This is a genomic window from Paraplanobispora siamensis (genome assembly GCF_016863175.1).
GTDB lineage: Bacteria > Actinomycetota > Actinomycetes > Streptosporangiales > Streptosporangiaceae > Planobispora > Planobispora siamensis.
Window position 1 is genome coordinate 56,400 of record NZ_BOOJ01000032.1, and the last position, 115,343, is coordinate 171,742.

98 protein-coding genes and 1 riboswitch (2 of these 99 cut by a window edge) are annotated in these 115,343 nt (G+C 72.8%); of the genes, 52 read left to right on the top strand and 46 right to left on the bottom strand.

All coding sequences use genetic code 11. The features are described from left to right. Positions 1-2,403, bottom strand: partial view of a hypothetical protein gene (locus tag Psi01_RS19240; RefSeq protein ID WP_204065422.1) — the 5' portion only. 300 nt of this gene lie to the left of the window's left edge; 2,403 of the gene's 2,703 nt are visible here — the first part of the coding sequence; its start codon is at positions 2,401-2,403; the stop codon falls past the left edge of the window. Between the two features lie 191 nt (positions 2,404-2,594). Between Psi01_RS19240 and Psi01_RS19245 the strand changes: the two genes are divergently transcribed. Further along, entirely contained in the window at positions 2,595-4,277 is a 1,683-nt protein-coding gene (locus tag Psi01_RS19245; RefSeq protein WP_204065423.1) for a hypothetical protein, read from the top strand. A 161-nt stretch (positions 4,278-4,438) separates the two neighbouring features. Here Psi01_RS19245 and Psi01_RS19250 read toward each other — a convergent pair whose 3' ends face one another. Further along, positions 4,439-5,017: a dihydrofolate reductase family protein gene (locus tag Psi01_RS19250; protein WP_204065424.1), complete on the bottom strand. Its 579-nt coding sequence runs from the start codon at positions 5,015-5,017 to the stop codon at positions 4,439-4,441. A 150-nt stretch (positions 5,018-5,167) separates the two neighbouring features. Continuing rightward, positions 5,168-5,485: a hypothetical protein gene (locus Psi01_RS19255; protein WP_204065425.1), complete on the bottom strand. Its 318-nt coding sequence runs from the start codon at positions 5,483-5,485 to the stop codon at positions 5,168-5,170. 189 nt (positions 5,486-5,674) lie between these two features. Here Psi01_RS19255 and Psi01_RS44130 point away from each other — a divergent pair, with 189 nt between their 5' ends. After that, a complete protein-coding gene (locus tag Psi01_RS44130; protein ID WP_204065426.1) occupies positions 5,675-8,404 on the top strand; it encodes an ATP-binding protein in 2,730 nt (909 codons plus the stop codon). A gap of 66 nt (positions 8,405-8,470) precedes the next feature. Here the strand turns inward: Psi01_RS44130 and Psi01_RS19265 are convergent, their stop codons facing one another. Continuing rightward, the gene (locus Psi01_RS19265) at positions 8,471-9,049 is read right to left on the bottom strand and encodes a CGNR zinc finger domain-containing protein (RefSeq protein ID WP_204065427.1); all 579 of its coding nucleotides are present in this window, start codon (positions 9,047-9,049) and stop codon (positions 8,471-8,473) included. A gap of 84 nt (positions 9,050-9,133) precedes the next feature. Between Psi01_RS19265 and Psi01_RS19270 the strand changes: the two genes are divergently transcribed. Beyond that, the gene (locus Psi01_RS19270; protein ID WP_239127839.1) at positions 9,134-10,033 is read left to right on the top strand and encodes an alpha/beta fold hydrolase; all 900 of its coding nucleotides are present in this window, start codon (positions 9,134-9,136) and stop codon (positions 10,031-10,033) included. A gap of 53 nt (positions 10,034-10,086) precedes the next feature. On the opposite strand, the gene Psi01_RS19275 is transcribed toward Psi01_RS19270, so the two are convergent. The 6 genes from Psi01_RS19275 to Psi01_RS19300 are packed head-to-tail and all read right to left on the bottom strand — an operon-like array spanning position 10,087 to position 16,758. After that, the gene (locus Psi01_RS19275) at positions 10,087-11,076 is read right to left on the bottom strand and encodes an N-acetylglucosamine kinase (RefSeq protein WP_204065429.1); all 990 of its coding nucleotides are present in this window, start codon (positions 11,074-11,076) and stop codon (positions 10,087-10,089) included. Further along, positions 11,073-12,332 (bottom strand): 6-phospho-beta-glucosidase, encoded by a 1,260-nt coding sequence (locus Psi01_RS19280; protein ID WP_204065430.1) that lies wholly within the window; start codon positions 12,330-12,332, stop codon positions 11,073-11,075. Before Psi01_RS19280 ends, Psi01_RS19275 begins: the two co-directional genes overlap by 4 nt. Then, the gene (locus Psi01_RS19285) at positions 12,329-13,225 is read right to left on the bottom strand and encodes a carbohydrate ABC transporter permease (protein WP_204065431.1); all 897 of its coding nucleotides are present in this window, start codon (positions 13,223-13,225) and stop codon (positions 12,329-12,331) included. The genes Psi01_RS19280 and Psi01_RS19285 overlap by 4 nt, the downstream gene beginning before the upstream one ends. After that, complete coding sequence (locus tag Psi01_RS19290; protein ID WP_204065432.1) at positions 13,222-14,163, bottom strand: carbohydrate ABC transporter permease; 942 nt, start codon at positions 14,161-14,163, stop codon at positions 13,222-13,224. The genes Psi01_RS19285 and Psi01_RS19290 overlap by 4 nt, the downstream gene beginning before the upstream one ends. 7 nt (positions 14,164-14,170) lie before the next feature. Further along, the gene (locus Psi01_RS19295) at positions 14,171-15,520 is read right to left on the bottom strand and encodes an ABC transporter substrate-binding protein (protein ID WP_204065433.1); all 1,350 of its coding nucleotides are present in this window, start codon (positions 15,518-15,520) and stop codon (positions 14,171-14,173) included. Positions 15,521-15,567: 47 nt separating this feature from the next. Continuing rightward, positions 15,568-16,758: an ROK family transcriptional regulator gene (locus Psi01_RS19300; protein WP_204065434.1), complete on the bottom strand. Its 1,191-nt coding sequence runs from the start codon at positions 16,756-16,758 to the stop codon at positions 15,568-15,570. Positions 16,759-17,029: 271 nt separating this feature from the next. Between Psi01_RS19300 and Psi01_RS19305 the strand changes: the two genes are divergently transcribed. After that, on the top strand, positions 17,030-19,327 hold the full coding sequence (locus Psi01_RS19305; RefSeq protein WP_204065623.1) for an ATP-binding domain-containing protein: 2,298 nt from the start codon (positions 17,030-17,032) through the stop codon (positions 19,325-19,327). Between the two features lie 471 nt (positions 19,328-19,798). Here the strand turns inward: Psi01_RS19305 and Psi01_RS19310 are convergent, their stop codons facing one another. After that, complete coding sequence (locus tag Psi01_RS19310; RefSeq protein ID WP_204065435.1) at positions 19,799-20,062, bottom strand: hypothetical protein; 264 nt, start codon at positions 20,060-20,062, stop codon at positions 19,799-19,801. A 289-nt stretch (positions 20,063-20,351) separates the two neighbouring features. Here Psi01_RS19310 and lnt point away from each other — a divergent pair, with 289 nt between their 5' ends. The 3 genes from lnt to Psi01_RS19325 all read left to right on the top strand — a co-directional run bounded on the left by lnt (position 20,352) and on the right by Psi01_RS19325 (position 23,436). Further along, positions 20,352-22,016, top strand: a complete 1,665-nt coding sequence (gene lnt / locus Psi01_RS19315) for an apolipoprotein N-acyltransferase (protein ID WP_239127841.1) — start codon at positions 20,352-20,354, stop codon at positions 22,014-22,016. After that, a complete protein-coding gene (locus Psi01_RS19320) occupies positions 22,016-22,759 on the top strand; it encodes a polyprenol monophosphomannose synthase (protein ID WP_204065624.1) in 744 nt (247 codons plus the stop codon). The genes lnt and Psi01_RS19320 overlap by 1 nt, the downstream gene beginning before the upstream one ends. Positions 22,760-22,875: 116 nt before the next feature. Next, positions 22,876-23,436, top strand: a complete 561-nt coding sequence (locus Psi01_RS19325) for an FxsA family protein (protein WP_204065437.1) — start codon at positions 22,876-22,878, stop codon at positions 23,434-23,436. Between the two features lie 24 nt (positions 23,437-23,460). Here the strand turns inward: Psi01_RS19325 and Psi01_RS19330 are convergent, their stop codons facing one another. The 5 genes from Psi01_RS19330 to Psi01_RS19350 form a co-directional block, all read right to left on the bottom strand. Beyond that, positions 23,461-23,940: an SRPBCC family protein gene (locus Psi01_RS19330; RefSeq protein WP_239127842.1), complete on the bottom strand. Its 480-nt coding sequence runs from the start codon at positions 23,938-23,940 to the stop codon at positions 23,461-23,463. A 370-nt stretch (positions 23,941-24,310) separates the two neighbouring features. Next, positions 24,311-24,967, bottom strand: coding sequence for a TetR/AcrR family transcriptional regulator (locus tag Psi01_RS19335; protein WP_204065438.1), 657 nt, complete (start codon positions 24,965-24,967; stop codon positions 24,311-24,313). Between the two features lie 147 nt (positions 24,968-25,114). Next, positions 25,115-25,459, bottom strand: coding sequence for an RNA polymerase-binding protein RbpA (locus Psi01_RS19340; protein ID WP_203875875.1), 345 nt, complete (start codon positions 25,457-25,459; stop codon positions 25,115-25,117). A gap of 203 nt (positions 25,460-25,662) precedes the next feature. Then, positions 25,663-27,024, bottom strand: coding sequence for an MFS transporter (locus Psi01_RS19345; protein WP_204065439.1), 1,362 nt, complete (start codon positions 27,022-27,024; stop codon positions 25,663-25,665). Positions 27,025-27,166: 142 nt separating this feature from the next. Further along, positions 27,167-27,964 (bottom strand): glycerophosphodiester phosphodiesterase family protein, encoded by a 798-nt coding sequence (locus Psi01_RS19350; protein WP_239127843.1) that lies wholly within the window; start codon positions 27,962-27,964, stop codon positions 27,167-27,169. Between the two features lie 249 nt (positions 27,965-28,213). On the opposite strand from Psi01_RS19350, the gene Psi01_RS19355 reads away from it, so the two are divergent. Beyond that, entirely contained in the window at positions 28,214-28,891 is a 678-nt protein-coding gene (locus Psi01_RS19355) for a hotdog fold domain-containing protein (RefSeq protein WP_239127844.1), read from the top strand. A 15-nt stretch (positions 28,892-28,906) separates the two neighbouring features. On the opposite strand, the gene Psi01_RS19360 is transcribed toward Psi01_RS19355, so the two are convergent. After that, on the bottom strand, positions 28,907-29,185 hold the full coding sequence (locus tag Psi01_RS19360; protein WP_204065442.1) for a WhiB family transcriptional regulator: 279 nt from the start codon (positions 29,183-29,185) through the stop codon (positions 28,907-28,909). A gap of 126 nt (positions 29,186-29,311) precedes the next feature. Beyond that, positions 29,312-30,313 (bottom strand): DNA topoisomerase IB, encoded by a 1,002-nt coding sequence (locus tag Psi01_RS19365; protein WP_204065443.1) that lies wholly within the window; start codon positions 30,311-30,313, stop codon positions 29,312-29,314. A 254-nt stretch (positions 30,314-30,567) separates the two neighbouring features. Between Psi01_RS19365 and Psi01_RS19370 the strand changes: the two genes are divergently transcribed. From Psi01_RS19370 to Psi01_RS19400, 7 genes are all read left to right on the top strand, one after another. Continuing rightward, complete coding sequence (locus Psi01_RS19370; RefSeq protein WP_204065444.1) at positions 30,568-30,966, top strand: PPOX class F420-dependent oxidoreductase; 399 nt, start codon at positions 30,568-30,570, stop codon at positions 30,964-30,966. A gap of 168 nt (positions 30,967-31,134) precedes the next feature. Further along, positions 31,135-31,533, top strand: coding sequence for a pyridoxamine 5'-phosphate oxidase family protein (locus Psi01_RS19375; RefSeq protein ID WP_204065445.1), 399 nt, complete (start codon positions 31,135-31,137; stop codon positions 31,531-31,533). After that, positions 31,526-32,746 carry a precorrin-6y C5,15-methyltransferase (decarboxylating) subunit CbiE gene (cbiE, locus tag Psi01_RS19380; RefSeq protein WP_204065446.1) on the top strand — a complete coding sequence of 407 codons (1,221 nt, stop codon included), beginning with the start codon at positions 31,526-31,528 and terminating at the stop codon, positions 32,744-32,746. The genes Psi01_RS19375 and cbiE overlap by 8 nt, the downstream gene beginning before the upstream one ends. Next, positions 32,743-33,513, top strand: coding sequence for a precorrin-4 C(11)-methyltransferase (gene cobM, locus Psi01_RS19385; protein ID WP_204065447.1), 771 nt, complete (start codon positions 32,743-32,745; stop codon positions 33,511-33,513). The genes cbiE and cobM overlap by 4 nt, the downstream gene beginning before the upstream one ends. Positions 33,514-33,650: 137 nt before the next feature. Next, positions 33,651-35,417 (top strand): DUF4082 domain-containing protein, encoded by a 1,767-nt coding sequence (locus Psi01_RS19390; protein WP_204065448.1) that lies wholly within the window; start codon positions 33,651-33,653, stop codon positions 35,415-35,417. A gap of 115 nt (positions 35,418-35,532) precedes the next feature. Next, on the top strand, positions 35,533-36,138 hold the full coding sequence (locus Psi01_RS19395; protein WP_204065449.1) for an HAD family hydrolase: 606 nt from the start codon (positions 35,533-35,535) through the stop codon (positions 36,136-36,138). A gap of 153 nt (positions 36,139-36,291) precedes the next feature. Beyond that, positions 36,292-36,594 (top strand): DUF6401 family natural product biosynthesis protein, encoded by a 303-nt coding sequence (locus Psi01_RS19400; RefSeq protein ID WP_204065450.1) that lies wholly within the window; start codon positions 36,292-36,294, stop codon positions 36,592-36,594. 126 nt (positions 36,595-36,720) lie between these two features. Here the strand turns inward: Psi01_RS19400 and Psi01_RS19405 are convergent, their stop codons facing one another. Continuing rightward, positions 36,721-37,614, bottom strand: coding sequence for a mechanosensitive ion channel family protein (locus tag Psi01_RS19405; protein ID WP_204065451.1), 894 nt, complete (start codon positions 37,612-37,614; stop codon positions 36,721-36,723). 272 nt (positions 37,615-37,886) lie between these two features. On the opposite strand from Psi01_RS19405, the gene Psi01_RS19410 reads away from it, so the two are divergent. Beyond that, entirely contained in the window at positions 37,887-38,207 is a 321-nt protein-coding gene (locus Psi01_RS19410; protein ID WP_204065452.1) for a hypothetical protein, read from the top strand. Positions 38,208-38,304: 97 nt separating this feature from the next. Here Psi01_RS19410 and Psi01_RS19415 read toward each other — a convergent pair whose 3' ends face one another. Next, positions 38,305-38,868 carry a hypothetical protein gene (locus tag Psi01_RS19415; protein WP_239127845.1) on the bottom strand — a complete coding sequence of 188 codons (564 nt, stop codon included), beginning with the start codon at positions 38,866-38,868 and terminating at the stop codon, positions 38,305-38,307. Positions 38,869-38,961: 93 nt separating this feature from the next. Here Psi01_RS19415 and Psi01_RS19420 point away from each other — a divergent pair, with 93 nt between their 5' ends. The 4 genes from Psi01_RS19420 (at position 38,962) to Psi01_RS19435 (ending at position 42,071) form a co-directional block, all read left to right on the top strand. Next, a complete protein-coding gene (locus Psi01_RS19420) occupies positions 38,962-39,648 on the top strand; it encodes a response regulator transcription factor (RefSeq protein ID WP_204065453.1) in 687 nt (228 codons plus the stop codon). Between the two features lie 11 nt (positions 39,649-39,659). Further along, positions 39,660-40,940 (top strand): HAMP domain-containing sensor histidine kinase, encoded by a 1,281-nt coding sequence (locus tag Psi01_RS19425; protein ID WP_204065454.1) that lies wholly within the window; start codon positions 39,660-39,662, stop codon positions 40,938-40,940. A 109-nt stretch (positions 40,941-41,049) separates the two neighbouring features. Continuing rightward, positions 41,050-41,508 (top strand): PepSY domain-containing protein, encoded by a 459-nt coding sequence (locus Psi01_RS19430; protein WP_204065455.1) that lies wholly within the window; start codon positions 41,050-41,052, stop codon positions 41,506-41,508. A 230-nt stretch (positions 41,509-41,738) separates the two neighbouring features. Then, positions 41,739-42,071 (top strand): hypothetical protein, encoded by a 333-nt coding sequence (locus Psi01_RS19435; RefSeq protein WP_204065456.1) that lies wholly within the window; start codon positions 41,739-41,741, stop codon positions 42,069-42,071. A 30-nt stretch (positions 42,072-42,101) separates the two neighbouring features. On the opposite strand, the gene Psi01_RS19440 is transcribed toward Psi01_RS19435, so the two are convergent. Next, on the bottom strand, positions 42,102-43,124 hold the full coding sequence (locus Psi01_RS19440; RefSeq protein WP_204065457.1) for a pyridoxal-phosphate dependent enzyme: 1,023 nt from the start codon (positions 43,122-43,124) through the stop codon (positions 42,102-42,104). After that, positions 43,121-43,663 carry a CGNR zinc finger domain-containing protein gene (locus tag Psi01_RS19445; RefSeq protein ID WP_204065458.1) on the bottom strand — a complete coding sequence of 181 codons (543 nt, stop codon included), beginning with the start codon at positions 43,661-43,663 and terminating at the stop codon, positions 43,121-43,123. Before Psi01_RS19445 ends, Psi01_RS19440 begins: the two co-directional genes overlap by 4 nt. A gap of 26 nt (positions 43,664-43,689) precedes the next feature. On the opposite strand from Psi01_RS19445, the gene Psi01_RS19450 reads away from it, so the two are divergent. Further along, positions 43,690-44,169, top strand: a complete 480-nt coding sequence (locus Psi01_RS19450) for a GNAT family N-acetyltransferase (protein WP_204065459.1) — start codon at positions 43,690-43,692, stop codon at positions 44,167-44,169. An 11-nt stretch (positions 44,170-44,180) separates the two neighbouring features. Further along, positions 44,181-45,461 (top strand): MFS transporter, encoded by a 1,281-nt coding sequence (locus tag Psi01_RS19455; RefSeq protein ID WP_204065460.1) that lies wholly within the window; start codon positions 44,181-44,183, stop codon positions 45,459-45,461. Here Psi01_RS19455 and Psi01_RS19460 read toward each other — a convergent pair. The 3 genes from Psi01_RS19460 to Psi01_RS19470 all read right to left on the bottom strand — a co-directional run bounded on the left by Psi01_RS19460 (position 45,441) and on the right by Psi01_RS19470 (position 47,386). Beyond that, positions 45,441-46,247: a nucleoside hydrolase gene (locus Psi01_RS19460; RefSeq protein ID WP_204065461.1), complete on the bottom strand. Its 807-nt coding sequence runs from the start codon at positions 46,245-46,247 to the stop codon at positions 45,441-45,443. The two genes, Psi01_RS19455 and Psi01_RS19460, sit on opposite strands and share 21 nt — an antisense overlap. Beyond that, complete coding sequence (locus Psi01_RS19465) at positions 46,244-46,384, bottom strand: hypothetical protein (RefSeq protein WP_204065462.1); 141 nt, start codon at positions 46,382-46,384, stop codon at positions 46,244-46,246. The genes Psi01_RS19460 and Psi01_RS19465 overlap by 4 nt, the downstream gene beginning before the upstream one ends. A gap of 216 nt (positions 46,385-46,600) precedes the next feature. Next, positions 46,601-47,386, bottom strand: a complete 786-nt coding sequence (locus Psi01_RS19470) for a hypothetical protein (protein WP_204065463.1) — start codon at positions 47,384-47,386, stop codon at positions 46,601-46,603. A gap of 186 nt (positions 47,387-47,572) precedes the next feature. On the opposite strand from Psi01_RS19470, the gene Psi01_RS19475 reads away from it, so the two are divergent. Further along, positions 47,573-48,991 (top strand): pentapeptide repeat-containing protein, encoded by a 1,419-nt coding sequence (locus tag Psi01_RS19475; protein WP_204065464.1) that lies wholly within the window; start codon positions 47,573-47,575, stop codon positions 48,989-48,991. 57 nt (positions 48,992-49,048) lie between these two features. On the opposite strand, the gene Psi01_RS44410 is transcribed toward Psi01_RS19475, so the two are convergent. Further along, positions 49,049-49,996: a nitroreductase/quinone reductase family protein gene (locus Psi01_RS44410; protein ID WP_204065465.1), complete on the bottom strand. Its 948-nt coding sequence runs from the start codon at positions 49,994-49,996 to the stop codon at positions 49,049-49,051. A gap of 150 nt (positions 49,997-50,146) precedes the next feature. On the opposite strand from Psi01_RS44410, the gene Psi01_RS19485 reads away from it, so the two are divergent. Beyond that, positions 50,147-51,604 (top strand): MFS transporter, encoded by a 1,458-nt coding sequence (locus Psi01_RS19485; RefSeq protein WP_204065466.1) that lies wholly within the window; start codon positions 50,147-50,149, stop codon positions 51,602-51,604. Positions 51,605-51,684: 80 nt separating this feature from the next. Continuing rightward, entirely contained in the window at positions 51,685-52,200 is a 516-nt protein-coding gene (locus tag Psi01_RS19490; protein ID WP_204065467.1) for a hemerythrin domain-containing protein, read from the top strand. Between the two features lie 52 nt (positions 52,201-52,252). Here the strand turns inward: Psi01_RS19490 and Psi01_RS19495 are convergent, their stop codons facing one another. Then, entirely contained in the window at positions 52,253-53,323 is a 1,071-nt protein-coding gene (locus tag Psi01_RS19495; RefSeq protein ID WP_204065468.1) for a cobalt-precorrin-5B (C(1))-methyltransferase, read from the bottom strand. A gap of 137 nt (positions 53,324-53,460) precedes the next feature. Between Psi01_RS19495 and Psi01_RS19500 the strand changes: the two genes are divergently transcribed. Next, positions 53,461-54,207: a cobalt-precorrin-6A reductase gene (locus Psi01_RS19500; protein ID WP_204065628.1), complete on the top strand. Its 747-nt coding sequence runs from the start codon at positions 53,461-53,463 to the stop codon at positions 54,205-54,207. On the opposite strand, the gene Psi01_RS19505 is transcribed toward Psi01_RS19500, so the two are convergent. From Psi01_RS19505 to Psi01_RS19515, 3 genes are read right to left on the bottom strand one after another with little or no spacing between them, the layout of a single operon-like run. After that, complete coding sequence (locus Psi01_RS19505; protein WP_239127847.1) at positions 54,195-55,892, bottom strand: precorrin-2 C(20)-methyltransferase; 1,698 nt, start codon at positions 55,890-55,892, stop codon at positions 54,195-54,197. The two genes, Psi01_RS19500 and Psi01_RS19505, sit on opposite strands and share 13 nt — an antisense overlap. A 5-nt stretch (positions 55,893-55,897) precedes the next feature. After that, the gene (locus Psi01_RS19510) at positions 55,898-56,524 is read right to left on the bottom strand and encodes a precorrin-8X methylmutase (protein WP_204065469.1); all 627 of its coding nucleotides are present in this window, start codon (positions 56,522-56,524) and stop codon (positions 55,898-55,900) included. Beyond that, a complete protein-coding gene (locus tag Psi01_RS19515) occupies positions 56,521-58,161 on the bottom strand; it encodes a ferredoxin-like domain-containing protein (RefSeq protein WP_239127848.1) in 1,641 nt (546 codons plus the stop codon). Before Psi01_RS19515 ends, Psi01_RS19510 begins: the two co-directional genes overlap by 4 nt. A 17-nt stretch (positions 58,162-58,178) precedes the next feature. Beyond that, positions 58,179-58,375: riboswitch (cobalamin riboswitch) on the top strand. Between the two features lie 235 nt (positions 58,376-58,610). On the opposite strand from Psi01_RS19515, the gene Psi01_RS19525 reads away from it, so the two are divergent. Beyond that, positions 58,611-62,519, top strand: a complete 3,909-nt coding sequence (locus Psi01_RS19525) for a cobaltochelatase subunit CobN (protein ID WP_204065470.1) — start codon at positions 58,611-58,613, stop codon at positions 62,517-62,519. A 34-nt stretch (positions 62,520-62,553) separates the two neighbouring features. On the opposite strand, the gene Psi01_RS19530 is transcribed toward Psi01_RS19525, so the two are convergent. Together Psi01_RS19530 and Psi01_RS19535 are read right to left on the bottom strand one after the other, a co-directional pair. Beyond that, entirely contained in the window at positions 62,554-63,030 is a 477-nt protein-coding gene (locus Psi01_RS19530; RefSeq protein WP_204065471.1) for a hypothetical protein, read from the bottom strand. Positions 63,031-63,256: 226 nt separating this feature from the next. Next, entirely contained in the window at positions 63,257-64,597 is a 1,341-nt protein-coding gene (locus Psi01_RS19535) for a cation:dicarboxylate symporter family transporter (protein WP_204065472.1), read from the bottom strand. Between the two features lie 84 nt (positions 64,598-64,681). On the opposite strand from Psi01_RS19535, the gene Psi01_RS19540 reads away from it, so the two are divergent. Beyond that, the gene (locus Psi01_RS19540) at positions 64,682-66,271 is read left to right on the top strand and encodes a sensor histidine kinase (RefSeq protein WP_239127849.1); all 1,590 of its coding nucleotides are present in this window, start codon (positions 64,682-64,684) and stop codon (positions 66,269-66,271) included. Positions 66,272-66,304: 33 nt separating this feature from the next. Next, positions 66,305-66,967: a response regulator gene (locus Psi01_RS19545; RefSeq protein WP_204065474.1), complete on the top strand. Its 663-nt coding sequence runs from the start codon at positions 66,305-66,307 to the stop codon at positions 66,965-66,967. Between the two features lie 78 nt (positions 66,968-67,045). Here the strand turns inward: Psi01_RS19545 and Psi01_RS19550 are convergent, their stop codons facing one another. Both Psi01_RS19550 and Psi01_RS19555 read right to left on the bottom strand, forming a co-directional pair. Next, positions 67,046-67,990: a siderophore-interacting protein gene (locus Psi01_RS19550; RefSeq protein WP_204065475.1), complete on the bottom strand. Its 945-nt coding sequence runs from the start codon at positions 67,988-67,990 to the stop codon at positions 67,046-67,048. A gap of 58 nt (positions 67,991-68,048) precedes the next feature. After that, positions 68,049-68,804 (bottom strand): CHAP domain-containing protein, encoded by a 756-nt coding sequence (locus Psi01_RS19555; protein ID WP_204065476.1) that lies wholly within the window; start codon positions 68,802-68,804, stop codon positions 68,049-68,051. Between the two features lie 219 nt (positions 68,805-69,023). Here Psi01_RS19555 and Psi01_RS19560 point away from each other — a divergent pair, with 219 nt between their 5' ends. Beyond that, positions 69,024-70,196 (top strand): NADH:flavin oxidoreductase, encoded by a 1,173-nt coding sequence (locus Psi01_RS19560; RefSeq protein ID WP_204065477.1) that lies wholly within the window; start codon positions 69,024-69,026, stop codon positions 70,194-70,196. A gap of 37 nt (positions 70,197-70,233) precedes the next feature. Further along, entirely contained in the window at positions 70,234-70,677 is a 444-nt protein-coding gene (locus Psi01_RS19565) for a hypothetical protein (RefSeq protein WP_204065478.1), read from the top strand. Positions 70,678-71,112: 435 nt separating this feature from the next. On the opposite strand, the gene Psi01_RS19570 is transcribed toward Psi01_RS19565, so the two are convergent. The 7 genes from Psi01_RS19570 to Psi01_RS19600 form a co-directional block, all read right to left on the bottom strand. Next, a complete protein-coding gene (locus tag Psi01_RS19570) occupies positions 71,113-71,904 on the bottom strand; it encodes a helix-turn-helix domain-containing protein (RefSeq protein WP_204065479.1) in 792 nt (263 codons plus the stop codon). A gap of 44 nt (positions 71,905-71,948) precedes the next feature. Next, entirely contained in the window at positions 71,949-72,710 is a 762-nt protein-coding gene (locus Psi01_RS19575) for an ABC transporter permease (protein WP_204065480.1), read from the bottom strand. Further along, a complete protein-coding gene (locus Psi01_RS19580) occupies positions 72,707-73,651 on the bottom strand; it encodes an ABC transporter ATP-binding protein (protein ID WP_204065481.1) in 945 nt (314 codons plus the stop codon). Before Psi01_RS19580 ends, Psi01_RS19575 begins: the two co-directional genes overlap by 4 nt. A 113-nt stretch (positions 73,652-73,764) precedes the next feature. Then, entirely contained in the window at positions 73,765-75,345 is a 1,581-nt protein-coding gene (locus Psi01_RS19585; protein WP_204065482.1) for an MDR family MFS transporter, read from the bottom strand. A gap of 101 nt (positions 75,346-75,446) precedes the next feature. Next, positions 75,447-76,055 (bottom strand): acyl-CoA-like ligand-binding transcription factor, encoded by a 609-nt coding sequence (locus tag Psi01_RS19590; protein ID WP_204065483.1) that lies wholly within the window; start codon positions 76,053-76,055, stop codon positions 75,447-75,449. A 50-nt stretch (positions 76,056-76,105) separates the two neighbouring features. Then, positions 76,106-76,954, bottom strand: coding sequence for an alpha/beta fold hydrolase (locus Psi01_RS19595; RefSeq protein WP_204065630.1), 849 nt, complete (start codon positions 76,952-76,954; stop codon positions 76,106-76,108). A 159-nt stretch (positions 76,955-77,113) separates the two neighbouring features. Beyond that, a complete protein-coding gene (locus Psi01_RS19600) occupies positions 77,114-78,619 on the bottom strand; it encodes an FAD-dependent oxidoreductase (protein ID WP_239127850.1) in 1,506 nt (501 codons plus the stop codon). A 433-nt stretch (positions 78,620-79,052) separates the two neighbouring features. Here Psi01_RS19600 and Psi01_RS19605 point away from each other — a divergent pair, with 433 nt between their 5' ends. The 5 genes from Psi01_RS19605 to Psi01_RS19625 all read left to right on the top strand — a co-directional run bounded on the left by Psi01_RS19605 (position 79,053) and on the right by Psi01_RS19625 (position 85,478). Next, complete coding sequence (locus Psi01_RS19605) at positions 79,053-80,312, top strand: extracellular solute-binding protein (RefSeq protein WP_239127851.1); 1,260 nt, start codon at positions 79,053-79,055, stop codon at positions 80,310-80,312. Positions 80,313-80,408: 96 nt separating this feature from the next. Beyond that, positions 80,409-81,314, top strand: a complete 906-nt coding sequence (locus tag Psi01_RS19610) for a carbohydrate ABC transporter permease (protein ID WP_239127852.1) — start codon at positions 80,409-80,411, stop codon at positions 81,312-81,314. A gap of 85 nt (positions 81,315-81,399) precedes the next feature. Next, on the top strand, positions 81,400-82,281 hold the full coding sequence (locus Psi01_RS19615) for a carbohydrate ABC transporter permease (protein ID WP_204065485.1): 882 nt from the start codon (positions 81,400-81,402) through the stop codon (positions 82,279-82,281). A 53-nt stretch (positions 82,282-82,334) separates the two neighbouring features. Continuing rightward, a complete protein-coding gene (locus tag Psi01_RS19620; protein WP_204065486.1) occupies positions 82,335-83,360 on the top strand; it encodes a hypothetical protein in 1,026 nt (341 codons plus the stop codon). A gap of 201 nt (positions 83,361-83,561) precedes the next feature. Continuing rightward, a complete protein-coding gene (locus tag Psi01_RS19625) occupies positions 83,562-85,478 on the top strand; it encodes an N-6 DNA methylase (protein ID WP_204065487.1) in 1,917 nt (638 codons plus the stop codon). A 26-nt stretch (positions 85,479-85,504) separates the two neighbouring features. Here the strand turns inward: Psi01_RS19625 and Psi01_RS19630 are convergent, their stop codons facing one another. The 5 genes from Psi01_RS19630 to Psi01_RS19650 all read right to left on the bottom strand — a co-directional run bounded on the left by Psi01_RS19630 (position 85,505) and on the right by Psi01_RS19650 (position 90,314). Next, a complete protein-coding gene (locus Psi01_RS19630; RefSeq protein WP_204065488.1) occupies positions 85,505-85,945 on the bottom strand; it encodes a nitroreductase family deazaflavin-dependent oxidoreductase in 441 nt (146 codons plus the stop codon). A gap of 80 nt (positions 85,946-86,025) precedes the next feature. Further along, complete coding sequence (locus Psi01_RS19635; RefSeq protein WP_204065489.1) at positions 86,026-86,709, bottom strand: class I SAM-dependent methyltransferase; 684 nt, start codon at positions 86,707-86,709, stop codon at positions 86,026-86,028. Positions 86,710-86,783: 74 nt separating this feature from the next. Continuing rightward, on the bottom strand, positions 86,784-88,358 hold the full coding sequence (locus Psi01_RS44140; RefSeq protein ID WP_204065490.1) for a 2-oxo acid dehydrogenase subunit E2: 1,575 nt from the start codon (positions 88,356-88,358) through the stop codon (positions 86,784-86,786). Further along, positions 88,355-89,341 carry an alpha-ketoacid dehydrogenase subunit beta gene (locus Psi01_RS19645; RefSeq protein WP_204065491.1) on the bottom strand — a complete coding sequence of 329 codons (987 nt, stop codon included), beginning with the start codon at positions 89,339-89,341 and terminating at the stop codon, positions 88,355-88,357. The genes Psi01_RS44140 and Psi01_RS19645 overlap by 4 nt, the downstream gene beginning before the upstream one ends. Before the next feature lie 46 nt (positions 89,342-89,387). Then, on the bottom strand, positions 89,388-90,314 hold the full coding sequence (locus tag Psi01_RS19650) for a thiamine pyrophosphate-dependent dehydrogenase E1 component subunit alpha (protein ID WP_204065492.1): 927 nt from the start codon (positions 90,312-90,314) through the stop codon (positions 89,388-89,390). Positions 90,315-90,885: 571 nt separating this feature from the next. Between Psi01_RS19650 and Psi01_RS19655 the strand changes: the two genes are divergently transcribed. The 16 genes from Psi01_RS19655 to murQ form a co-directional block, all read left to right on the top strand. After that, positions 90,886-96,510, top strand: coding sequence for a non-ribosomal peptide synthetase/MFS transporter (locus tag Psi01_RS19655; protein ID WP_204065493.1), 5,625 nt, complete (start codon positions 90,886-90,888; stop codon positions 96,508-96,510). Continuing rightward, positions 96,507-96,686 carry an MbtH family protein gene (locus tag Psi01_RS19660; protein WP_204065494.1) on the top strand — a complete coding sequence of 60 codons (180 nt, stop codon included), beginning with the start codon at positions 96,507-96,509 and terminating at the stop codon, positions 96,684-96,686. The genes Psi01_RS19655 and Psi01_RS19660 overlap by 4 nt, the downstream gene beginning before the upstream one ends. Next, entirely contained in the window at positions 96,683-96,928 is a 246-nt protein-coding gene (locus Psi01_RS19665; RefSeq protein ID WP_204065495.1) for a phosphopantetheine-binding protein, read from the top strand. Before Psi01_RS19660 ends, Psi01_RS19665 begins: the two co-directional genes overlap by 4 nt. Then, positions 96,925-98,418, top strand: coding sequence for a class I adenylate-forming enzyme family protein (locus Psi01_RS19670; RefSeq protein ID WP_239127853.1), 1,494 nt, complete (start codon positions 96,925-96,927; stop codon positions 98,416-98,418). The genes Psi01_RS19665 and Psi01_RS19670 overlap by 4 nt, the downstream gene beginning before the upstream one ends. Before the next feature lie 7 nt (positions 98,419-98,425). Next, complete coding sequence (locus tag Psi01_RS19675; RefSeq protein ID WP_204065496.1) at positions 98,426-100,054, top strand: condensation domain-containing protein; 1,629 nt, start codon at positions 98,426-98,428, stop codon at positions 100,052-100,054. Next, positions 100,051-101,475 carry a condensation domain-containing protein gene (locus Psi01_RS19680; protein WP_204065497.1) on the top strand — a complete coding sequence of 475 codons (1,425 nt, stop codon included), beginning with the start codon at positions 100,051-100,053 and terminating at the stop codon, positions 101,473-101,475. Before Psi01_RS19675 ends, Psi01_RS19680 begins: the two co-directional genes overlap by 4 nt. After that, complete coding sequence (locus tag Psi01_RS19685; protein WP_204065498.1) at positions 101,472-102,887, top strand: condensation domain-containing protein; 1,416 nt, start codon at positions 101,472-101,474, stop codon at positions 102,885-102,887. Before Psi01_RS19680 ends, Psi01_RS19685 begins: the two co-directional genes overlap by 4 nt. 1 nt (position 102,888) lies before the next feature. Beyond that, the gene (locus tag Psi01_RS19690; RefSeq protein ID WP_204065499.1) at positions 102,889-104,829 is read left to right on the top strand and encodes a non-ribosomal peptide synthetase; all 1,941 of its coding nucleotides are present in this window, start codon (positions 102,889-102,891) and stop codon (positions 104,827-104,829) included. Further along, entirely contained in the window at positions 104,826-108,044 is a 3,219-nt protein-coding gene (locus Psi01_RS19695) for a non-ribosomal peptide synthetase (protein ID WP_204065500.1), read from the top strand. The genes Psi01_RS19690 and Psi01_RS19695 overlap by 4 nt, the downstream gene beginning before the upstream one ends. Before the next feature lie 193 nt (positions 108,045-108,237). After that, complete coding sequence (locus tag Psi01_RS19700) at positions 108,238-110,052, top strand: ABC transporter substrate-binding protein (protein ID WP_204065501.1); 1,815 nt, start codon at positions 108,238-108,240, stop codon at positions 110,050-110,052. 3 nt (positions 110,053-110,055) lie between these two features. After that, positions 110,056-111,096, top strand: coding sequence for an ABC transporter permease (locus tag Psi01_RS19705; RefSeq protein ID WP_204065502.1), 1,041 nt, complete (start codon positions 110,056-110,058; stop codon positions 111,094-111,096). Further along, on the top strand, positions 111,093-111,995 hold the full coding sequence (locus tag Psi01_RS19710) for an ABC transporter permease (protein ID WP_204065503.1): 903 nt from the start codon (positions 111,093-111,095) through the stop codon (positions 111,993-111,995). Before Psi01_RS19705 ends, Psi01_RS19710 begins: the two co-directional genes overlap by 4 nt. 2 nt (positions 111,996-111,997) lie before the next feature. Further along, complete coding sequence (locus Psi01_RS19715) at positions 111,998-113,125, top strand: ABC transporter ATP-binding protein (protein WP_204065504.1); 1,128 nt, start codon at positions 111,998-112,000, stop codon at positions 113,123-113,125. After that, a complete protein-coding gene (locus Psi01_RS19720) occupies positions 113,122-114,132 on the top strand; it encodes an ABC transporter ATP-binding protein (RefSeq protein WP_204065505.1) in 1,011 nt (336 codons plus the stop codon). Before Psi01_RS19715 ends, Psi01_RS19720 begins: the two co-directional genes overlap by 4 nt. Further along, positions 114,129-115,037, top strand: coding sequence for a GNAT family N-acetyltransferase (locus Psi01_RS19725; protein ID WP_204065506.1), 909 nt, complete (start codon positions 114,129-114,131; stop codon positions 115,035-115,037). Before Psi01_RS19720 ends, Psi01_RS19725 begins: the two co-directional genes overlap by 4 nt. Positions 115,038-115,114: 77 nt before the next feature. Continuing rightward, a protein-coding gene (gene murQ, locus Psi01_RS19730; RefSeq protein WP_204065507.1) for an N-acetylmuramic acid 6-phosphate etherase crosses the window boundary here: on the top strand, positions 115,115-115,343 show its 5' portion. It continues 689 nt past the right edge of the window; only the first 229 of its 918 coding nucleotides appear in the window; the start codon lies at positions 115,115-115,117; its stop codon lies beyond the right edge, outside the window.

Here is a 115,343-nt window from a genome sequence, read left to right on the forward strand (position 1 = left end):
CTCGACCTCGACGAGCCACTTCAGGGCGGCGACCTCGTGCCCCGGCCGCACCGGCAGTACCGCCTTGGCCCAGGCCGCGTTGAGGAACTCGTTGCGTCGCTCGTCGCCGTCGATCTGGATCAGCCAGCCCAGGGAGCTGCCCAGCGGCGCGGGCTGCGTCTCCTCGGTGATGAGGTAGTCGATCCGCCACTCGGGGGTGGCCTGGCCCTGTGGGTCGAGGGCGTTGTTCCGGTCGGTGTGGGAGTACCAGCTCACCACGGTCTCGCCCGCCAGGGGCGCGGTCTGGTCGGCCGCCCACGGCGGCGGGGGAACCGGGTACCGGCCGAGACTGGACGGGGTGGGGTGGGTCACCCCGGTGCTCGGCCGCCAGAAGTCGGGGGCGACGAAGTACAGCATCTCGTCCACGTCGAACAGCTGCCGGATCAGCTCCGAACCGAGGTGCGGGTCCGCGCCCAGGGAGAGCCTGCGGATCAGGGTGCCGAAGACCGTCTGACGTTCCTCGCTGCGCAGATCCTCGGGCGGCCGGGAGCGCATCGTGCTGACCTTCTTGAGACGCTCGCGCACCGCGTGGCCGTACGCCTCGTGCTGGAGCTGGGCGACCTGTCTGGCGTAGGCGGCCCGGGCCTCGGCGTTGGCCGCGTCGATCGCCTGGACGGCCGCGGCGGTCGGCGTGTAGACGATCGAGGCGTCGAAGGGCAGGGACTTCCTGCCCTGGAAGTTGGCGTGGGTCAGCCGGAGGCCCAGGCTGTTCCTGGCGGGGTCCGGGTTGGCGGGCATGCCCAGGTCGGTGTGCGAGGTGGTGAACTGGACCTGGGCGCCGCGGAAGTCGATGGAGGCGATCCGGTTGACCTCGTAGCCCGGGGGCGGGGGCGGGAGCGGGAAGTCGAACCGGAACTGGATGATGTTGTTGATGCCGACGTCGGGCTTGTGGATCCCGTGGTCGCGGTTCTCGTCGGAGAGCTTGTAGGTGTTCTCCGCCTCGTCGTCCGCCCCCTGGTGCAGGACGAAGGGGAGTGACAGGGGATAGGTCACCTTCTGGTCCTGCGGGCGGGGCTGGATCTCCGGTTTCTGGACCCCGGTCAGGTCGGGCGCGGCGACCACGTCGACCATGTCGCCCAGCCCCAGGCCGCGGCCGGGCGCGTCGAGGTAGACCTGCCAGCTCAGCCGTGCGCCGATGTGCTGGAGCTGTACGCCGACCTTGCGCATCTTGCGCCGCAGCTCGTAGTTGACGAGTTCGGCGGTGGTGTTCTGCACGACGTAGCGGCGGCTGGAGGTGTCGGTGACGTCGGTGACCGTCTTGAACGTCGTCTTGAAGTTGCGCTTGATCTCGCTGGTGACCTTGGAGCTCTGCGTGCGGGCGTGCTTGTGCGTCTCCTCGGCGGACCGCTTGACCGTGCTCTGGGTGCTGAAGCTGGCACTGGCGTCGGCGTGGTAGATCGGGGCGTTCACCCCGCCGGTCGCGCTGACCCCGAGCTTGGTGTCGTTGGCGTTCTCCTCCTTGACCGCGTCGGCGATGTCCTCCTGCCGGGTCAGGCTCTCCTCGACCTTGCGGGAGGTCTCCTCCGCCTGCTCGGCGACCCGCTCGACCAGCGTGCGGCGGGTGCTGGTCTCCACGACCTCCACGGTGCCGCCGGGACTGATCCACAGGTGCCCGGCCGGAGCGCCCAGGAAGGTGTCGAACTCGAAGAAGTACTGCCGGAAGAGGTTGACCAGTCCCACCGGGGACAGCACGCCCTGGGCGGCGGCCTCCAGCCGTCCGGCCAGGGCCGCGAGTTCCCGGCCCTCCAGCGTGCGGGCCGCCGCTCCGGAGAAGGCCTCCCGGCTCAGCCCCGGGACCTCGTAGCCGGTGGTGCCGGTGGCCGCCCGCAGGGTGTTCTGCGCGCCGAACCAGCCGGCCAGCGGCTGGTAGACGCCGAAGGTCTCACTGGCGTACGGCAGCGTGCCCGCGAAGTCGGTCAGCGGGCGGCCGTTGAACACCGGCCGGCCCTGCACCGGCGCGGTCAGGACCTGCACCGGGGCGTGGGCGCCGCCCGGGGTGGTGGTGAAGGGCAGAGACACCACCGGCTGGTTCGACTGGATCCTGACGAGCAGCATCTCGCAGGTGGACTCGGCGGCCGGAGCGACGAACGAGATGGTCTGGGCCCCGGCCTGCCCGGTGGTCCGCCCGACGTACTGGCGGGTCGAACCCGGATCGCGCCGCAGGAAGGTGCCGGTCAGCTGGGGGAGATCCGGGTGGAGACCCGGATCCTGCACGTCCACGGTGGCGGGCAGGCTCAGCGCGATCTGCTGGTTCGCCGGGATCTCGCCGGACGGGCTCGGATCGATCCTGTACGACCAGATCCGGAAGCCCGTGTCCGGCCCGGGCAGGGCCGTCTTCCCGGTGAACGTGACGACGATCGCCATGAGATCCCCTTAGATAGGCCGCCCCGGGCCGCATGTGTCCTCGGCGGACCGCGCCTCTTCCTGAACTGCCAATGTGCCACGCGATCCCGTGGATTAACAGTGCGTGTCCTCATCAGGACTCTCCGTACCGTTCGGCCTCTGTGGCGTCTAAGCTCGGAAGGTCCCGCACCGTCCCCCGCCCGGGAGCCCGGATGGCCGTCACCTGCAAAGTCTCCGTGGTCGACGTCAACGGCCGGCCCCTGGCCGGGGCGCGGGTGCGTCTGGGGCCCGCCGGCGGGCTCACCGACCCCGCCGGGCGCTGGAGCGCCGACCTCGACCTCGACCCGGCCCGGCTGGTGACGCTGGAGGTCGACCACGGCCAGCACGTGGCGGAGAGGTGCGCGTTCACCGGCCTGCCGGGCCGCGCCTCCTGGGACAACGCCCTGGTCACCCCGACGGTGAGCGGCCAGGAGGTGCTGCTGGCCGTACGGCTGGGCCGGATGGACACCGCGCCCACCGTCAATCTGCCTGCCGAGCAGGTCGCCGCTCTGATGAGGACCCCGGCGCGCGACCCCGGCGGCGTGCTGCTGACCGGCGTTCCCCGGTTCCCGGGGGTGTTCGGCTACGCCCGGCACTGGAACGACATAAGAGCGGTCCAGGTGCCGCGGGCGCAACTGCTCCCGCCGAAGCCGGTGGCCCCGGGGACGAGAGGATGGAAACGGCTGCAGAGCGATACGGCGCACGCCGACCTGGCGGCCTTCGGGCGGTTCTACTGGCTGGAGTACGCGCCCCGGCCCAGCCGGCCGCGCTACGCCGTGGCGGTCTGGTCGCCGAACCTCTCCGACGAGACGCCGCCGCCGACCCTGGACTACGTCGTCTTCTACAGCCCCACCACCGAAAACGAGGAGTACCGGGGCGTGGCCTACCCGTACGGGCTGGTCAGCCAGGCGGCGCCGTTCCAGAAGTACATGGAGCTGGCGAAGAAGTATCTGCTCGACGAGTTCTTCTTCGCCTACGAGATGGTCGCACAGCACAACCGCGCGGTGCTGGTCATGCCCATCGCCGACTACGGCGACCTGGGGCCCTTCAGCAGCGGGGAGGGGCTGCTGCGGGCGCTGCGGGAGATCGGGCTGTTCCTGCACCGTCAGTGCCGGACCAGCCGGCTGGGGCTGCGCCCGCCCAGGTCCGCCCACCCGATGGAGCTGGCCGGGCCGAACCTGCGCAGCAACACCGCGGCCGTCGTGTCGGAGGGGTTCGGCGCAGCCCCGGCGGTGGGCAGGGTGGCCGTGGCCGGGTTCAGCACCGGGATCACCGCGGTCAAGACGCTCATGTGCGAGAGGGGCTGGGACATCTCGACCGTGGAGCTGTGGTCGACGGCCAGGGGTCTGTGCACGCCGGTCGCCAAACGGCGGAACGTCACGCTGGACTCCACCCTGTGGGGCGTGCCGGCCGGCGGCGGCGTGATCCCCAGCGGAGCGTGGCGCGAGTCGTGGCAGGAGCTCTGGGATCTCGACGGGTTCCATCCGTCCGCCGGCGGCTGGTCCCCCTACCTGGACCTGCTCCAGCGCTGGCTGGGCGAGAACGGCTCCCGGGTGCTGCGCAGCTATCACACCTCCAGCCGGGTGCCGCCCAACCCGCTGACCGACCCGCACAGTGTGTGGAAACACCTGACCGGGCCGAAGCTGGATGTGCGGATCACCCTCCCCCCGGTCGCCGGCATCGGAGCCGCCCAGCAGTTGCAGAACGACCGCTGGACCAGCGTCACCGCGCAGGACGCCTACCTGGGCGGCGGTTCCGATGAGGAGCCGGTGTTCATCGACCCGCACCACACCACTCCGCGCGTCGGCTTCCCGCACGCGCTCAGCCTCTCCAAGGTCGGGCGGGCCGTCAGATGACCGCCCTTCTCGACCGGGCGTCGCGGCCGGCCGGGGTGCGGGTCTCCTTGACCGTGGTCTTCCCCCGTGGTTCGCATTCCGGATAGGGAGGGGCGGCCCGGTTCGCTTTTCGTGCTGATGATCACCGCCGTCAGGTGCGGCGCGATCTCCCTCGACCTGGATCAGCGCTTGACGTCATAGACCAGCTTCAGGATCCCGTTCGAGTAGCTCTCCGACTCCCGCAGCGTCAGCATGTGCTTGTCTCGGTCGGCCCGGCCGAACAGGCTCTTCCCGGCGCCGAGCAGCACGGGGAAGACGAGCAGGTTGTACCGGTCGATCAGGCCCGCGTCCGACAGCCGCCGGGCCAGCTCCGCGCTCCCGTGGATGAAGATCGCGCCGCCCTCGCCCTCCTTGAGCGCGGCGACGTCCTCGGTCGAGCGCAGGATCGTGATCGATCCCCATCCGTCGACGATGGCGTCGTCGGGCAGCGTGGCCGACACCACGTACTTGGGCAGCTCCTTGTAGTCGGCGTGGTCCTGCGAGCCGGGCCAGGTCGTCGCGAACGCCTCGTAGCTGCGCCGGCCGAACATCAGCGCCGTCGTGTCGGCGAGTTCCTCACCCTTGAGCGACCAGGCCTCGGGGACGAACTCGAGGTCCTTGAACACCCACCCGCCGCTGCGGTGCTCCTCTCCCGGCCCGCCGCCGGGCGAGTCCACGACACCGTCCAGCGACATGAAACCGGTGTAGACCAAGTCACGCATTGTGCTGTCTCCTCATGTTCGGGCGAATTGCTGGGTACACGCTAGACCGTGGTCGCGGTGGCCGTCTTGGACAGAAACGACAGCGGCGCCGAAACGCGTACCGGAACACCGCCGCGACTGGAGCCGCACCCGGCTTCAGGACCCGCTCCTCTAGGAGTGAGGCCCGTGGTTGCGGGGGGTGCGCTGGTCGGCTTCGGCGGCGAGCTGGCTCTCCACCATGGCGCACCAGCGGTGCCATTCCTCGAGCTCGCGGTGTTCGGCGACGTCGCCGGCGTTGGCCTGGGCCAGCAGGCGGTGCGCGTCGGCCGCGGAGGTGTGGGCGTTGGCCAGCGCGTGATGGCCGTGATTGGCTCGGGCTTCGGCCATGGCCAGACCGACGGCCAGCTCTCCCAGTGCCCGGTGCCGCTTCTCCTCCGAAGGGTCGAGGTTGCCCGGGCCAACCTCTGGATCTTCTGCCCTGCCATCCATACTTGCCCGCATGCCCGCTATCTCTGGGATATAGCACGTATCACGAAATATCAGCCCAGGCGATAGGGAAGTCCTGCGCCCTGTTTCGGCCAAATGTCCATCAGCGCAGGTGGTGGGCTCGGCATAGGCATCCCCGCCGACGGCGTGGCGCGACCGGCCGGAGCGGGCGATCTGTCGATAGTGAATGGCGTGTGGAACGTGGTCAGGCGTCGCCTCCGGCAGGTCCCCTGGGCGCAGGCCGCCCCGGCGGTGCTCGCCGCGGCGCTGGTGGCCGTCGTGGGCCTGGTGCTGTCGGGCCTGTCGGGCGCCGTGCTGCAGCGTGCCCAGCAGCGCACCGCCGATCAGGGGATGGACCGGCGCGCGGCGCTGGTGAACGGGGCGGTGACGGCGGAGGCCGGGCGGTACGTGGACGCGCTGCGCATGATGGCCGCCGCCATGGGGGCCTCCGAGCCGCTGACCAGGGCCAGGTTCGTCCGGCTCACCCGGCCGCTGCAGCAGATGCGGCTGGCCGGCGCGTCCTCGATCGTGTTCCTGGTGGCGGCCGGCGACGAGGATGTCCCGCGGGTGCAGGAGGAGTGGCGCGAGCGGGGGGCGGCGGGACTGAACCTGGCCGCCGAGGGCACCGGGCGCGAGCACATCTTCTCGATCTTCAACGAGCCGCTGAACGGAAACCGGCGGCAGGAGGCCGGCATCGACGCCACCCAGGCGGCCGAACCCTCCCAGGCGCTGACCGAGGCGCGCCGCAGCGGCCAGGTGACGGTCTCCGACACCTACTACCTGCTGGGAGACCGGGATCTGCCGGCGGAGCACCGCCAGCTGTCGTTCGTGCTGACCGTCCCGATCCACACGGAGACCCCGGCGGACGGAGGGCGGCGCAGGTTCGTCGGCTGGGTGCTGATGGCGTTGCACGGGCAGGACTTCATCGGCGAGACCCTCCAGCGCATCACCCAGGGCACGTTCGACGTACGGCTGCGCGCGCGTCACAGCGGCGGCGCCGTGATGACCGTCGCCACGCTGACCGCGACCGGCGCCCGCCGATCTCCCCCCGACATGAGCCGCACCGGCGAGGTGCGCGTCGCCCAGCGGACCTGGCAGCTCGAGGTCGCCGCCGCCGGGGCGTCGCTGCCCGGGGCGTCCGGGGCGCTGCCGGCCACCGTGGCCACCACCGGGACCGTGGTGAGCCTGCTGCTGGCCGCGCTCGTGTTCGTCCTGGCCGGCAGTCGCGCGCGGGCACGGGCGCAGGTGGTGGCCGCCACCGCCGAGCTGCGCGCCGCCGAGGCCGGGGCGCGCCGTCAGAGCGGGCTGCTGGCCGCGGTGCTGGACAGCGTGGGGGACGGGGTCGGGGTGATCGACGAGAAGGGACGGTTCCTGCTGCACAATCCGGCCGCCAGGCAGATCCTCGGCATCGACCATGATCTTGACGACATCGAGGAGTGGCAACGCCGCTACGGCGTCTTCACCCCCGACGGCTCGGCCCCGATCCCGACCGGGGAGCTGCCCGTGATGCGCGCGCTGACCGGCCAGAAGGTCGAACGGGTGTCGATGATGATCCGCCACCCCGGCCGCCCGGAAGGGGCGATCATCTCGGTGTCGGCCCAGCCGCTGGACCCGGCGGCCGGGCAGACGGGCGCGGTGGCGGTCTTCCACGACATCACGGACAGGACCCGGGCCGACGAGCGGCTGGCCGCCGCGTCCGCGGCGCTCCAGGAGGAGCTGGTCCGGCGCACCGCGAGCGAGGCCGAGCTGCGCGTCGCGCGTGACGAACTGGCCGTGCAGAAGGCCTATCTGACCCAGGTGCTGGACGCCATCGACGTCAACGTGATCACCTGTGACCTCGACGGCGTCATCGTGCACGCCAACCGGGTCGCCCGCAGCGCCCTGCCGCCCGCCGACCGGCCGCTGACCATCGCCGAGACCACTCCGGTGGTGCACATGACCTACTCCGACGGCTCGGCGATGACGATCGAGCAGACTCCCCTGATGCGGGCGCTGCGCGGTGAGGTCGTCGACCTGGAGATGACGGTGACACCGCCCGGCTGCGGCCGGCAGATCGTCATGATGCACGCGCGGCCGCTGCGGCACACCGACGGGAACCTCATCGGCGCGGTGGCCTCCTCCTACAACATCACCGCGCTGCGCGAGCGCGAGGCCGAGCTGCAGGCCTTCGCCGGTGTCGTGGCCCACGACCTCAAACGCCCGCTGAGCGCGGTGCGCGGGTTCGCCGAGCTGGTGTACGACGACCTGGCCGAGGAGGCGGAGCCCGCCGGTCCCGGCGCCACCGGTCCCGACGCCACCGGTCCCGGCGGGCCGCGCGGGGCGACCGGCCGGGGCGGGGGTCGGGCCGCGCTGCGCATGCGGCACCTGGACCGCGTGCTGTCGGCGACCGCGCGGATGAGCCGCCTGATCGACGACCTGCTCCTGTACGCCGCCGCCCGCGACGCCGCCGTGAACCCGCAGACGGTCGACCTGGACGCGATGGCGCGCGAGGTCGTGGCCGAGCACGTGGCCGCCGCCGGAGCCGACCGGGCCGGTCCCGCCCCGCAGGTGTACGTCGGCACGCTTCCCCACGTGCTCGCCGACCCTCCGCTGGTCCGCCAGCTCGTCGACAACCTGATCGGCAACGCGATCAAGTACACCCCGCCGGGGCAGGCCCCGCGCGTCGACGTCACCCCCCACCCCGCGCCGGAGGGCTGGGCCTGCGTCGAGGTCGCCGACCGGGGCATCGGCATCCCTCCCGGCCAGCACCAGGCGATCTTCGCGGGGTTCCACCGGGTCGCCACCGCCTACAGCGGGACGGGCCTGGGACTGGCCATCTGCCGGCGGGTCGTCGAACGCCACGGCGGCACCATCGTCGCCGAGGACAACCCCGGCGGCGGCGCCAGGTTCCGCTTCACCCTGCCCGCCGCCCCGCAGCCCTGACCGTAGCGGGCCCTGCGGCACGAGGCCGGGCCGTACGGAGGCGGAGCCGTACCGTCCCGAGCGGGATCACCCCGGCCGGTGCCGCCGGTAGTAACGGGCGACGCGCGCCCGGTTGCCGCAGCGTGCGGCCGAGCACCAGCGCCGGCGCGGATGCGCGGGCAGGAACAGCATGACGCAGTCGTCGGCCTCGCACTCACGGACCCGGATGATCGCCGGATCGGTCAGCAGACCGGCCACGGCCTCGGCGAGCATGGTCGTCAGTCGGGCGCCCGGGGCGCCGGGGCGGCGGGTCACGGCCGTGACTGACGCGCCGTCCCAGGACAGCTCCCTGACGGCGGGCGCCGCGGCCTGCGCCCGGTTGAGCCCGCGCAGGGCGGCCTCGGGCGGGCGCTCGCCCCGCCGGGCGCGCTCGATCGCGGCGGCGGCGTGCTCGCGTACGGCGTGCACGGCCGACAGGTCGGACGGGGCGAGGGCGGAGGTCTCGTCCTCGGTCAGGCCGGGGAGCCGGTCGCGCTGGAGGGCCAGCCACGAGCGCAGCGCTTCGGGATCGGCCAGCAGGTCGACCGGCCCCTGCGGGGTGCGCGGCCGGGTGTTGACCAGGTCCAGGGCGAGGGGCTCGCCGGTCAGCGGCACGAGATCGCTCATGACCTAATGCTACATGGGTGGGTTGACCCATTAGATAGAGATCGGTTACTACTAATGCATATTCGCTTAGAGGAGGCATGTGAAATGACGTTCCCGGCCATCGCCCGCACGCTGCACCGCCACATCGACGTCGACGGGGTGCAGGTCTTCTACCGCGAGTCGGTTCCCTCCCGGGCGGACGCCCCCGTCATGCTGCTGCTGCACGGCTTCCCCTCGGCCTCGCACCAGTTCCGCAGGCTCATCGACACGCTCGGCGACCGCTACCGGTTGATCGCCCCCGACTATCCCGGCTTCGGCCACACGGTGACCCCGGACGGGTTCGCCTACCGTTTCGACGCCCTGGCCGACATCGTCGAGGGCTTCGTCGAACGGCTCGGCCTGACCCGGTTCGTGATGTACGTCTTCGACTTCGGCGCGCCCGTCGGCTTCCGGCTGGCGACCAGGCGGCCCGAGTGGATCGCCGGCCTGGTCGTGCAGAACGGCAACGCCTACGAGGAGGGACTGTCACCCGCAGCCCGGGACTTCATCGCGCTGCGCCCGCAGGACGAGGGGGCCGGGGAGACCGTGCGGGACCTGCTGACGCTGCCCGCCACGCGCGGCCAGTACGAGGGCGGCACCGCCGACCCGCGGCTGGTCGCCCCCGACGGCTGGACGCTGGACCAGCACTTCCTGGACCTGCCGGGGCGCAAGGAGGCGCAGGTCGCGCTGGCCTTCGACTATCACGCCAACGTGGGAGAGTATCCGCGGTGGCAGCGGTGGCTGCGCAAGCGCACCCCGCCCACGCTCATCGCCTGGGGCGTCAACGACCCCTTCTTCACCGAGCCCGGCGCCCGCGCCTACCTCCGCGACGTCCCCAGCGCCGACCTGCACCTGTTCGACACCGGGCACTTCGCCCTGGAGGACAGGCTTCCCGAGATCGCCCCGCTGATCGCCGCATTCCTCGACCGCGTCTGGGCCGGGGCCCCCGTCACGGCCCGGAGCTGAGGCCGGGGCCGTATCGCCGGGGCCGTACCGCCGGATCCGCCTCGCCCCGGTCTTCAGCCCGCCGCGGCGCCCCGGGTCGCGGCGCGGAAGTGCGCCCGCAGCCGCTCCCCGGCCTTCCCGGCCGCGCCGAGCCGGTCCAGGCCGAGCAGGGCGGAGCCCACGATGGGCGGGACGTCGACGACGACCAGCTTGGCCTGCGGAGCCTGCCCGGCGAAGCGTTCCTCGAGCATGGCGCTCAGGAGCGGGTCGCGGGCGGTCAGCACGCCGCCGCCCAGGACCACCTCCACGGGGGAGCCGAGCAGGCCGAGCCTGCGCAGCGCGACCACCCCCAGGATCGTGACCTCCTCGGCCAGGCGCGCCACGACGGAGCGCGCCACCGCGTCGCCCGCCTCGGCGGCCGACATCAGCACCGGCACCAGATCCTGCAGCCGGGCGTAGGGGAGGTCGCCGAAGTGCACGGCCAGGGACACCTCCTCCACGGTGCGGGTGCCGAAGTGCCCGCGCACCGCGCGCTCCAGCGCGGTGGCCGGGCCGCGGCCGTCCTCGGCGCGCACGGCGTGCCAGAGCACCTCCTCGCCCAGACCCAGGCCGCCGCCCCAGTCGCCGGTGAGCCTGCCGAGGGCGGGGAATCGGGCGACCTGCCCGGTGGGGGAGACCCCGACCGCGTTGATGCCGGCCCCGCAGACCACGGCCACGCCCGACGGGCCCGAGGCGCCGGCCCGCAGCAGGGCGAAGGTGTCGTTGCCGACCACCGCCTCCCGGGCGTAGCCCCGGGTGAGGATCTCCTCGCGCAGGGCCCGCTCCTCGGCCGGCAGGTCCGCGCCCGCCACGTAGGCGGCCACGTGGTCGGCGTACGGCGCCGCCGCGCCCGGGCCGAGCATCCGCCGCGCGATCTCGCCTATCACGTCGATCGCGGCGCCCACCCCCGCGCGCTGCGGCTCGAAGGCCGTGCCCCGGCCGGTGGCCAGGACTGAGCCGTCCTCGCCGATCAGCGCGACGTCGGTCTTGCTGTTGCCGCCGTCCACGGCCAGGACGGTCCTCACGCCCGCGCCCAGGGCAGGTGCCGCCGGTTGGCCTCGATCAGGCGCCGGGCCAGCTCCTCGGCCGGGGCGGCCTGGCCGACCAGCGGGTGGGCGAGAAGCGCGTCGGCGACCCGCTCGCGGCCGCCGTGCAGCGCGGCCTCCAGCGCCAGCGTCTCGTAGGCCGTGACGTGGGCGATGAGACCGGCGTAGAGGGGCTCGACGGCCGGTACGGCCAGCGGCACGGCGCCGGAGGCGGTGATCGTGGCGGGCACCTCGATGACCGCCTCGTCGGCCAGGAACGGCAGCGTGCCGTCGTTGCGCAGGTTGACCACCTGCGCGTCGCCCCGGTCGCCGAGCAGCGAGGCGATCAGCGCCACGGCGGCCTCGGAGTAGAACGCGCCGCCGCGTTTCTCCAGCAGCCCGGGCTTGGTGTCCACCGACGGGTCGGCGTACATCTCCAGCAGCCTGCCCTCCATCGCCGCGACCTCGGCCGCCCGCGAGGGCTTGGCCCGCTGTTCCTCCACCACGAGGTCGTGGGCGTAGAAGTAGCGCAGGTAGTAGGAGGGCACCACGCCGAGCCGGCGGATCAGGCCGGCCGGCAGGCCGACGTCCTCGGCGATCTCCTCGCCGTGCTCCTCCAGCAGCGCGGGCAGCACGTCCCGCCCGTCGAGCAGGACCGTCCGCTCCCACGTCAGGTGGTTCAGGCCGACGTGGCCCAGGGAGATCCGCGCGGGGTCGACGCCCAGCTTCGCGGCGAAGCGGCGCTGGAAGCCGATCGCCACGTTGCACAGGCCGATGGCCCGGTGACCGGCCTCCAGCAGCGCCCGGGTGACGATGCCCACCGGGTTGGTGAAGTCGACGATCCAGGCGCCGGGCGCGTGCTCGCGGATCCGCGCGGCGATGTCCAGCACGACCGGCACCGTGCGCAGGGCCTTGGCCAGGCCGCCCGCCCCGGTGGTCTCCTGGCCGACGCACCCGCACTCCAGCGGGAGGGTCTCGTCGACCTCGCGCGCCGCCTGGCCGCCCACGCGCAGCTGCAGGAGCACGGCCACCGCCCCGGCGGCGCCCTCCTCGACCGAGGCGGTCGCGGTGACCTTCGCCGGGTGCCCGGCGCGCGCCAGCATCCGGCGGGCCATCCCGGCGACCGGGCCGAGCCGGCGGGTGTCCGGGTCGACCAGCGCGATCTCGGTGAGGGGCAGTTCGTCCCTCAGCCGTGCGAACCCGTCGATCAGCTCCGGCGTGTACGTCGAGCCGCCCCCGACAACGGCGAGTTTCACCCTTTCACTCCTGTCAAGGTGACGCCCTCGATGAAGACTCTCTGGGCGAGGAAGAAGACAACGATCACAGGTGCCATGACGAGCAGCGTGGCCGCCATGGTGAGGTTCCACTGCACGCTGTGCAGGGCCTTGAAGGACGCCAGCCCGATCGACAGCGTCCAGTTGTCCAGGTTCGTGGAGGCGTACAGCAGCGGGCCGTAGTAGTCGTTCCAGCAGTAGAAGAACTGGAACAGCGCCACCGCGGCGATCGCGGGCCGGGCCATCGGCAGCACGACCCGCACGAGCGTGGTGAAGTCCGAGCAGCCGTCGACCCGGGCCGCGTCGGTGTAGTCCCTGGGGATCGTCAGCAGGAACTGGCGCAGCAGGAAGATGGAGAAGGCGTCGCCCAGCAGCATGGGCAGGATCAGCGGCCACAGCGTGCCGGTCAGCTCGGCCCGGGCCCAGATCAGATAGACCGGGACCGCGACCACCTGCGGGGGCAGCATCATCATCGCGATGACCGCCAGGAAGGCGGCCCTGCGCCCGGGGAAGCGGAAGCGGGCCAGCGCGTAGGCCACCGGGATCGACGACAGCAGCATGAACGCGGTGCCCAGGCCCGCGTACAGCATCGTGTTGCCGATCCACAGCAGCAGCGGGGACCGCTCGAAGATCTCGGTGAAGTTGCCCCAGTTCCACGACTGAGGCCACAGCTGACTGGTCAGCGCCTGCTGGTCGGTCATCAGGGCGGTGAGCGCGATGAAGACCAGCGGCCCGATGAACATGATCGCCAGCGCGACGGCGAGGGCGTGCGTGGCGATCCAGTACAGGATCCTGCGCCCCCGGACGCGTCGGGCGGTCCGGCCGCGCGGGCGGGAGGCCGGGGCCTGGGGGCGGGTGGCCAGGGCGGTGCTCACGAGACCTCCCGGTCGAAGGCGCGGAAGCGGCGCAGCAGGATCAGGGTGAAGACCATCGAGGCGGCGAACAGCAGCAGGGCGAGCACGCACGCGTACCCCATGGAGAAGTCGCGGAAGCCCGCGTGGAACAGCCACTGCGGCAGGGTCAGCGTGGACGTCTCCGGATAGCCGGGCGTGAAGCTGCTGCCGGGGGAGTCGGTGGCGCCGGAGGCGACCCTGGCGGCGATCATCGCCTGGGTGAAGTACTGCAGGGCGTAGATGACGCCGGTGACCGCCGAGAACACCAGCACCGGAGAGATCGTCGGCAGCGTGATGCTCCGGAACTGCCGCCAGGCCCCCGCCCCGTCCAGCGCGGCCGCCTCGTACAGGTGCCGGGGCACGTCCAGCAGCGCGGCCAGGAAGATCACCATGGTGTTCCCGGCCCCCCACATGCCCAGCAGGGTCAGGCTCGGCTTGGACCAGTCCTTGTCGCCGAACCAGTCGGGGCCGGTGACGCCGACCAGCTCCAGGAGCTGGTTGACCGGGCCGGTGGCCGGGTTGAGCAGGAAGACGAACGAGACCGTGCCCGCCACCGTCGGGATCAGCGAGGGCAGGTAGAAGATCGTCCGGAACAGGCCCGCGCCCGCCTTCAGCCGGGTCACGAGCTGGGCCAGCCCCAGGGCGAACAGCACCTGGGCGGGCACCATGAAGACGACCAGCCACAGGGTGTTGCCGATGGAGACGAGCGCCCGCTCGTCGCTCAGGAAGTAGCGGTAGTTGTCCAGGCCGATGAACTCCAGCGTGAACAGGTCGTAGCGGTGGAAGGAGAAGTAGACGGTCGCGGCCAGCGGGTAGAGGAAGAAGACCGCGAAGCCCGCCAGCCAGGGCGACAGCCACACGAGGGCCCGGAGGCCCTCGCGGCGCCGCCACGCGCGCGGCGCCGCAAGGACGGTGCTCACCGGCCGGTCACCCCCCGGAGAGCTTCAGCTTGTCGTTGATCTGCTTGTCGACCCCGGCCAGCCCCTCGTCGAGGTCCTTGACCGAGCCCTTCTCCCAGGCCTGGACGAAGGAGCTGAAGGCCTCCTGGTTGAAGACGCTGTTGACGTTCGCCGGGAGCGTGCTCGTCTTCGGGTGGGAGAAGATGTCGAGGAAGGTCTGGAACTGCGGGTCCTTCTTCAGCTCCGGCGACTCCATCGCGGCCTTGGTCGTCGGCACGTTGCGCAGCGCGTTGGAGAGCGTGACCAGGCCCTTGGTGTCGGTGGTCAGATACTTCACCAGCTCCCAGGCGTGCTGGGGGTGCTTGGCGCCCTTGGGCACGCCGATCACGGTGCCCGCGGTGAAGCCGCTGCCGTACAGCTCGGGCCGGTCGTCGGCGACGGGCAGCGGGGCGGTGCCGTAGTCGAGGTCCTTGGCGTCATTGGCGATCATGGCGTTGCGCCACTCGCCGTCCAGGACCATGGCGACCTTGCCCTTGTGGAAGGGATGCTCGGCGCTCCACTCGTCGCCCAGGCTCTTGCGGAACTTGTCGAGCTTGTCGTAGCCGTACCAGTCGATGAGCTCCTTCTGCCACTGCAGCAGCCGCTTCCACGCCGGGTCGGAGCCGATGGCCGAGGTGCCGTCGGGGTTGTACCACTTCGCCCCGACCATCGGCCCGAGGTGGGCGGGGGAGTTCTCGTAGTACTGCACGCTGGGGATGAACCCGGCGACCTTGATGGTGCCGTCGGCGTCGCGCACGGTGAGCTTCTTGGCCAGCTCGGCCAGCTCGGTCAGCGTCTTGGGCGGCTCGTTGCCCTTCATCAGCGCCTTGTTGTAGTAGAGGCCGTAGGCGTCGGCGAGCATCGGCATCGTGCACCGCTTGCCCTCGAACTCGGTGTAGGCGCGGGCGGCCTCGGGCAGCACGCTCAGATCGATGCCGTCCTGCTCGATGACCGGGGTCAGGTCCTGGAACACCCCGCTCCTGCACCACTGGGCGACGTTGTCGGTGGTGAAGGAGGAGGCCACGTCGGGCGCCGTGCCGCCGCGGACGGCCTGGGTGATCTGGTCGTCCTGGACGCCCTTGGTAAGTTTGACGGTGATCTGCGGGAACTTCGTGCGGAATCCGGCGATGGCGTCCTCGAACGCCTTGACCTCGCTGTCGGCGCTGAAGCCGTGCCACAGTTCGAGGGTCGCGGCCGGCAGGGCCGCGGCGGCCGAGCCGGAGGCCCGGGGCTGGGAGCCGAGCGCGGGCGCGCTCTCCTTGCCGGCGGTGCAGGCGGTCAGGGCCGTGCCGGTCATCACGATGACGGGCACGGCGAAGGTGATGAACCGTCGGTTCACGACAGTCGCCTCCTTGCGTGGGGGGATACAGGAGGGCTCGGACGGGATCAGGAAGGAACCGTGGAGCTGAAGACCTCGTCGCGAGTGGTGGTGAGGGCCAGGTCGAGGGCGCCGGTCAGGACCGGGTTGCCCTCGACGGTGGACAGCAGCAGGGGCGGCCGGGGGACGGTGAGCGCGTGCAGCTCGTGCTCGACGAGCTCGCGGAGCGTCTCACCGCCGGCCATGAAGGTGCTCCCGGTCAGGACGACGACCTCGGGGTCGACGACGGCGGTGATGGCGGCCAGGCCGACCGCCAGGCGGGCGGCGATGTCACGGAGTCCGGCGCGGGCGTCGTCGGCCCGCCGGCCCTCGCCTTCGGAGGCCCGTACGGCGTTGCGCACGGCCGCGGTGAAGCCGGCGCCGCGCACGCCGTACGACCTGAGGATCTTCAGGACGGCCGGGCCGCCGGTGAGGGCCTGGAAACCGTGGTCGGCGTTGCGCCCGACCTCGCGGGCGGTGGGGGCGCCGAGCGCGGGCATGTAGCCGACCTCGCCCGCGCCGCCGGTGGCCCCGCGGTGCAGCCGCCCGCCGAGCACCAGCGCCGAGCCGAGGCCCTCGTCGGCCCAGAGCAGCACGAAGTCGCGGCGTCCCCGGGCCACGCCGCGGTTCTGCTCGCACAGGGCGACCAGGTTCACGTCGTTCTCGACGGCGACCTCGACGCCGAGACCCTCGCGCAGCGTGGGCACCAGGTCGGGGATGTGCCAGCCGGGGATGTGGCCGCCGTAGCCGAGCCTGCCGGTGACCGGGTCCAGTGCGCCCTGGATGCCGATCACCACGCGCCGCACGTCGTCGGGCGCGCCGGCGCCCTGGAGCGCGGCGCGCAGCCTGCCCACGATGTCCTTGCCGGAGCGGCCCGGGGTGGGCAGGCGGTGCTCGCCGATCACGGTCCCGGTGATGTCGGCGACCCTGGCCTCGATGCGCGAGGGGGTCACGTCCACCGCGGCGACGTGGGCGGCGTCCGGGTTGAGGCGGTAGACCTCGGCCGTGCGGCCCGGCATGCCCTCGCGGATGCCGTCCAGGACCACCAGCCCCGCGGCCTGCAGGCGGGCCAGCAGCTGGGAGGCGGTGGGCTTGGACAGGCCGGTCAGGGCGCCGATCTCCGGGCGGGTCAGCGGGCCGCGTTCGAGGAGGGCCTGGAGCGCGGCGCGGTCGTTGATCGCGCGCAGCAGGCTCGGGGTGCCCGGTGTCGGCTGTGCCACAGCCCCTCCAGATCCGTCGGCTCGGTAGTTAGGAAAGTTTCCTAACTCGGAATGAATGTAGGGAGCCGCGGAGGAGGCGTCAAGCGTGAGATGGCAGCCGCGATCAATATGTGACGGTGGTCAGCGCGCGGCGGCGGAGACGGGGGAGCGGTGCGGTGCGTGAGGTAAGTGGAATGCGGTGACCTCGACGGACCTGCTAGGGTGATGGTTTGTCACAACAACCAGCACAACAAGCTTAATCAAGCTCTATGGCCCGGAGTATCCCATTACTATCAACGATAATGGAGCGACGGCAACCCGTCAAATCGAGCTCGCCAAGGAGCAGGAGTACGTCTCCTCCCTGTATGAGCGGCTCGATCTGCTGCGCGAGCGCACCCAGCGGCAGCTCGACGGAGTGCTGGCCCAGGGTGGGGGCGGCACCCACCAGAACCGCTCGGAGCGCGACACCTTCGCCGGGATGTACGCCGAACGGCTGGCGCGGCTGTGGGCGGTGGAGAACAGCCTGTGCTTCGGGCGGCTCGACAACGCCGACCACACCTCCCTCTACATCGGCCGCATCGGCCTGGCCGACGACGACCAGCGGCGCCTGCTGATCGACTGGCGGGCCCCGGTGGCCCAGCCCTTCTACCGCGCCACCCCCGCCGCGCCGATGGGCGTCACCCGCCGCCGCCACCTGCAGACCAAGGGCCGCACGGTGATCGGCGTCGACGACGACCTGCTCGACCTCGACAACCTCACCGACGAGGACGTGGCCACGCTCAACGGCGAGGCGGCCCTGCTGGCCTCCATCGGCGCCCGGCGTACCGGCAGGATGCGCGACATCGTGGCGACCATCCAGGCCGAGCAGGACCGCATCATCCGCTCCGACCTGAACGGCGTGCTGGTCGTGCAGGGCGGTCCGGGCACCGGCAAGACCGTGGTGGCCCTGCACCGGGCGGCCTACCTGCTGTACACCCACCGCGAGAAGCTCGCCCGCCGGGGCGTGCTCATCCTCGGCCCCAACCTGACCTTCCTGCGCTACATCGAGCAGGTCCTGCCCTCCCTCGGCGAGACCGACGTGCTGCTGTCGACGGTGGGGGAGCTGTACCCGGGGATCACCCCCGGGGTCGTGGAGCGTCCCGAGGTCGCCGCGCTCAAGGGCGACGAGCGGATGGCCCAGGTCGTGGCGCGGGCCGTACGGGAGCGGCAGCGGGTGCCCCGCAAGCCGATCGACATCAAGCTGGACCGCTACACCCTCAGGCTGGACGGCCGCACGCTGGAGGCCGCGCGCAACCGGGCCTCCCGCTCGCGCAGGACCCACAACGAGGCCCGCGCGGTCTTCGTCCGCCACCTGCTCAACGCGCTCGCCCGGCAGGCCGCCAAGCAGCTCGGCAAGGGCATGATCGACGACGACGAGCTGGCCGACCTGCGCGAGGACCTGCGCACCGAGCAGCCGGTGAAGGCGGCGCTGAACCGGCTGTGGCCCTACACCACGCCGCAGCAGCTGCTCATCGGGCTGTTCACCTCCCGCGAGCGGCTCGACTACGCCGCCGCGGACCTGGGCCCGGCCGAGCGCGGGCTGCTGCTGCGCGAGCCCCCGCGCAAGGGCGAGAACTGGTGGGCCGAGTCCGACGTGGCGCTGCTGGACGAGGCCGCCGAGCTGCTCGGCGGCATCGACCCCGCCGTGCTGCGGGCCGGGGCGTGGATGGCCGAGGAGGAGCAGGCCGCGGCCCGCGCGGCCGAGCAGGAGGAGGGCCGGGCCCAGCTCGCCTACGCCAAGGAGGTGCTGGAGCTGACCGGCCTGTCAGACATCATGGACGCCGAGAAGTTCGCCGCCCGGCACCTGGACGACGAGTTCTACCTCACCACCGCCGAGCGCGCCGCGGGCGACCGCACCTGGGCCTTCGGCCACGTCATCGTGGACGAGGCGCAGGAGCTGTCGCCGATGGACTGGCGGATGGTCATGCGGCGGATCCCGACCCGGTCGATGACGATCGTCGGCGACCTGGCGCAGACGGCCTCCCCGGCCGGGGCGCGGTCCTGGGGGCAGGTGCTCGACCCCTACGTGGCCGGGCGCTGGCGCGCGGAGAGCCTCAGCGTCAACTACCGCACCCCCGCCGAGCTGATGGCCGTGGCCGCCGACGTGCTCCCGCTGATCGGGCCGGGGCTCACCGCGCCCTCCTCGGTCAGGGAGACCGGAGAGCTCCCCTGGGCCGCCTCCCCGGTCGAGGCCCTCGTCCCGGCGGTGAAGGCGGAGCTCGTCGAGGGCGGGCGGCTGGCCGTGATCGTCCCCGCGTCCCTCATGGAGGAGCTGGGCCGGCAGGTCGCCGCCTCCGTCGAGGGCGCGGTCGCCGGACCCGGCACGGCCGCGCTGGACGCCCCCGTGGCCGTCCTGACGGTCACCGACGCCAAGGGACTGGAGTTCGACACGGTCATCGTGGTGGAGCCGGCCCTGATCCTGGGGGAGTCGGCGCGCGGGGCGAGCGACCTCTACGTGGCGCTGACCCGCGCCACCCGCCGGCTCGGGGTGATCCACACCACTCCGCTGCCCGGAGCGCTCGACCGGCTTGAGCGCCGCCAGATCACGTGAGAGCATTGGTAGCTCTCGTCGATCATGTCCCAGCTGCGGAATCTGGCGTTTTCGCAGCTGGTGACGGGGTTGACATCTGGACCGAGGTCGGTAGTTTGCTGCCCGGTCCAGCACGGGACTGGCCGGTTGGCCGTCTCCGGCATCGCCGGTTCCTGCGTCCGCGGCGGAGCGAGACTCCGCCCGAACAGCCAGGTGCAGCAGTCGGCGGTCCGCCGGGGCGGGGCACCCCAACCGGGCGGGGGATTGGACCCAGGAAGGGTCTGGACGCCCAGTAGACAACGGCAATCCGCGCTCGCCGCCGACGGGACGGAACCGGTCCGAAGGGCGGTCCAGGCCCTCTTCCCGCTCCCGTGCCGCCGCAAGCGCCGGGGTGGTCTCCAGGGCAGGAGACCACCCCGTTGCCGCATCGGGCGGGTCTTCCAGGACGCCGCGGGGTCCCGCGGGTTTTCAAGGACCGTTCCGCAGGCCCCTTCAGGACCTCCCGTGCAGAGCCGGTGCGGGAACGCCGTTGCGCGCCGGGCTGCCGTTCTCGTGCCGCTCCGTCTCCTGCCGCTCGGTCTTCCGCTGCTCCGTCTTCTGCGGGGCGGACGCCGCCTCGGCCTCCTCGGGCGTGTGCCGGCACTGGCAGTAACCGTGCTCGACGATGAGCCTCGCCCGTGCGGAGGTGAACTGCCGGCGGTCCGTGGCGGGCAGCACGCCCTTGCAGGCCTCGCACTGCGTCGTCGGCTCACTCATCGCCTTGCCCCTTTCGCTGTTCCCACCCGGCAAGGAATGCCTTCCCTCGCGAGTCAGCGCCTCATACCCGCTACGGGCACCAGAATGCTCGCCGTTGCTCATTTTTGGACGGGCCATGCCGGTTCTTTACCCTCCGGAGGGGCGGAGGCGGTGCGCGGCCGGGGAGGGACGCAGGTGGCAGGAGGGTTTGGGGCCCGCCGGCAAGGGCGGTAGCGTTCGGGCTAGCCGCCCGGACATCGCAGGCAACCCTCCGGACCGGCCCGCCCGACCATCGCAAGGAGCCCCGCCCGTGGTGCAGGAGAAGACGGTCCCCCCGGCCGGGGAACGACCCGCGGCCTCCCGGCCGGTGACCTCCGGCGCCTCCCCGGGGCGGGACGTCCTGGCCCGGGCCGCCGCGGCGGCGGCCGGCGGGCTGCTGCTGTACCTCGCCTTCCCGCCGATCGGCCTGTGGTTCCTCGCCCCGTTCGGCGCCATGCTGATCCTGCTGGCGGTGTACGGCTGCCGCCCGCGCCGCGCCGCCTGGCTGGGCGCCGTCGCCGGGCTGGCCTTCCTGCTGCCCGGCCTGCGCTGGGTCAGCCCGATCGGCACGGACGCCTGGTTCGGCCTCGTCGCCGTCGAGACCCTCTTCTACGCCGTCTGGGCCGTCGCGGCGGCCGCGGTGACCCGGCTGCCGCTGTGGCCGCTGTGGACCGCCGCGCTCTGGGTGGCGATGGAGTGGGCCCGCGGGGCCTTCCCCTTCGGCGGGTTCCCCTGGGTGCGGATCGCCTTCAGCCAGGGCGGGTCGGCCTTCACCCCGTACGCCGCGCTCGGCGGGGCGCCGCTGGTGAGCTTCGCGGTGGTGCTCTGCGGCGGCCTGCTGGCCCTGGCCGCCACGCGTGGGCTCCCCGCTCTGTCCGCCTTGCGTACGGCTCCGGCGGCGCCCGCTCCGTCGCGGGCGCTGGTGCGCTCCCTCGCCCTGCCGCTGGCCGGGGCGCTGGCCGTGCCCGCCGGGGCGCTGGCCGTCCCGCGGCCCGGCGACGAGGGCAAGAGCGTGACCATCGGCGTCATCCAGGGCAACGTGCCCGGCCGGGGCATGCACCCGCTGGGCGACGAGCCGGCCGTGGTCCTGCGCAACCACACGACCAAGCTGCACGAGATGGCGCGGGCCGTACGGGAGGGCCGGATGCCCAAGCCGGACATCGTCGTGCTCCCGGAGAACTCCACCGACATCGACCCCTACCGGAACGACTTCGCCCGTCAGGAGATCGACGCGGCGGTCAAGGACATCGGGGTGCCCGTCCTGGTCGGCGCCGTTGTCGCGATCGGCGACAGCAACCGCGCCACCCGCAGCCTCGTCTGGGATCCGGTCACCGGCCCCGGCGCCTACTACGACAAGCAGAAGCTGGTGCCGTTCGGGGAGTTCACCCCGATGAAGGACCTCGTGCTGGCGCTGTTCGAGCGGGCCGGCCTGGTGGGCAGGCAGTCGGTGTCCGGCACCCGCGACGGCGACCTGCGGATGGGGCCGGTGACGATCGGGGCGATCAACTGCTACGAGGTCGCCTTCGACGAGGTCGTCCGCGGCACCGCCAGGACCGGGGCCAGCCCGCTGGTGGTGCAGACCAACAACGCCACCTACGCGCTGACCAACCTGCCTCCCCAGCAGCTGGCCATGTCCCAGCTGCGCGCCGTGGAGCACAACCGGGCCGTGGTCACCGCGGCGATCACCGGCATCTCCGCCTCGGTGACCCCCGAGGGAGTGGTCACCTGGGAGACCGCCGAGCTGGTCCAGGACATGGCGGTGCTTCAGGTGCCGGTGCGCACCGAGACCACTGTGGCCACGAGGGTTGGCGCTCTGCCCGAGTGGGCCTTGATACTGATGGGTACAGTCGCGTTGGGCGCGCTTCTGGTGCTCCGGAAGCGCCGTCCGGCGCACTCCGCGACGCAGGAGGGTGATCAGCAGGTGGGAGACGCATGATGGAGCGGATGTTCGGCCGGGTGCTCGTCATCGTCCCGACCTACAACGAGCGGCAGAACCTGCCGATGATCACCGAGCGGCTGCGCGCGGCGGTCCCCGAGGCGCACCTGCTGATCGCCGACGACAACAGCCCCGACGGCACCGGGCAGATCGCCGACGAGCTGGCGGCCGGGGACGACCACGTGCACGTCCTGCACCGGCCGGGCAAGCAGGGGCTGGGCGCCGCCTACATCGCGGGCTTCCGCTGGGGCCTGGCCGAGGGCTTCGACGTCCTGGTGGAGATGGACGCCGACGGCTCCCACCAGCCCGAGGAGCTGCCCAAGCTGCTCGACGCGCTGGCCGACGGCGCCGACCTGGCGATCGGCTCCCGCTGGGTGCCCGGCGGCAAGGTGGTCAACTGGCCCGGCTCGCGGGAGTTCCTGTCGCGCGGGGCCAACATCTACACCCGGGTCATGCTCGGCCTGCCGGTGCGCGACGCGACCGCCGGCTTCCGCGCCTACCGGGCCGCCACGCTGGAGAAGGTGGGCCTGGCCGACGTCGAGTCGCAGGGCTACTGCTTCCAGGTCGACCTCACCCTCCGTACGGCCAGGCACGGGCTGCGGGTCGCCGAGGTGCCGATCACGTTCGTCGAGCGGACGGCCGGCACCAGCAAGATGAGCAGAAAGATCATCTCTGAGGCGCTCCTGCGGGTCACCGTCTGGGGCGTCTCGGGCCTGCCCCAGCGGCTGCGCCGGCCACGCTGAGGGCGAACACCCGCCCGCCGCCCGCAGAACCCGGAACGCGGCGGCGCCCGCGGGCGTTGTCACAGTGGTACGGCTCCCGGCGAGCCGTACGGCTTCACGCCCCGAGTGAGGAAACGATGCGCCTTCTGCTGTTCCTGGCCTTCCTGGTGGTTCCGGTCCTGGAGATCTGGATGCTGATCCAGGTCGGCCAGGTCATCGGCGGCCCGCTGACGGTCGCGTTGCTGCTCGCCGACAGCCTCCTGGGCGCCTGGATCGTCCGCAGGGAGGGCCGCCGGGCCTGGAAGAGCCTGCAGGAGGCTCTGGGGCGGGGCCGGATGCCCGAGCGGGAGCTCGCCGACGGCGCCATGATCGTGGCGGGCGGCGCGCTGCTGCTCACCCCCGGCTTCCTCACCGACATCGCCGGCTTCCTGCTCGTGCTGCCGTTCACCCGGCCGCTGATGCGCAGGCTCGGCTCCTGGTTCTTCGCCCGCCGCATCCGCACCCTGGCCACCAGGGCGGCCGAGCCCGGCCTCCACATGGGCTTCGGCCCGGCGGGCTCCGTCTTCGACCCCTTCGCGGGCGCCGGCCAGGCCGGGGGATCGCGCCCCTCCGGCCCGGTCATCCACGGTGAGGTCATCCACGACGACCGCACCGGCCCGGTCACCCGCGACACCGGCCGCGACCTCCCGAACGCCTGAGACCCGGCCGCGCGCCCGCGGCCGTCAGTCCCGGCCGGAGCCGTCGGCCGGGGCGCCGGAGCCCGCGTCCGCGCTGAGGGCCGCCAGACGGCGCAGGGAGAAGCGGAAGAACGCCTCGTTCAGCGGTCGCAGCAACTTCCAGCCGAGCCGGCCGGCCGCGCCGAGCGGCAGGGCGAGATCCTCCTCCCAGACGATGGTGCTGCCGCCCTCACGGGGCAGCACCCGGAAGACCCCGGTGCCGCGCACCAGGCGTCCGGTGTGCCGGACCGCGACCGTCGTCGGCGGGTCCCACTCGGTGATCTCCATGGTGTCCAGGAAGCCGATCGGGCCCACCCCGGTGAAGGCGGCGATCCCGCTCCCGGCGCCGCGGCCGTCGCCGGCCGTGACGCGCGCGTGGGTCAGGACCATCCACTCGTCGTGGCGGGGCCAGTCGGTCAGCACCGCGAAGACCCGGTCCGGGCTCGCCTGTGCGTTCATCGAGACGCTGATGCGGACATGGTTCACCCCTCCATGATCGCCCGGCCGCCCGCGGGATCGGCGCCGGGGTCGGCCATGACTCGCGGCTGAGCCGGGAGGGAGCCGGGTGATCTGACGTGTTTCTGGCAGATGTCGTTAAAGGTGATGTTCTAGTTATTCGGCGCGTCCGACGGTAGGCTGCCACGGCCGATATCGCAGCGACGGGCCACCGGTAGGGAGCGTTCGATGACGGATGGCGAGAACGGGACTCCGGGTGTCTCCGAAACCGCGGAGTCCATGCTCCTGCCGCGCCGCGGCGACGCCCTCCGCTGCGCCCACCAGAGCGCCCGGCGCCGGTGCGTCCTGCCTCCCGATCACGCGCTGGAGCACGTCTACCCGCACCAGGCGGTGAACGCGGTCAGGATCGCAGCAGCGCGTCACGCATCCGCGCCGCAAGCCACTGCCTGAAGGAGTCCTCGGGCCAGCCGCACTGGATCACCAGCGCGTTGTAGTGGGCCGGGTCGTTGAGGACCCACAGCACGTCGGTCGCCCGCCGCAGGTCCAGCTCCGGGCGGAGCGGCCCGAGATGGGCCAGCCGCTCGACCACCATCGCGGCGCCCTTGCGGCGGTTGTCCTGCAGGGTGTTCCAGACGTCGGTCACCTCGCCCGCCGTGTCGGCGGCCCGGCGGACCGTCTCGAAGATCGGGGCCGCGCGGCCGCCGATCAGGGTGCACACCCGGGCGTAGGCGTCCAGGAGCTCGCCCTGGGTGGTGGCCTCCCACACGGGCCGGAACCACGGCCTGTCGGCGACGGGGACGGGGGCGTCGTCACCGGCCAGGGCCTCGTCGAGCACCTGGCGCAGCAGCGCCGGCTTGGAGCCGAAGACGGCGAAGACGGTGGGGCGCGCGACGCCCGCGGCGGCGGCGACGTCCGCCAGCGAGGTCGCGGCGTAGCCGCGCAGGACGAACAGCTCACCCGCCGCGGCGACGATCGCCCGGCGGGTCCGTCGCGCGCTCTCCTCGCGCAGCGGGGAACGGTACTGCCGCCGCGACCGCCCGTCCTTGACGCCCCCCATGTTCGTGGATACTACTGAATTATTCGATAGACCTCCGTCTACCGAATGCTGGGAGGCCAGGAGGGGGACTTCCCGGCAAAACCGGAACCCCCGGCACCCGTCATGGGCGCCGGGGGTTCCGGTCGTTCCCGCTCTGTTCCCGAACGGTCAGGCGCTCTTGCGGCGCTGGGCGCGAAGTATCGCCAGGCGCTCGTTGAGCACCTCCTCGAGGTCCTCGATCGTACGGCGCTCCAGCAGCATGTCCCAGTGGGTCCGCGGGGGCTTGGCCTTCTTGGCCTCGGGCAGCTCGCCGTCGACCCGCAGCGCGGTCACGCCGCACATGCGGCACTCCCAGGTCGCCGGGATCTCCGCTTCAGCCGCAAGAGGGACGTCGAATCGATGGCCCTTCGGGCAAATGTAGGACACCTCCTGGCGCGGGGCCAGATCGGTGTTGCGGTCGTTCTCGTAGCTGGTCGCCCCGAGTCGGGTACCGCGCAGCGCACGCTCGCCCATGTCTCAATGCCTCCTGAGGGCCCCGTCGTGAGGGGTTCGTCTCCCACGGCGTACAACGCTTGATACCGTGTGTGGATTCCCACCCACGACGTGATCCAATCGCGTGTTTTCAACGTGGTCGTCTGGAGACCCTTTTCTGGAGGTTTCGCCGAGGTTCCCCGGAGGTTCCTCAGAGGTTGTCCGAAGGTTCCCCGGAAGGTTCCTCAGATGCGTTCGGGCACCGGATTGCCCGCCGCGCGGATGGCCTTGGGAAGGTTGATCGCGGCCAGGCCGGCGAGGCCGACCACGAAGAAGATGACCAGGGTGAGGATGCCCAGCCGGTAGCTGTCGGTCAGCTGCAGGGCCAGGCCGAGGGTGAACGAGCCGAGGAACGTCGAGCCCTTGTCGCTGATCTCGTACAGGCTGTAGTACTCCGCCTCCTTGCCCCGGGGGATCACGTGGGAGAACAGCGAGCGCGACAGCGCCTGGGTGCCGCCCATCACGATCGCGATGGCGAAGCCGAGCGCGAAGAACGCCGCCGCCGAGCCCTTGGGCAGGAAGTACGCGATGGTCACCACGATGGTCCAGGCCACCAGCGCGGCCATCACGACCCGCTTGGCCCCGAAGGAGCCCGCCAGCCTGCCCAGCAGCAGCGCGCCGCCGAAGGCCACGAACTGCACCATCAGGATCGCCGCGATGCGCACCGTCTGGTCCAGGCCGAGTTCCTTGTCGGCGTAGGTGGCCGAGAAGGAGATGACCGTCTGCACGCCGTCGTTGTAGATCAGGTAGACGACCAGGAAGGCCAGCGTCAGCGGGTAGGCGCGCAGGCCCTTGATCGTACGGCCCAGCTGCCGGAAGCTGCCGATCACGGCCCGCCCCGCGCTCTCCGTCCCCGGGGCGAGGGCCCGCCGGTTGCGCAGCCGCAGCATCGGGATCACCGTGAACCCGCCCCACCACAGGCCGGAGGAGGCCAGCGCGATGCGGACCGCGTCGCCCTCGGTGACGCCGAAGGACTCGTGGTAGAGGAACAGCACCAGGTGGATCACGAGCAGCAGGCCGCCGCCGAGGTAGCCGAAGCCCCAGCCCCGCGCCGAGACCCCGTCGCGCTCGTCGGGCGTGGCGATCTCCGGCAGGAACGAGTTGTAGACCACGAACGCGGCGGCGAAGCTGACGCTGGCGATGATGAACAGCCAGCCGCCCAGCAGATAGCGGTCGCCGGACAGGAACCAGAAGCAGACCGTGGCCCCCGCGCCCAGGTAGGCGAAGACCCCCATGATCTCCTTCTTGCGGCCGGTGTGGTCGGCCAGCGCCCCCACCATGGGCATCAGGATGATCTGCAGGATGGCGGCGACGCCCACCACGAACGAGTAGTAGGCGCTGGGCCGCACGTCGAACCAGAGAACCGGGATGTACTCCGCCCCGGCGGCCTTCGCGGCGGTCTCGGCGATCGTGGTCAGGTACGGGCCGAGGAACACGGTCAGGACGGTGGTGGGGAAGGCCGAGTTGGCCCAGTCGTACCAGTACCAGCCGCGTTGCTCGCGGCGGCGGGCCTGGGGGGTCTCTTCGACGGCCGGTGGGGCGGTCATGGGCGGTCCTCGGTTCGTTCGGGGGTGGGGGGAGGCCCGGTACGGCGGTGCGCCGCGCCGGAAAGGTCGCTGGATCGGATGTCGTCGAGGCCCGGATGCCACAGGAGCGCCCACGGGGCCCGCGCCGGGCGGCCGCGGGCGGTCAGGCGGCGAGCTCCCGCGGGTACCACTGGCCCCGCGACCGGAGCACCTCGCGCAGGCCGGAGATGTTGTCGGTCATCACCCCGTCCACGCCCATGTCGAGCAGGCGCTCCATCGCCCGGGTGTCGTTGACGGTCCACACGTGGATCTGCATGCCGAGGGCGTGCGCCGTACGGATCAGGGCCGGGGTGGTGACCCGAAGCCCCCGCACGCCCACCGGCACCTGCGCGCACGGCACCCCCGCGCGGGCCAGCCGGGTGAGCAGGCGGCCGTAGGCCGAGGTCACCGCGGCGGCGCGCAGCGTGGCCACGCCCCGCGGGCCGAGGGCCGAGCACACGTCCCGCCCGATCGCGGCGCGGGCGCGGGCGAGCCGCTCGTCGGAGAAGGAGGTCAGGCAGACGCGGTCGTAGGCGTTGGTCCGCCTGATCACCTCGGCCAGCGGGGCGATGGCCTCCGACTCCTTGACGTCGATGTTGAAGCGCGCCTGCGGCCAGGAGCCCAGCAGGTCCTCCATGAGCGGGATCTCGTCGACGCCGCCGATCCGGGCCTCGCGCACCGCCCGGTACGGCAGGGCGGCGATCCGCCCGGTCCGGTCGGTCACCCGGTCCAGGGTGTGGTCGTGGAAGGCCAGCAGCACGCCGTCGGCGGTGGCGTGGGCGTCGGTCTCCAGATAGGTGTAGCCGAGCTCCACCGCGCGGGCGAAGGCCGCGTGGGTGTTCTCCCGGCCCTCCGACGCTCCGCCCCGGTGGGCGAAGGCGAGAGGTCCGGGATGGTCGAGGAAGGGGTAACGGCGCTGCACGGCAGGAGTATGCCCGGTATGGGAGCGGCTCGTCATCGCACGTGGGTGAACGTTTGGGTCACGGGCCTCCAAAACGTCGCTTCCACCCGGTGCCGCCGTCGATCCGGGACCGCGGAGCGAAGGACATGTGACACCGAGGTGACAGCGGGCTGAAAGCACCGGACGCCACCCTGGACTCCGCCGGCTGAGGAATATCCGGACGTGCGATTGGAACGGAGCGAAATGAATACCCACGTGCAGGAGTTCAGTGTGCAGGACCGATACTGCGGTCCGAAGGGAATGGTCAACGGCGGGTGGATCTCGGGCCTGCTGGCCAGTTATCTGCCGTCCGCGGGCGCGGTCGAGGTGACGCTGCGGGCGCCGACCCCGGTGGACGCCGGCCTGCGGATCGAGCGCGCCGGCTCCCGGGTGGAGCTCTTCCACGGGACCGAGCTGCTCGTGGAGGCCGTCCCGGCGGAGGAGGACCCGCTGCCGCCGCCTTTCGTCCCCCTCGACCAGGCCAGGAGGGCCGAGCGGCACTTCGTCGGCGCCGGATCCCACCCGTTCCCGGACTGCTTCGTCTGCGGAGAGCGCGAGCCCGGCAACGGGATGCGCATCCACCCCGGGACGGTCGGCGCGCCGGGCACCGTCGCCGCCTCGTGGTTCGCCCACCCGGTCCTGGCCGAGTGGGCGGCGTCCATGCCGCTGACCCATGTGTGGGGGGCGCTGGACTGTCCTTCGGGCTGGGCGCACCTTGAACCGGGCGGGGTGGCGCTGCTGGGCAGGATCACGGCCCGGGTGCACCGGCAGGTCGTTCCGGGCAGGACCTATGTGGTCGTCGCCCGCAGGCAGGGGCGGGAGCGGCGCAAGCTCTTCGCGAGCTCGGCGGTGTACGAGGTGGACGGAAGGCTGGTCGCGGCCGCGGGGGCCACGTGGATCGAGATGTGACCGGGGCGCGGTGACCTACATGGCGGCCTTCTGGCGGGACGTCGCCAGGGCGGCCGCGGTGCGCTCGTCGGGGCTGGTGCCGCCCCAGACCCCGTGCATCTGACGGGTGCTGATGGCGTAGTCCAGGCACTGCGCCCGCACCGGGCAGCGGCGGCAGACGGCCTTGGCGTGCTCATGCTGCATCTGCCCGGGGCCCTGGGGCGAGATGGGGAAGAACAACTCCGGATCCTCGCTGAGGCAGGCGGCCTGACGGGACCAGTGGGTGATGAAGGAGATGTCAGTGTGAGAAGACATAGTGAATCCAATGAGAGTCTGGGAGAAACCCGACTACCGTCGGCCCAACTGCTCATTCGGATGCCCTTGCCTGTCGGGTTCATACGATTTCGGGAGAGAAAAATACGTAAAATTAGGACCGGGAAATCATGATCGTCGCAGCAGCGAGATAACCGCCCGTTCCACTCCGCCCCGCGTGGCGAGCTGCCCGAAACCTGCCTCGGCGCCCAGTTCGGTGAGCGCCCGGGCGATCGTCCGTCCCCTGTGGTAGGCCTCGATGACGCGGGGGTCCACGTAGGAGGCCCGGGCCACCGCGGGCGTGTTGCCCAGATAGCCGGCCACCTCCTTCATCACCCTGGCCACCGCCTTCTCCCTGCCGTGCTTGGAGCGCATCCGGGCGGAGACGGCTAGGCCGACCGCGGCCAGCACGGTCCCGTGCCAGGTCCGGAAGTCCTTGGCCGACACTTCGCACTCGAACGTCTCGCGCAGGTAGGCGTTGATGTCGTCGCTGCGCACGTCGGTCCAGCCGGAGCCGTTCTCGTAGCGCAGCAGCTCCCCCTCCTCCCCGGCCCGGTGCAGGGAGGTGATCACCTTGCACACGTCCGTGTCGATGATCTCCACCTCGCGGTGCTTGCCGCCCTTGGCCGGATAGGAGCAGGTGACCCGGCCGCCGGCGCAGGCGACGTGCTCCATCCTGAGCGTGGCGAGCCCGAACGACTCGTAGGACTCGCCGCCCACCCGGAAGAAACCGACGTCGAGCATCCTGGCCGCCGCGGCGAGCACCCGATCGCGCGTCAGCTCCGGCTGCTCCAGGTGCTCGGCGACGCGCTCGCGGAACTTCGGCAGCCGCTCGGCCATCTCCAGCACCCGGTCGAACTTGACCCGGTCCTGCTCCTGGCGCCAGACGTCGTGATAGCGGTACTGCCGGCGCCCGGCCGAGTCGGTGCCGACCGCCTGGATGTGCCCGTCGCGCGTCCGGCAGATCCACACGTCGGTCCAGGCGGGCGGGAGGGCCAGCGCCTTGATCCGGTCGAGGGTACGGCGGTCGCGGACCTGCCGGCCGTCGGCGTAGTGGTAGCTGAAACCCCGTCCCCGGCGGCGGCGCAGGATGCCGGGCTCGGCGGGATCACTTTGGCGCAGTTCGGTCATGGGCCCCCTCTACCCAGACTCCCTCAACCGAGACGGGCGGACGGGTCCCCGTAAATGAAGAACTGGAAAAGGGGAATGTGCGTGTCCGGAACGCGTGGCGGAGTGGAGCGGACCACCGGCCCCCGGTGTTCGATCGTCTCGCGCCTGCTCGTTCCGCGGGGCGTCGCTCCATGGCGCACCGTTCCGCGGGGCGCCGTTCCGCACCGCACTGTCGCACTGTTTCGCAGGCACATCGCCGAGATCGGGGAGATTTCGTGGACAAGCTGACCGAAGAGGCCAAGGAGCTGTTCCGGCAGCCGTGGCACGCCTGGGTGGCCACCGTACGGCCCGACGGCTCCTTGCACAGCACCGTCGTCTGGGTGGACGTCGAGGGCGACGACGTCGTGTTCAACACCGCCGTCGGCCGGGCCAAGGAGCGCCACCTGCGCGCCAACCCCCAGGTGTCGGTGAGCGTGCTGGACCCCAAGGACCCCTTCCACCTGGTGAGCGTCTCCGGCACCGCCGAGCTGGAACCGGAGGGGGCCGACGAGGTCATCGACCGCCTGGCGAACAAGTATCTGGGCGTGGAGACCTACCCCTACCGCCAGGAGGGGGAGCAGCGCATCACGGTCCGGGTGACCCCCCAGCGGGTGATCTACAACCCCGGCGGCTGATCCGCCGCCCCGCCGCCGGGAGTCCCCCCTTCCGGCGGCGCCCGCCGGGTCCGGACGCCCCTGCTCGCGGGCGCCGTACCCGGCGGAGACGTGTCGCGCCCGGCGGAGATCGGGAGCCGGGATGACGGCTAGCATGTCGCCCTGAACCGTGACAAACGGAAGGGCTGGGTGTTGAAGGATCTCGGAGACGGGTTCCGCGCCTTCTGGCGTGAGCGTCATCTGTGCACGCTGACCACCATGCGGACCGACGGCTCCCCGCACGTCGTCCCGGTGGGGGTGACGCTGGACGTGGACACCGCCACGGCCCGCGTGATCTCCTCGGGAGGCTCCCGCAAGGTCCGCAACGTCCTGGCCGCCGCGGACGCCGGGCGGGATGCCCGGGTCGCCGTCTGCCAGGTGGACGGGCGGCGCTGGTCCACCCTGGAGGGGTACGCGGTCGTCCGCCGCGACCCGGGGTCGGTCGCCGACGCCGAGCGCCGATACGCCGAGCGCTACCGGACGCCCCGCGAGAACCCCGCCCGCGTCGTCATCGAGATCCAGGTCACCCGGGTGATGGGCAATGTCTGACGCCCTCACCGTCGTCGGCATCGGCGCCGACGGCTGGGCCGGGCTGTCGCAGGCCGCCCGCCGCGAACTGCACGCCGCCGAGGTCCTCATGGGCAGCGCCCGCCAGCTCGCCCTGGTCCCCGAGCCCACCGCCGAGCGGGTGGTGTGGCCCTCGCCGCTGCTGCCCGCGCTGCCCGCGCTGCTGGCCGCCCACCGGGGCCGCCGCGTGTGCGTGCTGGCCAGCGGCGACCCCATGTTCCACGGCATCGGCACGACGCTGGTCCGCCTGCTGGGCCCCGGAGGGGTCCGGGTGCTGCCGCATCCGTCGTCGGTCTCGCTGGCCTGCGCCCGCCTGGGCTGGGCCGTCGACCGGGTCGAGGTGGTCAGCCTCGTGACGGGTCCCGTCGAGGCGCTGCGCGCGGTGGCCGGACCGGGCCGCCGCGCGCTGGTCCTGGCCGCCGACGGCCGATCCGCCGGCCAGGTCGCGCAGCTGCTGACCGCCGACGGGTACGGCGCCAGCCCGATGACCGTCCTGGAGCGGCTCGGCGGCCCCGAGGAGCGCGTGGTCTCCGGTACGGCGGAGCGCTGGGCGCTGCCGGTGACCCAGGATCTGAACATCGTCGCCGTGGAGTTCCGGGCCGGTCCCGCAACGGTCCCGCTGCCCTGCGTCCCCGGCCTGCCCGACACGGCGTTCGAGCACGACGGCCAGCTCACCAAGGCCGAGGTGCGCGCGGTGACGCTGTCCAGGCTCGCCCCCGTCCCCGGCGAGCTGCTGTGGGACGTCGGCGCCGGGGCGGGCAGCATCGCGATCGAGTGGATGCGCGGCCACCGGGCCAACCGCGCGGTCGCGGTGGAACGCGACCCCGAGCGCGCGGCCAGGGCCGCGCGGAACGCGGCCGGGCTCGGCGTCCCCGGCCTGAACGTGGTGAACGGACCCGCCCCCGACGCGCTCGCCGGGCTGGAACGGCCCGACGCCGTCTTCATCGGCGGCGGGGTGACCGTGCCCGGAGTGGTGGAGGCCTGCTGGCGGGCGCTGCGGCCCGGGGGCCGCCTGGTGGCCAACGCGGTGACCGTCGAGTCCGAGGCCGTGCTGGCCTCCTGGCACGGCGAGCTGGGTGGCGACCTGGTACGGCTGGCGGTCAGCAGGGCCGCCCCGGTGGGCGGCTTCACCGGGTGGAAGCCGCTGATGCCCGTGACGATCTGGACGGCGATCCGGCCGCAGGAGGAACGATGACGGTCCGCTTCATCGGGGCGGGGCCCGGCGCCGCCGACCTGATCACCGTGCGGGGCCAGCGGGCGATCGCGGCCTCGCCGGTGTGCCTGTACGCCGGGTCGCTGGTGCCGGAGGAGCTCCTGCGGGACTGTCCGCCCGGCGCCCGGCTGGTGGACACCGCGAACATGACGCTGGAGGAGATCGTGGCGGAGATGCTCGCCGCCCACGAGGCCGGTCACGACGTGGCCCGGCTGCACTCCGGCGACCCGTCGGTGTTCAGCGCGATGGCCGAGCAGATGCGCCGGCTCGACGCCGCGGCGGTGCCGTACGAGGTGATCCCCGGGGTCCCGGCCTTCGCGGCGGCGGCGGCCTCGCTGAAGCGCGAGCTGACCGTCCCCGGGGTGGGCCAGACGATCACGCTGACCCGGACCTCGGCCCGGGCCACTCCCATGCCCGAGGGGGAGGACCTGGGCACGCTCGGCCGGAGCCGGGCGACGATGGTGCTGCACCTGGCCGTGCAGCGCGTCGAGGCGGTGGTGGAGGAACTGGTCCCCAACTACGGGGCCGACTGCCCGGTGGCGGTGGTGGCCAGGGCCAGCCGCGAGGACGAGGTCGTCCTGCGCGGCACCCTCGCCGACATCGCCGGGCAGGTCCGGGCCGCCGGGATCCTGCGGACCGCCGTCATCGTCGTCGGCCGCGTTCTGACCGCCTCGGAATTCCCGGACAGCCATCTGTACTCGGACGCCCGGTGCCGTCCGGTGCTGAGCCGGTCATCGGGTGATGAATAAGACTAATCATAATTTTTTTGCATTTTTCTAAGAAATCGATGCAGAGCCGTGACCTCTCCCGTAACAATGACCTCCGGCACGCGGACCCACCGAAGACGTCGTCGAGCCGGACATGATCCGGCGCGGAGGTCGGGATCATGGCTAGTGCACATTCCTCGGGCCGGGGCTTACGAGGCGCGCGCAGAGCACGCCGCCGCAGGGCGCGATTAGGCGCCCGCGCCGCCCTCGTCTGCGCTCTGCTCGCCGCGGTCCCCGTCGTCGTGGTCGCGACCCGCGGCGGCGAGGCCCCGCCGGTGTCCGAGCGGACCGTCCTCGCCGCGGTGGAGGAGGAGCGGGAGACCTCCCTGTGGCCGGAGAGGGGCGAGATCGAGAACGCGGCGTCCTACTCCGGGGCCCCGGTCGAGCTGGGTACGCGGTTCACCGCCCGGCGCGACGGCTGGGTCGCGGGGGTGCGGTTCTACAAGATCGGCGCCGTCGGCGGCGACTACACCGGAAGCCTCTGGGACTCCCGGGGCCGCAGGCTCGCCCGGGTCACCTTCGGCCCGACCGGGGCCGTCGGCTGGCAGGAGGCCCGCTTCGCCACGCCCGTGGCGGTGAAGGCGAACCGGGTGTACACGGTCTCCTACCGCAGCCGCAGCGGAGCCTTCGTCGGCACCAGGTGGAGCAGGCCCGTCGTCTCGGGGCCGCTGAGCACGACCGCGCGCCGGTCGGGCGTCTACACCTACGGCGGCGGCTTCCCCGACCGGTGGAACCGCAGGAACTACAACTACTGGGTGGACGTCATCTTCCGCTGGCGCAGCCCCGGCACGCCTCCCCCCACCGCCACGGCGACGCCCGCGCCGTCCGCGCCGTCCGTGACGCCCACCGCGGCGTCGCCCACGGTGATCTCGCCGACGGTGGCGTCTCCCACGGTGGTCTCGCCCACGGTGGTCTCGCCCACGCCCGTGGAGCCGACGTCCAGCGCGACGGTGACCGTCGAGCCCGTACCGAGCGTCACGCTCAGCGCCGACCCTTCCGCGACGCCGACCGGGACGGCCACGCCGACCCTCACCCCGACCTCCACCCCGACGGTCACCGGGACGGCGACGGCGACCCCCACTCCGACCGCGACGGCGAGCGCCGAGCCTCCGCCGCGCGGCGCCTGCCCGGACCATCCGACCCCGGCGTGCACGGGGGTGCCGCCCGGCACGAGGCTGAAGCAACTGCCGCTGAGCTTCCACGGTGACACCTACCGGGTCACCCAGGACGACACCGTCCTGGACGGCGTGCACATCCCCGGCGACCTGCTGATCACCGCCGACGACGTCGTCATCAAGAACAGCCGGATCGACGGCGGCGTGCAGGACGAGTACGCCCGTAAGACCTACTCCTTCACCATCACCGACTCCACCGTCGGCCCGGAGAAGGGCTGCCTGACCGCGCCCGGCATCCAGACCGCCAACTTCACCGCCAAACGCGTGCACGTCCGCGGCCACGGCGACGGCTTCAGCGTCTCCGGCGACAACGTGCGCATCGAGGACTCGTACGTGCTGCTGTGCTCCAACCCCGGCGACCACGGCGACGGCATCCAGACCATCGGCGCGGGCAGGGGGCTGGTGGTCCACCACAACACCTTCGACCAGCGGCAGGCCAAGGACGTCACCTCGCCGATCTTCCTGGTCGACACCGGCACGGTCGACGTCGAGGTGACCGAGAACCTGGTGATGGGCGGCACCTACAGCATGCGCCTGCTGCACGCCAACGGAAAACAGATCATGAAGGGCAACAGCGTGGTCGACAAGTCCTGGGAGTACGGCCCGCTGGTGGTCGACTGCGCCCGGGTCGACTTCTCAGGCAACGAACTCGTCAGGATCGACCAGAACTACCGCATCACCTCGATCGTGTCCCCGCTGAACTGCACCTGACGGGAACCGGCACCGCTGACGGCGGCGGTCACCCCGTTCCGGGAGCGGGAGGCGCCCTGAAGATCGCACATGGCACCATCCCCGACATGACCGGTTGGGTGGGTGAGGAGGACCGATGCCCTTCGACGCGGTGCTGTGCGACTTCTACGACGTGATCGGTTTCACCGACCTGGCCGAGCACGAACAGCGCGAAAGCGCCTGCGGCCTGGCTCCGGGCACCACGGAGAAGATCGCCTTCGCCCCCGGCCTGGCGCGGCCCGCGGCGCTCGGGCAGATCACGGTCGAGCAGTGGACGCAGGCCATCGCGGACGGCCTGTCGTCACTGACCGGCCCGGTGGAGGCCGGGGCCCTGGCACGCGGGTTCGTCGGGGCGGGCTGCCGGATCGACCAGGAGGCCGCCGGCCTGCTGATGCAGGTACGCAGACACGTTCCCGTCGTGCTGGTGTCCAACTCGACCGCTCAGATGGACGCCGTGCTGGAGGCGGCCGGTCTGAGCCGCGCCTTCGACGCGGTGATCATCAGTGCCCGCGTGGGGGCGGCCAAGCCCGACCGGCCCATCTACGAGGCGGCCGCGCGGGAGGCGGGAGCCGTCGCCGACCGCTGCCTGTTCGTCGACGACCGGGCCGCGAACGTGGAGGCGGCGGTCGCACTGGGCATGACCGGTGTGGTGTACGGCGGGCCCGCCGATCTGGCGGCAGTCCTGGCCCCGCTGCTGGAGTAGACCGCCGTCACGGACGGCACAGTGCGTGCCCGAGGCCGGACGCGTCACCGGGTTCGCGGTCCGGTTTTTCGCTCCTGTAGGCGTTTGCCGGATGCGGTGCCGAGGGCGCGGTTATCGTGGCGGCATCCGTTGACACCGCCTTGGGGGAGCACCATGTCCGAGCAGCTGTGGCCTGCGCGTGTGCGTGCCGAATTCGCGCAGTGGGTGCTGGATCTGCGTGCCGAGCATCCGGGGGTCGGCGCGTCGCTGGACCAGCACATCGCCGCGGTGCGGCACTCGCTGGCCGAAGTGGGGCAGCAGCTGAACGTCGCGGGGCTGCTGGGGTATCTGATCGGTTTCTGGGACGGCGCGCACGACAAGGGCTGGCGGGCGCCGCAGCCGGGTCAGCCGCTGGACTTCGCGACGCTGCGGCTCAGTGCGCTGTGCCTGATGCTGGAGGCGGAGCCCGCCGCCTGATCCGGTCCGTTCCGGGAGGGACGTCCTCGTAAACCGAGGGTGGGGCGTCTCCGTTGACGTCCCACCCTCGGTCGCTCGGTCATGCCTCACCTGAGGCTCCCGCCCGGCCGGGCGGGAGCCTCAGCCTCAGCTCTGCGGCGGAGTCTGGCCCGGGTAGGACTGCGGGCCGGGCATGGGGCCGACCGCACCCTCGACCGGCGCCTGCGGAGCCGGAGCCGGAGCCGGAGCCGGGGCCGGAGCCGGAGCCGACGTGGCGCTGCCGGCGCTGGCCGGACGGGCGGCCTCGGGCACCTCGACGGTGGCCATCGCGTCGGTGCGGCCGCGGTCGTAGGCGGCGGCCTGCTGACGGATGACGCCGGTCTCGGCCTCGGCCCGGTTCAGCCAGTTCTCCCAGCGCTGACGCATGGGGCCGATCAGCCCGCCGCCGACGCCGACGATGAGGATGCCGGCCACGGTGGCCAGGAAGGCGATCAGCACCGGCGTGGTGACGGTGGTGGCCACCTCGATCTGGTTGAGCGCGGCGATGACGCCCAGGCCGATGATGAACACCGAGGCGATGGTGGCCAGGGTGCGGCCATAGGACAGGCCGCCCAGCGCGCCGGAGATGATGTCCTTGACGGCGCGGGCGATCGCGGTGGCGATGACGATGATGATGATGGCCACCGCGGCCTTGGGCAGCCAGGCCACCACGCCCGCCAGCAGGTCGCTGACCGGGTTGGGGCCGAAGACGGAGAAGCCGATCTGCAGGGTGATCAGCAGCACCGCGTAGTAGATGAGCTTGGCGATCAGGTCGGAGGCGTCATAGCGGCTGCGCTGCAGCGCGCGGCCGATGCCACCGCGTTCGACCCACCGGTCGAAGCCGATGCGTTCCAGGATGGCGTCGACGCCCTTGTGCAGGAGCTTGGCGATCAGCCAGCCCACCAGCAGGATCACCAGGAAGGCGAGGAACTTGGGGACGAAGGTGGCGATCGACGCCCAGGCGTCGGCGATGCCTCGTCCGAAATCGACGGGAGCGGCCATATGGGGGCCTCCTGATACTTCGGGGGGATGCCCGCCGGAAGGCGGGCCGTTCGGCGACCTCGGCTACCCGGTGATCGCCGTCCTATACCAGAACCGCGTTCGATCTGTTACGCAGAGCATCTGGCGCCCGGGTTGTGAACCCGGGGGCGGTACGGCGGCGCGTGCCGCGCGACGAGGACTGCCTGGGCGGCCGGAGCGGTGCGGGGGTTCTGTCACAGCGGTCTGCGACGCTGACCCACGACGGAAACGATCGCTGTGACGGGGAGTGGGACGTGGGCTTCGTGGGCGAGGTCTGGCGGCTGCTGCGCGGAGAGGAGACGGTCGGGGAGATCACCATCGTGGACACCGACTTCCCCTGGCTGATCGGGGAGTTCACCCCCGGCCCGGCGTTCGCCGCGACCAGGCACCTGTTCGATCGTGATCTCGAGTCGATGGACCGGGAGGATTGGGACGGCTGGGAGGAGGCGTACCGGGAGATCCGCCGGACGCTGACGCTGGTGTCCCCTTCGGGACCGGTGGCGGAGTTCCTCCTGCACATCGAGGAGGGCGAGGCGTGGTTCCGCTGGAGCGCCGAGCCGTTCGAGGAGACGTAGACGTCCGGGGGCGTGGCCGTTCGAGGAGGCGCAGGCGTTCGAGCGGCGCGGGCGTCTGAGGAGGCGTGGCCGTCCGAGGGACGTGGGGAGCGGGCTGTCAGTCGTCCTCTTTCTCGCTCAGCGGGCGGACCTCGGCGACGGGCGTGCCGGACACGCAGGTCACGTGGACGGCGGCGCTGCGGTCCTCCGACTCGAAGACCACCGAGACGGTGGCGGCGGGGCCGCGCTCGACATCCTCGACGCCGTACCCCTGGGCGGGGGTCCACGACAGCAGGAGCGCCCGGCCCGCGTCGCAGGCGGCGGCAACCGATCCCTCGGCGTAGGCGAAGTTGCCGGTGGCCGCGTACGGTCCCGACGGGCTGGGGAAGGCGACGGCCGGGGGCGGGGAAGGGCTGGTCAGGGCCTGCTCGACCTCCCGCAGGGTCATGGAGCGTACGGCCTCGCCGGTGATGTCGGTGCCGATCAGGGACACCGCCCAGATCCCGGTGAGGGTGGTGAGGGCGGCGGTCGCGAGCCAGCCGCCCGCGGCGAGCAGGGCGCGCCGGCCGTCCGCGGAGAAGAGACCGCGTCGGCCGGACGCGGAGAACAGGCCGCCTCGGCCGGGCGCGGAAGGCGGGTCCCGCCGGTCCTCCGGCGCCCCGTCCCGCGTGATCATCCGCATCGGCGGGCTCCCTTCGGTCCTGCGCAGTCCGTGGGAGGCTCTTTTCCACTCCGCCGCGTCATTATCCGGCCCGGGAGAGGGTAGTGCGCCGACGTGGCCCACCTGCTCCTTGTCGAGGACGACCCCCAGGTGAGATCCGCGCTGACCCGCGCCCTCGCCGACCACGGTCATGCCGTGACCTCGGCCGCGGCCGGCATGCCGGGGCTCACCCGGGCTCTGGAGGACCGGCCCGACCTGGTCGTGCTCGACCTGGGTCTGCCCGACGTCGACGGATGCGAGGTCCTGCGCATGCTGCGGGCCGTCGCCGACGTCCCGGTCATCGTGGCGACCGCGCGCGACGCCGAGCCGGAGATCGTCCGGGCGCTCGACGCCGGCGCCGACGACTACGTCGTCAAACCGTTCAGCGCCGCGCACCTGGACGCGCGGATCCGGGCGGTGCTGCGCCGGGGCCGCGACGCCGGAGCCGAGGCGGCGCCGGTACGGGTCGGCGGGCTGCTCATCGACCCGGCGGGCAGGGAGGCGTTCCTCGACGGGACCCGCCTCGAACTGACGCCCAAGGAGTTCGACCTGCTGCACTATCTCGCCGCCCGTCCCGGTCAGGTCGTCTCCAAGCGGGAGCTGCTGGCCGAGGTGTGGCGCATGGCCTACGGCGGCGGGGACAAGACCGTCGACGTCCACCTGTCGTGGGTACGCCGCAAGCTCGGGGAGAGCGCCCACCGGCCCCGCTATCTGCAGACCGTCCACGGCGTCGGCGTGAAGCTCGTCGACCCCGAGGCCTGAGCGGCCGCGGGATGAGACGACGCCTGGCCCTGCTCGCGGTGGCGACCGCCTCGCTGGTGCTGGTCGCCTTCCTCGTGCCGCTGGCCGTGCTGGTGCGGACGCTGGCCGCCGAGCGGGCCACGGCCACCGCCACCACATGGGCGCAGTCGGTGGCCACCGCGGCGGCCCTCGGCGACCGGGACACCCTCGACGCCACCGTACGGCAGGCCAACGGCGCCGGCGGCGGCATCCCCGTGACGGTCTTCCTGCCCGGCAACCGGTTCCTCGGCGCCCCGGCGGCCCGCGGGCCCGGTGTCGAGCTCGCCGCCCGCGGGCGCAGCATCACCGTCGACACCCCGGCGGGCCGGGAGATCCTGGTGGCCGTGCAGGGCGGGGCGCGCGGCACCATGGTCGTGCGCGCCTTCGTCAGCGAGGAGCGGCTGCGGCAGGGCGTCGGGCGGGCCTGGCTGGTGCTCGGCCTGGTCGGGCTGGCGCTGCTCGGTGTGGGCATCGCCGTCGCCGACCGGCTCGCCCGCTCGCTGATCCGGCCGGTCGGCGAGGTCGCGGGCGTCTCCCGGCGGCTGGCCCGCGGCGACCTGGACGCGCGCGTGGAACCGGCGGGCCCGGCCGAGATCCGCGAGGTCGGCAGCGCGCTCAACCACCTGGCCGCCCGCATCCGCGAGCTGCTCACCCGCGAGCGGGAGGCGGTCGCCGACCTGTCCCACCGGTTGCGCACGCCCGTCACGGCGCTGCGGCTGGAGGTCGACACCATGCGCGACAAGGACGAGGCGGCCCGGGTGGGGCAGGCCGTCGACAGCGTCCAGCGCATGGTCGACCAGGTCATCCGCGAGGCGCGCAGGTTCGACCGGGACGGGGCGCCGAGCTGCGACGCCGCCCAGGTGGTCGCCGAACGCGTGGCCTTCTGGTCCGCGCTGGCCGACGACCAGGACCGGCCGCTGCGGGCTGGGATCGCCGACGGGCCGATCACCGTGGGGGTGAGCGGCCCGGAGCTGGCGGCCTGCGTCGACCTGCTGCTGGAGAACGTCTTCGCCCACACCCCCGACGGCACGCCGTTCTCCGTCGAGCTGACGGCAGGGGCCGGGGACGGGGCCCGGCTGGTGATCGCCGACCGGGGGCCCGGCTTCGCCCATCCGGCGCCGGTCGACCGCGGGGCGAGCGGGGGATCCTCCACCGGCCTCGGGCTCGACATCGCGCGCCGTACCGCCGAGGACTCGGGCGGGCGGCTGCTGGCCCGCTCGCTCCCCTCCGGGGGCGCAGAGGTGACCCTCGAACTCGGCTCCGGCCCGGCTTAACGATTCTTTAGGAATCTTGCAGGACCTCGCTAGCAGCGCGGCAGGCAACCTCGGAGAGCCACCGCGAATCCTCAGGAGTCGCGACATCACCGACAATGGAGCAGCCCTGATGCGTAAGCCAGTGATCGTTTTTACCGGACTCGCCCTCGCCGCGATCGTGGCCGGAGGCGGGGTCGCCCTCGCCGAGATCGACTCCGACTCCGAGTCCCCCTCGCCCGCGGCCACGGCCACCCCGGCCCCGGAGACCGACGACGACGCGGGCGCCTCTGGGGAGGCCGAGGACGACGCGGACCTCAAGAACAAGCCCGCCGTACTGGCCGAGCAGGCCCAGCGGACCGCGCTCGAGCGGGTGAGCGGCGGCTGGGTCGTCTCCGCCGAGCTGGGCGCCGAGAACGGCACCGCCTCCTGGGAGGTCGAGGTCGCCGACGGCGCCGGGGCCGCGAAGGAGATCGTGGTCGACGCCACCACGGGCAAGATCGTCTCCGAGGCGGCGGCCGACGCCGACGACGCCCAGGAGAACGGGACTCAGGAGAACGACGCCCAGGAGAACGGGCAGGACGACGACTGACGGCGACTGATGACGACTGATGACGACCGGCGGAGACGGGCGGCGAGCGGACAGGGCGGCCCGTCCGTCTCCGCGCCGGCCGGTGGAGGTCCCGGCGCCCCGCGCGGACCGCGGGCGCCGGACGGGTATTAGTGCGTGGTCACGGCGGCACGCCGGACGTGTACTGGCACAGGCGCCGCCCGGAAGGGGACCCCGGGGGCGCCTCATGTCCATGCGATGAGGAACCTTCCGTGAAATCCGCCCTGGTGTACCTCGCCAAGTTCGCTCTGCCGGCCGCCGTCGCCGGCGCCATCGTGGCCGGGCTGACCCCGGTCTCGGCCACGCCCGCCACACCGCCCGCCGTACCGTCGCCCACCCAGGTCCGGCCCGATCCCACCGCCACGGCCCTGATCGAGTCGGCTGTCGAGTCGGCGTCCACCCCACCGGCCAGGCCGGAGCCCACCGCGACGGCTCTGGTCGAGCCCGCCCCCCTCGTACCGTCGCCCACGCAGGCCCGCCCCGATCCCACCGCCACGGTCGCGGTCCGGCCCACGCAGCTCGACGCGGACGACCCCGGGCGGTGACGGCCGGCGCTTCCACACCCCGGCGCAGCCTCAGCCGTCGAGCAGATGGACCAGGTGCGCCGCGTGCGGGCGCCAGTCCAGTCCCGCCGCCTCGGCCCAGGCGTCGTCGTGGCAGGTCCGCAGGTGGCGCTCGCCCGCGTCGCCGATCACGGTGATCACATCGCCGCGCTCACCCCGGGCCCGCATGCGGGTGACGAGCTCCAGCGCGCCCCACAGGTTCGTTCCGGTGGCGGGGCCGACCGCCAGCCCGGTCACCTCGCGCACCCGGCGGGCGGCCGCCACGCTCGCGGCGTCGGGAACGGGGATGACGAGGTCGACGACGGAGGCGGTGAAGGCCGGTTCCATGCGCGGCCGGCCGATCCCCTCGATCCGTGACGGCATCCCGGTGGCGTAGTCGGCGGCGTCGGTGACCCAGCCGGGGAAGTAGGCGGAGTTCTCCGTGTCGGTCACGGCCAGCTTCCCCGGGAGCCGCCGTTCGCGCAGGTGGCGGCCTATCGCGGCGGAGGTGGCGCCCGTGCCCGCGCCGACCGCGATCCACGCCGGGCACCGGTCCGCCTGGCCGAGGAGCTCCTCGACCAGGCTGTCCCCGTGCCAGTCGACGTCGGCGGCCGCGGCGTAGTAGTCCATGTAGTGGGCGCCCGTCTCCCCGGCCAGCTTCGCGGCCTCGCCGTACACGGCCAGCGGGGGATGGATGTGCACGCAGGAGCCGCCCAGCCGCTCGACCTCCGCCCCGGAGGACCTGCGCGGCATGACGGCGGTGTACGGCAGGCCGAGCAGCCCGGCGCAGTAGGCCTGGGCGGCGGCCATCATGCCTCCGGCGGCGTCCACCACCGGGGTTCCCCGCGTGATGCGGCCGTCCGTGACGGCGGTCCTGAACAGGGCGCGGGCCAGGCGGTGCTTCAGGCCGCCCGCCGGATGAACGGACTCGTCCTTCAGCCAGAGCCGTACTCCCCAGCCGTCGGGCAACGGGAACGGCCGCAGCGGGGTGGGGCCGGTCCGCGCCCTGTCCTCCTCCAGCCGCGCGACCGCCTCCGCCGCCCACGCATCGATCATGAACGGGAATCCATCCCGCCCGCCGCGCGGCCCGCGCGGTGCCGCCGTACCGCGTCACGGTTGGCGCACCGCTGGGAGCAGTAGCGCTGCCGCCCGGTACGGGAGGTGTCGGCGAAGATCGTGGTGCACTCGGTCACGGCGCACCGCCGCAGCCGGTGCATGCCCCGTCCCACCAGGTGCAGCGCGGTGCCCACCGCGATGAGCGCGAACAGCACGGAGCCGAGCGGCTGCCGGTCGTCGCGGTAGTGCAGGTGCCAGCCGCTGCCCGCGTGGTCGGTCAGGCGCGGGTAGGCGGCCGACTCCGTCAGCATGCGGTTGACCAGTTCGGCGCGCTCATGATCGCCGGTCGCGTCGACGACCTTCTCCCACGCCTCCAGTACGGCGTGCGTGCGCTCCAGGTCCTGCGGCGTGACCGGGCGATCGAGCACGAGCCCGGCGGCCTGACAGCGGTCCGCGAGCTCCCCGGCGGTCGCCGGGCGCCGGTTGGCCAGGTCCGCGGCCAGGTTCACGGCATCCTCGCCGTAAGGGTTGAGATGCATAAGACCATTACACCAGTCTGATCCGCATGACGCATCACACCGGTGTACGGCAGGCCTCGCAGGACGACGTCGCCGAACTCGTCCGCCTGCGGGCGCTGCTGTTCGAGGACCTCGGCGGAGACTTCTTCAACCCCCCGTCGGCGGGCGGCGGCTGGCGGGATGCCCTCGCCGCGGTTCTGAAGGAGAAACTGGCGGAGGACGACGCGCGGATCCTGGTCGTGGACGGTGGCGACGGCCTGGCCGCCTGCGGCATCGGCACCGTTGAGCAGTGGTTTCCCGGCCCGCACTCGCGCAACGGCCGGGTCGGGCACGTGATCGGCGTGGTAACCGATCCGGCGTACCGGCGGCGCGGCCACAGCCGCGCGATCATGCGGGGCCTGCTCGACTGGTTCCGGGAACGCGAGGCCGTCCGGGTGGACCTGTACGCCTCCCGCGAGGGCGAGCCGCTCTACCGGGAACTCGGCTTCTCCGACCACCCCGACCCCGCGCTGTACCGGCGCCTGTGACGGGCGCCCGGATGAGCGGCGGCGAGCCGGCGCACCGCGCGGGGCGGTACCGGTGGGTCGTCCTCGCTGCCGCCACCTTCACCCAGGCCGCCTCCGGGTTCTTCGTGCAGGGCATCGGGGCGATGGGCGTCCACCTGCAACGTGATCTGAACCTGAGCACGGCCCAGCTTGGCCTGTTGCTCTCGGCCGCCCAGCTGGTCCCTCTGGCCGGGCTGCTGGTGGCCGGGGAACTGCTGGACCGCTACGGCGAGCGCTGGGTCGTCGGAGCGGGCGCCTGCGTCGTCGCCGTGAGCCTGGGCGTGGGGAGCGCGGCGCAGGGGTACGCGTCCCTGCTCCTGGTCCTGCTGATCGCAGGGGCGGGATACAGCACCGTCCAGCCCGGCGGCAGCAAGTCGGTGGCGTCGTGGTTCGACGCGTCCCAGCGGGGGCTGGCGATGGGGATCCGCCAGGCGGGCCTGCCGCTGGGCGGCCTGCTCGCCGCGGCCGTGCTCCCCGTCCTGGCCGCCACCTTCGGCTGGCGCGTGACGCTCATGGCCGGCGCGCTCGTCGCGCTGCTGGGAGCCCTCGCCTTCATGGGCCTCTATCGGCACCCGCCCGCCCGACGCCTCCGGCCGCCCGTCCGAACCCTCCGCCGGGACGGCGCCCCCCATGGCTCGGCGCCGCACGCCCCGCTCGCGTCGCGCTTCGGCGCCCGGTTGCGGCCGCTGCGTGACCCGTCCACGGTGAAGATCGTCCTGTCCGGGACGAGCCTGGTCTCGGTGCACGGCGGCATAGGCGTCCTGACGGTGCTGTACCTCCACGAGGTGACGGCTGTCGAGGCGGGCACGGCGGCCCTCGTCCTGGTCGCGGCCCAGGGGGCGGGAGCCGCCGGCCGCATCTGCCTGGCGGCCCGGAGCGACCGCAGCCGGTCGGGGCGCTACGCCTCCGTCCTGACCTGCATGGTCGCCGTGACCGCGGGGATGCTGGCGCTGATCACTCCCATGGGGCGTTCGCCGGTGGCGGCCTGCCTGGTGTTCGTCTGGCTCGGGTTCTTCGGGATCGGCTGGTACGGCCCCTGGGTCGCCTACGTGGCCGAGTCGGCGCCGCCGGGCCGGACGGGGTTCGTCCTCGGCTCGGCCATGGCCGTCAACCAGATCGCCGTCATCGCGGCGCCGCCCGCACTCGGCCTGCTCAAGGACCTGACCGGCAGCTTCACACCGGCCTGGGCCCTGCTCTCCGCGATGACCGTCATCGCCCTGGCGGTCACGGCCCGCGGAGAACGCCGGCGTCGGTCAGCGCCCGGTCGCCGATGAGTCCGGCGGGAGGACGGGGGCCGGCACGGGGCCGGCCGAGGGCTCGCCGACGAAGGTCCGGAAGAGCCGTTCGTGATCGATCCCGACCGTGATGAACGTCCGGCTGCCGGGGGCGGGGAGGGCGCCCCACGCGCCGCTCTCGTCCCGGACCATCTCGACCTGCGCCCAGGAGGCGGCGGCGCCGTCGATGGCGAGGCAGGCCGCGGTGGGGTCGTGCAGCAGTTTCCCGCCCGGCTTCTTGCGCAGATAGCGCTCCATGCCCTCGAACAGCAGGGACAGACCGGCGGAGCGGTCGCGCAGGGGCCGTAGCCGTTCGTGGAACCGCCGGTCGTAGACGACGCCATGGGTGACGTTCTTGGACACCAGCTCCCGCCGCCCGATGCGCTCACCCGAGGAGAGCGCGAGCCGGGCCGCCCGCGGGTCGCCGTTGAAGTTGAACGTCGGGCACGTGAGGCGGCCGTCGAACTTGGGCAGCCGGTGCTCGGGCGCCACGACGTTGTCCCCGGCGAACCCGCCCTGGGCCACCCAGCGGCTCAGCCGTGCCTGCGGGTACTCGTCGAGCAGTCGCCCGAGGTTGCGCAGCGGCCCGCCGGTCAGGAGGACGGCGCCCGGATGCTCGCGCAGGCTCCGGGCGATCAGCTCGGCGGGCGCGGCGTCGGCGTCCTCCGGAGGGGGAGTGCCGAGCCAGCGGTGGTGGAAGGCCGACACGTGCTCCTTGCCGGTTCCGGGATCGGCGGCGCCGACCGGGACGTCGTCGCGGCCCAGCCGCCGGAGCACGTGTCTCACCAGCCCACCTGGGCCGGGGAACCGGGGGTGACCGTGACGGCGCGCAGCCGTACCGCCGGGTGCGTCGCGACCAGGCAGAGGGTCAGCACGTCGTCGGGGTCCTGGGTCTCCAGGTCGAAAAGCAGATCCGGTGTCACGCGGCGCCCCCTCGTCTCCGGCCGTACGGTGCCCCCCTTTCCTGGGGGCACCCACGGTTCCAGAGACTCCCGCGCGTGGCGTCACCACGCAGGACGGGCGATCGCCGGTCTCCTCTCACCATGCGGGGTCGTGCCGGTCAGCCTCCTGACGGAGCCGCCGTCACCCGCGTGAGGGACACCGTACGGCGCCGCCCGGTCCGGCGTCGGACGGAGGGCTCAGTGGTGCCTGGGCACCGTCACGGGCGCGCTGAACGGGAGCACGAAGAGGGGTCCGGTCACCACGGCGCGCTCGCTGCCCGGGCCGAAGGGCAGGTCGGCGATCTGCCGGCAGGTGCCGCGGTCCTCGATCCCGTAGACGGCGTTCTGGCCGTCGCGTCCGGAGTTGAAGCGGCCGATGAGCGAGATGCGGTCCCGCACCCGTCCCTTCTCGTCGACGAAGAAGCCGTGGATCGGCGCCGTGGCGGAGAAGCCGTCGGCGGTCATGACCTCCTGCACCAGATCGGAGATCAGGAAGCGCAGCGTCCTGCCCTCGGCGTCGGTCACGGTCCCTTCGAGCACGCCGACGAACGGGGTGAAGATGCCCGGCGAGCCGGTGGCGAAGCCCTCGGTGTACGGCAGCGGCCGCTTGGCGAACTGCGAGATCCGCCAGGTGCGCTCGAAGGTGCCGGTCTTGATGGTGTACGTGCCGTTCTTGCACTCGAAGGGGCGCAGCGTGCGCCCGGTGAGGTCGATGGTCTGCCGCTCGATCGGGTTGCCGCTGGCCGGGTCGCCGAACCTCTCCTCGTCGATGCGCACGTCGATGTCGCGCGGTGACAGTTTCAGCACGAAGCCGGGGCCGATCGCCGTGACCCGGAACCGGCTCTCCTTGATCTTCAACCCGGGGGCGCCGGGCTGCTTGGGGGCGTCGGGCCGCGCGTGAGCGGCGGTCACGGGCAGGAGGCCGACTGTCAGTGCGGCGAGAACGGTGACGGCGCTTCGGATGACGGGGATACCGGGACTCATGGGCCCTCCCTCGCAGTCGCGATGATCAAGGCATCGTATAGCGGGCGCCGAACGCGTGTCGATCATGCGGACCGGCCGGGACCCTGTCCGGGCGGGCATCGGCGCTGGTCGCTGCTATATTCACGCGACACGGCGCACCCCTGCCGGGTGGTCGGCGACGTGCGGTCCCGCAACGGACGGAGGACGATGACCCCTGAGCGGCGCCCGGTCACGCGGGAGGAACTCGAGAAAGCCGCCCGGGGGCGGAGCAGGGTCGAAGACGTCGCCACGTCGGACCCCGACCTCACCGGCGCCTGGCTGCCCCGCCTCGAGGCGGACTTCCTCGACGCCTCCGGGGCGGACCTGTCCGGGGCCAACCTCTCCGGCGCCCACCTCACGGACTGCGACTTCGTCGGGGCCCGGTGCGGCCGGGCGGGGTTCAGCGGAGCCACGCTCTTCCAGTGCCGGTTCGAGAACGCCACCGGCGACGGCGTCTCCTTCTTCGGCGCGCAGTCCACGATGAGCCGGTGGCGGCGGGCCGACCTTCCCCGCGCGTCCTTCCAGCAGGCGCTGCTGTCCCACGCCGACTTCCGGGAGGCCCGCCTGGAGGAGGCGGCGTTCGACCTGGCGAGGGGTGAGGAGGCGACCTTCCGCGGCGCCCGGCTCGCCCGCGCGTCGTTCCGGGGCGCCGGGCTGCCGGGGGCGGACTTCCGCGGGGCCGACCTGCGGGAGGCGGACTTCAGCCTCGCCGACCTCACCGGCGCCGACTTCACCGGGACTCTGCTCGACGGGGCGTTGTTCGGCGGTGCCGCCGTGGATTCCGCGCGTTTCGACGGGGACGGGCCCGTCGTCGAGCCGCGTCCGCCCGCCGTCGACCGTGCCTCCGCCGTACGGGAGTACCTGCGCCGCGCCGACGCCCGGCGGGCCGTCGAGCTCTACCGCCGCCGCCCGGGGAGCTGGGTGTGGGAGGCGCTGGACGGGCAGGGCCTGGACCGGGCCGCGACCGGGGAGCTGCTCCGGCTGCTGCTCGCCGACGACGCGCTGCTCGTGCTGCACCGCGCCTGCCGGGCCGCGGCGGACCTCGCCGGGCAGGAGGGCATGGCGCTCGACGTCGTCGGGGAACTGTCCGCGCTGCTGGCCTGCGGCACCGCGGTGCACGTGCCCGAGCACGGAGGCCAGACGCGCTTCACCATGGATCCCGGCGCCGAGGCCGCGTTCGCCCTGGGCCGTCTCATGCGTCACCCGGGCATCGGACCGGCCGCCGAGACGGCACTGCGCACGGGCCTGTACGGCAAGGCGGTCGTGACGGAGCGCTGCGCCGCCGGTCTGGTGGTGCACCTGGCGGGGGAGGGCCGGTGGGAGGAGATCGGCGAGATGCTCTCGTCCGACGGGCCGCGCGTCCGCAAGGGCGTCGTCCTCGGTCTCGAACGGCGTCTCGCCGACGCGGGACAGGCCGCGAAGGACGCGCAGACGAGGACGCCGCCGCCGCAGGACGTGCGCTCCGCCTTCGCGCTGCTGGAGGAGCTGTGCGCGCACTCCGACCCCAAGATCGCCGCGCTCGCCCGGACGCGCAGACGGTCCGTCGACTGGATCCGCCGGTACTTCACCGGCTTCGACGGCCCGTAGGCCGCGGGCCCGCCTCGGCTTCAGGACCCGCTCGTCCGGCTCACCCGGCTCCGGGGCCTACTCGTCCGGCTCGCCGACCGGTTCGAGCACGAAGACCGGGATCTGGCGGTCGGTCCTGCGCTGGTAGTCGGCGTAGTCCGGATAGGCCTCCACCGCCCGGCGCCACCAGAGGGCCTTCTCGTCGCCGGACACCTCGCGTGCCCGGTAGGTCCCGGTCACCGTACCGTCCTGGAGCTCGACGACCGGCCCGGCGACCAGGCCGGCGTACCACTGCGGGTTGACGGGCGCGCCGCCCATGGACGCCACGGCCGCGTAGCGCCCCTCGTGCTCGACGCGCATCACCGGCGTCTTGCGGACCTTGCCGGTCTTGGCGCCCCGGTAGGTCATCAGCACGACGGGCCGGTCCTTGATCGTGACGCCGTCGGTCGTGCCGGTGCGGAGGATCTGCTCGACCTGCTCGCGGACCCACCCCAGCGCGCTCGGCTCATAGTCATCTGTCGACATCAGGCCATGGTCGGCAGCGCGCGGCGATCGCGCAACCGGGGCGGGCCGGCGGGCGGGCGAGGTACGGGCGCGCCTGGTGTCCACGTTGCCGGTCAGGGCGTTGAGGATGCCCGGCAGCTCGGCCACCGTCTCGGCGGGCAGGCCGGTCACGGTCTCCTCCGCCAGGTCGCACCACAGCTGCTTGACCTGCTCGGCCAGCGCTCTGCCGCTGTCGGTGAGCTCGACGATGCTGGCGCGCTTGTCGGAGGGCGCGGGCCTGCGGCTGATGTGGCCGGTGGCTTCGAGCTTGCGGGTCATGAGCGTGACGCTGGGCGGCTCGCAGCCCAGCGCCTCGCTGAGCTGGGCCTGGATCATCGGGCCGGTCCGGTCGAGTTCGAGCAGGAGCACCTCCTGACCCGGGTGCAGGCCGAGCGGGGCCAGCAGCGTCGCGGCCCTGGCCCGGTGGCGCAGGCTCAGCAGGCGGATGGCCTGGTTGAGGGCGTCGGCCGATTCGAAGTCCATGGCTCTCCTTGACAGATTAGTTATGCGGATAACATTATGCGCATAACGTTATCCGAATAACTAATCCTATACCGGGGGAACCGGCATGACGATGAGAGTCTCAGTCATCCACTACGGCGGGCCGCGGAGGGGGAAGCAGAGGGGGGAGTCGTGACAGGCGCCGGCACCGCGACGCGGCGGGGCGCGCCGTATACCGGCTCCGCATGGATGATCATGGCGCTGGCGTGCGCCTGCCAGTTCATGGTCATCCTGGACGCGTCCATCATCAACGTCGCCCTTCCCTCGATCCGGCGGGACCTCGGCTTCACGCCCACCGCCCTGCCCTGGGTGGTGAACGGCTATCTGCTCACCTTCGCCGGGTTCATGCTGCTGGGCGGCCGCGCCGCCGACCTGTTCGGCCACCGCCGGATGCTGGTCGCCGGGCTGTCGCTGTTCTCCGCCTCGAGCCTGGCCGCCGGTCTGGCGACCACTCCGGAGATCCTGGTGGCCTCCCGCCTCGCGCAGGGCCTGGGGGCCGCCATGCTGGCCCCCGCGACGCTGGCCGTGATCAACACCGGCTTCCCCGAGGAGCGCGCGCGTGCCCGGGCGTTCGGCGCGTGGTCCGCCGCGGGCGGGGTGGGCGGGATGGCCGGCGCGGTCGCGGGCGGCGCCATCACGACCGGCCTGTCGTGGCGGTGGGTCTTCCTCGTCAACGTGCCGATCGGCGCCGTGCTGATCGCCATGGCCGTGATGTCGCTGGCCGGCACGCGGACCGGCCGGCGGGAACCGCTCGACCTCGCCGGCGCGGTCACGGGTACGGCGGGGCTGGCCGCGCTGGTCTACGGGGTCATGCAGAGCGCCGATCACGGCTGGGCCTCCCCGCCGGTCGCCGGGCCGGTCGTGGCGGGCCTGCTCCTGCTCGCCGCCTTCGTCGTGGTGGAGGCGCGTTTCGCGGCTCATCCGATGATGCCGCCGCGGTTGTTCGGGATCCGCGGGGTGGCCGTCGGCAACGGCATGCTGCTGCTGTTCGGCGCGACCGCCATGGCGATGTGGTACTTCACGTCGCTGTTCCTGCAGAACGTCCTCGGCTATGACGCGCTGCAGACCGGCCTCGGGCAGACGCCCGCGGCGGTGACGTTCGTGGTGGTCGCGCGCCTGGCGGCCGCGCTGCTGCCGCGGGCCGGGGTGCGCCCCCTGGTGATGGCCGGCTGCGGCTGCTTCGTGGCCGGGTTCGGCTGGCTCGCCCAGGCCGGCGCCGGCAGCGGCTACCTCACCGGCGTGCTCGGGCCCACCCTGCTCGTCGCGGCCGGCATCGGGCTGACCTTCCCCACCCTCATGGCCGCGGCGACCGCCGGCGTTCCCGGGGGCGACGCGGGGACCGTCGGCGGCCTGGCCAACACCGCCAACCAGGTGGGCGGGTCGATCGGCCTGGCGGTGCTCGCGTCGGCCGCCGGTGCCAGGGCCGCGGCGGAGGCCGAGGCGAGCTCTCCGGCCGCCCTCGCCGCAGGCTACGACCTGGTCTTCCTCATGGCGGCCGGGCTCGGCCTGGCCATCGCGGCGGTCAGCCTGCTGCTGCCGCGGCCGGCCGCGGGTGACTCGGACGCAGCGGCGCCGCGGACACCGGACTGAGCGGCGCCCCGGATCCCGGAATCCGCCGACCGCGGGACTTTCCGGGACACTGGACGCGATGACCCATCCGAAGGGAGAGCATGAACTCACGTTCCGAGGCGGGCAGCCGCCTGACCGCCCTGGGCACACAGTTGCTCGAAGTGCACATCTGGCTCCGCGAGATGCTGGAGGACCTCCGGGACGGCATCGACGACTACTTCGACGGCAGGGGACTCCCGCCACGGGACCTGCGCGCCCACTGCCTGTCCTTCTGCACGGCGTTGACGCGCCACCACACTGGCGAGGACAGGGGCGCCTTCCCGCTGATCGCCGAGGAGTTCCCCGAGCTGCGCAAGGTGCTCTCCGACCTGCGCACGGACCACAACCAGCTGGACTGGCTGCTGGGGAACCTGCAGAAACTCCTCGACTCCCTCCCGGAGGAACCGGACCCGGCCACCGCCGCCAAGGTGCGCGAGGAGGTGGACGCGCTGTCGGCGATCATGCAGACGCACTTCATCTACGAGGAGAAGAAGCTGATCTCCGTCCTCAACTCGATGGACGTGCCCGAGTGGCGCGAGAACCGGCCCGCCTTCCTGCTGATCGACGACGAGGACTGATCGACGGAGAGGACGGACCCGGTGAGGAGGGGATCGACGGCGGGGGCGTGATCTAGGCCCGGCCGACGATGGTGCCGGCGCGGTCGATGACCACCACGTCGACCGCGACCGGCGCCCCGCGCAGCACGGACTCGGCGGTACGGCGGGCCCGCTCGGCGACCAGGTCCCCCAGGGGCAGGCCCTCCTCCTGGCACAGGCGCAGCGCGTGCAGCGCCGTGTTGGCGGCCAGCACCCGCCCGGCCAGGGCCTCGTCGCCGCCCGCGGCGCGGGCGAGTTCGGCGAGCAGGGCCGGGTTGACCTGGGAGCGTCCCGAGTGCAGGTCGAGGTGCCCGTCGGCGAGCTTGGACAGCTTGCCGACGCCCCCGGCGATCGTCAGCCGCGGCACGGGATGCCTGCGCAGGTACTTCAGCACCGCCCCCGCGAAGTCGCCCATGTCGAGCAGCGCGTCCTCCGGCAGGCCGTACAGCTCGGCGGCGACCTTCTCGGAGGTGCTGCCGGTGCACCCGGCGACGTGGGCGTACCCGGCCGCGCGGGCCACGTCGATCCCGCGCCGGATGCTGTCGATCCAGGCCGAGCAGGAGTAGGGCACCACGACGCCGGTCGTGCCGAGGATCGACAGCCCGCCCAGGATGCCCAGCCTCGGGTTCCAGGTCTTCCGGGCCAGCTCCTCGCCGCGCTCCACGGAGATCTCCACGACCACGTCGCCCGTGCCGCCGTGCCGGGCGGCCACCTCGGCGACGTGCTCGCGCATCATCCGCCGGGGGACGGGGTTGATCGCGGGCTCGCCCACCTCCAGCGGCAGGCCCGGCTTGGTGACGGTGCCGACGCCGGGTCCCGCGACGAACACCACGCCGGTGCCGGGGGCGCCGTGCCGTACGGTCGAGGAGATCAGCGCGCCGTGCGTCACGTCGGGGTCGTCGCCCGCGTCCTTGACCACCGAGGCCGTCGCCGCACCGTCCGCGAGACCCTCCCGGGCCAGGGCGAACGCCGGGCGCTGCCCCTTCGGCAGCGTGATCTCCACCGGGTCGGGGAAGTCGCCGGTCAGCAGCGCCGTGTAGGCGGCGGCGGTCGCCGCCGTCGCGCACGCTCCGGTGGTCCACCCGTGACGCAGGGGCGCGCTCACGGCTCGCGCACCGGCCGGTACGGTGTCCCGGTGCCGCGGGACGGCCGGGCGGTCGCCCCGGCGCAGGAGGTCCCCGGCGCGACGGACGGCGGGGCCTGGGCGCCCCGCGGAGCGAGAGGCGGAGGGGTGACGGCGTGCTGAACGTGCTCGTGCTGGGCGGCACCGACGAGGCCAGGCGGCTGGCCGCCGCACTGGCCGGGCGGGAGGGGACGCACGTGGTGTCCTCGCTGGCCGGACGGGTGCGCGATCCGAAGCTGCCGGTGGGCGAGGTGCGCGAGGGCGGCTTCGGCGGCCCGGACGGGCTGGCCGCCTGGCTGGCCGAACGCGGGATCGACGTCGTGGTGGACGCGACGCACCCGTTCGCCGCCCGGATGACCGCCTCGGCGGTCGAGGCGGCCGGCCGGGCCGGGCTGCCGCTGCTGATCCTGCGGCGGCCCGGCTGGAGTCCGGGTCCCGGCGACGACTGGCGGCAGGTGCCGTCCCTGCACGCCGCGGCCGAGCTGCTGCCCGCTGTGGGGAAGCGGGTCTTCCTGACCACCGGCCGCCGCAGCCTGCCGGTCTTCGCGGGCCTGGCGGACCTGTGGTTCCTGGCCCGCTCGGTGGACCCGCCCGAGGGCCCGATGCCGCCCCGGGCACAGGTGCTGCTCAGCCGCGGCCCGTTCACCGTCGAGGGCGAGCTGGCCCTGATGTGCGAGCACCGCATCGACGTGGTGGTCACCAAGGACAGCGGCGGCGAGATGACCACGGCCAAGCTCCACGCCGCCCGCGAGCTCGGCCTGCCGGTCGTGGTCGTACGGCGCCCGCCCGCGCCGGACGGCGTGCCCGCGGTCCAGAGCGTCCAGGAGGCCCTCGCCTGGCTGGAGACCGTCGCTCATGCCGGATAGCGCCGGGGGGTGAAGACCACCCGGCGGCCGTCGCCCCGGTCGGCCACCCGGGTGGTCGACGACCCGATCAGCAGCAGGCAGCGCATGTCCACCGCGGCGGGGTCGAGCTCGGCGAGAGTGGTCACCGTCATGCTCTCCCTCGCCCCGCCGACGTCGCGGCCGATGATCACCGGGGTCTGCGGCGAGCGGTGCTCCAGCAGCAGGTCACGGGCCGCGGCCACCTGCCAGGTCCGGCTCTTCGAGGCCGGGTTGTAGATCGCCAGCACCAGGTCGGCCCGGGCCGCCGCGCTGATCCGCCCGGCCACCACGTCCCACGGCTTGAGCAGGTCCGACAGCGACAGCACGCAGTAGTCGTGGCCGAGCGGCGCCCCGGCCCGGCTGGCCACCGCGTGCGCCGCGGTCAGGCCCGGCAGCACCCGTACCGGCACGCCGGAGAACCGGGGCTCGCAGGCCACCTCCAGCACCGCGCTGGCCATCGCGAACACCCCCGGGTCGCCCGAGGAGACGACCGCCACCCGGGATCCGGCCATCGCCAGCTCCAGGGCGTGCGCGGCCCGCTCGGCCTCCACCCGGTTGTCGGTGGCGTGGCGGCGCTGGCGCGGGTTCGGCGGGATCCGGTCCAGGTAGGGGCCGTAGCCGACGAGCTCGTCGGCGGCGGCCAGCGCCTCCTGCGCCTCCGGGGTCAGCCACGGCCGTCCCGCCGGGCCCAGCCCGACCACCACGACCTCGCCGGTCCGCCCGGCGGCGTCCTCCCGCGCGGCCGTGCCCGGCTGCCCGGCCGTGTCCGCCCGCGTCGCCGTATCCGCATGACCGTTCCCGGCCGCCGCATCCGCCGGTGGGGGCAGCGCCGCGTTGACCGGGCTGGTGATCAGGGCCAGCGAGAAGTACGGCACGCTGTCCGGGTCGACCTCGGCGAGCGGGGCCAGGCGCTGGCCGCCGGTGGTGGCCCGCTCGACGTACCAGGCCTCGTCGAGGCGGCCCGCCTTCTCCAGCGCGTCGCGGACCTTGGTGAAGGTCCGGCCGAGCTTGAGGACCGCCGCTGAGTCGGTGGCGGCCAGCCGCTCGGCGAGCACCTCGGCGGGCAGGGTGCCGGGCAGGATCGTCAGCGTCTCGTCCCGCTCGACCAGCGGCCGCCCGAGGACCGCCGAGGCCCCGCTCACCGAGGTCACGCCGGGGACGACCTCGGTGACGTAGCGGTGCGACAGGCGCTTGTGCATGTGCATGTAGGACCCGTAGAACAGCGGGTCGCCCTCGCACAGCACCACCACGTCGCGCCCGGCGTCCAGGTGGGCGGCCAGCCGCAGCGCGCACTCGGCGTAGAAGTCGTCGATCGCCCCCTGGTAGCCCCCGGGGTGGTCGGTGGTCTCCGTGGTGAGCGGGTAGATGAGGGCCTCCTCGATCTGACCCTCCCGCAGGTACGGCGCCGCCACCGAGCGGGCGATGCTCCGGCCGTGCCGGGCGCTGTGGTAGGCGATCACGTCCGCCGCGCCGAGCAGCCGGGCGGCCTTGACGGTCACCAGCTCCGGATCACCGGGCCCGAGCCCCACCCCCCAGAGCCGTCCCGTCCGGCCCGCGGCGGGGCCCGGGGAGACGCAGGACTCGGGGGAGGCGGAGGCTTCCGGGGATACGGAGGCCTCGGGGGATGCGGCGTCCGGCGGGGTGGACCCCGTGGTCTGGTCGGTCATGCCGGTCACTCCTCCTCGCTGGCGATCGCGTTGACGGCGGCGGCGGTCATCGCGCTGCCACCGCGGCGGCCGTGCACGACCAGGTACTCCAGGCCCGCCGGGTGCTCGGCCAGGGCCTGCTTGGACTCGGCGGCGCCGATGAACCCGACCGGGACGCCCAGGACGGCGGCCGGCCGCCCCGCGCCCTCCTCGACCATCTCCAGCAGCCGGAACAGCGCGGTCGGCGCGTTGCCGATCGCGACCACCGAGCCCTCCAGCCGGTCCCGCCACAGCTCCAGGGCGGCGGCGCTGCGCGTGGTACCCAGTCTCCCGGCGAGCTCCGGCACGCGCGGGTCGCCGAGGGTGCACACGACGTCGTTGCCGGCGGGCAGACGGCGGCGGGTCACCCCGGAGGCGACCATCATCGCGTCGCACAGCACGGGGGCCCCGGCGTCCAGCGCGGCCCGCGCCGACGCCACGACACCGGGCGACCAGCCCAGGTCGGCGACCAGATCCACCATGCCGCAGGCGTGGATCATGCGGACCGCCACCCGGGCGACGTCCTCGGGCAGCCCGGCCAGGTCGGCCTCGGCGCGGATGGTGGCGAACGAACGGCGGTAGATCTCCGCGCCGTCGCGGACGTAGTCGATCACTTTTCCCCTCTGCCCGCCGCCACCGCGGCGGCGGTCTGTTCGATGTCCGCACAGGTCAGGCTCCGGCCGTCCAGGTCCACGCGGTAACCGTCGCCGGTCGCGACCACCTCCACGACCCGCCCCCTGGGGCGACCGCAGCGCCGCTCGCAGCCCGCCCAGTGCACCGGGAGCGTACCGCCCCCGGCCCCGGCCGTGTCCCGGCCCTCGCCCGCGGACCACTCCCCACGCCCGGACGGGGACTGCTCCCCGTTCCCGGAGGGGGCCTGTCCCTCGCTCCCGGGCGAGGGCTTCTCCCCGCGTCCAGAAGGGAGCGGCTCCCCGTTCCCGGGCGAGAGGGGCCCCTCGGGGGCGGAGCCGGAGGCGACGATGGCCGCGATGGCAGAGGCCGCGTCGGCCTGGACGTCGGCCAGGGACTTGGCGCAGCCCGGCCGGCCGGCGCAGGCGCTCACCCCTTCCCACGGGGATCCGGGGCCGGTCACCAGCCCGGCGCCGGAGAGCCCGGCGATCGCGGCCTCGGCCTCGGGACGGGTCAGGCCGGGCAGCACGACGCCCCGCCACGGCGTGAGCCGTACCTCGCCCGAGGCGGCGACGTCGGCGAGCACCTCCGCCTGGGCCGAGGTCAGCCGCCCGAGCGGCACCGTCACCCCGAGAGCGACGCGGCCGTCCCGGCCGGGAACGATCCCCGCGGGCCCCCGTACGGCGGGCCGGAGCCGTACCGGCTCCCCGGAGCGGAGGCCGAGGGCGGCGCGGACGCGGGCCGTCACCGCGGCGGGGCCACCGGGCAACTCCTTGATCCGCCAGGCGGTGATCCCCCGGGCGGCCAGGGGCTCCAGCTCCGCCAGGAACGCCTCGGCGACGGCGAGCAGGGCCTGCACCGCGGCGTCCATGGGCACGCGCAGGCCGCTGTCGGCGCCCGCGACGATCAGCGCGGCCTCCTCCGTGCCGACCGGCAGCAGCCCGGCGTCGGCCCCGAGCCCGGCGACGTCGCCCCGCCCGTCGTCCAGGGCGAACAGGAACCGCCCGGGGAGGGCCGCCAGGGCGGGACGGGCGCACAGCATCCGGTCCAGTTCGGCGGCCGGCGGGCCGACGTCCACCGCACTCGACCCGTCGCAGCCGGTCAGCGGGGAGGCCAGGATGTTGCGGACCTTCTCGTGGGTGGGAGAGGGCAGCAGCCCCGCCCGCGCCATCCGGTCCGCGAAACCGGACACCGTCCTGGACCCGGATGCCTGCCCCGAGGCGATCGCGACCGTCCTCGGCTCCGCCTCGGCGCCGGGGAAGACTCCCGCCGGTGCGGACGTGCGGGCCCCGGGCGCCGTCGTGCTTTCGGGGCCCGCCTGATCCGCGGAACCGGGCGTCGCCGCGCTTTCCGTCCCCGTTCCCGTTCCGCTCCCGGATTTCGTGTCTGCTCCGGCGCCGGTCCGGAGACCGCGCACCTGGACGTTGGCGCGCGAGGTCAGCTCGATGACGCCGGTGCCGTGCTCGGCGGCGGCGTGGGCGAGCTCGCGCAGCTGGGCGGCTGTCAGCCGGCCTCCGGGAACCCGGATCCGCGCCAGCCCGCCGTCGGCGGCGCTGTGCATCTGAAGGGCCCCGGGACACGCGTCGAGGCGCGATCGTCCGGAGAAGTCGGGAATGACCACGCAGAGGATGCTAACGCCAGTTTCCTGCGGAGATCGGACTGCCGTAGTCTCGTCGTCAGCGATGGCAGAGGGAGGAAGCCGGTGTGAATCCGGCGCGGTCCCGCCACTGTGACCGGGGAGCGAACCCCGCTCGTGCCACTGTCCGAAGACGGATGGGAAGGCCGGGGGGAGCGGCGATCCGGGAGCCAGGAGACTCCGGCCGTCGTGTCCGACGACGACCCGGGGCGAGGACCCCGAGGGAGGAAGCCCCCGTGTGCCCTTCGCCATGCCCCCGCCGCCCCGCGACGCCGCGGGGCCGTACCGCACGGGGCACCCCATCGCCCCGCCCCGCCGCCCGTCCGGCCTCGCACTCCGCCCCCCCGGCCGGGACGTCCGGCCTTGCACCCTTCCCTCCGGCCGGGGCGTACGGCCCGGTCCGCCGTCGCCGTGAACTCCCAGGGACGTGACGCATGATCCTGCTGCTGTCGACCTCCGACACCGACCTGCTCAGCGCCCGCGCCAGCGGGGCCGGTTACCGGCTGGGCAACCCCGCCCGGCTCTCCGCCGACGACCTTCCGCCCCTGCTGGAGGACGTCGAGCTGGTCGTGGTCCGGCTGCTGGGCGGCCGCCGGGCCTGGGAGGAGGGGCTGGACGCCCTGCTCGCCGGGCCACGGCCGGTGGTCGTGCTCGGCGGTGAGCAGATGCCCGACGCCGAGCTGATGGAGCTGTCCACGGTGCCCGGCGGTGTCTGTTCCGAGGCGCACGCCTACCTCGCCCACGGCGGCCCGGCCAACCTCGCCGAGCTCCACCGGTTCCTGTCCGACACCGTGCTGCTGACCGGCCACGGCTTCGCCGCCCCCGCGCCCACCCCCTCGTGGGGCGTGCTGGAGCGCGAGGCGCGCCGTACGGAGGGGCCGGTCGTCGGCGTCCTGTACTACCGGGCCCACCACGTCGCCGGGAACACCGCGTTCGTCGAGACCCTGTGCTCGGCGATCGAGGACGCGGGCGGGCGCGCGCTGCCGGTCCACTGCGCCTCCCTGCGCACGGCGGAGCCGGAGCTGCTGGAGACCCTGCGGCAGGCCGACGCCCTCGTGGTGACGGTGCTCGCGGCCGGGGGCACCCGCCCGGCGACCGCGTCGGCGGGCGGCGACGACGAGGCGTGGGACGTCGGGGCGCTGGCCGAGCTGGACGTGCCGATCCTGCAGGGCCTGTGCCTGACCAGCAGCCGCGCCGTGTGGGAGGCCAACGACGACGGCCTATCCCCGCTGGACGCCGCCACCCAGGTCGCGATCCCCGAGTTCGACGGCCGGATCATCACGGTGCCGTTCTCGTTCAAGGAGATCGACGCCGACGGGCTCACCGTCTACGCGGCCGACCCCGAGCGGGCCGCGCGGGTGGCCGGGATCGCGGTACGGCACGCCGTGCTGCGGCACGTCCCCGCGGCCGAGCGGCGGATCGTGCTGATGCTGTCGGCCTACCCCACCAAGCACTCGCGGGTCGGCAACGCCGTCGGCCTGGACACACCCGCGAGCCTGGTCAGGCTGCTGGCCGCGATGCGCGAGCACGGCTACGACATCGGCGCCGAGGACGAGCTGCCGGGCGTGACCGCGCAGGACGGCGACGCGCTGATCCACGCGCTGATCGCCGCGGGCGGGCAGGACCAGGAGTGGCTCACCGAGGAGCAGCTGGCCGCCAACCCGGTGCGCATCGCGGCGCGCGACTACGCCGCGTGGTACGGCACGCTCCCGCAGGACCTGAGGGAGGGGATCGAGCGGCACTGGGGCCCGCCGCCCGGCGAGCTGTTCGTGGACCGCTCGCGCGATCCCGGGGGCGAGATCGTGCTGGCGGCGCTGCGGGCCGGCAACGTCGTGGTGATGGTCCAGCCGCCGCGCGGCTTCGGCGAGAACCCGATCGCCATCTACCACGACCCCGACCTGCCGCCGAGCCACCACTATCTGGCCGCCTACCGCTGGCTGGCCGACGGGTTCGGCGCGCACGCCGTGGTGCACGTCGGCAAGCACGGCAACCTGGAGTGGCTGCCCGGCAAGTCCGCCGGCATGTCCGCCTCCTGCGGCCCGGACGCCGCGCTCGGCGACCTGCCGCTGATCTATCCGTTCCTGGTCAACGACCCGGGCGAGGGCACCCAGGCCAAGCGCCGCGCGCACGCCACGCTGGTGGACCACCTGGTCCCGCCGATGGCCCGCGCCGACACCTACGGGGACATGGCCCGGCTGGAGCAGCTCCTCGACGAGCACGCCTCCATCGCCGCCATGGACCCCGCCAAGCTCCCCGCGATCCGCGCCCAGATCTGGACCCTGATCCAGGCGGCCAGGCTCGACCACGACCTCGGCGTCGAGGACCGCCCCCACGAGGCCGAGTTCGACGACTTCCTGCTGCACCTGGACGGCTGGCTCTGCGAGGTCAAGGACGTCCAGATCCGCGACGGCCTGCACGTCCTCGGCGCGGCCCCGGAGGGCGGGACCCGCGTCGACCTGGTCCTCGCCATGCTCAGGGCCCGCCAGATGTGGGCCGGCGCCCAGGCGCTCCCCGGCCTGCGCGAGGCCCTCGGTCTGACCGAGGACGGTACGGCGGGCCGTACCGGAACCGACGAGGCCGAGACGCTGGCCCGCTCCCTCGTCGAGGCCATGGAGGCACACGCCTGGGACCCGGAAGCCGCCTCCGAGGTGACCGCGACCATCCTCGGCTCCGCCTCGGGTCGGGGTGAGGCGTCTGCCGGTGCGCAGGTACACGCCCCGGACGCCACCGGTGACGTCACTCCGACCTCGGACGGTTCCGCCTCCTACCTGGACGGTGTCGCCGCGATCTCGGACGGCTCCGACTCCCGCTCGGAGGGCGTCGCCGTGGTCTCGGACGGATCCACTCCGGATTCGCAGGCCGCTCCGGCTTCGGAGGACTCCGCCGGGCCTGGGGCGCAGCCGGGGTCCGGGGCGGAGCCGAGGTCCGGGGCGGAGCCGAGGTCTGGGGCGCAGCCGGGGTCCGGGGCGGAGCCGAGGGGGAGCGCGCCGGCGGGGCGGGAGCAGGTGGAGCGGATCCTGCGGTTCGCCGCCACCGAGATCGTGCCGCGGCTGGCGCGGACCACGGATGAGATCGGGGCGATCCTGCACGCGCTCGACGGTGGGTACGTGCCCGCGGGGCCGAGCGGTTCCCCGCTGCGCGGGCTGATCAACGTGCTGCCGACCGGGCGGAACTTCTACTCGGTCGACCCCAAGGCCGTGCCGAGCAGGCTGGCCTGGGAGACCGGGCAGGCCATGGCGGACTCGCTGCTGGAGCGCTACCGGGCCGACACGGGGGAGTGGCCCCGGTCCGTCGGGCTGTCGGTCTGGGGGACCAGCGCCATGCGCACCGCGGGTGACGACGTGGCCGAGGTGCTGGCGCTGCTCGGGGTCAGGCCCGTCTGGGACGAGGCCTCGCGGCGGGTGACCGGCCTGGACCCGATCCCGCTCGACGAGCTCGGCCGTCCCCGCATCGACGTCACGGTCCGCATCAGCGGGTTCTTCCGGGACGCGTTCCCGCACGTGGTGGCCATGCTCGACGACGCCGTACGGCTGGCCGCGGGCCTGGAGGAGCCCGAGGAGGACAACTACGTCCGGGCCCACGTGCTGGCCGACGCCGACCGGGGCGACCGGGCGGCCTTCCGGATCTTCGGGTCCCGTCCCGGGGCCTACGGCGCCGGTCTACTGCCGCTCATCGACAGCCGCAACTGGCGCGACGACGCCGACCTCGCCGAGGTCTACGCCGTCTGGGGCGGCTTCGCCTACGGCCGGGGCGTCGACGGCGTCGCGGCGCGCGAGGACATGGAGACGGCCTACCGGCGCATCGCGGTGGCGGCCAAGAACGTCGACACGCGCGAGCACGACATCGCCGACTCCGACGACTACTTCCAGTACCACGGCGGCATGGTCGCCACCGTGCGCGCCCTCACCGGCCGGGCCCCGGCCGCCTACATCGGCGACAGCACCCGTCCCGACGCCGTGCGCACCCGTACCCTCTCGGAGGAGACCTCCCGGATCTTCCGCGCCCGGGTGGTGAACCCGCGCTGGCTGGCCGCCATGCGCCGGCACGGCTACAAGGGCGCCTTCGAGCTGGCCGCCACCGTCGACTACCTGTTCGGCTACGACGCCACCACGGGCGTCGTCGCCGGGTGGATGTACGACAAGCTCGCCGAGACCTACGTCCTGGACCCGGAGAACCAGGCCTTCCTGGCCGAGTCCAACCCGTGGGCGCTGCACGGCATCGCCGAGCGCCTGCTGGAGGCCGCCGACCGGGGGATGTGGGAGCACCCCGATCCGGAGATCCTCGCCGGTCTGCAGGAGGTCTATCTCAAGGCCGAGGGGGATCTGGAGGACGGTCGGGGATGATCCGGGCCGGGGATCGGGACGCCGGTCCCCGGCTTCAGTCTGGGCCCCGGTGGAACCCCGCCCGGATGGCCGCCTGCTCTGTGCGGAACAGATGGGTGGCGCTCAGCGGGTCGACGGAGTAGCCCCGCTGCCCGGCCACGCTGTAGGTGTAGCTCGCCGCGAACTTTGTCGCGACGACCGGCGGACGGCCGCAGACGACGAAGTACAGCGGCCACCTCGCCATGGGTGCCAGGAGCGGGGTGAAGGCGGTGACCGCGAGGACGGCGCCCACGGCGGCCAGCGCCTGGGCCGGTGCGGACAGGGTGGGGAACGGGCCGATCGTCCTCATCACGAGCAGGGCCGGCAGCGCGAGGAGGAACTCCAGCAGCAGGAAGATCCCGTACGTGATACCGAAGGCCATGGAGTTGCGGAACCCGAAGAACGCGATCCACAGCAGGTAGCACAGCAGCGGGAAGATGAACAGGAACCCGGCCATCCATCCGGTCACCTGCCAGAACGACGCGGTGTGCATGGTTGTCTCCTTCCGCCGTCCGGCAGACCGTACGGCGGGCGGGAGGCGGGCGCCTGAGTCGGATCACCTGGTCCGGCTGCTCATCCGCGCTCGGGATCCGTGCCGTTCGTCCGCGTCCAGGACCTTCGGGATCCGTTCCGTTCGTCCGCGTTCAGAACCCTGCCGTCCGTCCGGGTTCCGGGCCCGCGCCGCCCGGCCGGGGCCGGAACCGCGTGGGCGGCCCCCGTCATGACCGCGACGCCACGGGCTCCGGCTTCCCGGCCGGGGCGGAGGGCTCCTCGTCGATCAGGGTGTTCTCGTCGAACGGGGCGTCGCCGGACAGGACCTCGGCCGCGCGTTCGCGGTCGAACTCGCCGGTCCACGTGCCGACCAGGACGGTGGCGACCGCGTTGCCGGCGAAGTTGGTCAGCGCGCGGGCCTCGGACATGAAGCGGTCGATGCCGACGATGAGGCCGACGCCGTCGACGAGGTCGGGCCGGTGGGACTGCAGGCCGCCGGCGAGGGTCGCCAGGCCCGCCCCGGTGACCCCGGCCGCCCCCTTCGAAGCGATGATCATGAAGACGAGCAGGGAGATCTGCTCGGCCAGGGACAGCGGCGCGCCGGTGGCGCTGGCGATGAACAGGGTCGCCATCGTGAGGTAGATGGCGGTGCCGTCCAGGTTGAAGGAGTAGCCGGTCGGGACCGTGATGCCCACGACCGGGCGGCTGACCCCCAGGTGCTCCATCTTGGCGATCAGGCGCGGCAGCGCCGACTCCGAGGAGGAGGTGGACAGGATCAGCAGGAACTCGCGGCCCAGATAGCGCAGCAGGGACAGCAGGTTGACCCGGGCGACCAGCCAGAGCAGCGGGCCGAGCACGCCCAGCACGAACGCCAGGCAGGTGATGTAGAAGGCGATCATGATCGTGCCGAGGCTCTTGAGCGCGTCCACTCCGGTGGCGCCGACCACGGCCGCGATGGCGCCGAAGGCGCCCACCGGGGCCGCCCACATGATCATGGCCAGGATGCGGAAGACGAGGCGCTCGATGTGGCGGATGCCGCGCAGGATCGGGGTGGCCTGCTCGCCCATGGCCTGCAGGGCGAACCCGGTGAGCAGGGCCACCAGGAGGGTCTGCAGAACCTGGCCCTCGGTGAAGGCCGACACCAGGGTGGTCGGGATGATCCCGAGCAGGAAGGTGACCGTGTCGCTCTCGCCGCCCTTGGCCGCCTCGGTCTTGGCGGCCTGGCGCAGCTCGTCGGTCAGGACCAGGCCCTGGCCGGGGTCGATCAGGTTGCCCACGACCAGGCCGATGGCCAGCGCGACCGTGGACATGGCGATGAAGTACCCGAGCGCCAGGCCGCCGACCCGGCCGACCTTCGCCGCCTGGGTGACCGAGCCGACGCCGAGCACGATGGTGCAGAAGATGATCGGGCTGATCATCATCTTGATGAGGTCGACGAAGGCCGTGCCGAGCGGTTTCAGAGCGATGCCCACGTCGGGGGCCATGAGACCGACGACGATTCCGGCGACCACCGCGACGATCACCGCGATGTAGAGATATTTGGTCCTGTCCTGCCTGGTGGTGCTCATCAGGGCTCCCGCCTCGGTGATAATCCGTTCGAGCGACTATCTGCCCAGGCTGTGACCCTCGTCACTATTGCGTACATTTCGGTCGTGAGCGAAAAGAAGGAGTCCCGGCGCGGACGGGGCTGGAGCCTGGCCCGCCAGATGCTGGTGCTGCAGATGGTGGTGGTCGGCGTGACCGTGGCGGGCGGCACGCTGCTGACGTTCCTGCAGGCCCGCGAACTGCTGGTAGAGGAGGCGACCCGCGTGGCCAGGGCCGTCACCGTCAGCGTGGCCGACTCCCCGTCGGTCCCGGCCTCCCTCGGCGATCCCGCGGCGCTGCAGCCGTTCGCCGAGCGGGTCAGGCGGGAGACCGGGGTCGACTTCGTCACGATCATGAGCCCGGACGGGCTGCGCTACACCCATCCCAACCCGGCCGAGATCGGCCGCCGGTTCCTCGGCACGACCGGGCCCGCGCTACGGGGTGAGGTCTTCACCGAGACCTACACCGGGACCCTGGGCCCGTCCGTCCGCGCCGTCGCCCCCGTGTTCGACTCCGGCGGCCGGGTCCGCGCCCTGGTCAGCTCGGGCATCACCGTCGACAGGATCGGCGCCAGGCTGCGCGGGCAGGCGGTCGGGGCCGTCGCCATCGGACTGCTCGGCCTGGCCGTCGGCGTCGCGGGCTCCTTCCTGGTCGGCGCGCGGTTGCGCAGGCAGACGCGGGGGATGGGCCCGGCGGAGCTCAGCCGGATGTACGAGTACCACGACGCGATCCTGCACGCCGTACGGGAGGGACTGCTGCTGGTCGACGACGCCGGCCGGGTGACGCTGTGCAACGACGGCGCCCGCGACCTGCTGGGCCTGCGCGACGACGCCGAGGGCAGGCCCGTCGGCGAGCTGGATCTGCCGTCCTCGCTCGCCGAGACGCTGCTGGCCCGGGAGAGCAGGACCGACGAGATCCACCTGACCGACGAGCGGGTGCTCGTGGTGAACGTGGCCGTGGTCCGCTCGGGCGGGCGCTCGCAGGGCACCGTGGTCACTCTGCGCGACCACACCGAGCTGCAGTCCCTGGCCGGCCAGCTCGACGCCGAGCGCGGCTTCGCCGAGTCCCTGCGCGCCGCCGCGCACGAGTCGGCCAACCGGCTGCACACCGTGATCACCCTGGTCGAGCTGGGCCGGATCGAGCAGGCGGTGGCCTTCGGGACCGCCGAGCTCAGGGCGGCGCAGCAGCTGACCGACCGGGTGGTGGGCGCGGTGCGCGAGCCCGTGGTGGCCGCGCTGCTGCTGGGCAAGAGCGCCGAGGCCGCCGAGCGCGGGGTGGAGCTGACGATCAGTCCTGACACCGAGCTGGACGTCACCGGCCTCGACGAGCGGGACCTGGTGACGATCCTGGGCAACCTGATGGACAACGCGATCGACGCGGCCGCCTCGGGTGCCGCCCCGGCGCGGGTACAGGTCGGCCTGCGCGCCGACGGGACGACCTTCGTGGTCAGCGTGGGCGACAGCGGTCCAGGGCTGGCCCCGGGGGTGGCCGGTGAGGCGTTCCGGCGGGGCTGGAGCACCAAGGGCGACGGCCGGGGCCTGGGCCTGGCCATGGTGGGTCAGGCGGTGCGCCGTCTGGACGGCACGATCGAGGTCGGCGACGGCCCGGGTGCGGTCTTCACCGTACGGCTGCCGCTGAGGGAGCGGAGCGCTGGATAATCTCCTACGACCGCCGGAGGAGAGGGACACGACATGATCTCCGTGCTGATCGTCGAGGACGAGGAGATCACCGCCGAGGCGAACCGGCTCTACGTGGAGCGGGTGGCCGGCTTCCGGGTCGCGGGGGTGGCCAGGTCGGGCGGCGAGGCGCTGCGGTTCCTGCGGCGTGAGCCGGTGGACCTCATCCTGCTGGACTTCTATCTGCCCGACATGCACGGCCTGGAGGTGTGCCGCGCCCTGCGGGCGGGCGGCGTGCCGTCCGACATCATCGCGATCACCTCCGCCCGCGACCTGGCGATGGTGCGCTCGGCGGTCTCCGCCGGCGTCGTGCAGTATCTCCTCAAGCCGTTCACCTTCGCCTCCTTCAGCGAGAAGCTCACCGGCTACGCGCGCTTCCGCGCGTCGTCGGGCGAGGCGATCGGCCAGGGCGAGGTGGACCGGGCCCTGGCCGAGCTGCGCGGGCCCGGCGGCGGCGACCTCCCCAAGGGGATGACCGCGGTCACCCTGGAAGCCGTGGCCGAGGAGCTGCGCCGCTTCCCCGAAGGACGCTCGGCGCAGCTGGTCGGCGAGGCGATCGGCGTCTCCCGGGTCACGGCCCGCCGCTATCTGGAGCACCTCGTGGAGACCGGCGCCGTCCGCAAGGTGCCGCGTTACGGCGGGGTGGGCCGGCCGGAGTCGCTCTACCGGATCACCTGACGCCCGCCGGGGGTGCGGCCCGCCATCCGCCGGCGGGCGGGCCATACCCCCGGGACGGTTCCGGGGACGGGGCGGGGCTCAGTCGAGCTCGGCGCGGCCCACCCGCCAGTAGCCCATGAACGCCACCGACCTGCGGTCGACCCCTGCCTCCTGCACCAGGAGACGGCGCAGGAGCTTGACCATCCCGGCCTCGCCGGCCAGCCAGGCGTAGAAGCCGTCACCCGGGCGGGAGACCGGCTCGGGCACCTCCCACAGGATCTCCGCGTCCACGTCGACGTCCTCCAGGGCGGCCGGCGCGCCGCCGGAGACGGCCAGCTCCCGCAGGGCCTCCCGTACGGCGGGCACCAGCAGGTCGCCGTGGCGGGCTCCCTCGCCGGTTCCCTCGCGCGGCAGCCAGGTGACCCGCACGCCCGGGGCCAGGTCGAGCGGGAGCGCGTCGCCCGCCTCGGGCACCTCCAGCAGGATCGTGGCCTGCGCGTCGGCGGGCAGGGCCTCGGCGATGGCGGCGATAGCGGGGACCGCGGTCTCGTCGCCGGCCAGCAGCATGTGGGTCGTCCCGGCGGGGGGAGCCCACTCCTGCCCGCCGGTCGGCCCGTCGAACGCCGCGTTGGGACCGATCACCACGGCGCGGTGGCCGGGGGCGGCGTAGGTCGCCCACCGGGAGGCGGGGCTGCTGTCGCCGTGGAGCACGAAGTCGACGTCCAGCTCCCCGGCGGGCTGCCGTACGGCGCGCACGGTGTAGGTGCGGATCGGGTTGCGCAGCGCCTCCGGGAGCATCCGCCAGCGCTGGTACCAGTCGGAACCCTGGCCGATCGGGCTGAAGGTGCCGTCGGGCAGCGGGAGGACGACCTTGATGCGCTGGTCGTTGCCCTTGTCCGCGAACAGGGTGAGGTCGTCGCCGGTGAAGGTGATCCTGACGAAGCTGGGGCTGAGCCGCCGGACGCGCAGGACGCGGACGTCGAAGGGACGGTAGGCGGAGATCTCCTCCGCCTGTTCCGCGGTCTGCTCGGTGGTCACGGTCATGGGCGCCGCTTTCGCTCGAAGGTACCTGCCAAGAGCAACTTAGCTTTGCCTAACCTTATTAATCAACTTCCGAGGGGGTCGGAGCGGCCTCGGAATCCCGCGGCGGGTACGGGTGCCGTCCCCGTCTGCGGTGCCTGCCGCCGGCCGACGGGCGCGGCTGCCACCGGGCGGCCAGGAAGGTCCAGCCCACGACCAGCGCCAGCAGCATCGTCAGCGGGGCGGGCTCCAGCAGGGGGAACGTCCCGTCCGAGTCGTACAGGACCAGGGACACCGAGTTGGCGGCGGGCGTGGGATCGACCTCGACCGGCTTGGGTCCGGAGGCGTTCGCGTCCTGCGGGGGGATCTGGTTGAGGGTCTCCTTGACCTTGCGGGGCAGCCCGTAGCCGACGATCTTCTCCCCGTCACGGGCCTTGCGCTTGAGCCAGACGCGGTCGACGTTCGCCTCGATGGTGTGGATCGTTCCACCCTCCACGCGCTCCACGACGCCCACATGGTCGATGCCCTTGATGTCCTTGCCGCCGGACCAGTCGAAGAAGACCAGCGCCCCGGGCTCCGGCACGTCCGACCAGGCGCCGTTGGTCTCGAACCAGCGGGCGTGGGAGGGCGTCCAGGCGAACTGGCCGACGTACTCCTGCACCCCGGCCCGCTCCGCGGCCCAGGCGATGAACATGTCGCACCACGGGGCCGAGCGGTACTGGGGGTCGCCGACCTCGGCGGAGTACCAGTGGCCGAACTTGGTGTGCTGTCCTGGGCGTTCGCGGTAGCCGAGCTCGGCCACCATGACCTTCAGCAGATCGTCACCGATCGGATCCACGGCTGCCCGTCACTCCGTTCACTCGCCCCCGCCCTCAGGTGAAGGTCACCATCCGATAACGCCGAACTGTATTCGCGTAAACCCGTATAAGTCGGGCGAATGGCTAATGAATGCCGGATTCGATGGATGAAGCGACATGAAACGGTCCATCGCTTACCATGCGCGTCGGTCTCCGGTTGAGGCCTATTAAGACAAGCGCTTGTTTGGTAGACAGTGGGCATGGCCGAGAACGCGCCCGACGTCTTCGCTCCCGCGAGGCTCGGGCCGATCACTTTACGAAACCGCCTGATCAAGGCCGCGACGTTCGAGGGCAGGACCCCGGAGGCGCTGGTCTCCGACGACCTGGTGGAGTTCCACCGGCAGATGGCCGCCGGAGGGGTCGGCATGACCACGGTGGCGTACTGCGCCGTCGCCCCGGAGGGCCGTACCCAGCGCAGGCAGATCTGGATGCGGCCCGAGGCCGTCGCGGGGCTGCGCCGCCTGGCCGATGCCGTACACGCCGAGGGCGCGGCCGTCTCCGCGCAGATCGGGCACGCCGGGCCGGTGGCGAACCCGGCCTCCAACCGGCTCCCCGCGCTGGGCCCGTCCCGGCGGTTCAACCCGCTGGGGATGACCATGACCCGCGCGGCGACACCTGACGACATCACCCGCGTCGTGCGGGCCCACGCCGACGCGGCGCGGCTGGCCGCCGAGTCGGGCTTCGACGCCGTCGAGGTCCACTTCGGGCACAACTATCTGGCCAGCGCGTTCCTCAGCCCCCGCCTCAACCGGCGCGACGACGCCTACGGCGGGAACCTGGCCGGCCGGGCCCGGATGGCCCGCGAGATCGCCCGCGCCGTACGGGAGGCCGTGGGCGGCCGGATCGCGATCCTCGCCAAGCTCAACATGGACGACGGGGTCCGCGGCGGCCTGGTGCCCGAGGAGAGCCTGCAGGTCGCGGCCTGGCTGGAGGAGGACGGCGGGCTCGACGCCATCGAGCTGACCGCGGGCAGCTCACTGCTCAACCCGATGTACCTGTTCCGGGGCGAGGCGCCGGTCAAGGAGTTCGCCGCGGTCTTCCCGCAGCCCCAGCGGCTGGGCGTGCGCCTGCTGGGCGGCCGTCTCCTGCGGGAGTATCCCTACAGGGAGGCATACCTCCTCGATCAGGCCCGCGCCTTCCGCGCCGCCCTGCGCACGCCGCTGGTCCTGCTCGGCGGGATCACCGGGATCACCGGGATGGAACTGGCCATGCGCGAGGGCTTCGAGTTCGCCGCGATGGGTCGGGCGCTGCTCATGGACCCCGATCTGCCGAACCGCGTCCGCGAGGACCGAGCCGTCGTCTCCGGCTGCACCCACTGCAACCGCTGCATGCCGACGACCTACCGCCGCACCCGCTGTGTCCTGGTCGAATAGTATTCACCGGGTATCACGTGACGGGGGCGGGTTCTCGATGTTCGACGACAAGACGCAGGAGACTCTGCGCCGCCTGCTGGACCTCGCCGAGCACCCCTCCACCTCGCAGGAGGAACGGACCCTCGCGATCGCCCGCGTCCGGGCCCTGATCATGGTCCCGGAGGACGACGCCCGCCGCGCGCCGGTGACCCCGGCGATGGAGGCGGGCCTGCTGCGCCGGATCGCGCCGCTGGCCCGGCGGGTCGACGAGGACCTGGTCGAGGAGGTCCACGGCGACCTGTACACCTTCAGCACCCGCTACCGGGTCATCGGCGAGGTCGCCGAGGAGATGGCCCACCTGCTGGAGCGCTGGAGCGCCGTCCCCGCCGCCAAACGCCACCGCCACGAGGAACCCGTCCGGGTCGCCGCCGCCAGGCTCGCCTACCTCCTCCAGCGCCGCGACCTGTTCCGCTCCTCCCGCTGGAACGGCCGCCCCCGCTAGGGGGTGTTCCCGGAGCGGTGAGCGGGTACGGCGGCGCACGCCGGGCCGCGGACCCGCCCCACGGGCGGGCAAACCCGGCCTCCCCTGAGCAAGCTCGGCCACCATGAGCACCCTGGCGTCGTGGACACCCTGATGCCATAGGTGGGCGCGGCTGCCGTAAGACGCGGCTCGGGTGGGCGACACCCGGCCCACCGCGAACGTGCCTCACGGGTGGACGGCACCCGCTTTACCGCGGACGTGCGCCTCACAGGTGGGTGACACCGGCCTGCCACGGGCCGTTGGCGGCGTGGGTGGCATTACGCCGGCTCGCGTGATACCTGCTTTGCCTTGCCGGGCCTTCGTGGCGGCCGCTGTGGGGGAGCGGGACGCAGGCGTCGTTTGAGCCCCTGTCGGCATGCGCAGTCGACGTCCGGGCATGGAAGCGCAGTGGGTCAGTCAGGTGGGTCCGCCAGGTGGATCCGCCAGCGGCTTCATCCGGGTCCAGCTGGCCCAGCCGCGCTCGCGCATCAGGTCCATGAGCCGCTTGGACCGTGGGTCGGACTCGAGGGCGAGTGCGTCCAGAAGTTCGAACGGCAGGTCGTCGTGCGTCATGTCGTCGAGGTCGGTCTCGCCGGAGGTCTGTGCCTGCTCGGCCAGGCCGGCGGCCATGACGTCGGCGATTTCCTCCAGACGCGGATCGTCGTCCGCGTCGCTTTCCGACATCTCCGACAGGATCCGATAGAGCCAGACGACTTGCGGGTCATGGAGCTGCGCGAATTTCTCGGGCATGATCTCGCGGATGTGATCGGGCCAGCGGGCCGCAAGCAGGATCCACCCGTCCCGCTCACCCTCCACCACCCGCTCCGCCACTCCGATCTCCCGGAGCCGGTCGAGATAGGAGACCACCTCCGGCGGGAGGACCAGACTGTCCCCGGAAGCGAGCTGCGCGATCTGCCTGCGGCTGGTCTCAAGCCGTTCGATCTCCTCGCGCAGGTGGCGGTCGATCCTCTGGACCGCCTCGGCGAAGGTCGACGCGTCGGCTTCGAGCATCCGGCCGATCTGGGACAGCGGCACGCCCGCGTTGGCGAGGGTGCGGATCTTGATGAGGGACACGACTGCCATTGCGCCGTACCGCCGGTAACCCGACTCGTCCCGCTCCGGCTCGGGCAGGAGCCCGATCTGGTGATAGTGCCGTACCGCCCGTACCGTGACGCCGGCATACGCCGCCAGTTGACCGATCGTCAGCATGCTCCGATCCTGCCTCCGATTCGCCCGGACCCGGTCCGTCCGGCTCAGGAGATCCTGCGACGGTAGGAGATGTTGGCGAAGACGCAGGCGACGACGAGGATGCCGACGCACCAGGCGAGGGCGATCCAGATGCCGGTGCCGACCGGCTTCTGGGTGAACAGGTCCCGGATCGTGTCGACGATGGGCGTCACCGGCTGGTGCTCGGCGAAGGCGCGCACCGGACCGGGCATGGTCTCGGTGAGCACGAACGCCGAACTGAGGAACGGCAGGAACATGAGCGGGTAGGCGAACGCGCCCGCGCCGTCGGGGGACTTCGCCGTGAGACCGGGGATGACGGCGAGCCACGTCAACGCCAGGGTGAACAGGATCAGGATCCCGGCGACCCCGAGCCATGCCCCGACTCCCGCCCCCGAGCGGAAGCCCGCCAGGAGAGCGACGCCCACGACGACCGCGAGCGAGATCAGGTTGGCGACCAGTGAGGTCAGCACGTGCGCCCACAGCACGGAAGAGCGTGCGATCGGCATGGACTGGAACCGCTCGAAGATGCCGCTCCTCATGTCCATGAAGAGCCGGAACGCGGTGTAGGAGATGCCCGAGGCGATCGTGATGAGCAGGATGCCGGGCAGCATGTAGTTCACATACGAATCCGACCCCGTTCTGATCGCGCCGCCGAACACGTAGACGAACATCAGCATCATGGCGATCGGCGTGATCACGGTCGTGATGACGGTGTCCGGGCTGCGGATGATGTGGCGCAGGGACCGTCCCAGCAGGACGGCGGTGTCGCCGAGGAAATGCCTGTTCATCGTGCGTCCTTACTCGTCCGGGCGGTCGCTGCGGTAATCGCCGGTCGTCCGCCGTCCTTGCGGCGGTCCTGGCGGTCTTCGCCGTTCTCACGGCCCTTGCCGTCTTCGCCGTTCTCACGGCCCTTGCCGTCTTCGCGCTCTTCGCGCTCTTCGCGGTCCTCGCCGTCGTCGCCGACCACGGCGAGGAAGACCTCCTCGAGGGTCGGCTGCTTCTCGACGTATTCGACCTTGACGGGCGGGAGCAGCCGCTTGAGCTCCTCCAGGGTCCCGTTCACGATGATCCGGCCCCGGTGCAGGATCGCGATCCGGTCGGCGAGCTGCTCGGCCTCGTCCAGATACTGCGTCGTGAGCAGCACCGTGGTGCCCCGCCCGGCGAGTTCCTTGACGACCTGCCACACCTCGATGCGCCCTTGCGGGTCGAGCCCGGCGGTCGGCTCGTCGAGGAAGATGACCGGCGGATTCCCGACCAGGCTCATCGCGATGTCCAGGCGGCGGCGCATGCCTCCGGAGTACGCCGCCACCTTCCGCGCGCCCGCGTCGGCGAGCGAGAAACGGGCGAGCAGGTCATCCGCGATCCGGCCCGGATTCTCGAGGTGCCGCAACCGGGCGACCAGCACCAGGTTCTCCCGTCCGCTGAGGATCTCGTCGACCGCCGCGAACTGCCCGGTGAGACTGATGGACTCGCGTACGTCGGCGGCCTGCGTGGCGACGTCGAAGCCGTTGACGCGGGCGGTCCCCGCGTCGGCCCTGAGCAGGGTGGACAGGATCTTCACGGCCGTGGTCTTGCCCGCCCCGTTGGAGCCGAGCAGGGCGAAGATGCCGCCTCGCGCCACCTCGAAGTCGACGCCGCGCAGCACGCGCAGCTCTTTGTACGATTTCTCCAGGCCCTGTACGTGGATCGCGGGCCCCTGGACCTGATCGGTCGTCGGCGGGATGCTCATGGCTGCCAGCATGGAGGGCTGACGCAGCGTCAAGGTCAAGCCCGCGGGAGAAGACACGGGCCCGGTCCGGAGTGATCCGGACCGGGCCCGTGCCGTACGGTCTACCGGGCGGGTCAGTGACCCGCAGTGCTCTCCATGATCAGGCGCTCGTCGCCCGACAGCGTGTTGAGCGGCTTCTCCTTGATGAACAGCACCGCCACCAGCGCGAGCGCGGTCAGCGGCACGCCGATGAGGAACAGCTCGGCGGTGGCCGTGGCGTACACGTCCTGGATGACGCGGACCACGGGGGCCGGCAGGGTGGAGATGTCCGGGACGGAGTGGCTCTCACCGCCGCCTCCGCCGCCGGCGGCCGCCGGCGGGCCGAGCTTCTCGGTCATGAGCGCGGTGATCCGGTTGGCGAGCACCGCGCCCAGGGCGCTGACGCCGACCGCGCCGCCCATGCTGCGGAAGAAGGTCAGCACCGAGGTGGTGACGCCCAGGTCGTGGGCGGCCACGTCGTTCTGCGCGGCGAGGACCAGGTTCTGCATGAGCATGCCGACGCCGATGCCGAGCACCGCCATGTACACCGACAGCAGCAGCGTGCTCGTCTGCCCGTCGATCGTGGACAGCAGACCCATACCGGCGAGCATGACGACGCCGCCGGCCACCAGGAAGCCCTTCCACCGGCCCCACTTGGTGATGAGCTGGCCCGCCACCGTCGAGGAGACCAGCAGGCCGAAGACCATCGGCAGGCTCATCAGGCCCGCGACGGTCGGGGACTTGCCGAGCGCCACCTGGAAGTACTGCGACAGGAACACCGTGCCGCCGAACATCGCCACACCGACCAGCACGCTGGCCACGGTGGCCAGGGTGACGGTGCGGTTCCTGAAGATGGACAGCGGGATGATGGGCTCGGCGGCCCGCGACTCCACCCACAGGGCCAGCGCCAGGGTGACCAGGCCGCCGCCGACCAGGCCGGCGGTCCACCAGGAGGCCCACTCGAACTGGTTGCCCGCCAGCGACGACCACACCAGCAGCGTGCAGACGCCCAGCGTGATCAGGAACGCGCCGAGATAGTCGACCTTGACTTCCTTGCGCACCACGGGCAGGTCCAGCGTGCGCTGCAGCAGCACGATGGCCAGGATCGTGAACGGCACGCCGATCAGGAAGCACCAGCGCCAGCCGAGCCAGGAGGTGTCGACCAGCACGCCGCCGATGAGCGGGCCGGCGACGGTGCCGACGCCGAAGACGGCGCCGAAGACGCCGGCGTAGCGGCCGAGCTCACGCGGCGGGATCATGGCCGCCATCACGACCATGGACAGCGCGGTCATACCGCCGGCGCCGATGCCCTGCACGACGCGGCTGACGATGAGGATCTCCACGTTGGGGGTCAGACCCGCGATCAGCGAGCCGACCACGAACAGTCCCAGTGAGAGCTGGATCAGGAGCTTCTTGCTGTACAGGTCGGCCATCTTGCCCCAGAGCGGCACCGTGGCCGTCATGGCCAGCAGCTCGGAGGTGACGATCCAGGTGTAGACGGTCTGCGAGCCGTTCAGGTCGGTGATGATGCGCGGCAGGGCGTTGGCCACGACGGTCGAGGCCAGGATGGACACGAACATGCCCACCATCAGCCCCGACAGCGCCTGCAGGACCTTGCGGCGGGAGGTTTGGGTGGGCGCGTCCACGAGAGTGGGCGGCTCACTGGTGCTGGTCATTCTTCCTCGGTTTCTCAGGCGGGAGAGGTCAAGCAGGGATGGTCGAAGGGAGGCCGGGACTCACCGGGTCGGGGCTCGACAGGGGACTCGACAGGGGGGACTCACCGGGGATCTGGCAGGCCGGCGGCCAGCCGGTCGAAGGCCTCGTCCAGCAGACCGGCCAGCGGCGGGACGCCGTCCGCGGCACTCCAGCGGATCATCGCCACGCGGAAGGCGGCGGAGGCCACGGCGGTGACGAGCGCGGGATAGCCGTCGACGGCGGGATCGACGCCGACCCGCTCGGCCACCGCGGCCGTCAGGCACCGTTCGGCCTCGGCGTTGCCGGCGATGAGCCGTGGCAGCAGCGAGGGGTTCTGCTCCAGCACCCGCAGCCGCAGCAGCCACTGCTCGCGCTCTTCCTGCACGAGCTCGGCCACGGACCGCAGCACCAGGCGCAGCGCCTGCAGGGCGGGCTCCGAGGCGGGTACGGCGGCCAGCTTCTCGGTCAGCTCGGCCTCGTTCTCCGGGCTGCGCCCGATGAGGGCGTCTTCCTTGGAGGGGAAGTAGTTGAAGAACGTGCGGGAGGAGACGTCCACAGCCCCGGCGATGTCCTCCACGGTCACCTGGGCCAGACCGCGCTCGGCGACCAGTGTCAGAGCGGCACGCTCGAGTGCGGCCCGGGTTTCGAGCTTCTTGCGGCCTCTGCGGCCCAGCTCGTCACTGCTGTTCACGGTGGGCACAACGACGGGGGAGGGAAGAAAATTTCAGGATCTGAAAAATTTCATGATGTGAATTCCGGTGCGGATCCGGGCAGGCCGGGCCCCGGGTGCCGCCGGGCGTGCTCGCCCACCAGACGCGCGACCAGGTCGGGGTGGCTCAGGGGAATCCAGTGCCGGGCCCGGACCCGGTGGACGTCCACCACCGGAGCCCACCGCAGGGCGGTCTCGGCGGTCTCCGGTCTCACGTAGGCGTCCATGAGGGGCACCACGAGCCGCACCGGCACCGGCGTGCGCCGCTCCCGCGGTTGGCGCAGCCGGGCGGGGATGTTCGCGCGGTAGAGCTCCAGGCCCGCCACCGCGTCGATCCGGTCGGAGGGGCGGTGCCGCTCGGCCCGCGCCAGCAGCCGCCCGCCGAGCCCGGACCGCCAGGCCAGCTCGGGCAGGACCGGCAGCCGGAAGAACCCGATGTACCACGACGACAGCGTCTGCCGTACGGTGCGCAACCGGCCGGCGGTCCGCGTCCAGTGGCCGATGTGGTCGAGGCAGGGCCCGGAGATCGAGGTGTAGGAGGCGAAGAGCTCGGGCATGGTGCACACCGCCTCCCAGCCCTGGATGGACCCCCAGTCGTGCCCGGCCAGGTGGACCCGCTCGCCGGGGCTCACCGCGTCGATCACGGCGCGCAGGTCGGCCATCAGGTGCGCGAAGCCGTACGGCTCCCGCCCGCGCGGCCGGTCCGAGGATCCCGCGCCCCGGACGTCGTAGGTCACCACGTGGAAGCTCTCGGCCAGCCGTACGGCGACCGGCTCCCAGACCGTGTGGTCGTCCGGATAGCCGTGCACGAGGACGAGGGTCGGATTCGCCGGGTCGCCCTGCTCGTAGACGGCCAGGCCGACGCCGTCCCCCTTGACCATCCGCACGGTGAGAGCCTTTCCGCCGAGCTTTATTAGATAATTAGTCAATAATGTGACCGGAGTTCTCCCCGGTCAACCGGCCCGCGGAGCTCCCCGGTCGACCGGTCCCGGGGCGGCCCCGTTCCGTCCGGCCGGACGGGGGACGGGGCCGCGCCGTTCTCACCCTTCCACCTTCTCCGCCGTACCGGACGCCGTGAGGTCGAGCCGGTCGAGGGGCTCGGTGGCGGGGCCCTGCAGGATCGACCCGTCCACGTCGAACCGCGAGCCGTGGCAGGGGCACTCCCAGGTGCGCTCGGCGTCGTTGAAGCCGACGACGCACCCCAGGTGGGTGCAGACCGCCGAGACCGCGTGGAGCTGCCCGTTGTCGTCGCGGTAGACCGCGCAGCGCTGTCCGTCCACCTTCAGGACCGCCCCCTGCCCCGGGGCGAGCTCCGTCACCTCGTCGGCCGATCCCGCACCGAACCGGCCGCCGACGAAGTGGGCGGCGACGGAGGCCTGCATCTTCAGCGCGCTGCCCGCCTCCCGCAGCGGGTGCAGCCGCCGGGGGTCGTACAGCCGGTCCCAGGGCCGCTTGCGCCCGGCGATCTGCTCGGTGAGCAGCAGGCCGGACATGACGCCGTTGCTCATGCCCCAGCCGCCGAAGCCGGTGGCGACGTAGGCGTGCCGGGCGCCGGCGTGCAGCGGGCCGACGAAGGGCACGCCGTCGGTGGTGTCGTTGTCCTGGGCCGCCCAGCGGTAGGCGATCTCGGTCGCGCCGAACCGCTCCGCGGTCCAGGCGGCCAGCCGGTCGAAGCGCTCGCCCACCGAACCGGCGCCGGGCTTGAAGTGCTCGCCGGTGACGATCAGCAGGCGCCGGCCCTGCTCGTACGGCGACGTGCGGACCGAGCGGGTGTTCTGCTCGGTGGTGATGAACATGCCCGCGGGGTCGCTCGTCTCCGGGATCACGGCGGCGACGACCAGTTCGCGGCGGGGCTCCATCCTGGCGAACAGCAGGGCCCGGTCGAACACCGGATAGTGGGTCGTGACGATCACGTCCCGGGCGGTGACCGTCCTGCCGTCCGCGGTCCGCAGGCGGCACGGCTCGCCCTCGTCGAGGGAGACGACGCGGCTGCCCTCGAAGACGAGCGCGCCGCGCGAGATCATGGTCTCGGTGAGCCCGAGCAGGTACTTGCGGGGGTGGAACTGGACCTGGTCCTCGACCCTGACCGCCCCGGCGATCGGGAAGGGCAGCGTGGAGGAGGTCGTGAACGAGGCCGGCAGGCCCGCCTCCGCGGCCGCCTCGGCCTCGGCGCGGACCTCGTCCACGCTGTCCTGCGACTCGACGTAGGTGTAGGAGGGGACCCGTTCCAGGTCGCAGTCGATGCCCAGCTCCCCGGCGGTGGCGACGACGTGCTCGACGGCCTCCCGCTGGGACCGGGCGTACAGCGCCGCGGCCTCCGCGTCGGCGGACTTGGCCAGCTTCGCGTAGATCATGGTGTGCTGGGCCGAGAGCTTGGCCGTGGTGAACCCGGTGACCCCCGCCGCCACCCGGTCGGCCTCCAGGACGGCGACCGACCGCCCCGCCTTCGTGAGCTCCCAGGCGGCGCTGAGCCCGGCGATGCCCGCGCCGACCACGGCCACGTCGACTTCGATGTCTTCGTTGAGCGCCGGATATGACCGGCCCATAGCCGATTCCATCCAGAAGGATTGCGTCATGGCCTGCCCCTGCCCGGGCGGCGCGACATCACTCCTCCGTCAGCGGGAGCCCGCCTGTGCTCCATCCGCATCCGCGAAGACCTGCCCCGACGGCACTGTTGCGCAAACTTGATTGTTTTTCAGCGAGTTGGAGCAATACTAAGCACACCGGCGTCCGCATTCTCTCCAGCTGGTATAGACCAGCTGGGTAGCCCGGGGGTCAGCGTTGCGAAACCGATACAGGGCGGTATGGACCAGGTGCCCTCCGACACTTAACGTTATCCGCACCGCGGAAGCCCCGGGAGGACGGCCGGTCGGAAGATCGGCACCGCTCTGTCTCCGCTGCTTCCGCTCGCCGAGGGTCCTCGGCGCCCCGAACTGGTACGGACCAGTGTGGTCCGTGGATGACCAAGGTGGTAGTCACGTGAACAAGAGACTGTTCGGCGCGGTCACAGTCGGGCTGTCCGCCGCACTGGTAATGACCGCCTGCGGCTCCGAGAGCCCCGCCGGCGGCGAGAAGGCGGCCGACGGCTCGGTGACGCTGAAGATGGTGGCCGCCGACTACGGCGACGGCCCCACCGCCGAGAACAGCGGTGAGAAGTTCTGGAAGGGCGTCGTCGACGAGTTCCAGGCGGCCAACCCCGGCATCAAGGTCGACGTCCAGGTCATCAACTGGAACGACATCGACAAGCAGGTCGCCACCATGGTGCAGAACGGGCAGGTGCCCGACATCCTGCAGACCGGCGACTACTCCGGCTTCGTCAAGGACGGCCTGCTCTACAAGACCGACGAGGTCCTGTCCCCGCAGACCTCCGCCGACATGCTGGAGAAGTTCGCCGAGTTCGGCAAGGTCGACGGCGTCGGCTACGGCATCCCGTTCGTCTCCTCGGCCCGCGCCCTGTTCTACAACAAGGACCTGTTCGACAAGGCCGGCATCGCCGAGCCGCCCAAGACCTGGGACGAGCTCAAGGCCGCGGCCGAGAAGCTCAAGGCCGCCGGGGTCAGCCAGCCGTTCGGCCTGCCGCTGGGCAACGAGGAGGCCCAGGCCGAGTCGTTCCTGTGGTTCATGGGCAACGGCGGCGGCTACAAGGACGCCACCGGCCAGTGGGCCATCGACTCCGATGCCAACGTCGAGACCTTCACCTACCTCAAGGGCCTGGTCTCGGATGGCCTGACCACCCCCAACCCCGGCACCAAGAACCGCAAGGACGTCTGGGCGGACTTCGCCGCGGGCAAGGTCGGCATGGTCAACGGCGGACCCATGTCGATCCCGATCTTCGAGAAGGGCGGCCTGAAGAACTTCGGCGTCGCCCCGATCGCGGGCAAGAGCGGCCCGCTCGACACCACTCTCGGCGTCGAGGACTGGATCATGGCCTTCAACAAGAACGGCCGCAAGGAAGAGATCAAGAAGTTCTTCGACTTCTTCTACGGCGGCACCGCGGCCCAGAAGATCAGCGACACCTACAAGCTGCTCCCGGTGACCAAGTCCGGCATCGAGAAGCTGTCGTCGGACGAGAAGCTCAAGCCGTTCCTGGAGGCGCTGCCCAACGCCACGTTCTACCCCTTCCAGGACCCCAAGTGGTCCGAGGTGAACACCCAGATCAAGCAGACCATCGGCAGCGCCATCGACGCTGACCCCAAGGCGGTCCTCGGGGCTATCCAGAAGGTCGCCACCGCGAACTAGCCCGGTTCGATCTCCGGTCCGATCACCGGCGAACGGATGCGGCGCGCGTCTCCTCCGGGCGCGCGCCGCATCCGGCGCCCACCGAAAGCAGGACTTATGCAGCAGACACTCACCCCGGTGCGGGTGATGCGCGCGCTGGGCCCGCTGGCCTGGATCGGCCCCGCCATCGTGCTGATCGGCGTGGTCGTCGTCTGGCCGGTCGTGGTGATGATCCAGTCGTCGTTCCTGAAGATCAGCCGGTTCGGCGTGGTCCAGGGGACCAACGGGACCGACAACTACACCAAGCTGTTCGCCGAGCCCGACTTCTCCGGCGTCATGGTCAGGAGCCTGGTGTGGGTGGTCGCGGTGGTGGGCATCACGGTGGTGCTCTCCCTGGGGCTGGCGCAGCTGTTCAACCAGCGCTTCCCCGGCCGCCGCTTCGCCCGCTGGGCGCTGATCGCGCCGTGGGCGGCCTCGGTGCTGATGACGGCGATCATCTTCAAGTGGATGCTCGACCCCGAGGTCGGCCTGATCAACATGATCCTGCACAAGGTCGGCGTGCTGGACGCGCTCGGCGGCGCCGACGCCGACCCGCTCGGCAACGCGTCCACCGCGATGCCCTGGCTGGTGTTCGTGGCGGTGTTCGTGTCGCTGCCGTTCACCACCTACGCGCTGCTGGCCGGCCTGTCGGCGATCCCCTCCGACGTCTACGAGGCCGCCAAGATGGACGGCGCCTCGAAGATGCGCACCTACTGGTCGATCACGCTGCCGCTGCTGCGGCCCGCCCTGACCGTGGCGGCGCTCATCAACGTGATGAACGTCTTCAACAGCTTCCCGATCATCTGGGCCATGACCCACGGCCAGCCCGGTTACTCCACCGCCACCTCGACCATCTTCATGTACATCCTCAAGGGCTCCGACATCGGCGAGTCGGCGGCCATGTCGGTGGTCAACTTCGGCATGGTGATCATCCTGACCGTCATCTTCCTGAAGGTCAGCAAGTGGCGGACGGAGGTCCGATGACCGAGCCGAGCGAGGTCGTCAGCGAGCACGGCACCCCGGTCACCGGGCACGGCACCCCGGTCACGAGGCCGGCGAAGGAGGTCTCATGACCCTCACCGAGAGCGCTCCCGCGGTCCGGCCGGCGGCCGTGCGGCCCCCCGCCCCGGCGCGGCGGCTCCCGTCGATCAAGACCGCGGTCGTGGCGGCGAGCGCCTACCTGATCGCGTTCATCTTCCTGTTCCCCTATCTCGTGATGATCCTCACCGCGCTCCGCCCACAGGAGGAGCTGCGTGAGGCGACCTTCTTCCCGGAGACGTTCGCCTGGTCCAACTTCGCGAACTTCTGGACCGGCGGGCTGGCCCAGAACCTGGGCGTCACCCTCCAGGTCGCGGCCGGATCGACGATCATGGTGCTGCTGGTGGCCCTGCCGGCCGCGTACTACACGGCGCGGCACGAGTTCCGGGGTCGTACGGCGTTCCTGATCCTGGTGCTGATCACCCAGATGTTCCAGCCCACCGCCATGCTGGTCGGCATCTACCGCGAGTTCTACCAGTTCGGCCTGGTCGACTCGATCTGGTCGCTGATCCTGGTCAACAGCGGCTTCAACCTGGCCTTCGCGGTGTGGATCCTGCACGCCTACTTCTCCTCGATCCCGCGGGAGCTGGAGGAGGCGGCGTTCATCGACGGCAACGGCCGCTTCGGGGCGCTGTTCCGGGTGACGCTCCCGCTGGCGATGCCCGGCGTGGTGACCGCCCTGATCTTCACCTTCATCGCGGCGTGGAACGAGTTCGTCGTGGCCCTCACCCTCACCACGACCCCGGCCAACCAGCCGCTGACCGTGGCGCTGAACTCCTTCATCGGCCAGTACCAGGTCGACTGGCAGAACCTGTTCGCGGGCTCGGTGATCGCCACCATCCCGGTCATCATCCTGTTCGCGCTCATCGAGAGGAAGGTCGTCGGCGGCCTGACCGCGGGGTCGATCAAGTGACCGGCCTCCCGGTAGGGTGCACCCCGATCTCGATCTAGCGGAGGGCGGGCGAGATGCGGCGGTCGCGACGGCTCCGGTTCCCGAGGCCCGTGGCGGCCGCCGCGGTCGCGGTCGTCCTGCTGTCCGTCGCGGCCGTTCTCGTGACGGCCGCCGCCGGGCACAGAGGCATGGTCGTCGCCTACGACGGGGGTTCGCCGGACGGCGAGCTCCCCTCGGACGAGTGTCACCCCTGGTCGACCAACTCCGTCCGGAGGTACACCGATACCCGGCCGCAGGATCGCGAGAAGGCCTTCCTGTGCCTGGCCACCGAGTCGATATACGGACTTCCACCGAAATTTTCCGGCATGGGAGACCGCGAGGCGCTCGCCTACGGCAGAGAGCTGTGCGGGGTGATGAACCTGGAGGTGACGGACCCCCGGGTCAAGGCCCTGCTCGACCGGACCGGGAACGGGCCGTACTGGACCACGCAGACGCTGGAGGCGCTGGTCTACCTCTGCCCCGAAGGAGTGGCCCGGCACGATCCCCGGCTGGTGCAGTCGGAGGAGCAACTGCTCCAGGAGGAGAAGGAGTCCCTGGACGAGGCCGCCGCCGGGTGCCGGGACCGGTGGAAGGGGCCGAAGCCACGCAACTGGCACGTCGGCGTGGTCTTCGTCGAGGAGGGTTCCGACTACTACGTGGGCGACCCCGGCGGGGAGTGGGGAGAGGTCGTGGCCGGTTCCGGCGGCGGCGTGCTGGAGGTCTACCGGGAGTTCATCCGGGTCTACACATCCACTCGGAACGACCTCATCTGCGTGACCGTGCTCACCTTCGACAAGGCCCCGCCGCTCCTGCCCCGGGGTTGGGACCGGATCGTCGAGGCCGGGGTCCGCAGCCCCGACGGCCGGCTCATCGCCAAGGGTTCCGAGGTCTTTCCCACCACGTTCAACCTCGCCGCGGCCGGGCCCGGCCGGTACCGGGTCAGGATCTACACCCGCGACCACGAACAGTTCCACCCGGACGATCCCGACCGCCCCGGGGTCGAACACCTCGTGGTCGTCTTCCCCGGCCGTTCGGGCAAAACCGTGGTCCACCGCCGCTGAACTGCGGGTCGACACGATGTCCGAAACCTGACTGAATTCGGTCTTGTGCCGTCTATGGTTTCTGAACCGGTACAGGTCGAATGTGAAAGACGTCGCTGAGAGTGCGAAGATGCACGCCTGACCTGCTTTCAGCGACAAGCATCGGGAACGCGGGACAGCGCGGCGAGGGTTTCGGTCCGACCTTTCGATTCAACTGGAGGGGTGAGATTGACCACGGAGGACGCTACGGTTACCGCGGGAGACATCGCCAGGCTGGCCGGCGTCGGGCGCGCCGCGGTGAGCAACTGGCGCCGCCGGTTCGGTGACTTCCCCGCGCCGGTCGGCGGCACCGCCTCGAGCCCTCTTTTCTCCCTCTCCGAGGTCGAGACCTGGCTGCGCGCCCAGGGGAAGCTGCAGGAGCTCCCCGGCGACGAGCTGCTGTGGCAGCAGGTCCGGAACTCGGCCGACGACCTCCAGCTGCTCTCCCTCGTCAGCAGGCTGGCCGCCGCCATCGCGCACCGCAAGCTCGGAACGCTCCTGCGGGGGGACGACGCCGAGATCGCCGGAGCCCTTCCCGAACTGGTGACGGACAAGAACGACGTCCCGCTGATCCGCGCCACCGCGGAGCTGGCGGCGGAGCGCGGGCCGCAGGAGGCGGTGGAATTCCTCTACACGCGCTACGCCCAGGCGCATTCGCGCCGGGTGCAGGTGATCTCCCCTGACATCGCCCGGCTCATAGCGGCGTTCGTCGAACCTCGGGCCACCCAGGTCTTCGACCCCTCATGCGGGCACGGCGGGCTCCTGATCGCCGCCGGCGGCGAGCCGGGGAAGGTCCGGACGGTGGGCCAGGAGCGCGACGCCGCCGCGGCCCGTCTCGCCGGGGCCCGGCTGGCCGTGCGGGGCATCCCCGCCGACGTCCGGACCGGAGACGCCCTGACCCGCGACGCCTTCCCGCACCTGCAGGCCGACGCGGTGCTGTGCAGCCCGCCGTTCAGCGAGCGCGGCTGGGGCTACGAGGAGCTGGCCAACGATCCGCGCTGGCAGTACGGCCTGCCCCCGCGAGGGGAGTCCGAGCTGGCCTGGGTCCAGCACTGCCTCGCCCACGCCCGGCCGGGCGGTCAGGTGGTCGTGCTGATGCCGCCCGCCGCGGCGAACCGGAGATCCGGGCGCCGGGTCCGCTCCCAGCTCATCCGGGCCGGCGCCCTGCGGGCGGTCGTGGCCCTGCCCTCCGGGGCGGCGCCGCAGTCGACCATGCCGCCCCATCTGTGGCTGCTGAGGCGACCGGTCGCCGGAGACCGGGCACCCTCCCACGTGCTGATGATGGACGCCACCGAGTCGCGGGAGGCGGTGATCCCGATGTGGTACTCCTTCGAGGAGGACCCGCACCGCGAGACCGCGGGCGGCGGCCGTACCGTCCCGGTCATCGACCTGCTCGACGACGAGATCGACCTGACCCCGGCCCGCTATCTCGCCCGGTCGGTCGTCAGCCCCGGCGGCGTCGGCAGGACCCGCGAGGAACTGCTGCGCGCGACCGACGAGCTGACCCGGCTGCTGCCCTCGGCCGCCGAGTCCCCGCACGGCCCCTTCTCCATGACCTCCCTGGGAGAGCTGGCCCGCGCGGGGAGCCTGCAGATCCTGCAGACCCCGGTGCGGATGGAGACCGGGTCGGGGGAGCTGAGACTGCTGACCGCGGCGGACGTGGTACTGGGACGGGAGCCGACCGGCCTGGGGAACGAGGAGCCCGGCCTGCTCGTCGCCCGGCCCGGCGACATCGTCGTGCCCGTCGCGAGCCGTGTCCCGGCCGCCAGGGTGATCGACGAGGAGGTCGCGCTCGGCCCGAACCTGACCGTCGTCCGGCCCGACCCGGAGTTCTTCGACCCCTACTTCGTCGCCGGCTTCCTCAAGGTCTCGGCCCGCCAGCCGTCCGCCTCGGCCTCGGGCGCCTCCCGGCTGGACGTGCGCCGCGCGCAGCTGCCCCGCCTCTCCCTCACCGAGCAGCGGCGCTACGGAGAGGTGTTCCGGCAGCTGGAACGTTTCGAGGGCGCGCTGCGCCGGGCGAACGAGGCGGGCGAGCTGCTGGGGCGGATCGTCCTGGACGGGCTGACGAACGGTGACCTGCAGCCCGACCCCCGCCGGTGAGGACCCCCGCCGGTGAGGACCCGCGCTCACTCCGCGCGTTCGAGGATGACGAGGGGGATGTCCCTGGCGGTCTTGGCCTGGTAGCTGTCATAGGTGGGGAAGACCTCGGCCATCACCGGCCAGAGCGCCCGCTTCTCCTCGGCGGAGGCGGTGCGGGCCCTGGCGGCGAACTTCTCCGGGCCGACCTGGACCTCGACGGCGGGGTCGGCGGTCAGGTTGAGATACCAGGCCGGGTGGCCCGGAGACCCGCCGTTGGAGGCGACCAGGAGGTGGCGGTCGCCGTCGCGGCCGTAGATGAGGGCGGTACGGCGTAGCTTGCCCGATCTGCGTCCCCGGGTGATCAGCAGCAGGGTCGGCATTCCGTGGTAGAGGTGCCCCTTCGCGCCGTCCGACTCGACATAGGTGCGCACGTGCGCGGCCACCCAGCCCGTGGGGCTGTCGAGGATCTCTTCCGTACGCCCGTCCATGGGCACCTCCCCGTTGCAGTCGATCTTCCAACTCTAGAGGGTGCGCGGCCGTACGGTGTCCCCGGACGGCCGGGTTGCGGTCACCCGGGTTTGCGCGCCCGTACGGCCAGCACGAGCGGTGTCGGGCCGCGGCCCTCGGCGAACCGCTCCAGGACCAGGCCCGCCTCCAGGAAGGAGTGCATCAGCTCCGGCAGGGGCCGGTGCACGGCGCCGACCCTGGCCCGCACCCCCTGGTCCGTCCAGGAGTCCTTGGTCCAGTGGCTGTCGAGGTAGCCGGGGCGGATCACCACCGCCTCCCGGTCGCCGTGGTCGGCGAACCCGCCGCAGAAACAGGGATGGACGCCGATGTGCACCAGCATCCCGCCCGGACGCAGCACCTGGGCCGCCTCCCGCAGCACCGCCGGGTATCCCGGCATGTCGGTGTGGACCATCATCGACAGGACGGCGGGGACGGAGCCGTCCGCGATCGGCAGGCGCTCGGCGTCGGCCCGGGCCACGGGCAGGCGGTCCCGGGCGTGCCGCAGCATCCCGGCGGACAGGTCGACGCCCAGCGGGGTCCAGCCCAGCGCGCGGACCCGGGCGGCGTGGAAGCCGGTGCCGCAGCCGATCTCCAGGCACGGGCCGCTGCCCGCGCCGAGGAGGTCGCGCAGGAGGGGATCGACGCCGAGGGGGTCGCCGCCGCTCTCCGCATGGGCCCGCCACCCGCCGAGGAAGTCGTGCTCGTACCAGTCGGCGATCTCGTCGTAGGCCGCGGCCGGCGTCATCGGCCCCCTCCTTCGCGTGCGGGCCGGCCCGGCTCCGCCCCGGGTCGGAAGGCGCATTCCGACCCTACGGTCGCCTACGGGAGATCCATAGCCTCCCGGCGTTCGCCCGCCGCTGAAGCCGCCGAAGCCCTGACCGCAGCCCCCGTCGCCGAAGTCACGGCCTCCGCTGAAGCCGCCATAGTCCCCGTCCCCGCCGCTGAAACCGCCGAAGTCACCGCTGCCTGAGCCGACTCCGGAACCGGCTCCGGGCGCTCCAGCGCCGCGCGCAGCGCCCCCAGGAACTCGCCCGCCTCGCGGCCGTTGACGAACCGGTGGTCGAAGCACAGGCCGAGGGAGACGACCTTCCTGGTGGTGAAGCCGTCGGGCGTCTCGACGACCTCCGGGCGCGGGGCGGTGAGGGAGAGCGCGCAGACCTGGCCGGGGAAGATGATCGGGACGGCCATGATGACGGCCTCCTCGGTGTGCAGGGTGAGCATGATGGATCCGCCCCGCAGGTCCTCCTCCCGCAGGCTCCCCTCCATCGCGGCCCGGCGCAGCCGCATCAGGTCTCGGGCGATCTCCGCCAGCGGCCGTCCGCCCGCGTCCCGGACCACCGGCACGACCATCCCCCTGCCGACGTCCATGGTCACGCCCACGTCGGCGGTGACCGCCGGCCGGGCCCGGCGGTCGTCGACCGGGGTGGCGAAGAACAGCGGGAAGCGCCCGAGCAGCTCGCCGGTCGCCTTGACCAGCACCTCGGGGATGCCGATGAGCGCGCGCAGCCGTTTGGTCTCCCGGCGGGCGAAGGCGAGCGTCTCGGTCACGTCGACCCGCATCACGGTGAACGCGGCCGGGATCTCCCGGTGGGAACGGGCCACCACCTCGGCGACCCGCCGCTGCCCCCGCGACAGCTCGATGAGCCCTCCGGCCGCGGTCTCCCCGGATGCGGACCCCCCGGCCTCCGACCCCGCGGAACCGGGTGCGACCCCTCCGGCCGCGGTCTCCCCGGATGCGGACCCGGCGGTTTCGGACACGAGCCCCGCGGCTGCGGGCACGGTCGCCCCGGCGGCGGTGCCTTCCGGGGCGGGGGAGGAATCTCCCCGTGGAGCGGGGGCGGTGGATCCCCGAGCGGGGTCGGTGGATCCCCGAGCGAGGTCGGTGGATCCCCGAGCGAGGTCGGTGGATCCATATGCGGTGCCGGCGGATTCCGCTGCCGGGCCGGACAGGAGGGGTTCCAGGTCGGCGCGGCGGATCACCGTACGGCCGAGGGCTCTGACCTGCTCCATCGAGATGCCGTGCTCGTCCATGAAGCGCTGCGCGGGGGCCGTGACGACCGGGTCCCGCCCATCCGGGCTCGCGCCGTCCTGCGTCCCGCCGCCTTCCGCGCGCTCGCCCGCGTCTCTCGCCCCGCCGTCCTGCGGGGCGGCGGCCGGGAGATCGGCTCCGCCGAGACGGGCGATGACCTGGCCGGGCTCGCACTCGGCGCCCACTGGCAGGAGGTGCCGCAGGACGCCGTCCTGTTCGGCGGTGAGCTCCTCGGCAGCCTTGGAGGTCTCCAGCACCGCGACGGGGTCTCCGGCCCGGACGGCCTGGCCGTCCGCGGCGGCCCACTCCACCAGCAGGTAGGCGGAGTCGTTGTTGTTGAGCTTGGGCACCCGGATCTCGGTCAAGAGAGGGCCTCCATGATCGCATGCCTGATGTGGCCGGGCTGGACGAGGACTTCGCGCTCCAGGTGCGGGGCCGCGGGGATGACGCTGGGCGCCGAGGCGACCAGGGTGATCGGCCGGCGCAGCGTGGACCACAGGCGGGGGTGGAGCACCCGGGCGACCTCAGCCCCCCAGCCGCCGCCCTCCGAGCCGTCCTCCACCACGCACACGTGCCCGGCGCGCTCCAGGCCGGGCAGGTCGGGCAGGGGATACAGCTGCGAGGGGACCAGCAGTTCGCAGACCACGTCCTCCTCCAGGAGCAGATCCCGCACGGCGGCCAGGGCCCGGTGGACCATCCCGCCGTGGACGATCAGCGTGCAGTCGGGCTCGGCGGCGCCCTCCAGGAAGACCCGGGCGACCCCGCCGGTCACCTCGTAGCGGAACAGGTCGTCCACCACGCCGTCCTCGTACATCCTGCGCGTGTAGAGGACCTTGTCCTCGAACAGCAGGCAGGGCCGCCCGAGGCCGAGCATGGTCTCCAGCAGCCGGCCGGCGTCGTGGAAGGGGCTCATCTCGAACACGTGCAGGCCGGGGACGCCGAGGAAGTGCTTCTGCGGGCTCTGGCTGTGGGTCGGGCCGTAGCCGCGGTTGCCCCCGGAGGGGCAGCGCACGACCAGCGGGATCGGCACGGGCCTGCCGTACATGGAGGTGGAGGCGGCGGCGAAGTTCACCAGCTGGTCGAAGGCCAGGGTGGCGAAGTCGGCGAACATGATCTCGACGATCGCCTTGCGCCCGGCCAGGGCCAGCCCGGCGCCGACCCCCACGATGGCGCCCTCGCTCAGCGGGGTGGAGCGCACGCGGTCGCCGAACCTGCCGGACAGGCCCCGGGTGACCTTGAAGGCCCCGCCGTACGGGTCGGTGATGTCCTCGCCGAGGACGTGCACGCCCGGGTCGGCCGCCAGCAGGTCGTGCAGGGCGCGGTTGAGGTGCTCGGAGACGCGGGTCACGGCCGCTCCTCGTGCAGGACGGGGTCGGGGTGCTCGGGGACGCGGGTCACGGCCGCTCCCACACCGACGGGGGCCGGGCGGAGACCTCGGCGGCGGCGCGCTCGACCAGTTCGCGCATCTCCCGGTCGAGGCGGCCGAAGGCCTCGGGGAACAGGCCCGCGTAGCGGGTGTACCAGTCGTGGTCGGCGGCCAGGGCGATCTCCTCGGGGGTTCTGGTGTCGTCGCCCTTGCTGTGCGGGCCGATCCGGTGGGTGGCGAACTCCACGACCAGCGGGACCGACGCGCGGCGCACCTCGGCGACGAGGGGGGCCAGCTCCGCGCGGATCTCGGCGATCTCGGTCGAGACCGTGCGGTGGTGGGGGATGCCGAAGGCGGCGGCGCGACCGGCCACGGTCCCGGCCATCTGCGCCGTCGTCGGGGTGGACTGGGCGATCCCGTTGTGCTCGACGACGACCAGCAGCGGCACCCGCCACAGCCGCGCCATGTTGAGCGCCTCGTAGACCGATCCCTCGCCCCAGGTGCCGTCGCCGATGTAGACGCACGTCAGGGCTCCGGTGCCCTTGAGCGTGAGCGCCGTGCCGACCGCGACCGGCAGGCTCTCACCCTGCACCCCGGTGGACAGGAAACGGCGGTGGTAGATGTGCTGACTGCCGCCCACCCCCGAGCACAGTGCGCCCTCGCGGCCCATGATCTCCGCGAGCAGGCCGTGCGGGTCGGTGTGGCGGGCCAGGAAGTGCCCGTGGCCGCGGTGGTTGCTGAAAACGAAGTCGTCGCTTTCCAGCAGCGCTTTCAGGGCGACGGGAATGTACTCCTGACCCAGGCAGGTGTGGGTGGTGCCGCTCAGCTGCCCCGCCTCGAACAGCCGCAGCAGCGTCAGCTCGAAGTGCCGGATGAGGAGGAGGAGCTGGAGGTCCTCCTCCGCCGGCGGCGGTGCGCTCCGCGGGCTCGCGAAGGGGGGAAAGGTGTCGATCACGTGTGCGCTCCTGGCATGGCGACCGCGGGCACGCCCGGTCGCCCCGGTACGGGGATCGGGGTGGGAGCGCTCCCAGCGGAGCGTAGGAGGAGTGGAGGGGGCTGTCAATCGATTCGGCACAATCGTGAAACCCGGTAAATACGGCAAATCGCCCGTAGCTGCGTAAACAAGTTAACTACTCCTTTACTCGGATTGTTCGGATCCGAAAACATGCGAGAAACCTTGACTCATTTGACGGGGCGTCCCTAGCCTCCTCCGTGGGAACGCTCCCACAGATTCGTACTCCTGTGCGAGAACCTGCCACGCCCGGAGGATCTCGCTCACCTCTTCTGAGGACTTCGGTCATCCGTGACCGATCTCCTGAGATCTCCTGATCCGCCGACCACCAGGTCTCCCGATCCGTGGACCGTCATGTCCGCTGCCGGGCCGGCCGCCGGGTCTGCTGATCGACCACCTCGGTCATCCACCGCACGGAACGGCCGCCTCCCCCTTCGGGACCGGGCCTGCCCGCCCGTGCGGACCTCCGGGGCCGTCCACGAGGACGGCCCCGCCCTCCGCCGTCCCGGAACGCATGTGGTTCCCTCTTCGCCCGTACGGAGGCGCCGTGACGCACACAGGCCTGTCGCCGGCCAAAAAGGCACTGCTCGCCCGGCGTCTGGGCGGCCAGGCCGTCGCGGAGACAGTCCCGCCGCGCCCGCCCGGCACGCCCCCGCCGCTCTCCCCGGCGCAGGAGCGGCTGTGGTTCCTGGAGCAGTACGCGCCGGGGACCTCCGCCTACACCGTCGCGTTCGCCGCCCGGCTGGAGGGGGAGATCGACCCCGAGGCCCTGGATCGCGCCCTGCACGACGTGGCGGCCCGGCACGAGAGCCTGCGCATGCGGCTGGTCACCACGGCCGACGGCCGCCCCGAGGTGGTCGTCGACGAGGAGCCCTCGGTGGAGCTGCGGGTCACCGACGACCCCGCCGCCCTCGACGAGGAGCCGGCCCGGCCCTTCGACCTGGAGCGCGGCCCGCTGCTGCGGGCCCTGCTGGTCCGCCTGGCCCCCGACGTCCACATCCTGCTGCTCACCATGCACCACGCCGTCACCGACGGCTGGTCCTGCGACATCGTCATGGAGGAGCTGCTCACCCTGCACGCCGCCCACCGCGAGGGGCGGCAGGCCGGGCTCGCCCCGGTGCGGCTGGGCTACGGGGACTACGCGCACTGGCTGCGCGGGCGCGCCGAGGACGGCGCCCACGACGCGGACGTCCGCTACTGGAAGGAGCGGCTGGAGGGGCTGGCCCCGCTGGAGCTGCCCACGGACCTGCCGCGCCCGGCCGAGCAGCGCTGGGACGGCGCCACCTGCGGGATCGCGCTGGACCCCGGGCTCAGCGAGGCCGTGGCCGCGGTGGGCCGCGCCTGCGGCGCCACGCCGTACATGACGCTGCTGGCGGCCTTCGAGGTGCTGCTCGGGCGCTACGCGGGGCAGCACGACTTCGCCGTGGGCAGTCCCGTCTCCGGACGCGACCTGCCCGAGCTGGAGCGGGTGGTCGGGGTCTTCGTGAACTCGCTGCCGATGCGCGCCGACCTGACGGGCGACCCGACCTTCACCGAGCTGCTGGGCAGGGTCAGGGAGACGGCCCTGGACGCCTACGCCCACCAGGGGCTCCCCTTCGACCGGCTGGTCGGGGAGCTGGCCGTGGAGCGGGACGTCAGCCGCTCGCCGGTGTTCCAGGTCATGTTCGCGCTGCAGAACTACCGCTCCAGGCCGCTGGACACCCCCGGCCTGACCATGACGCCCTTCCCGGTGGAGATGGGGACCAGCCGGTTCGACCTGGCCCTGTACCTGTTCGAGACGCCCGAGGGACTGCGGGGCAACCTCACCTACAGCACCGCCCTGTTCCGCCCGGACACGATCGAGCGGATGGCGGCCTGCCTGGAGACCCTGCTGCGCTCGATCGTGGCCGACCCCGGCGCGCGCGTCTCAGAGCTGGAGCTGCTCCCGGCCGAGGAGCGCAGCCGGGTGCTGGCCTTCGGCTCCTGCGACCCGGCTCCGCCCTTCGAGGCCGGGCTGGTCCACGAGGTGATCTCCGCCCAGGCCGGGCGCACCCCGGACGCGGTCGCGGTGACGGCCGGCGGGCGGTCGCTGACCTACGCGGAGCTGGAACGGCGCGCCGGGCTGCTGGCCCGCCGGCTGCGGCGGCGGGGGGTGCGCACGGGGGACCGGGTCGCGATCTGCCTGGAGCAGTCGGCCGAGCTGGCCGTCGCCGTCCTGGGCGTGCTCAAGGCCGGGGCCGCCTACCTGCCGCTGGACCCCGACCACCCGCGCGACCGGCTGGCGTTCGTGCTGTCCGACGCCGGGGCGGTCGCCGTCGTGGCCGATCCCGGGCTGCGCGACCGGATCCCGGACGACGCGGTGATCGTGCCGCTCGGCGGGGCGGGGGAGGACGAGACCGAGGACGCCGACGGCCTCGCGGACGGCGAGCTCATGGACGGCGAGACGGGCGGTGAGACGGCCGGCGGGGTCACCCCCGACGACCTGGCCTACGTCATCTACACCTCGGGCACCACCGGGCGGCCCAAGGGCGTGGCCGTACAGCACCGGCAGGTCATGGTCTACCTGGCGGGCGTGCGGGAGCGGCTGGAGATCGAGCCCGGCGGCGTCTACGGGCTCCTGCAGTCGCTGGCCTTCGACTTCGGCGTGACCGTCTTCTACCTGTGCCTGATGACGGGCGGCACGCTCCACCTCATCCCCTCCCGTACGGCGGGCCGCGAGCTGGCCGCCTACCTGCGCGAGCACGGCGTCGGCCACCTCAAGCTCACCCCGTCCCACCTGGCCGCGCTGCTGACCGACGCGCCCGCCGCCGAGCTCCTCCCGGACAAGCTGCTGATCCTCGGCGGCGAGGCGGCGCCCCAGGGCTGGGCCGCCGAGCTGGCCGCGGCCGGCCGGTGCCGGGTGGTCAACCACTACGGCCCGACCGAGGCCACGGTCGGCGTCACCACGTACGCGGTCCCGCCGGCGCCGCACCCCGCCGCCCCGGGCGCCGGGGGTCAGGCGGGCCAGGCGGGTCAGGGTACGGCCCTGCCGATCGGCAGGCCGCTGCCCGGAGCCCGCGTCCACGTGCTCGACGACGCGCTGCGCCCGGTGCCCGTCGGCGTCCCCGGCGAGATCTACCTCGGCGGCGACCGCCTGGCCCGCGGCTACCTGGGCCGTCCCGGCCTCACCGCCGACCGCTTCCTGCCCGACCCCGAGGGCGGGCCGGGGGCCAGGATGTACCGGACCGGCGACCTCGGCCGCTGGCTGCCCGGCGGCGACCTGGAGTTCCTCGGCCGCCGCGACCTGCAGGTGAAGATCCGCGGCTACCGGGTGGAGCCGGGCGAGATAGAGACCGTGCTGGCCGAGCACCCCGGCGTGGCCCACGCGGTGGTGGAGCCGCGGGGCGAGCGCCTGATCGCCTATCTCGTCGGCGCCGACCGGCCGCAGACCGGTGAGCTGCGGGCGTGGCTGGCCGAGCGGCTCCCGGACTACATGCTCCCGGCCCGCTACGTCTGGCTGGACGAGCTGCCGCTGAAGTCGCACGGCAAGGTCGACCGGTCGAAGCTGCCCGAGCCGGACGCCGGGGACGACGGCCAGGAGGCGGCCGAGTACGTACCCCCGGCCGCCGGGGCCGAGGAGATCATCGCCCGGATCTGGGCCGAGGTCCTGGAGGTCGACCGCGTCGGCGCGCTGGACGACTTCTTCGACCGGGGCGGGCACTCGCTGCTGGCCATGCGGGTGATCGCCCGGCTGCGCAAGGAGATCCCCGGCCGGACGGTGACGGTGCTGGAGCTGTTCAAGCACCGCACGGTCAGGGACCTGGCCCGGCTGCTCGAAGGCGGCGACGACGGGCCCCGCGGGCTGCTGCACCGGCTCACCCCGGCCAGGACGACGACCTCCACCCTGGTATGCGTCCCCTACGGCGGCGGCAGCGCGGTCATCTACCAGCCGCTGGCCGAGGCGCTGCCCGAGGACTGGGCGCTGTACTCGGTGGCGGTCCCCGGCCACGAGCTGGGGGAGGAGTCCCGGCCGCTGGAGGAGGTCGCGCAGGGATGCGCGGAGGAGATCCTCGCCGGGGTCGAGGGGCCGCTGGTCCTGTACGGGCACTGCGGGCTCGGCGTGATGCTGGTGACGGAGGTCGCCCGCAGGCTGGAGGCGGCCGGCCGCGAGATCGACGCGATCTACCTGGGCGGCATCTTCCCCTTCGCCCGTCCCGGGCGCGGCCTGGGCCGGATCGGCCACCTGATGGACCGGCTCACCAGCGACCAGGGGCGGATCAACGCCCTGGCCGCCGGCGGCCTGGACCTGGATGACTTCGACCGCGACCAGCTCAAGCTGCTCATCCGCAACCGCCGGGAGGGCACGCGCGAGGCCGAGCGGTACTTCACCCGGCTGTTCGAGGAACGGACCGAACGGCTGCGCGCCCCGATCATCGCGGTGGCGGGGGAGCGCGACCCGGCGATGGAGTTCTACCAGGAGCGCTATCTCGAGTGGCGGCGGCTGTCCGACACCGTGGCCTGCGTCGTCCTGGACGAGGCCGGGCACTTCTTCCTGAAGTACCGCGCCCGGGAGCTGGCCGCCATCGTGACCGGCACCCACGGGGCCGTCGCCGCGGGCCGTACCGCCGAGCTGGAGCGCAAGCAGGACTCCACCTGGTGGCTGCAGGGCGCCGTCGGCCCGCACACACAGCAGGAGGGGCCGCGGCTCCAGGTGGTCGACGGGGCCGACCACCTGGCCGGGGCGACGGCCGGGGGAGGGCCGGAGCCGAGCATGCGGCGCTTCCTGCTGGTCGCCTCCGGGCAGCTGATCTCGATCACCGGGTCGGCGCTGACGGAGTTCGCGATCCCGATCTGGATCTATCTCACCACCGGGTCGCTGGCGCGCTTCGCGCTGTTCGCGGTGCTCGGCCTGGTGCCCGGCATGCTGGTGGCGCCGCTGGCCGGGGCGATCGTGGACCGCTACGACCGGCGCAAGGTGATGCTCTGCGGCGACATCGCGGCGGGCGGCTCGCAGCTGATCCTGGGCATGCTGCTGTGGACGGGCAACCTGCAGATCTGGCACATCTATCCGCTGCTGGTGTGCCTGTCGATAGCCCTGACCTTCCAGCGCTTCGCCTACGGCTCGGCCATCCCGCAGCTTGTCCCCAAACGGTTCCTGGGCCACGCCAACGGCGTGGTGCAGATGGTCACCGGCACCGCCCAGCTCGTCGTGCCGCTGATCGCCACCGGGCTGATGGCCTCGATCGGGCTGGAGGGCATCCTGATCATCGACGTGGTGAGCTATACGCTCGCCACGCTGATCCTGCTGACGGTCAAGTTCCCCGCCGCCATGCCGTGGCGGCGCCGCGAGGGCGTGGTCGCCGAGATGCTCGGCGGCATCCGCCACTCCTGGGGCAACCGGGGCTTCCGCGGGATGCTCGTCTTCTTCGCGGTGCTCAACGTCTTCCTCTCGCCGCTCTTCCTGATGATCTCCCCGCTGGTGCTGTCGTTCGCCACCCTCGACGACGTCGGCCGGGTCTCGTTCGCGGGCGGGCTCGGGGTCTTCCTCGGCGGGCTGACGATGACCGTCTGGGGCGGGCCGCGCCGGCGCAGGCTCTGGGGCGTCCTGCTGTCCACACTGGCCCTGGCCGTCTTCTGCCTGGCCATGGGCCTGCGGCAGGACCTGGTCCTGATCGCCGTGGGCGCGTTCGGGATGTCATTCTGCCTGACCGTGCTCAACGGCGTCTACGCCACGATCATCCAGGTCAAGGTGCCGCAGCGCTTCCACGGCCGGGTGATCGCGCTCAACACCCTGGTGGCCTGGTCCACGCTGCCGATCGGCTTCGGCCTGGTCGCGCCGTACGGCTCGCAGGTGTTCGAGCCGCTGCTCGCGCCGGACGGCCCGCTCGCCGGCACCGTCGGAGCGGTGATCGGGGTCGGGGAGGGACGCGGCATCGCCTTCATGTACCTCTGCTTCGGCCTGGCCATCGCGGCCGTCGCGCTGGTCGCCATGCGGGTGCGGACGCTGGCGCGCTTCGACGAGGAGGTGCCCGACGCCGTCCCCGACGACCTGGTCGGGGTCGAGGCCCTGCAGAACCGCCTCCGCGCGGAGCGGGCCGGAGACGACACCGAGCGGACCGCGGGCGACGCCACTGCGGACACCGCACAGAAAACCACGGATAAGGAGGAGGTCCGGGCATGAGTTTCCTGGTGGTGCTCAACGACGAGGAGCAGTACTCACTCTGGCCGGCGGGCCGGGAGCTGCCCGCGGGCTGGCGGGCCGAGGGCTTCGAGGGCGAGCGGGAGGACTGCCTCGCCCACATCGAGCAGGTCTGGACGGACATGCGCCCGCTCAGCGTGCGGCAGGCCCGCGGATGAGCGGCCCGCTGGCGGACAGGATCGCCGAGCTGGTCTGCGCCGCCTCCGACGGGCGGCTGCCCGCCGAGGAGGTCCTGCGCTCGCAGGGCTCCCTGTCCGCGCTCGGCCTGACCTCGCTGGGACTGCTGCGGCTGATCGACGCGATCGAGGACGAGTTCGGCGTCGTGCTCGACCTCGGCTCGGGCGCCCACCTCGACAGCTTCCCGCTGCTGGTCGGCCGCGTGGCGGAAAGCACCCCGTGACCCCGCGCACGGTTCCCCAGATGCTGGCCCTGCGCGCCGAGCAGGAGCCCGGCGGGGCCGCGATCGTCGTCGAGGGTGAGGGGACGCTGACGTTCGGCGAGTGGGAACGGCGCTCCCACGCCGTCGCGCACGGGCTCCTCGACCGCGGCGTGCGGCCCGGCGACCGGATCGGGCTGCTGTTCGGCGGCCGGGACTGGGTCGACTTCGCCGTCTCCTACTGCGCGGTCCAGCTGGCCGGGGCGGTGGCGGTGCCGCTGTCGGACCGGCTGGCCCCCGCCGAGGTGCGGCACATGCTCGACCACTGCGAGGCCTCGGCCGTCCTGTGCGGCCGGGACCTGAAGGCGCCGGACGGCGAGCGCTGGGCGGCCGCCCCGGCCGAACTGGAGGGCGGCACGGCGGATCCCGTCGCCGTGCCCGTCGGGCCGCAGGACCTGGCCCAGATCCTCTACACCTCCGGCACGACCGGGCTGCCCAAGGGCGTGGGCGCCACCCACGCGAACCTCACCTTCGGGTGCGAGACGCGCCCGAAGCGCCGCAGGTTCGGGCACTCGCGCCACCTGCTGCACGCCTTCCCGATCGGCACCAACGCCGGGCAGACGATGCTGATGAACGCGCTGGACGCCCGCCCGGCCATGCTGACCCCGGCCCGGTTCACCCCGGCCCGGTTCACCCGGCTGATCGAGTCGTACGCGGTCGGCACCGTGTTCGTCGTGCCGGCCATGGCGATCGAGCTGCTCAACGCCGGGCTGCACGAGCGGCACGACCTGTCGAGCGTCGTGCTGCTGGGCTCGGCGGCCTCGGCCCTTCCCCCCGCGGTGTCCGTACGGCTCTCCGCCGCCTTCCCCAACGCGACGGTGACGAACTACTACACCTCGACCGAGGCCGCCCCCGCCCAGACCATCATGATCTTCGATCCGGCCCGGCCCGACGCGCTCGGCCGCCCGGCGTTCGGCGGCGCGCTGCGGATCACCGGCCCGGACGGCGAGGCGCTGCCGCCGGGGGAGGCCGGGGAGGTCTGGATGCGCTCGCCCGCCGTACCCCGCTCCTACTACCGAGACGAGCAGGCGAGCGCCGAGTCCTTCCGCGGCGGCTGGGTGCGAATGGGCGACCTGGGCTATCTGGACGCCGACGGCTATCTCCACCTCGTCGACCGCGAGAGCGACGTGGTGAAGTCGGGTGCGTTCAAGGTCTCCACGTTGCAGGTGGAGGCCGCGCTGTACGAGCATCCGCAGGTCGCGGAGGCCGCGGTGGTGGGCGTCCCGCACCCGGTGCTGGGCACCGTGCTCGCCGCCGCCGTCGTGCCCCGCTCGGCCGGGATGTCCGAGACGGGCCTGCGGGCCTTCCTGATGGAGCGCCTGGCCGGGCACGAGCTTCCCGACCGGGTGCTCGTCGTCGACGGCCTGCCCCGCAACCAGTCAGGAAAAGTCATCAAAAGGGAGTTGCGGGGGCTCTTCGACGCCGCCGTGACGGGTCAGACGGAAGGCACGTGAGATGTCGGTGTCCCTGGTAGAGGAGTGGGAGCGGGCCTCGCTCGCCCAGCACGGAATGTGGATCACCGAGCGGACGGGCGCGGGCGGCCCGGTCTACCGCATGCCGCTCGCGGTCCACCTCGACGGCCCGCTCGAGGCGGAGGCGATGCTCGCCGCCTGCGCCGCCGTGGTCCGCCGCCACCCGATCCTCGCCTCGGCGCTGGCCGAGCGGGACGGGCAGGTGTGGACCCTCCCCGCCGAGGTCCCCCCGCCGATCCTGTTCGAGGACGTCTCCGGCGACGGGCCCGGCCCGCAGGCCGGTGTCACGATCACCGGGGCCCTCGCGGAGCTCACGGCGGGCCTGCCCGGCTCGCCGGAGTGGATCGCGGCCCGCGCCGCCGAGCCCCTCGACGTGCGGACCGGGCCGGTGTCGCGCTTCACCCTGTTCCGGCTGGGACCCGACCGGCACCTGCTGCTGGTCGTGGCCCACCACGCGGTCTTCGACGGCATGTCGAAGGACGTCCTGCTGCGCGACCTGGCCGCCGCCTACGGCGGCGCCGGACTCGGCCCCCTTCCCGTCCCGTACGGCGAGGCGGCCCGGGCCGAGCAGGACCGGGTGGAGGCCGACCTGGAGGCGGCGGCGGAGTTCTGGCGGCCCCGCTGGCACGACCGGGACGTCCTGCTGCCCGGGGCCGGCCGCTCCTCGCTGCGGGCCGCCCCCGGCGACGCCGTGGACCTCGCCCTCGGCGGGGAGGTGGCCGAGGCGGCCGGGCGGCTGGGCGTCACCCGCTTCGAGCTGGTGCTGGCCGCCCTTCAGGCGCTCCTGCACGCCTACGGCAATGAGCCGGTCACCGTGGCCGTGGACCTGTCCACCCGGACCGAGGAGACGCGCGACCACATCGGGCCCTTCGTCAACGAGCTGCCCGTGACCTGCGCGCCGTACGGCGGCACGTTCGCCGAGTTCGCCGAGGCCGTCAGGCGGGAGCTGCGCGCCGTCTACCGTTACCGCCACGTCCCGCTGGCGCGGGCCCTGGGCGGGATCGGCCCGCGCACCGCGCTCACGCCGGTCTCGGTGAGCTACCGGGCGCGCTCCGGCGGGGACCCGGTCTTCCCCGGCCTCGACGCCCGCGTCGAGTGGGCGATGTTCAACGGGACCGTGCGCAACACGCTGCACCTGCAGGCCGTGGACGGGCCCGCGGGACTGTCGGCGCGACTGCAGTTCAACCCCGCGGTCCTCGACCGCGCCGGATGCGAGGCCGTGGCCGGGCACCTGCGCGACCTGCTGGCGGCCGTGGCCGTCCGCCCGGACGCCCCGATCGGCGAGCTGCCCCTGCCGCGGCCGGCGCAGGCGCAGGCGCAGGTGGACGCGGCGGACGCCGGGAGCGGGACGGAGACCGCGCCCGCCGGGCAGCCGGCGGCGGGCGCCGGGACGGACGCCGCGCTCGTCGAGCAGGTCGCGGCGATCTGGCGTGACGTGCTGGGACTGGAGGAGGTCCTGCCGGACGACGACCTGTTCGACCTCGGCGGGCACTCCCTGACGATCACCCAGATCATCGCGCAGGTGCGCGACCGGATGGGGATCGAGCTGTCCTTCGAGGTGTTCATCGACGACCCGACCGTGACGGGGGTCGCCGACGAGATCGCCAGGTCCCGATGACGGCCGGGACCACACCGGAGCGGGCGGTGACGCTGGAGTTCGCCGGGGCGCGGGGCGGCGAGGCCCCGCTCAGCTGGGGCCAGCGGGCCTTCTGGCGGCTGATCACCTGGCTGGACGAGGGCGACCCGTACTACAACATGCCCTGGACCCTGCCCGTCCACGGCAGGCGCGACCTGGACACCGTCCTGAACGCCCTGCGCGGGCTGGTCGAACGGCACGAGAGCCTGCGCACCACCTACCACGAGACGCCCGCCGGGCCGGTCCAGCGCGTGGCGCGCGAGGGCAGGCTGACGGTCGGCGTCCTCGAGGCCGGGGACGAAAGGCCCCTGGCCGTGGCCGGGCGGCTGGCCGCCGAGCTGGCCGCCACTGGGTTCGACTACGCCGGGGGACAGGCCGGGGAGCCGCTGATCCGGTGCACCGTCGTCACCGGCGCGGGACGGCCCCGGGCGGTCGCCTTCGCCCTGACCCACCTGGCGGTGGACGCCTGGGCGCTGGAGATCCTCGCCACCGACTGGAGGGCGCTGCTGGCCGGGGAGGAACTGCCCGACCCCGTCTGGCAGCCGCTGGACCAGGCGGCCTACGAGCAGGGCGAGGGGGCCGTGCGCGGGCAGCGGGCGCTGCGGCACTGGCGCGCCGCGCTGGAACGGGTTCCGCTGACCCTCTTCGACTTCCCGCAGCGCACCCCCGAGGAGCCGAGGTTCGTCCGGGTCGGCATGGAGTCCGCCGCCGCGGCCCTGGCCGCCCAGACGCTGGCGGAGCGGTGGTCGGTCAGCACGGCCAGCGTGCTGACCTCGGCCAGCGCGGTGCTCCTGGCGACCCTGACCGGTCACCGGGAGGTCGCCATGCAGCTCATCGTGGCCAACCGGCACGATCCGCGGACCGCCGCCATGGTCGGCACCGCCGTACAGGACGGGCTGTTCACTCTGGCGCTGACGGAGGGCACCTTCGCCGACGCCGCGCGCGCCGGGCACGGGCAGGCGCTCACCTCCTACCGGTACGCGCACTACGACCCGCCCGCGATGCGGGCCCTGCGCGCGGAGGTCGGGCGAGCCCGGGGCGGGGAAGTCGACCTGTCCGGCTACTTCAACGACACCCGGGCGATCGGCCACTGGCCCAACCTGCCCGCCGGGGACCTGGCCTCCCTGGCCGGACGGACCAGGACGTTCTTCGTCGGCGCGTGGCCGATGGTGGAGGCGACCGCCTTCTTCGCCACCGGTCCCGCCACCCACACCTGCCAGCTCTACCTGCTGGTCGACACCGCGTTCCTGTCCCGCTCGACGGCCTACACCCTCCTGCGGGGCATGGAGACCCTGCTGGTGCGCAGCGTCACCGAGGACGTGCCGCTGGGCGAGGTCGCCGCGCTGTGCGGCATCACCCCGGTGACGAGGGACGGGCAGCCGGTACCGGAGGCCGCCCGATGACCGCGGGCGGGCCGGACGCCGTGGAACGCCGGGCGGCGCTGCTCGCCCGGCTGGCCGAGCTGCCGCCGGAGCGCCGCGAGGCGCTGCGCGCCCGCACCCTGGGCGGGGCCGCGCAGGCGTCGCGCTCGTGGCCGCTCTCCCACGGGCAGGAACGGCTGTGGTTCCTCAACCGCTTCGATCCGGCCGACACCTCCTACAACACCCCCTGGTGCGTACGGCTGCGCGGCGCGGTCGACGCCGGCGCGATCGCCGCGGCGCTCACCCGCGTCGCCGAGCGGCACCACGTGCTGCGGGCCCGGTTCCTGTCGGCCGACGGCGGGCCCGTGCAGACCGTCGGGCCCGCCGGGCCGGTGCCGCTGGAGCTCGCCGAGGTCGCGGGCGACCCGGCGCCGGCCGTGGTGGAGTTCGTCAACCGGCCCTTCGACCTGGAGACCGGCCCGCCGCTGCGGGCGGCGCTGATGCGGCTGGAGGACGGCGACGCCCTGCTGTGCATCGTGCTGCACCACATCGTGGTCGACGGCTGGTCGCTGGACGTCCTGATGCGGGAGCTGGCCGAGTGCTACGCGGCCGGGCGCGAGGGGCGCGAGCCGGTGCTGGAGGAGCTGCCCCTGCAGTACACCGACTTCGCCGCCGAGGACAGGGAACGCGACCGCACGGCCCAGCTGGAGTACTGGACCCGCACGCTCGCCGGGGTCCCCGTACTGCACCTGCCGGCCGACCTGCCCCGCCCGGCGCGCCGGACGGGCCAGGGAGGGCAGGTGCCCCTGCTGGTGCCCGGGGAGGCGCTCGACCGGCTGGAGAAGGCCGCCCGGCAGGGACGCTGCACCCTGTTCATGGCGTTGCTCGCCGCCTACCAGGCCGCGCTCGGGCTGCTGGCCGGGCAGGACGACCTGTGCGTGGGGGTGCCCGTCGCGGGACGGACCAGGACCGAGCTGGCGCCGCTGATCGGCTACTTCTCCACCACGCTCGCGCTGCGCGCCGACCTGTCGGGCGACCCGCCCTTCAGCGAGCTGCTGGGCCGTACCCGCGCCTCGCTGCTGCGCGGCATGCAGCACGCCGACGCGCCCTTCGAGCAGGTCCTGGGAGCGCTGCGGCTGCCCCGCGACCTGAGCCGCCCGCCGCTGTTCCAGGCCATGTTCAACCTGCACAACATGCCCAAGGACGACCTGCTGCGCCCGACCATGGGCGACCTCGCGGTGGAGGTCTACCCGATGCCGGCGACCGGCCGGACCAGGGCGGAGGTGTCGGTGGACGCCTGGCGCACCGCCGAGGGGCTCGGCGGGGTCCTCGACTACGCCGCCGACCTGTTCACGGCCGCGACCGCGCGGCGCTTCGCCCGCGCCTTCACCACCGTGGTGGAGCGCGCCGGGGCGGACCCCGGTCTGCGCCTGTCCGAGCTGGGAGACCTCTGAGATGACGATCGGTGACTTGAAAGGTGTGCCACGCGTGGTGACGACGCTGGAGCTGATACGGCGCTGGCGGGACCTGGCGCCCGACGCGGTGGCGGTCAGCGGGCCGGGAGGCCCGCTCACCCACCGCGAGCTGCACGAACGGGTCGACCGCCTGGCGGCGGTCCTGCGCGGCCGGGGCGTCGGCCCGGAGGTCCCCGTCGGCCTGTGCATGGAACGCGACGTGGCCATGGTCGTCGCGGTCCTCGCCGTCTGGGCCGCGGGCGGGGCGTACGTCCCGCTCGACCCCGCCTTCCCCGAGGACCGGCTCCGCCTGATGCGCGAGGACGCCGGGGTCGGGCTGGTGCTGACCGGTCCCGGCGTGGACGGGCGGCTGCTCGACGGCGTGCCCCGCGTGCTGACGCTCGCCCCGGACGGCACGGTCCCCGGCGGGAGCCCCGACCCGGGCGTGCCGATCCCCGACGCGGCGGTCTCCGGCGGGATCACGGGGCCGGCGGGAGACCTGGCCTATCTGATCTACACCTCGGGGTCCACCGGGCGGCCCAAGGGGGTGGCGATCCCGCAGAGCGCCGTGGTCAACCTGATCAGGTCGTTCGGCGCCCTGCTCTCTGTGACCCCGCAGGACCGCTGGCTGGCCGTCACCACCCTGTCGTTCGACATCTCGGTCCTGGAGCTGCTGCTCCCGCTGGCCTGCGGCGCCCGCGTGGTCGTGGCCCCGGCGCGCACGGCGGCAGACGGCCCGGCGCTGCGCGCGCTGGCCGCCGCGGAGCAGGCCACGATCATGCAGGCCACCCCGGCGACCTGGCGCCTGCTGCTGGAGTCCGGCGGGGTGCCCGGGTCGATCACCACCCGGCTCTGCGGTGGCGAGGCGCTTCCCCGTGACCTGGCCGACGCGCTCGGCGGGACGGGCACGCGCCTGTGGAACGTGTACGGCCCGACGGAGACGACCGTGTGGTCCACGGCCGGGCCGGTCGCGTCCGCGCCGGCCCCGGTCGACCTCGGCGAGGCCATCGCGGAGACGACCCTGTACCTGCTGGACCCGGACGGGAGGCCCGTGCCGCAGGGGGAGGAGGGAGAGCTCCACATCGGCGGCGCGGGGGTGGCGCGCGGCTACCACGGCATGCCCGCCCTGACCGCGGCCCGCTTCCTGCCCGACCCGTTCGCCGGCCGGCCCGGCGCCCGCATGTACGCCACCGGCGACCTGGCGCGGATCGGCGCCTCGGGACGCCTGGAGTATCTGGGCCGGGCCGACCAGCAGGTCAAGATCCGGGGCTTCCGGATCGAGCTCGGCGAGATCGAGACCGTCCTGCGGTCGGCAGGCGGGGTACGGCAGGCCGCCGTCGCGGTGCACGAGGGGCCCGACGGCCTGCCCCGGCTGGTCGGCTATCTCGTCCCGGACCCCGGACCCGCAGACTCCGAGGCCTCCGAGCCGGAGGGGCTGCGCGAGGAGGCGCGCGCCCTGCTGCGGTCGCGGCTGCCCGAGTACATGGTCCCCGCGCATCTCGTGATCCTGGAGCGGCTGCCGCTCACCCCCAACGGCAAGCTGGACCGCGCGGCGCTGCCGCCGCCCGCCGGGGCGCCGGTCTCCGGCGTGCCGTACCGCGCGCCGTCCACCCCGGTGGAGGAGGAGATGGCCGCCGTGTGGGCCGAGGTCCTGGGCCTGGACGAGCCGGTCGGCGTGGACGACGACTTCTTCGAGCTGGGCGGGCACTCGCTCACGGCGGCCCGGCTCGTGGCCAGGCTGCAGGCGCGCCTTGGCGTCGACGTGCCGATCGCGGAGCTGTTCGAGCACCCCACCGTCGCCGGGCTGGCCCCGCGGCTCGACGGCTTCGGCAACGGCAACGGCTCGGATCTGGACGACCTGGCCGCGCTCCGCGAGCAGCTCGACGGCCTCACCCCTGAGGAGCTCGCGGCCCTGTTCGACGAACTGGCGCCGGGCGCATGAGGGCGCCCCTGTCCCCGACCCAGGAGCGGCTCTGGCTCCTGCAGCGCCTCGAACCGGACAACGCCTCCTACACCGTGTACCTCGTGCGCGGCCTGCGCGGGCCGCTCGACCGGGCCGCGCTCGCCGGGGCCTTCGACGACGTCCTGGCCCGCCAGGAGAGCCTGCGCACCCGTTTCACCGAGGAGGACGGCACGCCCTGGGCCGTGGTCGACCCCCCGGCCCCGGCGGTGATCGACTGGCCGGTGGCCCGGGACCGGCGGGAGGCCGAGCGGCTGGTGGCCGAGCGGGTCAACGCGCCGTTCGACCTGGCGCGGGGGGTGCCCCTGCGGATCGCGGTGATCCGAGTGGCCGACGGCGGTCACGGCCCCGGCGACCACGCCCCGGACGGCGGGCGCCACTCCGGCGATCGGGCTCCGGACGACCACGCCCCGGACGACCGCGCCCCGGACGACGGGCACGGCTCCGGCGACCGCGCTCCGGGCGGTGAGTACGGGCGGGACGACGAGCATCTCCTGTGCGTCACGATGCACCACATCATCTCCGACGGCTGGTCGCTCAACGTGATCCTCGACGAGCTGGCCGCGTACTACACGGCCCGCGTCTCCGGCACCGAGCCGGACCTGCCGCCGTTGCCCGTCAGGGCCGTCCACCACGCCCTGTGGCAGCGGAGCCGGGCCGGGCGCGCGGTGCCGTACTGGCAGGACAAGCTCGCCGACCCGCCCCCCGCCGAGCTGCCCTTCCGCGGCGAGCGGGCGAGCGGGCGCGGGGAGTTCCACGGCATCCACCTGCCGCCCGCCACGGCCCGGCGGCTGGAGGAACTGGCCCGGCAGCGGCGCACCACCCTGTTCGCCGTCCTCATGGCGGCCTACCAGGTGCTGCTGTCACGGCACACCGGCCTGACGGACGTCCTGGTGGGCAGCGTCATAGCCGGCCGCGACCGGGTCGAGCTGGAGTCGATGGTCGGATACGCCTCGCAGCCGGTGATCCTGAGGGGCGACCTGGGCGGGGACCCGTCCTTCGCCGAGCTGGTCACCCGGACCCGCGGCGACGTCCTGGACGTGCTGGGCGCCTCCGCCGTGCCGTTCGAGCGGCTCGACACCCCGGCGGAGTCGCTGATGCCGTCGATGCTGATCCTGCACAGCCAGGACGGCGGGCCCCGGCGGGGGTTCGGGGACCTGGAGGTGACCGGGTTCGACGCCGGATTCCGGCAGGCCAAGATCGACCTGCAGGTCGAGGCGTGGTCGGGCGCCGACGGGCTGGGGATCACGTTCTGCTACGACACCGGGCTGTTCGAGGACGAGGCGGTGCGCCGCCTGGCCGGACGGTTCACACGGTTGCTGGAGTCCGCGGCGGCCGATCCGCACACCGCCGTCTCGGACCTGCCGATCTGGACCGCCGAGGACGAGGAGGAGATCCGCGCCCTGGCCGGGCCACCGGACGGCTCCGGGACCGCGGACGCCCCGGCCGTGCCGGAGATGATCACCCAGGCCGTACGGCGGGCGCCCGGGGCGGTGGCCGTGCTCTGCGGGGAGGACCGGGTCACCTACGGCGAGCTGGACGCCCGGGCGGACGCGCTGGCCGGCGCGCTCGTGCGGGCCGGGGTGCGTCCCGGCGACGTCGTCGGCGTCTGCCTGCCGCGCTCGATCGAGATGATCACCTCGCTGCTGGCCGTGTGGCGGGCCGGGGCCGCCTACCTCCCGCTCGACCCGGCCGACCCCGACGAGCGCCTGGCCTTCTCCATGGAGGACGCCGCGGTCACCCACGTGATCACCCGGCGGGAGCTGCCCGCCGAGCTCCGAGGGACCGCGATCGACCCCGGCGCCGCGGCGGCTCCGGTGAACGCTCCCGTGGAGGCCGGCCCGGCGGACGCCGCCTACGTGATCACCACCTCGGGCTCCACCGGGCTCCCCAAGGGCGTGCTGGTGGAGCACGGCGCCGTCGCCGCCCGGGTGCGGTGGATGTGCGCGGACTACGGCCTGGGACCGGGCGACCACGTGGTCCAGTTCGCCTCGCTCAGCTTCGACGCCCACGTGGAGGAGATCTTCCCCGCGCTGGCCGCCGGGGCCGCGCTGGTGCTGCTGCCCGAGGGTGCGACGAGCCTGCCCGACGTGCTGGGCTCCCCGGCGGGCGAGCGGGTCACCGTACTGGACCTGCCGACCGCCTACTGGCACGCACTGGTCGAGGAGCTGGAGGAGATCGCCTGGCCGCCGGGGCTGCGCCTGGTGATCCTGGGCGGGGAGCAGGTCGCCGGGGCGGCGGTCGGGCGCTGGCGGGAGCGGTTCGGCGACCGGGTCCGGCTGGTCAACACCTACGGCCCCACCGAGGCCGCGGTGATCGCCACGGCCGAAGACCTGGACGCCGGGGCGGTCGCCGGCCGCCCGCCGATCGGCCGGCCGATCGGCGCGACCTCGGTCCGCGTGCTGGACGGACGGGGGCGGCCGCTCCCGCCGGGCGCGGCGGGTGAGCTGGTCATCGGCGGGGCCGGGGTGGCGCGCGGCTATCTCGGCCGGCCCGCCCTGACCGCCGCCGCCTTCGTCCCCGATCCGTACGGCCCGCCGGGAGCGCGCCGCTACCGGACCGGCGACCGGGCCCGATGGCGCACGGACGGGCGGCTGGAGTTCCTGGGACGGCTGGACGGCCAGCTCAAGGTGCGCGGCTTCCGGATCGAGCCCGGCGAGGTGGAGAGTCGTCTGCTGGCCCATCCCCAGGTCGGGCAGGCGTTCGTCACCGCGCGCGACGGCGAGCTGGTCGCCTACGTCACAGGCTCCGCCGACCCGGCCGACCTGCGCGAGCACCTGGAGCGCGTCCTGCCCCGCCAGCTGGTCCCGACCGCCTGGGTCCGGCTGGACGCCCTGCCCCTGACCGCCCGGGGCAAGATCGACCGTGCGGCGCTGCCCGAGCCCGCCGCGGCGCCCGCGCCGGAGCGCGTCCCGCCGCGCGACGACGCCGAGCGGCTGGTGGCGGGGATCTGGGAGGAACTGCTCGGCGTCACCGGTCTCGGCGTCTTCGACGACTTCTTCGCGCTGGGCGGCCACTCGCTGCTGGCGACGCGGGTGGCCGCGCGGATCCGCCGGGCGACCGGGGTGGAGGTCCCGATCCGGACCGTCTTCGCCCGCACCACCATCGCCGCCCTCGCCGCCGAGGTGGAGACGCTGCTGATCGAGGAGCTGGCGGGGATGACCGAGGAGGAGGCGATGAACCTGCTGGGCGGCTGAGCGCCCGGGCCCGATGCGGGAGCCGTCCCGTGCCGGGCCCGCGGCCGTACGGCGATGAAGGAAAACTGCAGAGAAGGAAAGTTACAGAAGCCTCACGCCTCGTGGAGATTATTGACGGCGATTCGGCGCGCCCGTATGGTCCGGTCAAAGTCCCGATCTTTCGGGCTCCAGCAGACCCCCCACGGAGCGGTTCATGAAGCGTCTAGCAGCGGTAGCGGCGTTGCTCAGCCTTGCCGCCGTCACGGCATGCAGCAGTGGCAACACGCCGGGTAAATCGTCCGGCGGAAGCGGCGGTGGCGGCGTCTACACCACGATCGACGGCCTGCGCCCGGGCATCGACGCCAACGCGCCGATCAACCCGTTCAACCCGAAGGGCAACGCGTTCCGCGGCTACAACTCGATGTGGCTCGCATGGACCAAGAACCACCTGACCGACCCCAACCAGTTCTATCCGGGCATCGCGGAGAGCTGGGAGATCGCCCCCGACCAGTCGTCGATCACCCTCAGGCTCCAGCCGGGCAACAAGTGGTCCGACGGCAAACCGGTCACCGCCGAGGACGTGAAGGTCTCGATCGGGCTGGCCTACACCCAGGGCGGCACGGCCTACGCGCTCGACCCCGCCGCGGCCGGCACCGCCTCCGACATCGAGGTGATCGACGACAAGACGATCAAGATCACCCAGTCGGCGGAGAACCCGAGCGTCACCTTCGTCCGGGGCGTCATGGAGACGATCATCGTCCCGGCCCACGTCTGGGGGAGCCTGCTGCCGGCCGACTTCTGGGACAAGCTGAAGACCGCACGCGGCGACGGCGCCCAGGCCGAGGCGGCGCGGGCCGAGATCACCGGGCTGGCCGAGAAGGTCATCTCCTTCGCCCCGGCCAAGGACGTCTCCGCCGGCCCGTTCACGCTGGAACGGGTCAACCCGGGCGAGGCGCTGCTGGTCAAGAACAGGCACTTCCACAACGCCGCCAACGTCGCCCCCGACCAGGTGAAGCTGCTGCACTACGCCGGCAACGAGCAGATCTGGAACTACCTGATCGCCGGCCGGCTCGACAACGCCCCGTTCACCGCGGTCCCCGCCGAGGTGATGAAGCGCATCGTCCGGACGCCGGGCAACGAGGTCGTCAAGGGCTACTCGCCGGTGGGCAACGCGCTGGCGTTCAACCAGTCCAGGAAGCCCTACGACAACGTGCACGTCCGCCGGGCGCTGGCCTACCTGATCGACCGCGAGCAGGTCACCAAGGTCGCCTCGCCGGAGGGCGGCATCGCCTCGGTGACCACCTCCGGCATGCACCAGAAGGCCGCCGCCGAGTGGCTGGGCGACGCCTTCACCACGCTGGAGCCGTACAAGGCGGACCCCGCCAAGGCCGAGGAGGAGCTCAAGGCCGCCGGGATGAGGAAGGAGGGTGGCAAGTGGGCGATGCCCGACGGCTCGCCCTGGAAGATGACCATCCACGTGCCCGCGCCGTTCTCCGACTGGCTGGCCGGCGCCAAGTCCGTCGCCAGCCAGCTGGGCGACGCCGGGATCGAGGCCGAGGTCGTCACCACCGCCGACTATCCGCTCTATCTGGAGGAGCTGGCCGCCGGCAAGTACGACACCGGGTTCTGGCTGGTCGCGCTCGGGCCGGCGCCGTACAACATCTACCAGCGCCTGTACGGCACGCCGAACGGCTGGCAGCTGTTCGGCGGCAAGCTCAAGCACGTCGCCCCCGGCAAGGAGGGCAACTGGATGGGCGGCCCGGAGACCGTCGAGGTGGACGGGGAGAAGATCAATCCCGGTGAGCTGGCCGTCAAGCTCAACTCCGCCCCCGAGGCCGAGCAGAAGGAGATCATCGGGACCCTCGCCAAGGCCGCGAACCAGGACCTGCCGGTGATCCAGATGTGGGACTACGTCAACACGCAGTTCGTCAACACCTCGCGCTTCACCGGCTTCCCGCAGGCCGAGAGCGACGCGCTGCGCCTGACCTCCGGCGTCTGGATCCAGCTCGGCATGATCAAGAAGAAGTAGGCGATGGTGCTCATCGGGGTCCGGGCCCGTCCCGGAGCGATCGCCGTCGCGCGCCGGCTCGCGGGCCACCTGGCCCGCGGGCTGGCCATGATCCTGGTCGTCACGTCGATCAACTTCGTGATCATCAGGAACATCCCGGGCGATCCCATCGCCGCACGCTACGAGAAACTCGTCGAGCAGGGCATGTCGCCCGACCAGGCCGAGCGCGCCACGGCGGTGCTGTACGGCTTCCTGCCCAGAGGCAGCCTGTGGGAGCAGTACGTCGACTACATGGGCGGGCTGCTCACCCTGGACCTGGGCCAGTCGCTGAGCACGCCGGGGGCCGAGGTCACCGGCATGCTCGCCGCGGCGGCCACCTGGACCGTCATCCCGGTCCTGGCCGGGACCCTGCTGAGCTTCCTGCTCGGCGTGACCATGGGCGTCTACGCCGCCATCCGGCGCTCGGGCCGGTTGGGCGACGTCCTGGCCATCTCCGGCTCGCTCCTGCACGGGGTGCCGCAGTACGTGCTCGCGCTGCTGCTCGGCGCGATCTTCACCACCCTGTGGCCGATCCTGCCGGGCAGCGGGACGGCCGACATCATGATCGAGCCGGGCCTCACCGCCGAGTACGTCGGCTCGCTGGCCGAGCACGCCACGCTGCCGGTGCTGACCTACGCGCTGGCCTCCTACGGCGGCTGGATCCTGGCGATGAAGTCGAGCGTGGTGACCGTGCTCGGCGACGACTTCATCCTGGCCGCCGAACTGCGCGGGCTCACCCGCGGGATCGTCTTCCGCTACGTGGCGCGCAACGCGATCCTGCCGCTGTTCACGATCCTCGCGCTCTCGCTGGGCCTGCTCTTCGGCGGCGCGATCTTCATCGAGCGGATCTTCACCTATCCCGGGCTGGGGCTGCTGCTGCTCGACAGCATCACCGGCCGCGACTACGCGCTGATGGGCGGGGCCTTCCTGCTGATCACGGTGGCCATCGTCATCGCCAACATCGTGGCGGACATGCTCTACACCGTGATCGACCCGCGGGTCCGCTCCGGAGAGGAGTCCGCATGACGGCCCCGATCGTCGTCGCCGGCGGCTCCCGTGCCACCCTGCGGCGCAACTTCTGGAGCGGCGTCTGGCGGGTGCTGCGGCGCAAGCCCAGCCGGATGCTGGGCGTGGTCATCCTCATCGGGTTCGCGTTCATGGGGGTGGCGGGACCGCTGCTGTACCCCGAACGCCTGCCCCGCGACGACGACGCGCTCTACGCCCCGCCGAGCTGGGAGCACCCCTTCGGCACCGACTTCGAGGGCACCGACGTGCTCGCGCTGGTCGTCACCGGCTCGCGGTACGTGCTGACGACCGCCCTGGTCACCGCGGTCATCACCGTGGTGCTCGGCACCGCGATCGGGCTGTTCGCCGGGTTCCGGCGCGGCCGGTGGGACAGCGCGCTCATGCGGATCACCGACATGAAGCTGACCGTCCCCGCCCTGCCGCTGCTGCTGGTGCTGTCCACGGTGTGGAAGTTCGAGAGCGCCGTGGAGATGGGTCTGGTGCTGGGCCTGCTCGGCTGGGGCGGCGTGGCGCGGGCGGTGCGGGCCCAGACCCTGTCCCTGCGCGAGCGCGGCTTCGTCGAGGCGGCCAGGGGCCTGGGCCTGCCGACGGCGCACATCGTCGGGCGGGAGCTGCTGCCCGGCATGGCCCCGTTCATCGCGATGAACATGCTCATCGCCGTCACCGGCGCCGTGTACGCGCAGGTGGGCCTGTTCTTCCTGGGCGTGCTGCCGTTCGAGGCCGACAACTGGGGGGTCATGCTCAACCTCTCCGTGTTCGGCGGCGGCGCGCTGACCTCCACGGCGGCGCTGCCGTACATGATGGCGCCCCTGCTGGCGATCCTGCTGCTCACCCTGGGCATCGTGCTCGTGGTCGACGCCATGGACGAGATCTTCAACCCCCGGCTGCGTGAGGAGTGAGGGTGCCTTCGACCCCATCGGACACCCGTGCGGACAATCCGCCGGACACCCTCGGGCGCGGGGCGCCCGGCGTCCGGATCAGCGGGCTGTCGGTCGTCTACCGGACCCCGGCAGGGGAGCTGCCCGCCGTACGGGGGATCGACCTGGAGCTGCCGCCCGGGACGATCACCGGTGTGGTCGGCGAGTCCGGATCCGGCAAGTCCACCCTGGCGCTGTCGCTGCTCAACGCGGTCCAGCCGCCCGGCAGGATCAGCGCGGGAAGCGTGGAGATCGACGGTCTCGGCGACGTCGTGACGCTGCGCGGGGAGGAGCTGCGCCGGGCGCGCGGGCGGCACGTCGGCTACGTCTTCCAGGCCGCCCAGAACTCCCTCAACCCCCTCAAGCCGGTCGGCAAGCAGCTGCTGGACCTGGGCCGCTCGCACGGCGTGGCGGACCTGCGCGGCCTGGTCCGCGAGGCCAGGGACCTGCTCGGCCGGATGGGGCTGGACGGCGCCCGCGTGCTGGACTCCCGCCAGCACGAGCTGTCCGGCGGCATGCGCCAGCGCGTCGGCATCATGTTCGCCCTGGTCCTCAACGCCCACCTGGTCGTGCTGGACGAGCCCACGACCGCGCTCGACATGATCACCCAGGCGACGATCCTGCGCATCATCCGCGAGGTCCACGAGGAACGCGGGCTCACCACGCTGGTCATCACCCACGACCTCGGCGTGGTGGCGGAGGTCGCCGACCGGCTGGCGGTGATGTACGGCGGGCGCGTGGTCGAGCAGGGGCCCACCCGGCAGGTGCTGGGCGAGCCCCTGCACCCCTACACCCGGGGGCTCATCCAGGCCATCCCGCGTCTGGTCGGCGACATCGGCGAGGCCAGGGCGCTGCCGGGCCGCCCGCCGACGCTGGCCACGATCCCCGCCGCGGGCTGCGTGTTCAGGGAGCGCTGCCCGCTGCGCACGGACGTCTGCGTCACGCAGGAACCGCCTGAGGTCGCCCACGGCGCGCGGCTCGTGGCGTGCCACGCTGTGGAGGGCGGCACCGGGGAGGATCGGGCCGGCGCGGGGAACCATGGCGGACAGGACGGTGCGGGGGAGCCGGAGGGGCGGGCGGTCACCGCCGGAGCGCGGGAGGAGCAGGTGTGATCACGGGACAGGGCGTCACCAAGACCTTCAGGCAGCGGGGCGGCGTACTCGGCGCACGGGAGGTGAGGGCGCTGCGCGGCGTCGACTTCACCGTCGGCCGGGGAGGTGCGGTCTCCTTCATCGGCGAGTCCGGCTGCGGCAAGACGACGCTGGGCCGGATCATCGCCGGGCTGGAGGGCCACGACTCCGGCGAGATCACCATCGACGGCGTCGCCATGTCGTCGCTGCGCCCGCGGGCGCGCCGACCGTACTTCCGCCGCATCCAGCTCATCCACCAGGACCCGTACTCGGCGCTCAACCCGACCCGCACGGTGTACCAGGCGCTGCTGGCCCCGCTGGCCCTGCGGGCCGGGCAGACCGGGCGGACGGCGTCATGGGTCGACGAGCGGGCCGGGGAGCTGCTGGGCCTGGTCGGCCTCGATCCCGACTACGTGCTGCCGCGCTATCCCCACCAGCTGTCGGGCGGCATGCGCCAGCGGGTCGTCATCGCCCGCGCCCTGACCGTCGACCCGGAGATGCTCGTCGCCGACGAGGCCGTGTCCATGATCGACGTGTCGCTGCGGCTGGGCATCCTCGCGCTGCTGAGGGACCTGCGCGAGCGGCTCGGGGTGAGCGTGCTGTTCATCACCCACGACGTGGCGACCGCCCGCTACATCGGCGACGACGGCGAGCTGTACGTCATCTACCGGGGGCAGGTCGTCGAGCGCGGCCCCGTGGAGACGATCATCTCCGCCCCCGTGCACCCCTACACCCAGGCGCTGCTGTCGGCGATCCCGGTGCTGCACGGCCTGGAGCGGCCCGGGGAGCAGCCGGTGGCGCCGACCGGGACGCTGGAGGAGGACAAGCCCGACGCCGGGTGCCTGTTCGCCCGGCGCTGCCCGTTCGCCACCGCGCGCTGCGCCGCGGAGGTCCCGGCGCTGGGCCGTACCGGTGACATCCCCCAGGAGCACGCCTGTTTCCATCCCGAGGCCCGCAGCGTCGTGGCCGTGCCGGCGGACCGGGCATGAACCCGGTGGGATGGGACGGCGAGCCCGGCGAGCGGGCGGGCCGGACCGTCCGGGAGGCGTCCCCCGCCGAACTGGAGGTCCTCGGGGAGGCGGCCTCGGCGGCGCTCACCCTCGACCCGGGGGAGGGGGCGGCCCTGGTCGCCCGGCTCGTGGCGCCGCCGCCCGGACGCCGCTGGACCGTTCTGACGACGCCCGGGTGCGACGCGGTCGTCTTCGCCTCGATCTCCGAGCGCGATCCCGCCGTCGGGCACATCGACCTGCTCGCCGTACACCCCTCCGTCCAGGGGCGGGGGCTGGGCAGGGCGCTGGTCGGCGCGGCCGAGGAGTGGCTGCGGGCCGAGGGGGCGGCCGAGGCCCGTTTCGCGGGCAACCCGCCCTGCTACGCCTGGCCGGGCATCGACGTGCGCCACACCCCCGCCGCCTGCCTGGCCGAGAGCCTCGGCTACGAGCGCTACCACTGCGCCTGGAACATGACGGTCGACCTCGGCGCCGCGGACCTGTCCGACGGTACGGCGCGCCTGACCGAGCGGGGCGTCACCGTGCACGCGGCCGGTCCCGCGGACCGCGCGGCCGTGGCCGCCTTCGTCGCCGCGCACTGGAGCGAGGCGTGGGCCTGGGAGGCGGCGCAGGGCACGGGCTGCCACTACGCCGCCCGGGACGGGGAGATCATCGCCTTCGCCGCCTGGGGCGCCCGCCCGGCCTGGTTCGGGCCGATGGGCACCGCCCCGGCCGCGCGCGGCCTCGGCGTCGGCCGGGTGCTGCTGCGCCGCTGCCTGGCCGAGATGCGGGCGGCGGGCCTGGAGAGCGCGCAGATCTCCTGGGTGGGCCCGCTGGGCTTCTACTCCCGAGCGGCCGGCGCACGGGCCGAGCGGGTCTTCTGGCTCTACCGCCGTGACCTGCGGTGACGGTCGCGTGCCCGATATCGCGAGAAGACGATTTACATTTTATGAGCCTTCGATGAAGATTAGCGACATGGGGCGTCATGATTGATCCGTTTGCCGGTCTGTCCACCGAGCAGAGCGATCCTCGCTACAGCCAGATCGACCGGCTCTCGACCGAGCAGGTGGCCCGGCTGATGAACGCCGCCGACGCCACGGTGCCCGCCGCGGTGGCCGAGGTGATCCCGGAGATCTCCGCGGCGATCGACGCGATCGTCGAGCGGATGAGGAGGGACGGGCGACTGATCTACGTGGGGGCCGGGACGTCGGGCC

Bases quoted from the DNA above. Each gene is read 5' to 3' on its own strand.
- Psi01_RS19245 (WP_204065423.1), top strand. From the start codon at position 2,595: ATGGCCGTCACCTGCAAAGTCTCCGTGGTCGACGTCAACGGCCGGCCC.
- Psi01_RS19250 (WP_204065424.1), bottom strand. From the start codon at position 5,017: ATGCGTGACTTGGTCTACACCGGTTTCATGTCGCTGGACGGTGTCGTG.
- Psi01_RS19255 (WP_204065425.1), bottom strand. From the start codon at position 5,485: ATGGATGGCAGGGCAGAAGATCCAGAGGTTGGCCCGGGCAACCTCGAC.
- Psi01_RS19265 (WP_204065427.1), bottom strand. From the start codon at position 9,049: ATGAGCGATCTCGTGCCGCTGACCGGCGAGCCCCTCGCCCTGGACCTG.
- Psi01_RS19270 (WP_239127839.1), top strand. From the start codon at position 9,134: ATGACGTTCCCGGCCATCGCCCGCACGCTGCACCGCCACATCGACGTC.
- Psi01_RS19310 (WP_204065435.1), bottom strand. From the start codon at position 20,062: ATGAGTGAGCCGACGACGCAGTGCGAGGCCTGCAAGGGCGTGCTGCCC.
- Psi01_RS19320 (WP_204065624.1), top strand. From the start codon at position 22,016: ATGGAGCGGATGTTCGGCCGGGTGCTCGTCATCGTCCCGACCTACAAC.
- Psi01_RS19325 (WP_204065437.1), top strand. From the start codon at position 22,876: ATGCGCCTTCTGCTGTTCCTGGCCTTCCTGGTGGTTCCGGTCCTGGAG.
- Psi01_RS19335 (WP_204065438.1), bottom strand. From the start codon at position 24,967: ATGGGGGGCGTCAAGGACGGGCGGTCGCGGCGGCAGTACCGTTCCCCG.
- Psi01_RS19340 (WP_203875875.1), bottom strand. From the start codon at position 25,459: ATGGGCGAGCGTGCGCTGCGCGGTACCCGACTCGGGGCGACCAGCTAC.
- Psi01_RS19345 (WP_204065439.1), bottom strand. From the start codon at position 27,024: ATGACCGCCCCACCGGCCGTCGAAGAGACCCCCCAGGCCCGCCGCCGC.
- Psi01_RS19360 (WP_204065442.1), bottom strand. From the start codon at position 29,185: ATGTCTTCTCACACTGACATCTCCTTCATCACCCACTGGTCCCGTCAG.
- Psi01_RS19365 (WP_204065443.1), bottom strand. From the start codon at position 30,313: ATGACCGAACTGCGCCAAAGTGATCCCGCCGAGCCCGGCATCCTGCGC.
- cbiE (WP_204065446.1), top strand. From the start codon at position 31,526: ATGTCTGACGCCCTCACCGTCGTCGGCATCGGCGCCGACGGCTGGGCC.
- cobM (WP_204065447.1), top strand. From the start codon at position 32,743: ATGACGGTCCGCTTCATCGGGGCGGGGCCCGGCGCCGCCGACCTGATC.
- Psi01_RS19390 (WP_204065448.1), top strand. From the start codon at position 33,651: ATGGCTAGTGCACATTCCTCGGGCCGGGGCTTACGAGGCGCGCGCAGA.
- Psi01_RS19395 (WP_204065449.1), top strand. From the start codon at position 35,533: ATGCCCTTCGACGCGGTGCTGTGCGACTTCTACGACGTGATCGGTTTC.
- Psi01_RS19400 (WP_204065450.1), top strand. From the start codon at position 36,292: ATGTCCGAGCAGCTGTGGCCTGCGCGTGTGCGTGCCGAATTCGCGCAG.
- Psi01_RS19405 (WP_204065451.1), bottom strand. From the start codon at position 37,614: ATGGCCGCTCCCGTCGATTTCGGACGAGGCATCGCCGACGCCTGGGCG.
- Psi01_RS19415 (WP_239127845.1), bottom strand. From the start codon at position 38,868: ATGCGGATGATCACGCGGGACGGGGCGCCGGAGGACCGGCGGGACCCG.
- Psi01_RS19425 (WP_204065454.1), top strand. From the start codon at position 39,660: ATGAGACGACGCCTGGCCCTGCTCGCGGTGGCGACCGCCTCGCTGGTG.
- Psi01_RS19430 (WP_204065455.1), top strand. From the start codon at position 41,050: ATGCGTAAGCCAGTGATCGTTTTTACCGGACTCGCCCTCGCCGCGATC.
- Psi01_RS19440 (WP_204065457.1), bottom strand. From the start codon at position 43,124: ATGATCGATGCGTGGGCGGCGGAGGCGGTCGCGCGGCTGGAGGAGGAC.
- Psi01_RS19445 (WP_204065458.1), bottom strand. From the start codon at position 43,663: ATGCATCTCAACCCTTACGGCGAGGATGCCGTGAACCTGGCCGCGGAC.
- Psi01_RS19450 (WP_204065459.1), top strand. From the start codon at position 43,690: ATGACGCATCACACCGGTGTACGGCAGGCCTCGCAGGACGACGTCGCC.
- Psi01_RS19455 (WP_204065460.1), top strand. From the start codon at position 44,181: ATGAGCGGCGGCGAGCCGGCGCACCGCGCGGGGCGGTACCGGTGGGTC.
- Psi01_RS19470 (WP_204065463.1), bottom strand. From the start codon at position 47,386: ATGAGTCCCGGTATCCCCGTCATCCGAAGCGCCGTCACCGTTCTCGCC.
- Psi01_RS19475 (WP_204065464.1), top strand. From the start codon at position 47,573: ATGACCCCTGAGCGGCGCCCGGTCACGCGGGAGGAACTCGAGAAAGCC.
- Psi01_RS44410 (WP_204065465.1), bottom strand. From the start codon at position 49,996: ATGGACTTCGAATCGGCCGACGCCCTCAACCAGGCCATCCGCCTGCTG.
- Psi01_RS19490 (WP_204065467.1), top strand. From the start codon at position 51,685: ATGAACTCACGTTCCGAGGCGGGCAGCCGCCTGACCGCCCTGGGCACA.
- Psi01_RS19505 (WP_239127847.1), bottom strand. From the start codon at position 55,892: ATGACCGACCAGACCACGGGGTCCACCCCGCCGGACGCCGCATCCCCC.
- Psi01_RS19525 (WP_204065470.1), top strand. From the start codon at position 58,611: ATGATCCTGCTGCTGTCGACCTCCGACACCGACCTGCTCAGCGCCCGC.
- Psi01_RS19530 (WP_204065471.1), bottom strand. From the start codon at position 63,030: ATGCACACCGCGTCGTTCTGGCAGGTGACCGGATGGATGGCCGGGTTC.
- Psi01_RS19535 (WP_204065472.1), bottom strand. From the start codon at position 64,597: ATGAGCACCACCAGGCAGGACAGGACCAAATATCTCTACATCGCGGTG.
- Psi01_RS19545 (WP_204065474.1), top strand. From the start codon at position 66,305: ATGATCTCCGTGCTGATCGTCGAGGACGAGGAGATCACCGCCGAGGCG.
- Psi01_RS19550 (WP_204065475.1), bottom strand. From the start codon at position 67,990: ATGACCGTGACCACCGAGCAGACCGCGGAACAGGCGGAGGAGATCTCC.
- Psi01_RS19560 (WP_204065477.1), top strand. From the start codon at position 69,024: ATGGCCGAGAACGCGCCCGACGTCTTCGCTCCCGCGAGGCTCGGGCCG.
- Psi01_RS19565 (WP_204065478.1), top strand. From the start codon at position 70,234: ATGTTCGACGACAAGACGCAGGAGACTCTGCGCCGCCTGCTGGACCTC.
- Psi01_RS19570 (WP_204065479.1), bottom strand. From the start codon at position 71,904: ATGCTGACGATCGGTCAACTGGCGGCGTATGCCGGCGTCACGGTACGG.
- Psi01_RS19575 (WP_204065480.1), bottom strand. From the start codon at position 72,710: ATGAACAGGCATTTCCTCGGCGACACCGCCGTCCTGCTGGGACGGTCC.
- Psi01_RS19580 (WP_204065481.1), bottom strand. From the start codon at position 73,651: ATGAGCATCCCGCCGACGACCGATCAGGTCCAGGGGCCCGCGATCCAC.
- Psi01_RS19585 (WP_204065482.1), bottom strand. From the start codon at position 75,345: ATGACCAGCACCAGTGAGCCGCCCACTCTCGTGGACGCGCCCACCCAA.
- Psi01_RS19595 (WP_204065630.1), bottom strand. From the start codon at position 76,954: ATGGTCAAGGGGGACGGCGTCGGCCTGGCCGTCTACGAGCAGGGCGAC.
- Psi01_RS19600 (WP_239127850.1), bottom strand. From the start codon at position 78,619: ATGGGCCGGTCATATCCGGCGCTCAACGAAGACATCGAAGTCGACGTG.
- Psi01_RS19610 (WP_239127852.1), top strand. From the start codon at position 80,409: ATGCAGCAGACACTCACCCCGGTGCGGGTGATGCGCGCGCTGGGCCCG.
- Psi01_RS19615 (WP_204065485.1), top strand. From the start codon at position 81,400: ATGACCCTCACCGAGAGCGCTCCCGCGGTCCGGCCGGCGGCCGTGCGG.
- Psi01_RS19620 (WP_204065486.1), top strand. From the start codon at position 82,335: ATGCGGCGGTCGCGACGGCTCCGGTTCCCGAGGCCCGTGGCGGCCGCC.
- Psi01_RS19630 (WP_204065488.1), bottom strand. From the start codon at position 85,945: ATGGACGGGCGTACGGAAGAGATCCTCGACAGCCCCACGGGCTGGGTG.
- Psi01_RS19635 (WP_204065489.1), bottom strand. From the start codon at position 86,709: ATGACGCCGGCCGCGGCCTACGACGAGATCGCCGACTGGTACGAGCAC.
- Psi01_RS19655 (WP_204065493.1), top strand. From the start codon at position 90,886: ATGTGGTTCCCTCTTCGCCCGTACGGAGGCGCCGTGACGCACACAGGC.
- Psi01_RS19660 (WP_204065494.1), top strand. From the start codon at position 96,507: ATGAGTTTCCTGGTGGTGCTCAACGACGAGGAGCAGTACTCACTCTGG.
- Psi01_RS19665 (WP_204065495.1), top strand. From the start codon at position 96,683: ATGAGCGGCCCGCTGGCGGACAGGATCGCCGAGCTGGTCTGCGCCGCC.
- Psi01_RS19680 (WP_204065497.1), top strand. From the start codon at position 100,051: ATGACGGCCGGGACCACACCGGAGCGGGCGGTGACGCTGGAGTTCGCC.
- Psi01_RS19685 (WP_204065498.1), top strand. From the start codon at position 101,472: ATGACCGCGGGCGGGCCGGACGCCGTGGAACGCCGGGCGGCGCTGCTC.
- Psi01_RS19690 (WP_204065499.1), top strand. From the start codon at position 102,889: ATGACGATCGGTGACTTGAAAGGTGTGCCACGCGTGGTGACGACGCTG.
- Psi01_RS19695 (WP_204065500.1), top strand. From the start codon at position 104,826: ATGAGGGCGCCCCTGTCCCCGACCCAGGAGCGGCTCTGGCTCCTGCAG.
- Psi01_RS19700 (WP_204065501.1), top strand. From the start codon at position 108,238: ATGAAGCGTCTAGCAGCGGTAGCGGCGTTGCTCAGCCTTGCCGCCGTC.
- Psi01_RS19705 (WP_204065502.1), top strand. From the start codon at position 110,056: ATGGTGCTCATCGGGGTCCGGGCCCGTCCCGGAGCGATCGCCGTCGCG.
- Psi01_RS19710 (WP_204065503.1), top strand. From the start codon at position 111,093: ATGACGGCCCCGATCGTCGTCGCCGGCGGCTCCCGTGCCACCCTGCGG.
- Psi01_RS19725 (WP_204065506.1), top strand. From the start codon at position 114,129: ATGAACCCGGTGGGATGGGACGGCGAGCCCGGCGAGCGGGCGGGCCGG.